Annotated in this window: 95 protein-coding genes (2 of these 95 only partly in view); 25 read left to right on the forward strand and 70 right to left on the reverse strand. The window is 38.0% G+C overall.

Annotation, left to right across the window (positions count from 1 at the left end; translation table 11 throughout):
• Together ACZZZC_RS14580 and ACZZZC_RS14585 are read right to left on the reverse strand one after the other, a co-directional pair.
• Positions 1-1052, reverse strand: partial view of a S1C family serine protease gene (locus ACZZZC_RS14580; RefSeq protein WP_463487496.1) — the 5' portion only. 97 nt of this gene lie to the left of the window's left edge; 1052 of the gene's 1149 nt are visible here — the first part of the coding sequence; it begins with the start codon at positions 1050-1052; its stop codon lies off the left edge, out of view.
• Entirely contained in the window at positions 1013-1579 is a 567-nt protein-coding gene (locus ACZZZC_RS14585) for an RNA polymerase sigma factor (RefSeq protein ID WP_463487497.1), read from the reverse strand. Before ACZZZC_RS14585 ends, ACZZZC_RS14580 begins: the two co-directional genes overlap by 40 nt.
• Positions 1580-1781: 202 nt before the next feature.
• On the opposite strand from ACZZZC_RS14585, the gene ACZZZC_RS14590 reads away from it, so the two are divergent.
• The 5 genes from ACZZZC_RS14590 to ACZZZC_RS14610 all read left to right on the forward strand — a co-directional run bounded on the left by ACZZZC_RS14590 (position 1782) and on the right by ACZZZC_RS14610 (position 4798).
• Complete coding sequence (locus ACZZZC_RS14590; protein ID WP_116167967.1) at positions 1782-1979, forward strand: hypothetical protein; 198 nt, start codon at positions 1782-1784, stop codon at positions 1977-1979.
• A 132-nt stretch (positions 1980-2111) separates the two neighbouring features.
• On the forward strand, positions 2112-2309 hold the full coding sequence (locus ACZZZC_RS14595) for a hypothetical protein (protein WP_116167967.1): 198 nt from the start codon (positions 2112-2114) through the stop codon (positions 2307-2309).
• A gap of 139 nt (positions 2310-2448) precedes the next feature.
• Positions 2449-2646: a hypothetical protein gene (locus ACZZZC_RS14600; RefSeq protein ID WP_056849980.1), complete on the forward strand. Its 198-nt coding sequence runs from the start codon at positions 2449-2451 to the stop codon at positions 2644-2646.
• A 166-nt stretch (positions 2647-2812) separates the two neighbouring features.
• Positions 2813-4159: an adenylosuccinate lyase gene (gene purB / locus ACZZZC_RS14605; protein WP_463482708.1), complete on the forward strand. Its 1347-nt coding sequence runs from the start codon at positions 2813-2815 to the stop codon at positions 4157-4159.
• An 87-nt stretch (positions 4160-4246) separates the two neighbouring features.
• Positions 4247-4798, forward strand: coding sequence for a NifU family protein (locus ACZZZC_RS14610; protein WP_056849978.1), 552 nt, complete (start codon positions 4247-4249; stop codon positions 4796-4798).
• A 68-nt stretch (positions 4799-4866) separates the two neighbouring features.
• On the opposite strand, the gene ACZZZC_RS14615 is transcribed toward ACZZZC_RS14610, so the two are convergent.
• The 6 genes from ACZZZC_RS14615 to ACZZZC_RS14640 form a co-directional block, all read right to left on the reverse strand.
• Positions 4867-5658 (reverse strand): inositol monophosphatase family protein, encoded by a 792-nt coding sequence (locus ACZZZC_RS14615; RefSeq protein ID WP_463482709.1) that lies wholly within the window; start codon positions 5656-5658, stop codon positions 4867-4869.
• A 60-nt stretch (positions 5659-5718) separates the two neighbouring features.
• The gene (locus ACZZZC_RS14620; RefSeq protein ID WP_463482710.1) at positions 5719-6867 is read right to left on the reverse strand and encodes a prolipoprotein diacylglyceryl transferase; all 1149 of its coding nucleotides are present in this window, start codon (positions 6865-6867) and stop codon (positions 5719-5721) included.
• A gap of 432 nt (positions 6868-7299) precedes the next feature.
• The gene (gene mtaB / locus ACZZZC_RS14625) at positions 7300-8622 is read right to left on the reverse strand and encodes a tRNA (N(6)-L-threonylcarbamoyladenosine(37)-C(2))-methylthiotransferase MtaB (protein WP_463482711.1); all 1323 of its coding nucleotides are present in this window, start codon (positions 8620-8622) and stop codon (positions 7300-7302) included.
• Between the two features lie 126 nt (positions 8623-8748).
• On the reverse strand, positions 8749-9318 hold the full coding sequence (locus ACZZZC_RS14630; protein ID WP_463482712.1) for a UbiX family flavin prenyltransferase: 570 nt from the start codon (positions 9316-9318) through the stop codon (positions 8749-8751).
• 374 nt (positions 9319-9692) lie between these two features.
• Positions 9693-10322, reverse strand: a complete 630-nt coding sequence (locus tag ACZZZC_RS14635; RefSeq protein WP_463482713.1) for a Crp/Fnr family transcriptional regulator — start codon at positions 10320-10322, stop codon at positions 9693-9695.
• 188 nt (positions 10323-10510) lie between these two features.
• Complete coding sequence (locus ACZZZC_RS14640) at positions 10511-10705, reverse strand: hypothetical protein (protein WP_463482714.1); 195 nt, start codon at positions 10703-10705, stop codon at positions 10511-10513.
• Positions 10706-10961: 256 nt separating this feature from the next.
• Here ACZZZC_RS14640 and ACZZZC_RS14645 point away from each other — a divergent pair, with 256 nt between their 5' ends.
• Entirely contained in the window at positions 10962-11159 is a 198-nt protein-coding gene (locus ACZZZC_RS14645; protein ID WP_463482715.1) for a hypothetical protein, read from the forward strand.
• 11 nt (positions 11160-11170) lie between these two features.
• Here ACZZZC_RS14645 and treY read toward each other — a convergent pair whose 3' ends face one another.
• The 4 genes from treY to ACZZZC_RS14665 form a co-directional block, all read right to left on the reverse strand.
• Complete coding sequence (gene treY, locus ACZZZC_RS14650) at positions 11171-15214, reverse strand: malto-oligosyltrehalose synthase (RefSeq protein WP_463482716.1); 4044 nt, start codon at positions 15212-15214, stop codon at positions 11171-11173.
• Entirely contained in the window at positions 15207-17081 is a 1875-nt protein-coding gene (treZ, locus tag ACZZZC_RS14655; RefSeq protein ID WP_463482717.1) for a malto-oligosyltrehalose trehalohydrolase, read from the reverse strand. Before treZ ends, treY begins: the two co-directional genes overlap by 8 nt.
• Positions 17082-17092: 11 nt before the next feature.
• The gene (locus ACZZZC_RS14660; protein ID WP_463482718.1) at positions 17093-17326 is read right to left on the reverse strand and encodes a hypothetical protein; all 234 of its coding nucleotides are present in this window, start codon (positions 17324-17326) and stop codon (positions 17093-17095) included.
• A 172-nt stretch (positions 17327-17498) separates the two neighbouring features.
• Positions 17499-18362 (reverse strand): OmpA/MotB family protein, encoded by an 864-nt coding sequence (locus ACZZZC_RS14665; protein WP_463482719.1) that lies wholly within the window; start codon positions 18360-18362, stop codon positions 17499-17501.
• Between the two features lie 433 nt (positions 18363-18795).
• Here ACZZZC_RS14665 and ACZZZC_RS14670 point away from each other — a divergent pair, with 433 nt between their 5' ends.
• Positions 18796-19116 (forward strand): RNA recognition motif domain-containing protein, encoded by a 321-nt coding sequence (locus ACZZZC_RS14670; RefSeq protein ID WP_056849966.1) that lies wholly within the window; start codon positions 18796-18798, stop codon positions 19114-19116.
• Positions 19117-19184: 68 nt separating this feature from the next.
• Here ACZZZC_RS14670 and galK read toward each other — a convergent pair whose 3' ends face one another.
• Complete coding sequence (gene galK, locus ACZZZC_RS14675; protein ID WP_463482720.1) at positions 19185-20336, reverse strand: galactokinase; 1152 nt, start codon at positions 20334-20336, stop codon at positions 19185-19187.
• A 156-nt stretch (positions 20337-20492) separates the two neighbouring features.
• Between galK and ACZZZC_RS14680 the strand changes: the two genes are divergently transcribed.
• Genes ACZZZC_RS14680 through ACZZZC_RS14705 form a run of 6 tightly spaced genes read left to right on the forward strand, consistent with a single transcriptional unit; the run spans position 20493 to position 28854 of the window.
• Positions 20493-21194, forward strand: a complete 702-nt coding sequence (locus ACZZZC_RS14680) for an NUDIX hydrolase (protein ID WP_463482721.1) — start codon at positions 20493-20495, stop codon at positions 21192-21194.
• Positions 21195-21241: 47 nt separating this feature from the next.
• The gene (locus tag ACZZZC_RS14685; protein WP_463482722.1) at positions 21242-21919 is read left to right on the forward strand and encodes a response regulator transcription factor; all 678 of its coding nucleotides are present in this window, start codon (positions 21242-21244) and stop codon (positions 21917-21919) included.
• Positions 21919-23268, forward strand: coding sequence for a sensor histidine kinase (locus ACZZZC_RS14690; protein WP_463482723.1), 1350 nt, complete (start codon positions 21919-21921; stop codon positions 23266-23268). The genes ACZZZC_RS14685 and ACZZZC_RS14690 overlap by 1 nt, the downstream gene beginning before the upstream one ends.
• Before the next feature lie 56 nt (positions 23269-23324).
• Positions 23325-24596, forward strand: coding sequence for a TolC family protein (locus ACZZZC_RS14695; protein WP_463482724.1), 1272 nt, complete (start codon positions 23325-23327; stop codon positions 24594-24596).
• A gap of 5 nt (positions 24597-24601) precedes the next feature.
• Complete coding sequence (locus ACZZZC_RS14700) at positions 24602-25699, forward strand: efflux RND transporter periplasmic adaptor subunit (RefSeq protein ID WP_463482725.1); 1098 nt, start codon at positions 24602-24604, stop codon at positions 25697-25699.
• Positions 25700-25725: 26 nt separating this feature from the next.
• Positions 25726-28854: an efflux RND transporter permease subunit gene (locus tag ACZZZC_RS14705; RefSeq protein ID WP_463482726.1), complete on the forward strand. Its 3129-nt coding sequence runs from the start codon at positions 25726-25728 to the stop codon at positions 28852-28854.
• A 157-nt stretch (positions 28855-29011) separates the two neighbouring features.
• Here ACZZZC_RS14705 and msrA read toward each other — a convergent pair whose 3' ends face one another.
• The 10 genes from msrA to ACZZZC_RS14755 all read right to left on the reverse strand — a co-directional run bounded on the left by msrA (position 29012) and on the right by ACZZZC_RS14755 (position 45802).
• A complete protein-coding gene (msrA, locus tag ACZZZC_RS14710; protein WP_463482727.1) occupies positions 29012-29503 on the reverse strand; it encodes a peptide-methionine (S)-S-oxide reductase MsrA in 492 nt (163 codons plus the stop codon).
• 21 nt (positions 29504-29524) lie between these two features.
• Positions 29525-30319, reverse strand: coding sequence for an SDR family NAD(P)-dependent oxidoreductase (locus tag ACZZZC_RS14715; RefSeq protein ID WP_463487498.1), 795 nt, complete (start codon positions 30317-30319; stop codon positions 29525-29527).
• Positions 30320-30401: 82 nt separating this feature from the next.
• Entirely contained in the window at positions 30402-32480 is a 2079-nt protein-coding gene (locus ACZZZC_RS14720; protein WP_463482729.1) for an FUSC family protein, read from the reverse strand.
• Positions 32481-32919: 439 nt separating this feature from the next.
• Positions 32920-35745: an FAD-binding and (Fe-S)-binding domain-containing protein gene (locus ACZZZC_RS14725; protein WP_463487499.1), complete on the reverse strand. Its 2826-nt coding sequence runs from the start codon at positions 35743-35745 to the stop codon at positions 32920-32922.
• Positions 35746-35920: 175 nt separating this feature from the next.
• Positions 35921-36457 carry a DUF3347 domain-containing protein gene (locus tag ACZZZC_RS14730; RefSeq protein WP_463482731.1) on the reverse strand — a complete coding sequence of 179 codons (537 nt, stop codon included), beginning with the start codon at positions 36455-36457 and terminating at the stop codon, positions 35921-35923.
• Between the two features lies 1 nt (position 36458).
• Positions 36459-38906 carry a zinc-dependent metalloprotease gene (locus tag ACZZZC_RS14735; RefSeq protein WP_463482732.1) on the reverse strand — a complete coding sequence of 816 codons (2448 nt, stop codon included), beginning with the start codon at positions 38904-38906 and terminating at the stop codon, positions 36459-36461.
• A 1-nt stretch (position 38907) separates the two neighbouring features.
• On the reverse strand, positions 38908-40338 hold the full coding sequence (locus ACZZZC_RS14740) for a RagB/SusD family nutrient uptake outer membrane protein (protein WP_463482733.1): 1431 nt from the start codon (positions 40336-40338) through the stop codon (positions 38908-38910).
• Positions 40339-40342: 4 nt separating this feature from the next.
• A complete protein-coding gene (locus ACZZZC_RS14745; protein WP_463482734.1) occupies positions 40343-43948 on the reverse strand; it encodes a SusC/RagA family TonB-linked outer membrane protein in 3606 nt (1201 codons plus the stop codon).
• Between the two features lie 43 nt (positions 43949-43991).
• Positions 43992-45137: a FecR family protein gene (locus ACZZZC_RS14750; RefSeq protein ID WP_463482735.1), complete on the reverse strand. Its 1146-nt coding sequence runs from the start codon at positions 45135-45137 to the stop codon at positions 43992-43994.
• Between the two features lie 62 nt (positions 45138-45199).
• A complete protein-coding gene (locus ACZZZC_RS14755; protein WP_463482736.1) occupies positions 45200-45802 on the reverse strand; it encodes an RNA polymerase sigma factor in 603 nt (200 codons plus the stop codon).
• Between the two features lie 293 nt (positions 45803-46095).
• Here ACZZZC_RS14755 and ACZZZC_RS14760 point away from each other — a divergent pair, with 293 nt between their 5' ends.
• Positions 46096-47148 (forward strand): endonuclease/exonuclease/phosphatase family protein, encoded by a 1053-nt coding sequence (locus tag ACZZZC_RS14760; RefSeq protein ID WP_463482737.1) that lies wholly within the window; start codon positions 46096-46098, stop codon positions 47146-47148.
• A 1-nt stretch (position 47149) separates the two neighbouring features.
• Here the strand turns inward: ACZZZC_RS14760 and ACZZZC_RS14765 are convergent, their stop codons facing one another.
• Entirely contained in the window at positions 47150-47914 is a 765-nt protein-coding gene (locus tag ACZZZC_RS14765) for a hypothetical protein (protein ID WP_463482738.1), read from the reverse strand.
• 132 nt (positions 47915-48046) lie between these two features.
• Between ACZZZC_RS14765 and ACZZZC_RS14770 the strand changes: the two genes are divergently transcribed.
• On the forward strand, positions 48047-48871 hold the full coding sequence (locus ACZZZC_RS14770) for an SMP-30/gluconolactonase/LRE family protein (protein ID WP_463482739.1): 825 nt from the start codon (positions 48047-48049) through the stop codon (positions 48869-48871).
• Positions 48872-48940: 69 nt separating this feature from the next.
• Here the strand turns inward: ACZZZC_RS14770 and ACZZZC_RS14775 are convergent, their stop codons facing one another.
• A complete protein-coding gene (locus tag ACZZZC_RS14775; protein ID WP_265799207.1) occupies positions 48941-49501 on the reverse strand; it encodes a fasciclin domain-containing protein in 561 nt (186 codons plus the stop codon).
• A gap of 517 nt (positions 49502-50018) precedes the next feature.
• Here ACZZZC_RS14775 and ACZZZC_RS14780 point away from each other — a divergent pair.
• On the forward strand, positions 50019-50333 hold the full coding sequence (locus ACZZZC_RS14780) for a hypothetical protein (protein WP_463482740.1): 315 nt from the start codon (positions 50019-50021) through the stop codon (positions 50331-50333).
• A gap of 38 nt (positions 50334-50371) precedes the next feature.
• Positions 50372-50866 carry an ankyrin repeat domain-containing protein gene (locus ACZZZC_RS14785; RefSeq protein WP_463482741.1) on the forward strand — a complete coding sequence of 165 codons (495 nt, stop codon included), beginning with the start codon at positions 50372-50374 and terminating at the stop codon, positions 50864-50866.
• 63 nt (positions 50867-50929) lie between these two features.
• Here the strand turns inward: ACZZZC_RS14785 and ACZZZC_RS14790 are convergent, their stop codons facing one another.
• From ACZZZC_RS14790 to ACZZZC_RS14855, 14 genes are all read right to left on the reverse strand, one after another.
• Positions 50930-53122: a catalase gene (locus tag ACZZZC_RS14790; RefSeq protein WP_463482742.1), complete on the reverse strand. Its 2193-nt coding sequence runs from the start codon at positions 53120-53122 to the stop codon at positions 50930-50932.
• Positions 53123-53133: 11 nt separating this feature from the next.
• Positions 53134-53736 (reverse strand): YciE/YciF ferroxidase family protein, encoded by a 603-nt coding sequence (locus ACZZZC_RS14795; RefSeq protein WP_265799203.1) that lies wholly within the window; start codon positions 53734-53736, stop codon positions 53134-53136.
• A 442-nt stretch (positions 53737-54178) separates the two neighbouring features.
• On the reverse strand, positions 54179-55000 hold the full coding sequence (locus ACZZZC_RS14800; protein WP_463482744.1) for an alpha/beta fold hydrolase: 822 nt from the start codon (positions 54998-55000) through the stop codon (positions 54179-54181).
• 155 nt (positions 55001-55155) lie between these two features.
• Positions 55156-55671: a DsbA family protein gene (locus ACZZZC_RS14805; RefSeq protein WP_463482745.1), complete on the reverse strand. Its 516-nt coding sequence runs from the start codon at positions 55669-55671 to the stop codon at positions 55156-55158.
• 54 nt (positions 55672-55725) lie between these two features.
• Entirely contained in the window at positions 55726-56424 is a 699-nt protein-coding gene (locus ACZZZC_RS14810) for a YoaK family protein (RefSeq protein ID WP_463482746.1), read from the reverse strand.
• Between the two features lie 31 nt (positions 56425-56455).
• Complete coding sequence (locus ACZZZC_RS14815) at positions 56456-57187, reverse strand: M17 family peptidase N-terminal domain-containing protein (protein ID WP_463482747.1); 732 nt, start codon at positions 57185-57187, stop codon at positions 56456-56458.
• A gap of 28 nt (positions 57188-57215) precedes the next feature.
• Entirely contained in the window at positions 57216-58262 is a 1047-nt protein-coding gene (locus ACZZZC_RS14820) for a cupin domain-containing protein (RefSeq protein WP_463482748.1), read from the reverse strand.
• A 178-nt stretch (positions 58263-58440) separates the two neighbouring features.
• On the reverse strand, positions 58441-58998 hold the full coding sequence (locus ACZZZC_RS14825; protein ID WP_463482749.1) for a hypothetical protein: 558 nt from the start codon (positions 58996-58998) through the stop codon (positions 58441-58443).
• A 401-nt stretch (positions 58999-59399) separates the two neighbouring features.
• Positions 59400-59951: an antibiotic biosynthesis monooxygenase gene (locus ACZZZC_RS14830; protein WP_463482750.1), complete on the reverse strand. Its 552-nt coding sequence runs from the start codon at positions 59949-59951 to the stop codon at positions 59400-59402.
• A 21-nt stretch (positions 59952-59972) separates the two neighbouring features.
• The gene (locus ACZZZC_RS14835) at positions 59973-61031 is read right to left on the reverse strand and encodes an NADH:flavin oxidoreductase/NADH oxidase (protein ID WP_463482751.1); all 1059 of its coding nucleotides are present in this window, start codon (positions 61029-61031) and stop codon (positions 59973-59975) included.
• A gap of 13 nt (positions 61032-61044) precedes the next feature.
• The gene (locus ACZZZC_RS14840; RefSeq protein WP_463482752.1) at positions 61045-63252 is read right to left on the reverse strand and encodes a response regulator; all 2208 of its coding nucleotides are present in this window, start codon (positions 63250-63252) and stop codon (positions 61045-61047) included.
• Between the two features lie 75 nt (positions 63253-63327).
• Positions 63328-64023 carry a LytR/AlgR family response regulator transcription factor gene (locus tag ACZZZC_RS14845; protein WP_463482753.1) on the reverse strand — a complete coding sequence of 232 codons (696 nt, stop codon included), beginning with the start codon at positions 64021-64023 and terminating at the stop codon, positions 63328-63330.
• Between the two features lie 68 nt (positions 64024-64091).
• Entirely contained in the window at positions 64092-64565 is a 474-nt protein-coding gene (locus ACZZZC_RS14850) for a Dps family protein (RefSeq protein WP_056849934.1), read from the reverse strand.
• A 330-nt stretch (positions 64566-64895) separates the two neighbouring features.
• Positions 64896-65036: a winged helix-turn-helix transcriptional regulator gene (locus ACZZZC_RS14855; RefSeq protein ID WP_463482754.1), complete on the reverse strand. Its 141-nt coding sequence runs from the start codon at positions 65034-65036 to the stop codon at positions 64896-64898.
• 1 nt (position 65037) lies between these two features.
• Between ACZZZC_RS14855 and ACZZZC_RS14860 the strand changes: the two genes are divergently transcribed.
• The 3 genes from ACZZZC_RS14860 (at position 65038) to ACZZZC_RS14870 (ending at position 66632) form a co-directional block, all read left to right on the forward strand.
• Complete coding sequence (locus ACZZZC_RS14860) at positions 65038-65232, forward strand: hypothetical protein (RefSeq protein WP_463487500.1); 195 nt, start codon at positions 65038-65040, stop codon at positions 65230-65232.
• A 236-nt stretch (positions 65233-65468) separates the two neighbouring features.
• Entirely contained in the window at positions 65469-66116 is a 648-nt protein-coding gene (locus tag ACZZZC_RS14865) for a DUF429 domain-containing protein (RefSeq protein ID WP_463482757.1), read from the forward strand.
• A 51-nt stretch (positions 66117-66167) separates the two neighbouring features.
• Positions 66168-66632: a DUF1905 domain-containing protein gene (locus tag ACZZZC_RS14870; protein ID WP_463482758.1), complete on the forward strand. Its 465-nt coding sequence runs from the start codon at positions 66168-66170 to the stop codon at positions 66630-66632.
• A gap of 124 nt (positions 66633-66756) precedes the next feature.
• On the opposite strand, the gene ACZZZC_RS14875 is transcribed toward ACZZZC_RS14870, so the two are convergent.
• From ACZZZC_RS14875 to ACZZZC_RS14890, 4 genes are all read right to left on the reverse strand, one after another.
• Positions 66757-67425, reverse strand: coding sequence for a YceI family protein (locus tag ACZZZC_RS14875; protein WP_463482759.1), 669 nt, complete (start codon positions 67423-67425; stop codon positions 66757-66759).
• Between the two features lie 709 nt (positions 67426-68134).
• The gene (locus ACZZZC_RS14880; protein ID WP_463482760.1) at positions 68135-68980 is read right to left on the reverse strand and encodes a GNAT family N-acetyltransferase; all 846 of its coding nucleotides are present in this window, start codon (positions 68978-68980) and stop codon (positions 68135-68137) included.
• Between the two features lie 189 nt (positions 68981-69169).
• Positions 69170-70153: a cation diffusion facilitator family transporter gene (locus ACZZZC_RS14885; RefSeq protein WP_463482761.1), complete on the reverse strand. Its 984-nt coding sequence runs from the start codon at positions 70151-70153 to the stop codon at positions 69170-69172.
• Positions 70154-70192: 39 nt separating this feature from the next.
• A complete protein-coding gene (locus ACZZZC_RS14890) occupies positions 70193-72445 on the reverse strand; it encodes a multicopper oxidase family protein (protein ID WP_463487501.1) in 2253 nt (750 codons plus the stop codon).
• A 166-nt stretch (positions 72446-72611) separates the two neighbouring features.
• Here ACZZZC_RS14890 and ACZZZC_RS14895 point away from each other — a divergent pair, with 166 nt between their 5' ends.
• Together ACZZZC_RS14895 and ACZZZC_RS14900 are read left to right on the forward strand one after the other, a co-directional pair.
• Positions 72612-73181 (forward strand): Crp/Fnr family transcriptional regulator, encoded by a 570-nt coding sequence (locus ACZZZC_RS14895; RefSeq protein WP_463482763.1) that lies wholly within the window; start codon positions 72612-72614, stop codon positions 73179-73181.
• Positions 73182-73260: 79 nt separating this feature from the next.
• A complete protein-coding gene (locus ACZZZC_RS14900) occupies positions 73261-74124 on the forward strand; it encodes an SDR family oxidoreductase (protein ID WP_463482764.1) in 864 nt (287 codons plus the stop codon).
• Positions 74125-74343: 219 nt separating this feature from the next.
• Here ACZZZC_RS14900 and ACZZZC_RS14905 read toward each other — a convergent pair whose 3' ends face one another.
• From ACZZZC_RS14905 to ACZZZC_RS14955, 11 genes are all read right to left on the reverse strand, one after another.
• Positions 74344-74568, reverse strand: a complete 225-nt coding sequence (locus ACZZZC_RS14905; protein ID WP_265799189.1) for a heavy-metal-associated domain-containing protein — start codon at positions 74566-74568, stop codon at positions 74344-74346.
• Positions 74569-74660: 92 nt separating this feature from the next.
• Entirely contained in the window at positions 74661-77078 is a 2418-nt protein-coding gene (locus ACZZZC_RS14910) for a heavy metal translocating P-type ATPase (protein WP_463482765.1), read from the reverse strand.
• A 192-nt stretch (positions 77079-77270) separates the two neighbouring features.
• A complete protein-coding gene (locus ACZZZC_RS14915) occupies positions 77271-78281 on the reverse strand; it encodes an NAD(P)/FAD-dependent oxidoreductase (RefSeq protein WP_463487502.1) in 1011 nt (336 codons plus the stop codon).
• 218 nt (positions 78282-78499) lie between these two features.
• Complete coding sequence (locus tag ACZZZC_RS14920) at positions 78500-79096, reverse strand: short chain dehydrogenase (RefSeq protein WP_463487503.1); 597 nt, start codon at positions 79094-79096, stop codon at positions 78500-78502.
• Positions 79097-79178: 82 nt separating this feature from the next.
• Positions 79179-80030 (reverse strand): helix-turn-helix domain-containing protein, encoded by an 852-nt coding sequence (locus tag ACZZZC_RS14925; RefSeq protein WP_463482768.1) that lies wholly within the window; start codon positions 80028-80030, stop codon positions 79179-79181.
• A 263-nt stretch (positions 80031-80293) separates the two neighbouring features.
• Positions 80294-81307, reverse strand: coding sequence for a TQO small subunit DoxD (locus ACZZZC_RS14930; RefSeq protein ID WP_463487504.1), 1014 nt, complete (start codon positions 81305-81307; stop codon positions 80294-80296).
• A gap of 54 nt (positions 81308-81361) precedes the next feature.
• Positions 81362-81733 (reverse strand): hypothetical protein, encoded by a 372-nt coding sequence (locus ACZZZC_RS14935; protein ID WP_463482771.1) that lies wholly within the window; start codon positions 81731-81733, stop codon positions 81362-81364.
• Positions 81734-81756: 23 nt separating this feature from the next.
• Complete coding sequence (locus ACZZZC_RS14940; RefSeq protein ID WP_463482772.1) at positions 81757-82320, reverse strand: helix-turn-helix domain-containing protein; 564 nt, start codon at positions 82318-82320, stop codon at positions 81757-81759.
• Positions 82321-82514: 194 nt separating this feature from the next.
• A complete protein-coding gene (locus tag ACZZZC_RS14945; RefSeq protein WP_463482773.1) occupies positions 82515-83402 on the reverse strand; it encodes a DMT family transporter in 888 nt (295 codons plus the stop codon).
• A 15-nt stretch (positions 83403-83417) separates the two neighbouring features.
• On the reverse strand, positions 83418-83873 hold the full coding sequence (locus ACZZZC_RS14950) for an N-acetyltransferase family protein (RefSeq protein WP_463482774.1): 456 nt from the start codon (positions 83871-83873) through the stop codon (positions 83418-83420).
• Between the two features lie 10 nt (positions 83874-83883).
• Positions 83884-84414, reverse strand: a complete 531-nt coding sequence (locus ACZZZC_RS14955) for a GNAT family N-acetyltransferase (protein ID WP_463487505.1) — start codon at positions 84412-84414, stop codon at positions 83884-83886.
• Positions 84415-84486: 72 nt separating this feature from the next.
• Here ACZZZC_RS14955 and ACZZZC_RS14960 point away from each other — a divergent pair, with 72 nt between their 5' ends.
• The gene (locus ACZZZC_RS14960) at positions 84487-85347 is read left to right on the forward strand and encodes a LysR family transcriptional regulator (RefSeq protein WP_463487506.1); all 861 of its coding nucleotides are present in this window, start codon (positions 84487-84489) and stop codon (positions 85345-85347) included.
• Positions 85348-85438: 91 nt separating this feature from the next.
• Here the strand turns inward: ACZZZC_RS14960 and ACZZZC_RS14965 are convergent, their stop codons facing one another.
• From ACZZZC_RS14965 to ACZZZC_RS15005, 9 genes are all read right to left on the reverse strand, one after another.
• Positions 85439-87082 (reverse strand): glycoside hydrolase family 28 protein, encoded by a 1644-nt coding sequence (locus ACZZZC_RS14965; RefSeq protein ID WP_463487507.1) that lies wholly within the window; start codon positions 87080-87082, stop codon positions 85439-85441.
• Between the two features lie 42 nt (positions 87083-87124).
• Positions 87125-88048: an alpha/beta hydrolase gene (locus ACZZZC_RS14970; protein ID WP_463487508.1), complete on the reverse strand. Its 924-nt coding sequence runs from the start codon at positions 88046-88048 to the stop codon at positions 87125-87127.
• 1 nt (position 88049) lies between these two features.
• A complete protein-coding gene (locus tag ACZZZC_RS14975; protein WP_463487509.1) occupies positions 88050-89042 on the reverse strand; it encodes a pectinesterase family protein in 993 nt (330 codons plus the stop codon).
• 53 nt (positions 89043-89095) lie between these two features.
• Positions 89096-89713, reverse strand: coding sequence for a hypothetical protein (locus ACZZZC_RS14980; RefSeq protein WP_463487510.1), 618 nt, complete (start codon positions 89711-89713; stop codon positions 89096-89098).
• 171 nt (positions 89714-89884) lie between these two features.
• Positions 89885-90874 (reverse strand): alpha/beta hydrolase fold domain-containing protein, encoded by a 990-nt coding sequence (locus ACZZZC_RS14985; RefSeq protein ID WP_463487511.1) that lies wholly within the window; start codon positions 90872-90874, stop codon positions 89885-89887.
• A gap of 162 nt (positions 90875-91036) precedes the next feature.
• Positions 91037-92836 carry a RagB/SusD family nutrient uptake outer membrane protein gene (locus tag ACZZZC_RS14990; protein WP_463487512.1) on the reverse strand — a complete coding sequence of 600 codons (1800 nt, stop codon included), beginning with the start codon at positions 92834-92836 and terminating at the stop codon, positions 91037-91039.
• Between the two features lie 18 nt (positions 92837-92854).
• Positions 92855-96070: a SusC/RagA family TonB-linked outer membrane protein gene (locus ACZZZC_RS14995; RefSeq protein WP_463487513.1), complete on the reverse strand. Its 3216-nt coding sequence runs from the start codon at positions 96068-96070 to the stop codon at positions 92855-92857.
• 491 nt (positions 96071-96561) lie between these two features.
• Positions 96562-99060, reverse strand: coding sequence for a glycoside hydrolase family 95 protein (locus ACZZZC_RS15000; protein ID WP_463487514.1), 2499 nt, complete (start codon positions 99058-99060; stop codon positions 96562-96564).
• Positions 99061-99204: 144 nt separating this feature from the next.
• Positions 99205-103560 carry a hybrid sensor histidine kinase/response regulator transcription factor gene (locus ACZZZC_RS15005; RefSeq protein ID WP_463487515.1) on the reverse strand — a complete coding sequence of 1452 codons (4356 nt, stop codon included), beginning with the start codon at positions 103558-103560 and terminating at the stop codon, positions 99205-99207.
• Between the two features lie 355 nt (positions 103561-103915).
• Between ACZZZC_RS15005 and ACZZZC_RS15010 the strand changes: the two genes are divergently transcribed.
• Complete coding sequence (locus ACZZZC_RS15010) at positions 103916-104383, forward strand: nuclear transport factor 2 family protein (protein WP_463482786.1); 468 nt, start codon at positions 103916-103918, stop codon at positions 104381-104383.
• A 762-nt stretch (positions 104384-105145) separates the two neighbouring features.
• Here ACZZZC_RS15010 and ACZZZC_RS15015 read toward each other — a convergent pair.
• The 3 genes from ACZZZC_RS15015 to ACZZZC_RS15025 all read right to left on the reverse strand — a co-directional run bounded on the left by ACZZZC_RS15015 (position 105146) and on the right by ACZZZC_RS15025 (position 108204).
• Positions 105146-105772, reverse strand: coding sequence for a pyridoxamine 5'-phosphate oxidase family protein (locus ACZZZC_RS15015; RefSeq protein ID WP_463482787.1), 627 nt, complete (start codon positions 105770-105772; stop codon positions 105146-105148).
• Positions 105773-105916: 144 nt separating this feature from the next.
• Positions 105917-106726 carry a helix-turn-helix transcriptional regulator gene (locus ACZZZC_RS15020; RefSeq protein WP_463482788.1) on the reverse strand — a complete coding sequence of 270 codons (810 nt, stop codon included), beginning with the start codon at positions 106724-106726 and terminating at the stop codon, positions 105917-105919.
• Between the two features lie 59 nt (positions 106727-106785).
• Complete coding sequence (locus ACZZZC_RS15025; RefSeq protein ID WP_463487516.1) at positions 106786-108204, reverse strand: aldehyde dehydrogenase family protein; 1419 nt, start codon at positions 108202-108204, stop codon at positions 106786-106788.
• A 1001-nt stretch (positions 108205-109205) separates the two neighbouring features.
• Here ACZZZC_RS15025 and ACZZZC_RS15030 point away from each other — a divergent pair.
• Positions 109206-109373 (forward strand): hypothetical protein, encoded by a 168-nt coding sequence (locus ACZZZC_RS15030; RefSeq protein WP_463487517.1) that lies wholly within the window; start codon positions 109206-109208, stop codon positions 109371-109373.
• A gap of 432 nt (positions 109374-109805) precedes the next feature.
• Here the strand turns inward: ACZZZC_RS15030 and ACZZZC_RS15035 are convergent, their stop codons facing one another.
• The 4 genes from ACZZZC_RS15035 to ACZZZC_RS15050 form a co-directional block, all read right to left on the reverse strand.
• Positions 109806-111047 (reverse strand): amidohydrolase family protein, encoded by a 1242-nt coding sequence (locus tag ACZZZC_RS15035; protein WP_463487518.1) that lies wholly within the window; start codon positions 111045-111047, stop codon positions 109806-109808.
• Between the two features lie 91 nt (positions 111048-111138).
• The gene (locus ACZZZC_RS15040; RefSeq protein ID WP_463487519.1) at positions 111139-112218 is read right to left on the reverse strand and encodes a redoxin domain-containing protein; all 1080 of its coding nucleotides are present in this window, start codon (positions 112216-112218) and stop codon (positions 111139-111141) included.
• A gap of 4 nt (positions 112219-112222) precedes the next feature.
• Positions 112223-114793: a zinc-dependent metalloprotease gene (locus ACZZZC_RS15045; RefSeq protein ID WP_463487520.1), complete on the reverse strand. Its 2571-nt coding sequence runs from the start codon at positions 114791-114793 to the stop codon at positions 112223-112225.
• Positions 114794-114801: 8 nt separating this feature from the next.
• A protein-coding gene (locus ACZZZC_RS15050) for a RagB/SusD family nutrient uptake outer membrane protein (RefSeq protein WP_463487521.1) crosses the window boundary here: on the reverse strand, positions 114802-115343 show its final stretch. It continues 865 nt past the right edge of the window; only the last 542 of its 1407 coding nucleotides appear in the window; the start codon falls outside the window, past its right edge; the stop codon is at positions 114802-114804.

The raw sequence follows: 115343 nt of genomic DNA on the forward strand, positions 1-115343 counted from the left end.
GATAGTTTATTTGTGCCTAACGAATCTTGAGGGATTGCTCTCATGGCTTCTAAGATATATTTTGACTTGATAGCAAAAGCAGCACCTTCAGTTTGGTCTGGTTTGCCACTTATAATACCAACCAGGTTGCCATTATTATCAAGTAGCGGTCCGCCACTGTTACCTGGATTCACAGGGATAGATACCTGATATTGCGTAGTATCGCCAATAAATCCATTTTTCGAACTCACATATCCTTCACCTAAAACAGCATCATCTTTCGGATAGCCTAACGTATACACCGTTTCGCCAATACTGCTTGTTGTTTTTTTAATCGAATACGGAATAGAAGAAAGATGGCTAAAGTTTTTATCGCTGATTTTAAGAATAGCGATATCGTTCTGGGAATCGGTGTAAATTGATTTCACTTTGAAAGATTCGCCTTTATTGTTTTGAACATATAAAGAATCTGCGCCATTGATGACATGAAGATTCGTTAAAATGTAACCATTTGTAGATATGGCAAACCCAGTACCACCAAAGCTATTTTGTACAGCAGGTTTACCAGTGGTATTGGTGGTATTATTAATTTTTCTAATTAAATTATTTTGCGTTTTAATGGCTTTATTAACCTGATTGCTTAATAACACAAGTTGTTCTTTCTGTTTCGAGTTATGCTGAATAGAATAAACAGAAACCAGCGACAATACTAAAAACGAAGCGGCTACAGCAATGGCAGATTTATGTTTTCTCCATAATTGAACCACTTTTGACGGATGAGGCCTCAAAGCAGAAGCTAAACCTTCTACATCGATCTCACTATGAATGTTATTCAACTGATCTTTTAAGCGTGATTGCGCAGCAAACACCTCCATCGATTCTAAAAAGAATTTATGTGAAACCACCTTATGATCAACTGCTGCATCATTGCGACGCAAAGTTTCAAAGACTTCTGTTTCCTGTGGATTAAGTTTACCTAAAAGATAATCTTCAATAATTGCATCTAACTCCAAATCGTTTCTCATTTCAATTACTATGGTTGAAAAAATATTTTCTTTAACCTTTGCAGGCATTTATACTTTTGTGTTTTTGCGTTATCAGTATTGGTATAACCAAATTTTTCGCAAATATCCTGCATGGATAAATTGTGGATATAAAAATCCTGAATAATGGTTTTGCAAGGTTCGCCCAAATGATCGAGAGCTGATTGCATTTTAACAAATTGCAAATCCTTCTCCTCATGCTCCTCCACATCTTCCTCAACAATTAAAACATCTTCGTAATCAGTAATGTTGCCGGCTTTTTTACTATTTAAGCTTAACTTTTTAAGCCAAATACGCCTGCAAACTGAATAAATGTATGTTTTAAGCTTACTGCTGAGTTCAAAATTACCTTCCTTAATCTTGTTATATAAAATTATTATAGCCTCCTGGTAAACATCTTTTGCATCATCTTCATCTCCATTATTATTGAGAATAAACTGCAAAATCATGGTATAATAAGCCTTGTATAACTTGTTAAGTGTATCTTCAGAGTTATTTAGAATGCCTAAAATAACTTCTCTATCTGTTGGAACTGAACTCTTTAAACTGTTATTCACTAGTTAATACATTTTTCTAAAAATAGTAACCCAATATTAGATAAAAAATTATTTATAGCTACTATCATTACTTAATACAATCTCCACAAATGTGGTAACCCAAGCCGGATAAAAAATATTTTCATTTTTTTGAAAATTGTTGGGTTACCTTTTTACCTTTGCGGCATTAACAAGAAAATTAATTACTTAAAAAAATTCAAAAATGAAAAATGCATTCAAATTAGGCTTTTTAGCTATCGCTTTATCTTTATCAGTTGTTGCTTGTAACTCAGAGAAAAAAGCTGAAGGTACAGATACTTTAGGTGCTGATACTACTATCACTGCTGATACTACTGTTAAAGCTGATACTACTGTTGCTGATACAGTTGTTAAAACTGATACTACTGTTGTAAAACACTAGTTAATAGTCTAATAAGATATAGAAAAGCTTCAATCCTTTAGGGGTTGAAGCTTTTTTTTATTTTCAAGGGTTACCTTTTTAGGTTTCGTGTATTAACAGTAAATTAATTAATCACTAAAACAAAATTTCAAAATGAAAAATGCATTCAAATTAGGCTTCTTAGCTATCGCTTTATCTTTATCAGTTGTTGCTTGTAACTCAGAGAAAAAAGCTGAAGGTACAGATACTTTAGGTGCTGATACTACTATCACTGCTGATACTACTGTTAAAGCTGATACTACTGTTGCTGATACAGTTGTTAAAACTGATACTACTGTTGTAAAACACTAGTTAATAGTTTAATAAAATATAGAAAAACTTCAATCTTAATGGGTTGGAGTTTTTTTTATTTAATTTAATTTTTCTGGGTTACCTTTTTTCTTTTTAGGTATTAAGGGTAAATTAATTAATCACCTAAAACAAAATTAAAATGAAAAATGCATTCAAATTAGGCTTCTTAGCTATCGCTTTATCTTTATCAGTTGCTGCTTGTAACTCAGAGAAAAAAGGCGAAGGTACTGATACTTTAGGCGCTGATACTACTATCACTGCTGATACTACTGTTAAAGCTGACACTACTGTTGCTGATACAGTTGTTAAAACTGATACTACTGTTGTTAAAAACTAATTAACGGTTTATATAAAAAAGCTTCAATCGTAACTGATTGGAGCTTTTTTCGTTTATATCTTCGACCACAGAAAACGAAATAATCCTGTAGGCTCAAATTTTATTTCATTCAGTCTATTTAATCCATCAATTGTAGTAAATTTGCGGCAAAATTATAATCCGCATAATGAATTTAACTTCGCTACAAGCAATCTCACCTATTGATGGTCGTTACAGAAAAACTACCGAACGTTTATCTAGCTATTTTTCTGAAGAAGCGCTAATAAAATATCGTGTTTTTGTCGAAATTGAATACTTTATTGCCTTATGCGAAATTAATTTACCAGGTTTAGAAAATTTCGACAAATCGTTGTACGCTAAATTAAGAACGATACACGAGAATTTTTCAGAAACTGATGCGCTCGAAATTAAGGAAACTGAAAAAGTTACCAATCACGATGTTAAAGCTGTTGAATATTTTATCAAAGCAAAATTTGATGCACTTTCATTACAAGACTATAAAGAATTTATCCATTTCGGCTTAACGTCGCAAGACATCAATAATACAGCCATTCCATATTCAGTAAAACTGGCCTTAAACGAAAGTTATTATCCAGCGATTGATTCGCTAATTCAAAAAATAAATGAGCTGGCTACTGAGTGGAAGGACATTCCAATGTTGGCGCACACGCATGGGCAACCCGCCTCACCTACTAAATTAGGAAAGGAATTTTTAGTGTTTTCAGAAAGATTAAGTATTCAATTAGAAAGCTTGAAGATCATTCCAAACAGCGCAAAATTTGGTGGTGCAACAGGAAACTTTAATGCACACCACATTGCTTACCCGCAAGTTAATTGGGTTGATTTCTCAAACAATTTCGTAAACTCAACGCTAGGCTTAACAAGAGCGCAACACACCACCCAAATTGAACATTATGATCAGTTTGCAGCACAGTGTGATGGTTTGAAGCGCATTAATAACATTATCATTGACCTGGACCGCGATATCTGGACTTATATATCGAAGAATTATTTCAAACAAAAAATCAAGGCGGGTGAAATTGGTTCATCAGCGATGCCACACAAGGTTAATCCAATCGATTTTGAAAATGCGGAAGGAAACGCAGGAATCGCAAATGCCTTATTTGAGTTTTTTGCAGCAAAACTTCCAATCTCCAGGTTACAGAGGGATTTAACAGATTCTACAGTATTAAGGAATATAGGTGTTCCCTTCGGGCATACTTTAATCGCAATCAATTCTACTTTACGTGGTTTAAATAAAATTTTATTAAACGAAGCTGCTTTACACGCAGATTTAGATGATAATTGGGCTGTCGTTGCGGAGGCTATCCAAACAGTGTTACGTAGAGAAAACTTTCCAAATCCTTATGAGGCATTAAAAGAATTGACCAGAACAAATTCGAAAATTAATGCAGCAAGCATTGCAGAATTTATTGAAGGTTTGGCTGTTACTGAGGAAGTTAAAGTACAGTTAAGGACGATAACTCCATTTAATTACACTGGCGTTTTTTAGCAGAATTAAATTGACGCTAAACAGACAGCAGCGAAAAGTATTATTGGCCACTAATTGTTAATTTTGTTTATTCAAATTGATTAAGACATGACGATTAACGTATATACAGAGCAAACTCCAAATCCGGCAACCATGAAATTCATGGTTAACAAGCTTTTAATTAACGGCAGTGAAGATTTCGCAACTAAAGAAAGCGCTGAGCATTCTCCTTTCGCAAAGGAATTGTTCAAGTTTAATTTTGTTTCTGGTGTTTTTTTCGCCAGTAACTTTGTAACCATTACGAAAACTGACGATGCAGACTGGGCTGATATCGAAGCTATTTTAAAGGAATTTGTTAAGGGTGCGGTAGAATCTGAATTAAAGATAAAAGAAGCAACAGCGGAGGAAGCTCCAGCATTCGAAGGTTCGGAAACGGAGATTAAAATTCAACAAATTTTGCATGATTACGTTCGCCCTGCCGTTGAACAAGATGGGGGTGCAATCACTTACAAATCTTTTGACGATGGTGTGGTAACTGTAGAATTACGTGGATCTTGCAGTGGTTGTCCTTCATCAACCATAACGCTTAAATCTGGTATTCAAAACTTATTACAAAGAATGGTTCCTGAAGTTACTGATGTGGTTTCTGAAGCTTTATAACCAATCATATTCATTAAACAATAAAGGCTCACTTTTTCAAGTGAGCCTTTATTGTTTATGCTCTTTTGTTAACTGAAATGTCTTTTTATTGCTTCTAACATTTCTTTGGTCAACTTGCCGTTAGTGGCTAGAATTTCTCTTTTTGTGAAGTATTCATCTCCGCCAGAAAAATCGAAAACCTCTCCGCCAGCTTGCTGAACGATAAAACATCCGGCAGCAAAATCCCACTGTTGCAAATTGTATTCAAAAAAAGCATCAAAACGACCGCAGGCGGTATAAACTAAATCTATCGCAGCTGCTCCTATCCTTCGGACACCGTGGCTTTTTTGCATCATTTCTTCGAGCAACTTCAAATACTGCGCTTGCTTATCGAACTGGTAATAAGGAAAACCTGTAGCTAAAAGACTGGATTTTAAATCAGGGTTTACAGAAACCTGAATCTCTTTCTTATTTAAAAAAGCCTTTCCACCTTCATACGAGTAAAACATCTCGGCTCTATTAAGTTCGTAAACTACACCAATAACAGGCAAACCATCTTCGTAAAGTGCTACACTTATTCCATATGCAGGTATGCCATGAATAAAATTGGTAGTTCCGTCTAAGGGGTCAATAATCCAGGTATGGCTTTTACCTTCTCTGGAAATAGTTTTCTCTTCGGTGATAAAGCCAGCATCGGGAATTAATTTTTCAAGGTTTTGAACCAATTTCAGCTCCGCAGTTTTATCAACGTAGGAAACCATATCATTTAACCCCTTGTATTCAATTTTTGTAGCATCAAATTGCATCGACTCTTTACGGATAAAATTTCCGGTAAGCCTTACAATTGATATTACTTTATTGCATAGTAATTCGTAATTCATAGCTGTTTAACAAAAACCTAGCAAGGTTGTTGGATTTAAAATGAATTTTTGGAAAGGAATTTAGGCTAGCTTATTCTTATTCCTTAGTGCATAAATACTTAAGGCAATACCGCCTAACACTAAAAAGGTAGAAATCATTTCAGCTTGAGTAAACCGCAAACCGAATACATGATATTTTGAATTTACACGAATCAATTCAATACAGAAACGTTCTATTCCATTCAAAATCATATAAATACCGAACATTAATCCCGGTGCTTTTATTTTATCGCGGATGCTCCACAGAAATGCAAAAAGAATAAGGCAAACAATTACTTCATATAACGGTGTTGGATATACGCCTTGCGCCAGCTCGTTACAGAATTTACCAGTACAGCCCGGAATTGGGATTCCTTCCCCCACCACATTGTTTGGATAAGTATAAGACCACATCCAATCTGGCAACCAAGAAAATAGTTTCGGATTTGAATTTACAACTCCCCAATCACCATCACCAGATAAATGACAACCAATACGGCCAACAGCATAAGCCAGCATCATACCCGGTCCACCAACATCCAGCATGTGTAAAGGTTTTATTCCATTTCTTTTGGCAATGATCAGTACTGCTGCACCCCCACAAATTAAACCGCCATAGAAGGTAAGGCCACTAAAAGACAACAATCGCTCAATTGGATTTTTAACAAAATCATCCCAATACTCTAAATTATCAAAAAATTTAGCACCTAGAAAACCCCAGATAGCAGCCCATACAATTAAATTACTCATTAATTGATACGGATGTACCGTAACCTGCGTCTCTTTCGGCTTATCTAACTTGTTTTTATCTTTCTCTTTATAATCCCAATAAGCAAACAAACCAGCGAAAAATAACCCCCCAATAATGTTCCCCTTGGTAGACATTAAAATAGATTGAGCATCACTTACAAAAAGCGAATAATTTAGAAATGCATAAACCAACTTGTAACCGATAATGAAGCCAAAAAGTGCATTCATTACAATTTCTGATGTGGTAGCGGGTTTACCAATAACAACGGTCTTCTTTATTGGATGAAGAATTCCCAGTGCTTCTTTGCGTTTTAATTCTTTAGTGAAAGCCCAATAACCAGCTATAAATGCAATGGCAACAAAAACGCCAAAAGTGTTAAATGGCAATGGCAAGTTAATACCAAACAGATATTCTAAAAAATGCGAAACGGTAGGAAACATAAAAATTATTTGTTGCGAAGATAGGAAAGAAAGACCAAAGCTGAAAGGTATGGCGCAACTCTTAATTGGCAATGTTAAATTGAAAGATTCTATTACTATATTGGAGATTTGTTATGATTTGGAAAGCAATTTCGGTTTAAATCGGTTGCCTCTGTCCTGCTCTACGCTTTATTCGCCAGCAGCCAGAAAAAGGCTGATGCTCATGTTCGCTTCGATCAGGTTTAGATTACATCACTAAGTAATTCTTGGCATAACGAGGGGATCATACCAGAGTTTATAGCAATTTTTTGGGTGTATAGACGGGATAGCAGCGATATCCTTTTTGTTTCACTCACTTATATTAATTACTAAAAATTTGCAAAAAGATTTAGCAGATAGCCCGGGTAGCGTTAAAGCAGCTTATAGATTGCTCTCTAAAAAATTAAATTCAGTTTAATGATGTGCGTATGTAGTTTCCAGTTCAGCCACTTCAACTTCTCCATCAGCTGTCATTTCTAACAGCTTAACAGCCTTAAGTTCGTTAACCATAACCGGATCATATTTGGCACGTACTTTAACATAGTTTTTGGTAAACCCATGCATGTAACCCATTTTTTGATCAGCTTCAAAAAGCACTTCAGCCTCGCTTCCAATTTGCGATTCGTAGAAAGCTCTGCGTTTCTTGTCAGAAAGAATATGTAGCATTTTACTGCGTTCGTTTCTTTGACTTCCAGGAACAACACCAGCCATTTCAGCAGCTACTGTTAATTCACGTTCAGAGTAAGTAAAAACATGCAAGTAACTAATATCTAACTGGTTTAGAAACTGATAAGTATCGAGAAAATCCTCTTTTGTTTCTCCAGGAAAACCTACAATAACATCGACCCCGATACAGCAATGAGGCATTACTTCTTTAATTTTAGCAACACGCTCTACATACAAATCTGTACGGTAGCGACGGCGCATTAGACCTAAAATTTTATCAGAACCAGATTGTAAAGGGATATGAAAATGTGGAACAAAACGTTTCGAAGTAGAAACAAATTCAATAATTTCATTGCTCAATAGATTCGGTTCTATAGAGGAAATACGAATTCTTTCAATACCATCAACTTCGTCCAAAGCTTTAACCAAGTCGAAAAATTTATCTTCTCGTTCGCCATTACGGATACCAAAATCGCCGATATTAACCCCTGTAAGCACAATTTCTTTAACACCACTTTCTGCTATCATCCTTGCTCTACTTACTACATTTTCAATTGTATCGCTACGACTAGCGCCACGAGCCAATGGAATGGTGCAATAAGTGCATGGATAATCGCAACCATCCTGAACTTTTAGGAATGTTCGGGTTCTATCTCCGATAGAATATGATGCAATGAAGTTGTGATTTACCTTTTCAATGTTTTGTTGGTGAACTACAGCTTTAGGATTTTTCGTTAAGTCGGTGATGAAATCAACAATTCTAAATTTTTCAGCAGCGCCCAATACCATATCAACGCCTTCAATCTCAGCAATTTCCTGCGGTTTTAGCTGTGCATAACAACCAACAATCGTCACGAATGCATTCGGTGAATATTTTAGAGCTTCTTTTACAACTTTACGGCATTTTTTATCTGCGTGTTCGGTAACAGAGCAAGTATTAATCACATAAACGTCGGCTTGATCTTGAAATTCTACAACAGAATAACCCGCATCGGTAAATAATCGACCGATTGTGGAAGTTTCAGAGAAATTTAATTTACAACCTAATGTATAAAATGCGACCTTTTTCATTGAGCCTGCAAAGATAGGAAAATAGATTAGAGTATTGGAATATGAGATTTGAGATATAAAGTAAATTACAGTGAATCAACATTAGACAGCAGGGTACTCCCGTCGAAACCAATATTTCAAGTCCTATTACTTTTCATTCCAGCGATAACTTTCTTGTTCAAAACCGGCCAAATCTAGCACCCGGCTAATTACCGTTCCAGCTACTTCTTCAATTGTTTTTGGAAGGCTGTAAAACGATGGATTTGCCGGACATATGATCCCGCCGGCTTCTGTAACCAATTTCATATTATTGATATGGATTAAGCTGAATGGCGTATCACGAACAACTGCAATTAGTTTTCTTCGTTCTTTTAAAACTACATCTGCAGCTCTCGAAATTAAGTCATTCGAGATGCCGTGAGCGATTCGGCCTAATGTACCCATTGAGCATGGAACAATTATCATCGTGTCGTATTTCGCTGAACCAGAAGCGAATGGTGCATTAAAATCGTTTTTATTATAAAAAGTAAAGTCTTGATAGCTGCTGTAATCTTGGTTTCCGAGTTCGAACTGCCAAACCTCTTTAGCATTATCGCTCATCACAACCCCAACTGCTGCAATTTGATCGCTTAACTGTGCCAGCTTATAAAATAATACCTTTGCATAAATTGAACCGCTTGCTCCTGTTACCGCAACTACAACTTTCTTTTTATTCATAACACAAAATTAGCGTTTTATAAATAGAATTAGCACACATAAAAAAGGGCCAGAACAATGTTCTGACCCTACATCTACCTATGAAAAACATACCCTCGAAAGGGTAAGAACAAATATATATAAATTTTTAAAAAAAGATAATCAAGAAGTGTTAAATGGGAAAAATCAGATATTTGAGCTTACACACAGATTAACAGACTGAATTATAACAGTTTATATAAATTTAATTTTTATCTTTTTAACGATTAGCGTATTTTTTTCAGCACAATTACAACATTGGAAATAAAAATTAAATGATTTAGGGCTTAAAAAAACGTATAAATACTTAAAATATCGGCTGAATAATAAGCTGTAAGAAAGACTGATTAGCTATATTAACTTTCAGCCGAGATTTTAGACCTCAATCTACTTAAAGTCTCCAATCGCATGCACAGAAAAGATGCAATATATTTAAGTGGTACACGATTGACCAGTTCAGGGTAGCTCTGTGAAAAACGCTTGTATCTCTTCTCAGCTGACTGTAATCTAGATATATAAGCCCTTTCGCAAGCATATAAGTAGTGGATTTGTGTCATCTTCCTTCCTACATAATTGGCAATTTCGAAGTTATTATAAAGTTGCCTCGACATCGCATGCGGAACAGCAATAGCTTCTACGTCTTCCAAAGCTTGCACATACTCTTCTGTTGGCTGCTGCTCATCCCACAAGTTTCTGATGTTGCCCACAAGTTCATGTTCCTTTGCAATCCAGGTGGTTATTTCTTTATCTTCCTCCTTCATATACCCCCTGGCAACTCCCTTTAACAATAAAAAGATGAACTTATTGCGGTGTAATGGAGATGAAATAAATTTATTTTTTTTAAAAGCTACAGGAAATGTTTGCTCGTTTATAATCTGTTCAATTTCGGGAGACAAATCGTGAAAGGTGCGAAAGACAGTAATTAAAGGTGAAAATCCGCCATACGCTAACCACTTATCTGCATTATAGATTTTTTCGGGATTCATTTTAAAAATTTAGGGACGTGGAAAATGTTTTCGAGCCGTAAATTAGATATTAGGGAATAATGAATAACAATAATAAGAAAAAGTTTTAGAATTTGGAGTTCATGATATCAATTTTGATGAGTTCCTATTGAAATCCTTTTCGATTTAGAATGATTTGAGAATGTAGAGGATATCTAGAAACTATCTATCTAAAGAATTGAGATATTGATGGCTTTTAAACCATCGTCTAATGTAATTTCAAAAGAAACCTGATCATCTACCTTAACAAAGTCATTAACGAACTCCATACTAAATGTAATATCTTGAGCATTCTCGTCTACGATTACACCCGATTGTTTCTCGCTATCAATGTAGACAATAGTGCCTACTCTTAATTTACTCATTTATATCATCCTAAAAATTCGACAAAAATAACTAAATATGTAGAATTAAAAATACATATTAATCATTTTTGAACAACTTTTAGCTATAATAAGATAACAATATGCAAAGAGAAAAAAATTACCGAAGGAATTTAATATGAGAAATTTTCAAAAAAGTTTCACAAGGCACAATAAATAGACAAAATAATTACTAACTTAGAATTGAAAGCTCCATTTGTTTAATTATTGTTTTATAAAAACCCAAAAAACTGTTATTATGAACAATTCATCTTCATCAATTGACCAAAAAACAGAAATTGTAAGCATTTCTGAAGAAAAAGATCTAATTTATTGGACCATCAGACTTGGAATTACAACGGAAGTACTTAAATCTGCAATCAGAGCAACCAGATGTGTCACTTTAAATGATATTTTCGTTTACCTAGACAAGAAAGACATCAAGCACTTTGCGTGAATGTATCCGCGTTATTTTGTTCTGCCGTAAATTGAAGTAATATCTGCTAGCCAATGTTTGATTGCTTTGAGCTTTTCCAGATCCAATCGCCATAACCAGTTGCCATTTGCGTTACCTGGAATATTCATTCTTGCTTCTTCATTTAAACCTAAAACATCCTGGATCGGCACAATGGCTATTTTAGCAGTCGATGAAAATGCAAGTCTGATAAATTCCTGATGAATATTCTTTTTATCAATCTGGCGATCAAAATATCTTGTTATGCGCTCCTTTGTTTGTTGTTCAACATCTCTATCATACCAACCAACTAATGTATTATTATCATGTGTACCAGAATAAACAATACAATTTTGGCTTGTAAAGTTATGGGGAATATGCGAAGATGCAGAAAGATCACTTCCAAAAGCGAACTGTAGCACTTTCATTCCAGGCAATTTAAATTCATCCCTAAGCTGCTCTACTTCGGTGCTTATTTCCCCCAAATCTTCGGCAATGAAAGGCATCTCTGGAAATTTATCTTTAATTACCTTAAAGAAATTTTCTCCCCCTCCTTTTTCCCATTTCCCGTTAATAGCATTTTCTCTATCTGCAGGTATTTCCCAATAGGACGAAAAAGCAATAAAGTGGTCTAAACGAAGTAGATCGAACATTTCCATATTTTTCTGTAACCTCTTAATCCACCATTCGTAATCAGTGCTTTCAAGTACAGTCCAGTTAAAAACAGGCATCCCCCATAATTGGCCATTCTCATTAAAGTAATCTGGAGGAACACCAGCTACAAATGTCGGTTTCAAATTAGCATCCAATTTAAAAAGCTCGGGATCAGACCAAACTTCCACAGAATCATAATCTAAATAAAATGGCAAATCTCCAATTATTTTAATACCCTTTGAGTTTGAATAATCTTTCAGTTTATGCCACTGCTTAAAAAATACATACTGCTGCCATTTTACCTCGTCAATTTCTTCAGCAAATTCACTACGAAAAACATCGATTTGTTTGGTTTCCCTTTTTTTAAATTCTGCCGGCCAGTTATACCACTCTAATTGTTGATGATGATTTTTTAAAGCAGTATATAAACCAAAATCGTTAAGCCATTCAATTTCTTTGGTACAGAAGTTTGAAAATTCTAGGTCAGTATTTTCCGATTTGTCCTTTTTGAAAGCTTTGTAAGCTTTTTTGAGCAACTTGAATTTTGCCTCCTCGACTTGAGAAAATTCAACTTTATCTTCAAAAGGCAAAACGGAAGCGCTCAAATCATCAACCGTAAGCCAACCTTCATCTACCAATTGTTCTAAATCAATTAGTAAAACATTACCCGCCTTAGCCGAATTGCTGGAGTATGGACTATAGCCATTTCCAACTTTCGTGGGATTTAGTGGTAATATTTGCCAGTATTGTTGGTTTGTTTCTGCTAAAAAATCAACAAATCGATTGGCTTCAGATCCAAAATCACCAATTCCGTTTTTCGAAGGCAAGGAAGTAATGTGCATCAGGATACCTGCAGATCGCTCAATGGTTTTGTTTTTTAACTCAATTAAACCAATTTGCAATTCACCAAATAACTGGTTAACCAAAATGTTTTCGTTAAGGATATCTTTTACTTCATCTTTTTCAGTTATAATATTGCGCCAGCTTGTAGGAAACTCTTTCGGAAGTATAATCTGGGTATCTAACCAATTAAAATCCACAATTTCTTCAACTTTGCTTATCGTTGCTAAACCTAAAGGAACCGCAATAACAACATATTGCTCTTTGTATTTACGAGCAAAAGCTAAAATATTATCGTGATAAGTACCTTCTACTTTTAACGGAATATAATCCCCTTGAGTGAAAACATCCTGATTTTCTTTTCTAAAATTAATGAGTTTTTTAGTTAACCATAGTTTGATTTTTCCAGAATACCTTGAAGACCAAAGTTCTTTTACCGATGATTCTTGTTGTATAAACTCACTCCGTTTTTCATAATCAACCGGCCTGCGATTGTCTGGATCAACTAAGCTCAAGTCCCAAAGTTCTGTTCCCTGGTAAACATCGGGAATCCCTGGACAAACGAATTTCAAAACCAGTTGAGACAAACTGTTTAAAATTCCAAAATCTGCAATGCGATTGAGAAGTTTCGAGATTATAGCGAAGCTTTCTTCATTTTCATCAATTAATTGAAGTGCGAAATCCTGTAATAGTTTTTCATATTCTTCATTCGGTTCTGCCCAATCAGATCTTTTTTTTGCTTCTCTTAAGGCCTTTTCTATAAACTGAACCAAACGATTATCAAACTCATCCGCATCCTCGCCGGGGTAAGGGATAGCACCTAAAATAGTCTGGAAAATAAGGTAAAAATCATTATTGTGGATTAACTTATAGATTTCGCTTAGTTTTTCGGAGTTTTTTATCGCTGAATTAAAATCCTTAATTGCTACCTTCCATACCTCAGGAAGATCAGTAAGTACATTTATTCTTGCTCTAAAATCTTCTCCCTTCTTGGTATCGTGTGTAGAACTTCCGTTTAACGACAATGGCCAATACAACTGACGGTCAACCATTTTCTGATGGAATTCGGTGACACTGAAACCAAATGCATCGGGTGCATCGCCAACTTCCGAGTGCCCAACAAAACGATTATAGGTAAACATTACAGTATCTTCTACCCCTTTAGCCATTAACGGCCCGCTAAATTGCATTAACCGCTGGTAAAATTTGCTCAGTTTACCATTATATTCAGCATCCGAGTCTAATGGTACCATTAGAAACATTCGTTTTAAAGCAGAAGCCGCTTCTTTTAAGTCTTCTTGATTTGCCGTTAGAGTCAATAATGCTTTTAAATTTTCGCTATCGTTTTCTGGAAGTGGAAAATTGTAATTGTAATAGCGATAAACAGGCATCTGAATCAATAGCTCTGCAATAGCTCGTTTTAGTTTTTCAGGTTTAAGCCGGTCAATTTCTTCAGTTGAAAGAAGCTCTAAATCGGTAAATAAATCAAATAAATTGTTTAGCTCTCCTTGCATGTATTGAAACAGGAAAGTTTCTTTTTTTTCATTTATTAATATCTTTGGATCAAGATTTTTGCCCGTGATTTCTTTATAAATTTCATCGAACTTGCCCCTATTCGTTTGATTAGTGAATAAGTTATTTGTCATGGCTAAAAAGTCGTATCCTGTATTGCCTTGTACCGGCCAATCGGACGGCAATTGTTCATCTCGCTCCAAAATCTTCTCTACAACAATATAAACTTCATCCCCAACAGCTTTTCTCAATCTATCTAAGTACACTTTTGGATCATAAAGTCCATCAATGTGATCAATGCGTAAACCTTGAAAAATATCTTTTTTAACTAGCTCTAAAATGTATTCATGGTAAATGTCGAAGTTTTCGTGATCCTGAATGTTCAGACAGATTAGTGCATTTACCGTAAAAAACCTTCTATAATTGATGGTATGATTTGTTTCTTGCCAGTTACACAAGCGATAAAACTGCTCATTCGCAATTTCTTTAATCAGTTGTTTATCGATGATTTCATCGTCGTTTTTCCCAGCAAGCCTTTCCTGACTAACTATATTTAGGGGCCAGTTTGAATCTCCATTGTTTAGAAAGTATTCATCTTTATTTTTGATTAATTTTGACGCTGAGCTTTCAATAGCATCTTCCAGATCTGAACCTAAAAAAGGTACCATCAGTTTTTGGTCATTCGAAATATCGATATCAAAAAAAGAGGCATATTTTGACTTGCTCCCATTTTTCAAAACGTCCATCAACCATTTATTTTTTGGTGAGAATGCCATATGATTAGGGACAATATCCTGAATCCAGGTAATGTTGGCTGTCTTTAGCCTTGTGGAGATCTCTAACAATTCCTCCTCTGTACCAATTTCAGGGTTCACCCGAAGTGGATTTACAACATCATAACCATGAGTACTACCCTCAACAGCTTCGAATATCGGTGAGGCATAAATGGTATCGATCCCTAGTTTTTGTAAATACGGAATGATGTTATTTAATGATTTAAAATTAAAATCTTTATGAAATTGGATGCGGTATGTTGAAGTCGGTTTAAACATTTTGGCTAGTAAAAATTAGGATCGATTCTGAAAAAATAGTGAGCTTATTATCAGTAAAATCTACATCGTTATTGTGGTTTCCTCCCCACTGATCGGCTGCAGAATTTAAAACGAGGTTATAATCCAATCCATTTGAGATTGGCAAAACTTGCTGTTGCTTTGAAAAATTTAATGCGCATAATACTTTTTGATTTTGATGCCATCGGATCATCGTTAAACAATTTTGATCTCGATAAACATCAACCTTTAATTGTTGGCGGTTAAGATGAGCCAATGCAGGTAAGGATTTTCGCAGCTTTATAATTGCCTTGTAAAATGCATGCATGATCTGGTGTTTGCCCTGAAGCTGGCTTTGCCAATTTAGTTTTGAATGATTAAATGTTTCCTCACTTTGCGGATCAGGAACTTCTTCACCATTATGGAATGCGGCGAATTCTCTTTTTCTTCCTTCCCTTACCAGTCCAACCAGTTCTTCATCAATATGTGAGATAAAAAACATAAATGGATTTTCTTCAGCGTATTCTTCACCCATAAAAATGAGTGGTAAATAAGGACTCACAAATACAGTTGCAGCCATCAGCTTTAGCATTTCAAAACTTACCAGCTGGCTTGCCCGCTCGCCAAGCATTCTATTGCCAACCTGATCGTGGTTTTGAGAGAAAACGATAAATTGCTTTCCAGGATTGTCTTTGGCTTTTGTTCCAAAGCGCTTTTCTCGATGAGCCGAAAACTGACCATCATAAACATAGGCATCAGTCAAAGCTTTACCCAAATGCTCAATTCCATCGAAATCAGAATAATAGCCGTATTTCGCTTGACCGGCAGTTACGCGAAGCGCATGATGGAATTCGTCAATCCATTGTGCATCCATACCGTAACCACCCTGCTCTATTGGATTGATGTATTTATTGTCATTTAAATCAAGTTCAACTATAAGATTGAAATCCCTGCCAACAGTTTCAGAAAGAAGTTTTACGTTTTCCTTAATTTCTCTTAAAATGTGCTTGGCACTTCCATCTTTAATCGCATGAACGGCATCTAGTCTCAATGCATCAATGTGAAAATCGCGGAACCACATCAATACGTTTTCGATATAATACTGCCTTACGGGATCGCATTTTTCATCATCAAAATTGATTGCGCTACCCCAGGGAGTGTGATATTTATCCGTAAAATAGGGCCCAAAATCGCTGAAATAATTCCCTTCCGGTCCTAAGTGATTGTAAACCACATCTAAAATTACTGCAATGCCCTTTTCGTGACAAAGGTTTACCAGATGCTGTAAGTCTTTTGGGCCGCCATAGGTATTTTGCACAGCAAACGGATATACACCATCGTAACCCCAATTTCGGTTACCAGGAAATTGTGCCACAGGCATGATTTCGATCGCATTTATGCCCAAATCAACTAAATAATCCAGCTTGTTTTCAATGGATTTAAAATCTCCATCAGGAATAAAAGTACCGGTGTGAAGCTCGTAGATAATATAATCTTCTAACGAGATGCCTTTCCACTCTTTATCCGTCCAATGGAATGATTTCAAATTTAACGCAGTTGACATTCCAGAAATGCCATCTTTTTGGTAAACTGATGCAGGATCTGCTCTTGTGATAAATTTAGCATCAGAAACATCGTCATCTGTTTCACTAGATTGCCAGATTTTAAAAGAGTATTGATCACCTTCGGAAATATCGGATGAGAGTGCATACCAATAACCAAAATTTTGTTTCAATAATGGTATTTCTAAGTCTTTTTCTGGAATTAATAATGTTACATTGTTAGCATTAGGAGCCCAAAGCCAGATTTCGACTTTATTACTTTCCAAAAAATTCAAACCAATGCTTCGCTTTCGGATATCTATTTTCATAATACCTGATGTTATTGGTTTAGCGCAAAGCTGTAGAGTTGCTTTCCTTCAGGGGTAACAAAATCAATTTTTGCTAACGTGATCTCATCTACAATTTCCCCGATATGAGTTTTAAGATCAGCCGAAAGCTGATCAACATCTTCCATTTCCCCGATAACTATTTCCACCTCGGCAAGTCCTTTGCTTCGCACTTCTTCAACCCTGTTTCCTAAATATTTTTTTAATTGATTGATTAGCTCTTCCATAATTTTGTATATGAACAATCGCTAAAGGATAGAAAATGTTTGAAGGAATTGTGATGCAGATGAAATTTTTTATTGATTATGTTGTTATGGTTATTAGTTTGATAGAATTGGTAATAAAAAAAGAGCCTGCATCAATAAATGGCCAGGCTCTTAATTTAACTAATTCGTTATTTTATTTTTGAGATGCTTCGGGTGCTTTGCCAATCAGATCCATAAATTGATCTAATTTAGGGGTTATGATGATTTGAGTACGTCTGTTTTTAGCCTTACCAGCTGGCGTATTATTATCGGCCACCGGATTGTATTCACCTCTTCCACCTGCTGTTAAGCGTTTTGGATCGACAGAATATTTGTTTTGCAAAACCTGAACAACCGAAGAAGCACGTAAAGCACTTAAATCCCAATTGTTGCGAATATTAGGCTGAGAAATTGGAACATTATCTGTGTTACCTTCGATTAGTACATCATAAGTGTTGTAATCTTGAATAATTTTAGCGATTTTACTTAAAGTTTCTCCTGCTTTATCGCTTACTTCAAATCCACCTGACTTATATAACATGTTGTCGGCCAGAGAGATGTACACTACGCCTTTTAACACTTGAACGTCAACATCACTTAATTCTTCCCTACTTAATGAGCGGGTTAAGTTATTTGTTAATACCATGTTGAGTGAGTCGCTTTTGTTTTTAGCATTAACCAATTGTTTGATGTATTTATTTGAACTATTGATTTCATCAACCAATTTTGAAATGTTAACATTTCCCTGGCTGCTTGAACTTAAACATTTGTTCAATGCATCTTGAAGGGCGGTTACATTTGCTTTTTCTGATGCAATTTGTTCTTCTAAACTTTTAACCCTGCTGGTTGCACCAGTAAGTTCTCTTTGACTATCCTGATATTGATTACTCAGCTCCTGGTTCCGTTCTCTGAGTTTAGCATAAGTATCCTGTAACTCTGTATATTTTTTGTTGCTAACACAACCAGATACCAGTACAATTGCCAGAAGCACTAATGGGAATGATTTGTATATTTTCATAATCTTATTTTTTCCAAATCCTTAACAAATTCCTTGCCGTAATATTAAAAACCCGATTTCAGGCCAATTGAAGCAGGTTGGTTCTTAGAAGAAGAACTCATTCTGCTTGAAAAAGTAATCTAAAGTTCATCTATTCTGATTAGAAGCGGCGATCGATTATAAAATTTTGAATATCTGAGGTGATAATCAATACCAATAAAATGACTGATAGTAAACATATTTAAAGAGATGTTGAACCTTTAGCACAAATAAATCGCCTTACTGATTTTTCAAACAATATTAAACTACTATAATTCAATAAGTTTCGCAAAAAAAGAGAACAATTACATTTGTTTCTGCGTTAATATTGCTTATTTTGCAACATTATTAATATAAAAGGTGATTATCAGGACATATTAATAATTAAAATTATCCTTAGATTAACTTTCTTAATATGATTAAGCTTTTTGTCGGTGGTTTAGCAGATAATATCCAGGAAATGGATCTTGCAATTTTTATCAGCCTACATGGTAAAATTGAAACCATAAAAATTGTTAGAGATAGAGCAACCGGAAAATGTAAGGGTTATGCCTTTATAGAAGTACTCAATCAATCAGATGCTAGCAATATTATTTCTATGTTAAATGGTGAAACTTTTAAGGGAAATGTAATTACAGTGAAACAAAGCGCTGAAGAAGCACCTAAGAAAGTATTTAAGCCAAAACCTTCTGGTTCACAGCCTCAAAAAAGTAAACGGCCAAGAATGCAACGTTAAAACACCTAGTGTAAAATTGATTACAATAAATAAGGCCTATGTTGTATAAACCTTATTTATCCTAAAATTTAATTCACTAATTCAGATCCATTATCTGTTTGTACCACGTAGGCATCAAGTTCCAGATTAAACCGCTCTTTATAGTCTATTTTCGCCCGATCAATCAGTTCATCTATAGCTTCATCTTTCACAATATTGATGGTACAGCCTCCAAACCCGCCTCCCATCATTCGTGCGCCAAGAACAGCATTATCATTTTTTACAAGTTCTACCAGAAAATCAAGTTCAGCGCAGCTTACCTCATAATCTTTGCTCAGGCCTTCATGAGTTTGGAACATCAGATGACCTAAAGCGGCAAGATCGCCATTGGCAAGTTGATCAGCGGCTTTCACTACCCTTTCGATTTCTTCTACTACGAAGTTACATTTCTGGAAAACCTCCAAACTTTTTGGCTTTACGTATTGCTCAAGCATAGCCCGGTTAACATCCCGTAAGCTAGCTACACCCGCAACAAATTCGCTTACCCATGCTACCCCTTGTTCGCATTGCGATCTTCTGGTGTTGTATGCCGAGTCGGACAGTGAATGTTTGACATTCGTATTCAATAAAACCAATTTATAGCCATCTAATTTTAAGGGGATGTAAACGTATTTCATCGAACGGCAATCCAGCATTACGGCATAGTCTTTTTTACCAAAAACGGAAGCAAATTGATCCATAATCCCACAGTTCACTCCCGCAAAAACATGCTCCGCTTTCTGTGAAATTAGCGCCCTATCCATTGGAGAGATACCGAGGCCGTTGAGATAATCGATTGCAAATACGGTTGCACATTCTAATGCAGCAGAAGAAGACAGGCCAGCTCCTAGCGGAACGTTACCATCCAAATAAAGATTAAATCCACCAAACTTATAACCTCTCTTCTTTAGCTGATCTGCAACACCTAAAATATAGTTTGCCCAGCCTTTGTCTGATTTCTCAATGCTTTCAATACTACAGTTATGAAATTGCTGATAGCTTTCTGAATAAAGATGGATCTCGTTATCTGTCCTTTTAGAAACAGCAACATAAATAGCTTTATTTATGGCAGCAGGCATCACAAAGCCTCCATTGTAATCGGTATGTTCGCCAATAATATTAATTCTACCAGGCGATTTTACAATGATTGGTTCAGTATTAAAAGTTTTTACAAATGAGGCTTTTAAAGATTCTATGTCCATAACTATTTCTTTGTGTTTTGAATTGAGCGTATTTTCGTTAATCTAATAATAACAAAGCTATCTATAATATATTAAATGTCAAAACGACAATTAATAACTTTGCTAATATTTTATATTTTAGTAGAAATTTAAACCATCACCCGATAATTATTAAACATGTTAGAATATTCTAGTCAACCTCATTATTTAGTCGCTGTAGATTGCATTGTGTTTGGATTTGACGGAGAACACTTGAAAATTTTACTTGTGAAGCGAGGTTTGGAACCAGAAATCAACAAGTGGAGTTTAATTGGAGGCTTTGTGGGCAGTAATGAAAGTCCGGATGAAGCCGCTCAACGTGTTTTAAAAAAGAATACTGGCTTAGAAGGAATTTATCTGGAGCAATTGCAAATCTACGGAGAGCCTGCCCGAGACCCGATCGAGCGAACGCTTTCCGTTTGTTATTTTGCATTGATTGATCTCAATAAATACAAAACGCAACTAAATGATGATTACCACGCAGAATGGTTTTTAATTAGTGAGCGACCTAAACTCATTTTCGACCACGACAGGATGGTGGCAGATGCGAGAGAAAAATTACGCTATAAAGCAGCCTTACACCCTATTTTGTTCGAAATGTTACCTAAAAAATTCACCATTCCTCAGTTACAGATTTTATTTGAGGAGGTAAATGATACCAAGATTGACACCAGAAACTTCAGCAGGAAGATCAGTTCAACGGGCTTACTAATTAAGTTGGAAGAGAAAGACAAATCCTGCTCTAAAAAAGGCGCCTATTATTTTAAGCTGGATAAGAAAAAATATCAGGCAAACCTCCAAGCATTTTTAAACCTGATTCCAAACCTAAAACCCCTTTAGCACCTTCATTTTAATCCCGTTTTAAGATCATATCACTATTTTTGTAAATGCTTAAAATAGGAATAGCTGAAGATGATCCAAAAATTGCAGCATTGTTACAAACTGCTTTGGAAGAAAACGGCTATCAGATAAATGTTGTTTCCAATGGAATTGATGCGTTGGAACACTTCGTTCAGGAACTATTTAACCTGCTAATTATCGACATTATGATGCCGGGTTTAAGCGGCATCCAGGTTTGTAAACGCCTTCGCGAAAAAAACATCCAGACTCCTATCCTAATGCTCACCGCTATGGGTACCGTTGATGATAAGGTTACTGGCTTAGATGCTGGCGCTGACGATTACCTGGTAAAACCTTTTCATTTAAAGGAACTGCTTGCCCGTGTTTCAGCACTACTAAGACGACAAACTTCTTTAGAAAACATTCCAAATCATCAACTTATTTTCGAGGATTTAACAATGGATACCTTAAGCAAAGAGGTAAGCAGGGCCGGAAAAATCATCGACCTCAGTGCCAAAGAATTTGTTTTATTAGAGTTGTTTTTACGAAATCCCAACCGTTTGTTATCGCGTCGGTATATTGCTGAAATGGCCTGGGATATTAATTTCGATACAGGGACAAACGTGATAGATGTTTATGTTAATTTTCTGCGGAAGAAAATAGACAAAGACTTCGACAGAAAATTAATTCACACTAAAATAAATATGGGCTACATTTTTAAGTAATGAAAATAAAAGATCGCATTGCGTTGTATTTTACTTTAATCAGCACTTCCTTGCTTTTCGCGGTGCTTTGCGTAGTGTATTTTACTTTCATGAAATTTCTGCAGGCTGATTTTTTTGAGCGCCTTACAGATAGAACAATGGTTACGGCGAAATTGTATCTGGAGGCCGACGAAATTAGCAGAGATGCCTTAAACGAAGTGCGGCATAAATACCTGCAAAAGTTAAATGGTGAGGTAACCCGCATTTATGACTATAAAAATAGGGCAACCTTTATTGGCGATTCCGCACAATATTGGACAAAAGCTACAATAGAAAAGGTTAGAAGAAACAAACGCTTAAAATATACCGATGGAGAGCGGCAGGTTGTTGGCATTTATTACAAAGACAACCAAGGCGATTTTGTAATCCTGGCTTCGGCAACCGACCAAGGCTCTCATGACAGGCTTGTAAAGCTTTTGAAAATTATGGTTTTTGTTTTCGTAATGATTTCCATTATCGTTTTGCTTTTGAGTAGATGGATTGCTGAAAAAATGCTACAGCCATTAAAAAAGTTTATGACCGAAGTGAAACAAATTGGCTTGAAAAACATGGAATTTAGAGTTGAAGAGCGCAACACCGAAGACGAAATTAGTCTTATCGCAAAAAACTTCAATCAATTGATGAACGAGTTGGAGCAGGCTTTTATTCTTCAAAAAACCTTTGTTGCCAATGCTTCGCATGAGTTGCGCACACCCGTTACGAGGATGATGATGACTGCAGAACTGGCGCTATCTAAAGAGCGTGATAGTGATTCCTATCAAAAAGCGATTCAATCCATGCTGGATGATGCAGAAAAGATGGATCATATCATTACCGGATTATTGGCCCTGGCAAAAATGGATGTCGAATTGATTCAGTCACAGCTTTCTCCTGTTCGGATAGATGAGCTGTTGATAAAAATTAAACAGGAGTGGCAGCATCAAAAAAATCTCAAAATTGATATAATAAACAATTTGGCTGGCAGCCAACCCCAGGTGTTGGCAAATATTGTATTGTTACAAATCGTGTTTGATAACATTATTTCAAATGGCTTTAAGTTCTCCGACAACAAAAAGGTAACCTGTGCACTGGAACGAAATGCTGAAAATTTAGTTGTCAAAATAAGTGATCAGGGAAAAGGAATTTCTGCGTCGGAGCGAGAAGAAGTTTTTAAACCATTCTACACCCGCTCTAAAGAACTAGGGAAAACCGGTGAAGGAATGGGTCTATATATGGCTCAAAAAATTATAAACCTATTTAAAGGGAAAGTTGAGATTTCAAGCTCAAGCACTCAAAAAAGCACCTTTATTATTACCCTGCCTTTATTTTAATCCGGTTTTAATTTCGATTTAATTCATGTTTAATTCGGCAAAGATAGTTTTGCCGCATGATGAGAATAAGTATTTTTCTACTTTTTATAGTTACTGTTTCTACCAAGGTAAGCTTAGCACAAACTGACACTTTAAAGCTCAATTTAAAACAGGCCGAAGTCCTTTTTCTAAAGAATAATTTTGACCTGTTATCCCGTAATTACGAAATAGATGCCGCCAAAGCCGAAGTAATTACGGCAAAGCTTTTCGATAATCCGGAGCTTGAATACGAAAATCTTTTTTACAACCACGAAACAAAGAAATTCCTGCAAACATCCTTTGAGTATGGGCAGTATGCGGCTTCGGTTTCTCAATTAATTAAACTCGCCGGCAAGCGAAACAAGAACATTAAGCTTGCCCAAACAGGCGTAAAATTGGCGGAACTTGAATATTTCGATTTGATACGTACACTTAAGTTTGAGTTACGCAATACTTTTTACAAGACTTATTTCTCCACCCAAACGATAAAGGTTTATGATGACCAGATCAAATCGACTGAAAGCCTTTTAAAGGCGTACGATTTGCAGTTGAAAGCGGGTAATGTTGCACTAAAAGATGTAGTTAGAATAAAATCATTGATTATTGGCCTAAAATCAGAACGGGTAAACCTGCTGAATGATTTGGAAGATTATCACAAAGATTTACGTTTACTATGCGGCCTGGAACCCAATGTCTCCCTGGTTTTAGAACTTCCAGAAAGAGTGGAAAAGGATATTTCCTTAAATCAAATTCCCTATTCCAATCTGCTCGACTCTGCCAGAACACACAGGGCCGATTTAAAACTTGCGAAAACTGATCTTGAATATAACGAACTCAATTTAAAGCTTCAAAAAGCAATGGCCATTCCTGATGTCGAAATCTCATTGGCTTACGATTTAAAAGGCAATTACCCTGAAAAATATACGGGTATTGGACTAAAGATTCCTATTCCCTTATTCAACAGAAACCAGGGGGAAATTAAAAAGGCAAAAGTTGGAATTGATGCTGCTACTTCGAACATCAAAAAGCAGGAGATCTTGCTATCGAACGAGGTTTTTAACAGCTATCGCACTGCGTTGAGAAATGAAAAACTTTCTTCAGAAATCGATCCTGCCTTCAATGGCGAATTTGATAAACTGATTAACGGTTTAATTAAAAACTTCAGAGAAAGAAACATCAGTTTAATCGAATTCCTCGATTTATATGAATCCTACAAGGAAAATATCCTGCAAATAAACAATCTGAAATTCGAAAGAATGAGCTCGAGAGAGGAATTAAACTACGTTACTGGCACCAACATTTTCAAATAATTACTATGCAAACCATCCACAAAAATATCATTAAGGCACTCTTATTAACATCAGTAAGTTTCGGCTTTGGCTGTAGCGATAAACAAGCAGCGCCTCCATCTGAAAAATTCGCGATTACAGATTCGCTGTTGAACAGGCTTACTATCGACACTGTTCAGCAGGCAAATGGCAAAGCGGACATTATATTTTCTGCTAAAATTACGGCCAATGAAGATCGAAAATCGGAGCTCTTCCCCATGGTAAGCGGTTCGGTAAATCGCGTGAATGTGCGTTTAGGCGACCAGGTTAAGGCAGGACAAACCCTCGCAACAGTAAACAGTGCTGAAATGGCCGGCTTTGATAAAGAAGTAATCGCTGCAAATGCTGAACTTAAAACTGCCGGTAGAACTTTTAAGCAAGCCGAACAACTTTATGAAAGTGGTTTATCATCTGCTAAAGAGTTAGAAGAGGCTAAAAACGATTATCAAATTAAGAAAGCGGAGCTGAAAAGGGCCAATTCTGTTTTAAAAATAAATGGAGGAAGCAGCACGGGTTTATATGCCATAAAATCGCCATTGAATGGCTTCTTAATTGAAAAAAATGTTAACGACAATATGCAGTTGCGTGGCGATAACGACAAAAGTTTATTTACAGTGGCCGATCTTTCTAATGCTTGGGCAATGATTAACATTTACGAATCGGATATCTCCAGGGTAAAAGCTGGCGATGAAGTGAATTTGTCGACCCTATCCTATCCGGAGAAAACTTTTAAGGGAAAAATCGACAAAATTTACAACCTGATAGATCAAGATAGCAAGGTTATGAACGCAAGGGTTGTCATTGCAAATCCTGATTTTTTATTGAAGCCAGGTATGCTCGGTACGGTAAAGGTTTCAGCTAGTTCAGGTGTGAATTTACCTGTGGTAAACGCAAGGGCGGTAATTTTTGATGAGAATAAAAATTATGTTTTACTATTAAGCGGCGATAATAAAGTCCGCATTCAGGAGATCGAAATCGGCCGCAAAACTGCCGACAAGATCTTTATCAGCAAAGGTGTGAAAGCTGGCGATCGTGTCATTGCGTCGAAACAAGTTTTCCTTTTTGAAAACCTGAAAACCCAGTAAAATCCCTACATCATCAAACTTTAATCATGAACAAATTCATTAAAAGTATCATCGGCTTTGCGCTGAAAAATAAATATTTTATATTTTTCGCCACATTCATCCTCGTCCTGGCCGGTTATTTCAGCTTCAAAAGTACCACGATAGATGCCTTTCCAGATGTTACCAATACCAACATCACTATTATTACGCAGTGGCCAGGCAGAAGTGCCGAAGAGGTAGAGAAATTCGTAAGTAGGCCGTTGGAAATTGCCATGAATCCAACCGAGAAAAGAACCAGCATTCGTTCATCATCACTATTTGGATTATCGATAGTTAAAGTAAGCTTTGAAGATGATGTTGATTACGCCGAAGCGAGGGTTCAGGTAAACAATCACCTTGATGAAGCCGATTTGCCCGAGGGAATTCAGCCTGAGGTACAGCCACCATACGGACCCACAGGAGAAATCTTTCGTTACACTTTAAGCAGTGATCAGAAATCGGTTCGGGAGTTGAAAACATTGCAGGATTGGGTGATCCAGCGTGAGCTCCTATCCGTATCGGGCATTGCTGATGTAGTTAGTTTTGGTGGAGAGGTAAAAACCTACCAAATCACAGTTGATCCTCAGAAATCAATTCAATATGGCGTAACCGCTACCGAACTTTTTGAAGCTGTTTCAAAAAGCAACATCAACGTTGGTGGCGATGTTATTGTTCAAAGCGGGCAGGCTTACGTGGTGCGTGGAATTGGCGTGCTCAACAATATAGATGAAATTAGAAACGTAGTAGTGGATAACGTAAACGGAACTCCGGTTTACGTAAAAACAATTGCCGAGGTTGCAGAATCGGCTTTGCCGAGATTAGGTCAGGTAGGTAGAGATTATGATCCGGATGTGGTTGAAGGCATTGTGGTGATGCGCAAGGGTGGTAATCCGAGTGAAGTAATTGCCCGTTTAAAAGAAAAGATCGATGTGATTAACGGTTCCATCCTACCCGATGATGTGAAGATTAAGCCCTTCTACGACCGTGAAGATCTGGTTAACTATTCTGTACACACAGTGATGGGAAACATGCTCGAAGGAATTTTATTTGTTACTCTGATTGTTTTCCTCTTTATGGCCGATTGGCGGACCACGCTGATCGTATCAATCATCATTCCGTTAGCGCTTCTATTTGCATTTATCTGTCTTAAACTGAAAGGAATGCCTGCAAATCTGTTATCTATGGGGGCGATAGATTTCGGGATCATTATCGACGGTGCAGTGGTGATGGTCGAAGGAATTTTTGTTACCCTGGATATGCGGGCGAAGAAGCTGGGCATGGATCGTTTTAATAAAATTAGCAAGCTCGGATTCATCAAAAAAGCCTGTATGGAAAATGGAAAGGGAATCCTTTTTGCCAAACTGATTATCATTACGGGCTTGTTGCCGATTTTCACTTTTGAAAAAGTAGAGGGCAAAATGTTTTCTCCACTCGCCTGGACACTGAGTTTTGCGCTTTTAGGTGCGCTTATTTTAACTTTTACACTGGTACCTGCAATGGCGAGTGTATTGCTGAAGAAAAATGTAAAAGAAAAACACAATGTTTTTCTGGAATGGATGACTAAAGCCACCCTAAAATTCTACGATATCTGTTTCAGTAAGAAAAAACTGGTTTTTTCCATCTCTATTATCGTGTTGCTGATGGGCGCATTTAGCTTTAAGTTTTTAGGTACAGAATTTCTCCCGAGCTTAGATGAGGGTTCTATTTACGTTCGGGCAACAGGGCCGCTGAGTATTTCTTTAGATGAAACCAAAAAGCTTTCCAATGATATGAGAAAGATCTTTTTGAGTTTTGAAGAAGTTAAACAAGTGATGTCGCAAACTGGCCGACCAAACGATGGTACCGATGCAACGGGATTTTACAACATGGAATTTCACGTCGATATTTATCCACGGAAAGAATGGAAAAGAAAACAAAGCAAAGAGCAGTTGATCGAGCGGATGCAGGAAAAGCTCAAAACTTTTCCAGGCATCAGTCTCAATTTTTCGCAACCCATTTCTGATAATGTGGAAGAAGCCGTTTCTGGTGTAAAGGGTTCTATTGTGGTAAAAATATTTGGCGAAAACTTCGAATTCATCGAACAGGAAGAAGAAAAAATTGAAAAGATTTTAAAAACAGTTGAGGGTATTGAAGACCTCGGAATTTTGCGCAACCTTGGGCAACCAGAATTACAAATTAACCTCGACCAAAAGAAAATGGCGCTTTATGGGGTGAGCACTGCTGATGCAAATGCGGTTATCGAAATGGCAATTGGCGGTAAAGCGGCCACACAAATTTATGAAGGTGAGCGAAAGTTTGACCTTATTATTCGTTATCCGGAAGATTTCAGGAATGATGAAAGTTCGATCAGCAAACTAAGGATCCCAACTTTATCGGGCTCAAATGTACAACTTGGTGAAATATCGAGCATCAGAAAAATTACCGGACCAAGTATGATTTACCGCGATAAACATAAACGTTACGGCGCTATTAAATTTTCCATCCGTGGCCGCGACATGGGCAGCGTAATTGCCGAAGCACAACAAAAGGTAAATGCACAAATAAAACTTCCGAAAGAGTACAAACTGGAATGGGCTGGAGATTTTGAAAATCAGCAACGAGCCATTTCCCGATTATCAGAAGCCGTTCCAGTGAGTTTGTTGTTAATCTTCTTCATTCTGTTTGTGCTTTTCGGAAATATAAGAGATGCTTTGCTGGTGTTAAATAATGTTCCGTTTGCCATGATTGGTGGAATTTTGGCTTTATTATTTGCAGGTGTAAACTTTAACATTTCTGCAGGTATCGGCTTCATTGCTTTGTTTGGCATCTGTGTTCAAAACGGAGTAATTCTGATTACCCGTTTCAAAACCAATATTGCCGAACTGAAACACCACGAAACCTGGACATTTACCGATGCCATGAGAGATGGTATTGCAAGCAGATTCAGACCAGTTTTAATGACTGCTTTAATGGCAGCGATTGGATTAATGCCGGCTGCTTTATCTACAGGAATTGGTTCTGAAGCTTCGAAGCCCTTAGCCATTGTTGTAATTGGAGGCTTAATTACCAATACACTTTTCAACCTTTTTGTTTATCCGATTGTATTCTACTGGTCGTACAAAAAGAAAGTTGAAAAGATTAATCCTGCACAGGCATAAAAGCACAAAGCCTTTCAGAATCCGAAAGGCTTTGTTGTTTAAAATAATTTTTTCTAATATAGCCTTTGAGTTTGTCTAAACGTTACTTCAGGGAATTTTAATGAGCCCTTCTATAAGGTCAAGATGATACTGATGTTTTTGATACGCCTGCTGCTTGTTAATCCAGTTTCCAATCCGGTCTTTCAAAATGGCAGGTATAACCATAAGGAATCTTCTGAAGATAATCCTGATGATCTTCTTCGGCATTCCAAAAATCTACGGCAGGAACAACCTCTGTAACAAACTTTCCAGGCCACTTGCCCGAATTTTCGAGTTCCTGAATCAATTCCAGTGCCGTATTTTTTTGCTCCTCACTGAGGTAAAAGATCGCCGAACGATAAGAAGTACCTACATCATTTCCCTGACGGTTTTTTGTTGTCGGATCATGGATTTGAAAAAAATACTCCAATAATTTTCGATAGGACATTTCTTCAGGATCAAATACAATTTCAATTCCTTCGGCGTGGGTGCCATGGTTTCGGTATGTAGCATTCGGTACGTCACCGCCAGTATAACCCACTACTGTTGAAATTACGCCTGGTTGATGACGGATCAATTCCTCTACCCCCCAGAAACAACCTCCTGCTAATATGGCTTTTTCAGTATTCATAATTATATTCTAATCTATTATTTACAAAATTGAGCGGATTAAACCGCCTTCTACACGTATTGCTGCCCCGTTTGTGCCAGAAGCCAATGGACTTGAATAATAAGTTACTGCATTGGCAATTTCACTTACATCCAAAAACCGCTGGATTAACGAAGTTGGACGCATATTCCTAAAGAAATCATCTTCAACTTCAGCTACACTAATATTTCCTTTTTTAGCTAAATCTTCAATAAAACCGCCGACACCTTTCGATTTTGTCGGCCCTGGAAGGATCGAATTCACGGTAACATTTGTGCCTTTGCTTAGCTCAGCTAAACCTCTGCTTACACCCAATTGGGCGGTTTTTGTCATTCCATAATGGATCATTTCATTAGGAATGAACACTGCAGACTCACTGGAAATGAATATAATTCTGCCCCAGTTGTTTTCCAACATCCTTGGAAAGATATGACGTGATAAACGGATTCCGCTCATCACATTCACTTCAAAAAAGCGAAACCAATCCTCATCACTAATTTCTTCAAATGATTTTGGTTCGAAGATCCCGGCGTTATTTATTAAAATATCAATCTGTGGTAAAGCAGCGATTAAATCATTCACCTCTTCTACCTTTGAAAAATCAGCAGCAATTCCACTTACCGCATTACTTCCGGTAGTCTTTTTCAAATCTTCTACGGCAGTATCAACAGTATCTTTCGATCTTCCGTTGATAATTACGGTAACCCCTTCTTTTAAAAAACTTTCGGCAATAGCATAACCAATACCAGCGGTTGATCCACTGATAAAAGCTGTTTTATTTTTTAGATTTAAATCCATTTTGTATATCAATTAAAACGTAATGATAACAAATACGTATTGAATCTGTTTATGCGAAAATGCATATTGATGTAAAATTCAACTAGCTGCTTTTGTAGCACTCATTAAGGTTCGCAGATAAGGCTAGAATGATATGTAGTTTTTGATACAATGCATTATTGCCAACTACTTCGCCGATGGACTGTTGATTAGATTCAAGTCTATTAGTAGAACTTTCCGAACTTAAGTTCAGATTGAAATGAATCTCGTTAAATATTTGATCATTAATATTTTGATTTACTCTTTCTCCTGATAAAAAGATAGAAGTAACCATCGCATTAATTTTATAAATGATCACCTGCAACTCGTAGAAATTTTTCAAATCTCTCAACGATTGCTGAGGTTCCTGACTGGCAGATTCTATAGACTCAGACAAGCTTGAAAGGCTAAGATTTGCATTCTTGCGTGCGAGTCTGGCCGCATTTTCACCCTGATTAGATTCCGTTGTGGCGATAATAAAGTACTTCAAACTGGCATCTGCTGCTTCCTTTATCTTTTGATGTAGGTTTTTGCTGTCCCAGATGGGGAAGAGATAGGTAGCCATAATCGCTATGGCACATCCGATAGCAGTATACAAAATTCTATCATGCACAATATGATCAAAATGACCATGATAACTCCCTAGAGTAAGAATAACTGCAGGCGTAATAAATAGCACGCTAATGGTATAATTGATTCTGTTGAAAGCATAAAACCCAAGCAGACAAATTGCCGAAATACACAATAGGACTGCCGGACTTTTAATGATGTAAATCAAAACCAAACCAATTACAATCCCTCCTAAACTGCCTTTAAGTCTTTGAAAATTTCGTTTCCAGGTGATGGAGAATTTGGGGCGGGCGACAATTACCAGCGTTAGAAACAGCCAGTAGCTATATTTACTAGCCTGAAATTGACTGATTAAGATAAAACCAAAAAGAAAGCAAATCGCCATCCGCAGAGAAAAGCGAAAAATCGGTGATTTTAAAGTGAGATGATCGCTCAAGGGAAAACGGTCGGAACTTAAAAAACGAGGAAAAGCAATTTTTTCACGACCAGCTTTGTGGTGCGCAGTAAAAGTTTGTTTATTACGAATGGAAGCTATAATACTGCTGATCTCGTCGACGTTTGTTAAGACGTTTTTGACAAATTTTGTTTGAATTTCAGTAAGCGCTGGAAGTTTTTGGATCAAAAGCACTCTACTTTCTAAAAACCTGCTCACCTCTTTTGATGAACTTGGTCGATTGTTTTTCGAACGAATGTGCTGCTCAAGCGCTTCAATTACTTCTGCGAGCTCAGCTATCAAACTTGCAATCAACGGCAGCACATCAGTTCCCGCCAAGGTTTGCCTTACGTTTTCGTAATCGAAATGCACCGCGTTAAGTTGCTCATACAAATCAATCAGAAAGCCGGCCCGTGCCAGCAGAATTTGCCCGTTGCTATTTCCCGGATCCATTGCATAGCGATCAGTCAAAAGCAAATTTCGGATCAGTTCGTGCTTTTGGTTAACACGAATATGAAGTTTGATGACCTCCTTTTGCTGATGATCCAGCGGGATATTGGGATCATAATTTCTAGCTTTCGCCTTTAAAAATTCGGCACTAGCCATCAGGCATTCAAAAATAGCATGATTCAACGAACGATACGGTCTGATGACGGTCTGAATTAAACTGATCATATAATACCAAATTCCTCCAAGTAACATGTAGCCACTAAAATAAATTGGCCGTGGCGGATGAAGCCCCATTACAAAGGCACATACAATAAGTGACATGGTACCTATCAAACCCATTTTTTGACCATAAACACTTAAAAGTGAAAATGCGAAGGCCAGGAAGGTAATCACAAGCGCTTTAAAAATAGGATAATCTAAAACCTGTGAAACCACAAAAGTGGTAAATGAGAAAAACGCAAGACTCAATAAAGCCGTTCTAAACTTGTTAAATCGGTTATCGGGCAAATCGGTTAAACTAATGAGCAATGCACCTACGCCAATACCAGTTGCCGCCTCTCTATTTCCAAGATAAAAGAAAAATATAATGGGAATGATTACTGTGAGCGTAGTGCGCAGCGCATCTGAAAAATATTCTCCAAGAAAAAAATAGGTGATAGATGAAATTACTCGTTTGCCTTTAGTAATCAAGATGAATATGAATGATTTTGTTAGTACCGCAAAGATAGCTCATCCATTCGTTAATCAGCGAAACATTGCTGGAAAGAAATACTCCCATACTGAAATAACGATACTTCAAATAAGTGTAGAATGGCTTGAAGCATAGCCCTGAAATTGTAAATAAGTCAAATAAATTGTTTAGAGATCCATCTGAGTAATTTGCCAGGAAACTTAAGCAACACTCGCTTATGCTAGCAAAGCAAAAAGAAAGCAGATAGTGTTGTACTATCTGCTGCTCTTCTCTAGCGATAAATCGTCCCGATGATTTAATCTACAGTACAAATTTAAAGGGAATATGATGATTTCAAAAGAGTATTACTACCCGTATAAGAAATTGAAGTACGCTTAATTTTATCTTCAGATAGCAAAAAACGGAAGGCTAATAAAGTATTTAAAGCAATCGAAAAAGTTAAATACAATCTGCCAGCAGGTAGATAATAGACTCGTAATTTTTCCCAACTGCCTCAGACATGGCTATTTCGCAGGTTTTACCAGATGAATAGTAACCTTCATAGTTATCTTTTTTTACTTCTGTTGCCTCAGGCAATGTAGCAGAAGCGGTAAGTTCAGGGAAAAGAAATCCACGATCGCCTGCCATTCCGCAACAACCCGAATGAACAGGTAGCAGAACTTCATCAGCCAGTTGCTGGGCAATCTTTACAAACTTGCCTTCTAAACCCATTTTTTGTAAGGAACAGACCGGATGAAGTGCAATCTTGTTCTTCTTACGTACCACATTTGCCCTTGGCAGTAAATAATCTAAAATATAGTCTACACTATCAATTATGGTTAAAGCATCATATTTAACCTTGTTATCCTCAGTTAAAGAAGGGCGACATTCTTGAAGCGTATAAGTACAGGAAGTAATGTCTAGCACAATTGGGTTTTTACCACCCTCACTCCACTCCCATAATTTGTTAACCGTATCATTTACAGTATGTTTGAATGCATCATTAAAACCTTTTGATGAGAAGATTTGCCCGCAACAGGTGTTCTGAATATTTTGAGGAATATGGAAGTTAATATTTAGTTTTTCGGAAACCTGAAGAAATGTTTCGATGATGTTTTTTTGATCCGTTACGGCTCCACCCATGGTCCTGCTGATGCAGGTTGGATAATAAACTACAGCTGGCGCATCACTAACATTTGATTTTGATATCCTGTCGCCTTTTGCATGGGTCGGTTTTATTTGGTTTGACCAAAGCGGCACTCCAGGAATTATTTTCCTGACGCCCTTAGTCAAGTTCGTCATGGCATTTGCGCCAAATACCGAATTCATTCCAGAGGCAACTTCTATCCCGAATTTAACAATAGAAGTTATCGGCTTAAAGTTTTTCGCAACCATTAAGGCCAGCCCGTTAGCAAATTTGCTATGGCTTTCTCTTCTCAAACGCTTTACTAATGAACCTGTATTAATATCCACCGGACAAGCCGTTGCACAAAGGCCATCAACGGCGCAGGTTTCCAGCCCGTCATATTCATACTCCTTAAGAAGCTTCTTGTAAGTAGCATTATCGTTATTTCGCTTTAACTTAAGTAACTCACGTCTCACTACGATCCGACGTCGAGGGGTTAAGGTAATATTTCGGCTCGGGCACTTGTATTCGCAAAAGCCACATTCCATACACTTATCAACCTCCTCTTCAACTTTAGGTAGATCTTTTAAGTTTTTGATATGAGCATGTTTATCTTCATTAATGATTACTCCAGGGTTTAGCAGATTCTGTGGATCAATAAGTTGTTTCAACGCTTTCATTACTTCGTAAATTCCCTCACCCCACTCAGTTGCAACAAATGGCGCCATGTTCCTTCCCGTTCCATGTTCTGCCTTAAGGGCGCCTTTATATTTTTCAGTTACCAGTGTAACTACTTCATGTAGAAAACGATCGTAACGGTCAATTTCAGTTGCAGTCTCAAAAGCCTGCGTCACTACAAAATGGATATTTCCATCTTTAGCATGGCCGAAAATAATCGCATTGCTATACTCATACTTACTAAATAGGGCTTGCAGGTCTAAAATAGCATTTCCCAATTCAGCTACAGGCACAGCAATATCTTCAAGGATTACCGTTGTACCACTGGCCCTAACAGAACCAACAGAGGGGAACATGCCTTTTCTAATCTTCCATAAAAATGCCTGCTCGATAGGATCGTTAGTAAACTCTGGCGCCAGCATAAGTTCAAGTGCGTCAGCAACGGCAAGAAATTGTGCTAATTTAAAATCAATAGCAGTTTGCGTATGATCCTGATACTCCACCAAAAGTGCTGCAGCTTCTTCTGGTAACGATTTAAGAATTATTGGAACACCTTTAATATCTTCCACAGAACGGAGTGATGCCCGATCCATCAGCTCCACAGCTTCTGCTCCAGAATGCGTTAATGGAACAATTGCATTACAAGCGGCATAAATATTTGGGAAATACAGTAAAGCTGTGGTTTTCAAAGGATAATCCGGTACCGTATTAAGTACTGCTTCAGCAATAAATCCTAGCGTACCTTCCGCTCCAATCAAAATATGGGCAAGAATATCTAGCGGATGAGCATAGTCGATAAAGGCATTTACCGAATAACCTACTGTATTTTTGGTTTTATATTTATTTCTGATGAGATTGAAAATTTCCTCGTCAGATGTGATTTGCTCTTTTAATGCCGAAATGCCCGAACAGATGTCTTTACACTCGTTTTCAAAACGAACATAATCATCCTTCTGCTCCGTCGAATAACGCTTACCATTTGGTAAAACAAAGTTGATGTACTTAATGGTGTGGTAAGAATTTTTGCTCACGCCGCAACACATTCCGCTTGCATTGTTTGATAATATCCCACCCATCATGGCAGAATTAATACTGGCCGGATCCGGCCCAATTTTTTTAGAGTATTTTTTTAACTCTGAGTTGACGACTGCTCCAGTCACGCCTGGATACACACGAACTTGCTCGCCACTGTTTTCTACCCGAACCAGATTCCAGTATTGACTTAAATCGACCAGAATACCATCAGAAACCGACTGACCTGATAAACTTGTACCCGCAGCACGAAAAGTAATCGGAACGTTATGCTGATGGGAAAATCCGAACAAAGCGACCACTTCATCTATAGAAATAGGCTGAACAACTGCTTTTGGTCTCAAGTAATAAAATCCGGCATCAGAGGCGTATGAAACCAGATCGATTAATCTGGTTTTGATTCGGTCTTCAGCAATTATTTTGCTAAGCAATTTTCCAATCTCGTTCATCTTTAATTCACAATAGTCTTTCTAAAACAAAGATAGTTTAAACTATCAATCAGGTGCAACAACAAATTCCACGATTGGTAACAATATGAAGAGGAAATCCGAAAACTAAAAAGCTGCAGAAAACATCCGTTATTCTGCAGCAGTCTATCATTAACTATTATTTAAAATCTTTCTATTATTTCTCCGCAATCACCTCTCCACAAGTCAGCATATTTTTAGGGTAATAAGGATTTGCGATTTTCTTTTCATCACTCACCCATGTTGTTCCCATCATAGGGCATCTTTGCTGATAAAGAGCAGTGTTTGCTGGTTTATACTTTTCGATATTTGCCCAAAATTGAGTCGACAATTTCTCCATCAGTTTTCTCTGTTCGTTGATAGATGGAGCGGCAGTGATACTATCTGCAAGGGCTTTAATGCTTTGTCTGGCAACTGTCGCGATGTTCATCTCCTCTAGCGTCAGTTTTTTAAACTTGAATAACGTAAGCGAATTAGAAAATTCTTTGGCATAAGCAGCTGTTTTTTTCTCATCAGAAAGCACGAGGCTATTTTTCATACCTAAATAATTTGCGATCACCTGCTTCTTAAGTAATTCCCTTTTCTCTGCCAGTTCTGGCGTAGCTACTTCTTGTGCCGATGTTTTTACTTGGGCAGATGCCGAAAAACCAAAGGCAGCAATAGAAAGCAAACCTGTTAAAATGTATTTTTTCATGTTATGGATTTATGGTTGTCTTTTTAATAATTTTATCGATTTCGATGCGCATATCCTGCAAATGAAGATTATTTATACCCGTTGTTTGAGGAATGATTTCTTCTACCTTTCTTCTGATGGCTTTAATGTGCGCCAATGCTTCCAGCCGAACATCGCTCCGCTGAGCACCACTCATCATCTTACCATCTGCAACATCTTTCGGGTTGATGACCATGCCTATCTTTTCTACATACGAACGTTGTAAATTCCTTAAATAAGTATCCTGCTGAATATCGAGTGAAGGTTTTTTCCAAACTGTTACCATTAAATCATCCAAAAATTCACTTACGGGATATGGATCAGCAGAGGTTAGCGCTTTTTGACTTAAATTATAAAGCATCCCCGGACTAAGAAACATATTTAACATCTGCGATTGCTGATCGGAAATTTGTTCCATCGGCTTTAAATCGATGTATTTAGCCAGATCAGCCGGATACATCCAAAGTGGTGCCTCAAAAACCTGGCGACCAACATAGCTCACTACGCTTTTCACTTTCTTTTTAGGAACCTCACTGTAAACCACTCCTTTTTCATCTACACTTCGGGTAGTTACGTAGCGATTGCCAATGTTTTTCATTACATGGTACAAATAACGACTGTATTGCTTAACAACTTCCTTGTGAAGCTCAGCCAGGTTATTATACTGATCTCCAGGCTCGTATGTCCACTGTTTCAGATTAGCCACTACCCTCTTCAAATTCTTGATTCCATAGTCGCTGGCAACAATGGCATCGTCGCCTAAATCTTCCGACTGGCTACGTGGGTCTTCGTCTTTACCTTCACCACCGAACCATAATCTTGGGTTATTGGTGAGGGTATCGGTGGTCATTTTATCTAACAACTTTTCCTCTGCATATTCATCTTTCTCACCATCAAAATACCGGTAACCCCAATTTATTGCCCATTTATCGTAGGCACCAATCCGGGCGTAAATTCCTTTTGGAGAAATATTATCTTCAGGCTGCGCCACATAATTGAAGCGGGCATAATCCATGATCGAAACTGTGTGTCCGTTCTTTTCCACCCAGGCCTTATCACGAAGTTTTTCTACCGGAGTTTGGCTGCTTGCACCCATGTTATGCCTTAACCCAAGCGTATGCCCAAGCTCGTGTGAGGAAACAAAGCGAATTAACTGCCCCATTAATTCATCATCAAACTGCATTTTTTGGGATCTTTTATCTAGCGGACCAGCCTGAATCATATACCAGTTGTGCACCAGTTTCATCACATTGTGATACCAACCCACATGGCTTTCCATAATTTCACCACTGCGGGGGTCGCTAATTCGGGGACCATAGGCATTCGGCGTTTCCGAAGCGTAATATCTGATCACCGAAAAGCGGGCATCCTCTAAACTCATCGTCGTATCTGCAACAGGCCATTCTTTACCAATGATGGCATTTTTAAAACCCGCCTGCTCAAATGCTTTTTGCCAATCGTTTATCCCCTGGATTAGATAAGGACGCCATTTTTTTGGCGTAGCCGGATCTATATAATACACAATTGGTTTTTTTGGCTCAACCAAAATGCCCTTTTTGTACTTTGAAATATCTTCCTGCTTCGGTTCTAAGCGATAGCGTTGTACCAAATATTTGGTTTGCGTACGTTGATAATCATCATCAAAAAGGATGTATTTGTTATTGAAATATCCAACTCGCTCGTCAGCAATGCGCTTACGCATGGGCACTTTAGGCAAAAGGATAAAAGAGGTATTTAAACGCAAGGTAACGGCGCCGGTTAAAGCTCCAGCGGGAATGCCCAAACCAGCACTTGCATATGTTTTGGTGGTTTTAATTTCGGTGTTAATCGGATAGCAGGATATCTTCTCAATAAAAGAACGATCGTCGGCTAAACTATTTAACTTTTTCGTTGATTTTTCATCAGCAGAAATTGAAACCACGGCCACGTCTTTCTTAAAAAAATCCGTTACATCAATTACATAATTCCCCGTAACCGGATTCTTCGCTTTTATATCGAAACTGGCTACAATCGGGCTTTCCTGCGATTGCATCATCGCTTGAAAGATAGGCCCATCGAGGCTTTTAGCTTCCTGGCGATACACAACACCTTTAAGAAACAGGTTATTGTTATTCCCTTTCTGAAAATATAATGTTTGTTCGTTCACTTTTTCACCACCGAAACTCCCAAATCCTTGAGGAGTGGTGACATATCGGGTCACGGCAAGCAAATATCTGCCAAGCAAACTATCAGGAATTTCAAAAAACCATTTTTGATCAACCTGACGAACATTGAAAAGTCCATCTTGCCCAATAGCACTGGCAGGGATAATTTTGCTGTACTCAACAGGAGCTTTTTTAACCGTACTATCGGGTTTTGCAACCGGTTTTTGACCAAATGCTGTTAAGGAGAGCGCAAATGAAATCGGAAGTAAAATTTGTTTAAAATTCATCTTAAAACGGAAGTTTTTCGTCGGTATTTAAAGTTAGGTTTGGATTTTTCTTTAGGATGTTAAGCGGAAACGGAATCACATACAATCTTGATGTTGGCAAGAGCGTATAGGTTTGCTGAGGAACAGTTTTGTTCACCACAGGATAGGTACGAACTACTGTCTTTGCATATTCTGTTTCGGTGTTTAATCTTTTTAAATCGAAAAAACGATTAAAGCCTAATACCATCTCTTTCCTGCGCTCATTGATAATAATTTCCATAGTTTCTTTCCGCGTTGCCGGAACAGGAAGATTAATGGTGCCAGAAAGAATACGCTTCTCCCGCAACTTATTTACAACGGCCATTGCTCCTGCCAAATCATTCTGACGGGCCAAACATTCAGCCTGCATTAAATAAACCTCGGTAGTTTTCAAACCCACTGTTGGATAGAAAAAGCGTGTATAAGCAATACTGTAATAGGCAGCACCAGAACCAATATCCAAAAAGCTTGCGCTTGTCGTATTAAAAAACAGGTTAAAGCGAGCATCATTTGTTCCGAATAAAGCTCTTAACTCAGGACTAATTAACCAGGTATAACCAAAATTAGTTTCGTTGTAGCCCTGAATGTATTGATAACTCAATACTTCAGGATTATTAGGCGCTATAATTGGCGTAACCGCTGGTCCGCCTTGCGTAGTGGTATATTTTACCAAATCGAAAATCTGGTTATTGTAAGAAAGCGATTTCTCGCATGCTTCTTTTGCCTGTGCAATTTCTCTTTTAAATAAATGGATTTTCGCTTTTAGCGCCCAGGCAAAAGCCAAAGATGGATGATATGGATCGCTGGGCTGAACCTGTAAAAACGGAATAGCTTCATCGATATCTTTCTGAATGAAATCGTAAACCTGCGCCACTGTTGATTTAGTAGGTTGTGCCTCTAAATCATATTTATCCATGATGCAAATTCCACCATCGGTAGCGGCAGTAGCCGGATTATAAGCTTTAGCATAAACATTAACTAACAGGAAATGATCAAAAGCTCTCAATGCTTTGGCTTCAGCTTTGGCCAAATCCTTAACGTTTTGTTCGCCCTTACTTGCATCTACCGATGAAATGATGGTGTTCCAGCGATTGATATATAAGTAGGCACGATCGTAAAAGTTAGATGAACTGATCATTGATACCCGATCGATATTTTCGTTGAAACTGAAATGGACGGTATTGATATTTGGAGTAATACCAATGAAATTCGATTCCTTAATCCACATATCATCTACCAGATATTGAAAATTACTGATGAGATATGCTCTATTTGGAAAAGAAACTAACTCATAATAATCTTGAGCATTCTCTATCACTAGTGATCCTTTTGGCGTTAAATCAGTATATTTTTTACATCCAGAAATTGCGAAGACAATTAGAAAAGATGCAAGTATTGCTATATTTTTTTTCATGACGTTAAAAAGTTAAGTTGATGCCCAATACAAATGATTTTGGATTTTGAAGTGTTCTCGTACCCGAGTTCAGCGAATATGATTCTGGATCAATATCATCTCCGGCAGCACTTGCATACCACAGATTGTTAACCTGTGCAGTAAATTTAGCTGATGGAATATTGAACTTTTTGATAAACTGTTTTGGCAAACTGTAACCAAGAGAAATACTTCTCAGTTTAACGTAATCAGCTTTTACCACATTCACATCTGCTTTCTGCCACAAAGTTGAGATTGTAGACGCTCGCTGTAGCATCGCTTCTGAATAATCAACATATAACCTTGGCAATTCAGGCGTGATCCCATTTTTATAACGCTGTGTAATATCCTGATCAGAGATATCGTTTGAACCTAATGGCGTCACATCCTTCCTCATCACATTGCCACCAGAGAAAACCAATAAGGCACTTAAATCAAAATTTTTGTAGGAAACGCGTTGAGAGAATGACCCATTGTAGGTTGGTATTAAAGAACCCATACTTACCAAAGCAGCATAGTTATTGATATCTCTACTTGTAGATACTATTGGAGTTCCGGTTGCATCAAACTCAAGCGTTGCCTTACCATTTTCATCCAAGAAATAAGGATAACCATTAACCATACCACCATAACGGTAAGCATACAAAGTATTATAGTCTGTGCCTTCTGTATAATAGGTTTGTGGAGAGCTTACATATGAAGTAGCAGTTGCCAGCGCTCTATTTACTCTTCCAATTTTACTTCTATTAAAACCCAAAACAAAAGTAGAACTTAACATCAAATCGCCAGATTTAAACCAATCGCCATTTACTGTAAACTCGATTCCTTTATTTCTTAAGATACCATTATTAATGGTTAATGATGCTGTTCCAACAGTTGGATCTAAATCAGTCGTTACCATTAAATCGGTACTTTTTCTATCATAAAAATCAATAGTTCCGCGTAGTCGATTACCCAAAAAAGCCATATCCAAACCTAAGTTGTAAGTTTCTGTCTTTTCCCATCTCAATTTCGGGTTTGGCAAGCCAATAATGTTTAAATATTGAAGTGATGTAAATAGATTATCATTAACTCTTCTTGCAGTTAAGAACTTTGTGGTTTCCGTATTTTGATTTCCATTTACACCATATGTAGCCCGAAGTTTGAGCAAATTAACCCAACCAAGCGATTCGATAAACTTTTCGTTGCTAGCGTTCCACCCTAAACCAACTGACCATAATGGCCTGTTTTTAAATTCTGGATCAGCTCCAAATAGATCTGCCTGATCTATCCTGAAACTACCAGTTACGTTGTAACGATTTAAATAAGTATAACTGGCATTTGAAAAATAAGAAAGATTTCTGTGCTTAGTTTCTTGGAAGCTACGACCAGCAATACCGAGAGTTTTATTACCACCAAAAATGTAGCTCGGTAAGCCTGTTTGACTCACAATTTGATTATTAATTATAGTCGATGTTAACGTTACCGGATCGTAACCATATCTAATGTCACTCATTCCGATAGGTGAAAAGGTTTGACGCATCTCTGTACCTGCAATAGCAGCTATGGAATGTTTTCCATCACCGAAGGATCGATCAAAACTCAATTGATTTCTAAAGGTATAAGAGTTTTTTTGCTGCATATTTTGGCTTATTCTACCACCTGTAGGCAATCCAAATGTATAAACATTGGTAGCAGGGGTAAAATTCACTAATGCGTTGTATGCCGCTCGCATTTTATAGGAGTTTACATCATAAATCTGCTCTGCTTTTGTTGTTCCCATTTCATACTGAATCTGGCTGGAGAAATTCAAACCATCCATAATTTTAGCTTGAACGTTGGCAAAAGCTCTTAAAGAAACCGTATTGGCATCTGTTAAACCTTCATTCAGCGATTCCAAAATATTAAATCGGTATGATTTATATTGCGGCATGTTACTAAGTGCTCCTGCAACTGCACCATTAATAATCGAACCCGCAATACCGTCTTGAAGATTAACATAATTTGAGTATACCAAACTCCCGTCAGGATTTACTATGGAAGCATATCGAGGGGAGATAGCGGTATGAGAATCATAACTTCCTTCAGTTGAAGTAGATGTTGAGTAAGCACCATTAAAACCGATGTTGGTTGACAACCATTTTTTTATGTTATAAGTATTTTTGAAATAAAGTGTAAATTTTTGGCTGTTATTTCCTACTATACGTTCAGCAGAGCGATCGTAGTTGATGGATGCAAAAGTATTTGATTTAGAACCTGCTGAACTCAAAGACAAGTTGTAACGTTGACGAAAAGCATTCTGCCATACGTTATCGCGATATTGCTCGTAGTAATCTGCGTTTTTAAAAGAACTTATTTGTTGATTAAACTGATCTGTGGTCACTTTGCCCGCATCTCTATCTCTAAATAACTGATATAAGGGACTGTAATATTTGATACTTCCATTAGCAACTGTTCCATAAGCGGCAAACATGGTTTCAGTATTGGCATAACGGGCACGTTCTCTATTATAAACATCTGTTTCAAAATCTACAATATCAGCAGTTGATGCATAATGCATACTTTCGAAAGTAGGTTTGGTATCGATGAAAAAATCGGTATTTAAAGAAATTTTAAGCGGCTCTTTTCCTTTTTTAGTCGTTAATACAATCACCCCATTTGCCGATCTTGATCCGTAAATTGAAGCGGCAGCACCATCTTTTAAAACAGTAACTGATTCAATATCATAAGGATTAATTTCCTCTAAAGGGGTTTCTGTTGGCAAACCATCAATTACAACTAAGGGAGCGTTTCCTCCTACTATTGTAAATGTAGCCTGCCCTCTTAACACTGGCTGATCAGGACCCTGCCCGTTTGGATTTTTATTATAAACCAATCCTGCAACACGGCCTTCAAGCGCACTCAGTATGTCAATATTAATATTTTCGTTTAGCTTTTTCTCGTCAATGATGGTTGCTGCTCCAGTTGATCGCTCTTTGCTAATAGATTGAAAACCATTTACGACCACATCAGCTAGCAAAGATGAATTTGCATTCAATTTTACCGTTACCACTTTTAAAGCAGCATTTCTATCAAATTTTTGTGTGGTTGAGAGGTATCCAATGTAGTTTATATCCAAAGTATTGAACTGGCTATTTAAATTTACATTGAAATGCCCATTACCATCTGTGGTGGTATATTTATTGGTCCCCTTGATTTTTACTGAAGCGCCCGGAAGTGGCCCACCGATACTATCGGTAACCATTCCATGAACAGTGTATTCTTCCAGATTTTGAGCAACCGCTTTTAGTACAATTGTTTTGTTGTTGTTAATCTCGTAAGTAAAATCTTGCCCCTTAACCACCGCATCCATTAATATTCTGATACTGGTGGTACTAAGGCTTAAACTGATTGGCGTAGCTTTTTTCACCAGTTCCGCATCATATACAAATTCATACGAGGTTTTGGTCGAAATTTCCGAAATAACGGTATTCAGTGGTGCTTTAACAAAATTGTACTGGTTATTTTGCGCCGATACATTTAGCGAAACTAGCATCGCTATGCATAGAAATGCCGACCAGTTTAATAAATAGCCGCATCCCGATCGGACGAAGCGAAAGTAGTGGTTTGTCATAAAATTTAGTTTGGTTGGTTGTTAACTGACGACGACGGGTATCTTACTTCTCTAAAACAATCTTATTCGATTCGATCTCGAATTGGTAACCGGTGGCTTTTGAAATGTTTTCTAGAACCTCATCAATATCCGCCTTGCGGGATATTTTGATGTACAGGTTTTTCTGCGGCATCGCAGCTAAATCGACTTCAACTTTGTACCAGCGCCCAAGTTTTTGCATCACTACATTCAACGGAACATCGTTAAACAAAAATTCACCTTTGGTCCATGCTGCAAAATCGTCGGCCGAAACATTTCTCACCTCTAATTTACTGTAGCCTGCAGAAACCTGTTGGTTTGGCTTTAAAATAACCTTGCGACCCGCATTTGAAAACTGAATGCTTCCCTCTAACAATGTTGCGGTTGTTTCCCGATCTTCGGGGTAACTGCTCACGTTAAACTGTGTCCCTAAAACCTTAATTTCACTACCAGCAACGGCAACAATAAATGGTTTTGCGGCATTTTTAGCCACTTGGAAAAAGGCCTCACCTTCTACAGAAACCTTCCTTTCAGTTCCTCTAAAATCTGTTGGGAAAGTTAGCTTCGAGCCAGCGTTGAGCATTACAATTGAGCCGTCGCCCAAAGTAACTTTGTACTCGCCACCTTTCGGCGTTTCCAGCGTGTTCAACCTCGAGGCCGTTGCCGAATCAGCATTTACAGCCATGTAAACAATAGTGCCATCCGCCTTTGTACTTACCTGAATGCCATTTTTCTGATAAATCGTTGTGTCACGTCCTACCCCAAGTTTGGTCTTTTTACCATCAAAACTTAATGTGGCAATTGCAGTTCCTGGAGTGATTAGGTGACCAGGATTTAAAAGCCTGTACGCAAGCAAGCCAAATAGTGAAATGATGAGGAGACTTGCAGCAATTTTAAGCAAGCTGCCAGTTCTTACCAAGGTTAAAACTTTACTTGTCTTCTTCTCAAAAAGATGTTCAGTAAGTTTGGCATGAATAGCATCCAGACGCTTCTGGTTTCCAAGTGTATCAAAGTCTTCGGCACCACTTTCAATTTCAGCGGCAATTAAGTTTTTCAACTCCAATTCATCAGCAACTTCAAAATACTGAAAAAGCTGGTTAAGCTCCGCAGCATTGCTCTCATTAGCAATAAATCTTTCAAATAGTTCTGGTTTTATTGAGTTTTTCTCCATCGTTGTCATTATATATTATGCACGAGATGGACAAACACACTATCGCACTTTGATTTTTTTTGTTATTTTTTTAAATATGCCAGAATACAGAGCATAATAAACTCCTGGGAATGAAAAAAAACATAGCGCTTTACGTATTTCGTTGCATTTACCAATTGATTACTCACAGTTGAAGGACTTATTGCTAGAATTTCGGCAGCTTCCTGATAACTTTTACCTTCTAACCTACAAAGTTTGAATATTTCCTTGCGTTGAGCTGGTAATTTATCTATCGCTGAATTTAGTAAGGCGTAACGTTCTTTGTTAAAAATGTAATCTTCGGTTTGATTGTAAAATTCTGCAAAGGTTTCGATCAGGTATTTCTGCATTTTAATGTCTAAGGCCAATTTTCTGTAGTAGCCATAAACCGTATTTTGCGCAATGGTAAAAATCCAGCCTTTAAAAGATTTAGATAAGTCGATATCATTCCTGTTTATCCAAACTTTGAGAAAAATATCCTGCAAAAGCTCATCAGCAACTTCATTATTCTTAACCATGCGCTGCAGTTTTGGCAATAGCAGCCGGCTATAGGTGGAATAAATGAAATCAAAACCCTCCCTGCGACCACTTTTTAAGTATTCGAGGTATCTTAATTCGTCGCTATCGTTCAGATTTTCAAGGGACATTTTGTCAAAGCTACAAATTATGCTAATTAAATGTTAAGAAATCCTGAAAGCACATCCAATATGAATTAAATTTAAAGAATTTCAGTCATATTTTACATTAAACAGATGCCCTTGAGGATTTTACAATTGAGGTTAGCGTTTGCAAATTAGCGTACAAGACTCCTGTCAATTAAAAATCCAAGGCTGAATCCAGTATTTCACGCAGTCAAAACAAACAAAGCGGTGTTAAATACGTTCTAAAAATTGTAAACTAAACTTAAAGCGCTCGGTCGCCTGCCGAACTTTCCTATTTGATGCATTCAGTTCCATTTTTTCTTAGTTTGTTGATTATCATTTCAACACTCATTCCATTCATCCGTCACGACTTCTGGATTTTCAGGGTGTTTGAATACCCAAGGTTGCAAAAGCTGGTATTAAACCTGGTGCTAGTTGGGGTTATATTTTTATTTGATTTTCCAAAAACCACAGTTGATCTCATTATTATAGTTGCTTTATTGCTTAACCTTTTTTATTTACTATATCTGATTAGTCCCTTCACCATTTTTGGTAAAAAACAGATTATAGATTCTAAAAACAAGGAAACTTCTTCTACCCTAAAATTATTTATCGGAAACGTTTTTCAGGAGAATAGAAAAGCGAATGAATATCTTACAATCATCGCCGAGTGCAAGCCAGATGTGGTTCTATTGGTAGAAACCGATTTATGGTGGCAGCAGGAAATGGATTTTCTAAGCAACGATTATCCACATCAAGTTAAAATTCCGCTGGAAAATACCTACGGAATGCTGTTATACTCTAAATATGAATTAATTGATGGTCAGGTAAACTACCTCGTCAAAAGTGATATCCCCTCTATTGAAACTTTGGTGAAATTACCATCAGGACAGTTGGTTAAATTGTTTTGTTTACATCCAGAGCCACCAGTACCGCAAGAAAATCCTCGATCAACAGAGCGGGACAAAGAGATCTTGTTGGTGGCAAACAAAGCAAAAGATGATAAGTACCCAGTGATTGTAATGGGCGATTTGAATGATGTCGCCTGGAGTTATACCACTGAATTATTCGGTAAAATTAGCGGATTGCTTGACCCAAGACGTGGCAGAGGATTTTTCAACTCTTTTAATGCCAATTATTTTTTCTTGCGTTTTCCTTTAGATCATATTTTCTGCTCGACAGATTTTTCTCTTAACTCCATCAAACGCCTGGAAAATTGTGGCTCCGATCACTTCCCTATGTGCGTGGAATTGCAACATAACCCGAAGGCAGAAAGCCAAAATGAAAAACCGCAAGCCACACAAGAAGATCTTGAACTGGCAGAAGAGAAAGTTAATGCAGAAGTAGAGTAAATTACTTCATTCGATGGTAAACCTTTTTGCTATTGTTGGTAGATAACATCATTCGGGCTGGCTCTGCATAAAAGCTTACCGATGATTGCTTTCTACTTAAAGGATCAACAAAAAATAGACTTTTACCTTGCGTGTACCATTCCATCTTTTGGGCTTTACCATTTCCATTGGCATCAACCATAACATCTTTGGTTCCGCCAGCGCTTTTTCCAGACCATGCAAAGGCGCTTCCATCCGCATTGAGCGTAAGAAAATAATCGGTAGAAAAAGATGAATAAAACTCTCCACTCCCACTACTGATGACTTCGGTATTGCGCCAGGTGCCCAATAATCTCGAATCTCTTTGCTTAGTTAAATTGGCAGTGTTTAGCGCATTAATTTTGGTGAGCTCCATTTTAACCACCTGATTATTATACTCTGGAAAAGTAATCGAAAAGAATAATGTATTTAATTTTCGTTCTGCATTAAAAGCATAGACTTTACCACTAATATCTTCGATAATTTTCCCACTGGCAATATTTTTTGAAGCAATGCCCGAAATTTTCGCTGATTCTCCATTCATGATTAATGATCCTGAAACCTTCGCTCCATCGGCTTTCAAATTAATTGAAATGGCTTTAGCATTATTGATTCCTTCATAATTGCCTACAAATAATGGCGAAACCTGCTTTACCACAATTGCTTTTTTAACTACTTTTTTGTTTTGTGCATCTGTTTCACCGCAAGATGAAAGCATCAAAACAAGCACTAATATTTTGTGTAACATAACCCTCTTTTATTTTTACTAAAATTGCCACACATCACGGTAGGATGCAATACCTCAATGGGTGATTTCCATAAAAGTTTGTATCGGGATTTTAAATTTTATATTTTGCTAATCATCCTCCAAATTCAAAACATGAAATACATTTTTTCCACGACATTGCTTTTTGCAGCATTATCTTTAAATGCTCAAAGCACCAGTTTGAAAGAGATATGGAAGTCTAAAGATCAGCTTGCCGTACCTGAATCGGTTCTTTATATCCCCCAAAAACAACAAATGTATGTATCGCTGATTGATGGTGCGGCTAATAAGAAAGACGCCAAAGGCGGTATCGCCATTTTAAACCGAGATGGTAGCACTAAAAATTTAACCTGGATTACGGGTTTAAATGCGCCGAAAGGAATGGCAATTTACAATGGAAAACTTTATGTGGCCGACCTTGATGTGGTACATGAGATCGATACGGCCACGGCTAAAATCACCGCAACAATAAGAGTTCCGGAAGCAGTTTTTCTGAATGATATTGCGATAGATAAACGTGGAATAATTTATGTTTCAGATACGAGAACAAATAAAATTCATCGGATAATTAACAATAAAAGCGAAATCTATTTGGAAAATGTAACATCTGCGAATGGTTTAAAATTTATTAACAATGAACTTCATGTGTTGTCAGGCACAAAATTATTAAAGTTTGACAAGCATAAAGTTGCAACTCAAATTGCTGAAGGTTTGGAAGCTTCTGGCGATGGCCTCGAACCTGATGGAAAGCGGAATTTTATTGTTACCTGTTGGGAAGGAATCATTTACCACATCAAGAAAGATGGCAATAAACAAAAGCTTTTGGATGTAAGAGGTAAAATGAACACTGCAGATATCGGCTACGATCCGAAAAGCAAAATGCTATACGTACCCACATTCAATACCAATTCAGTGATCGCATATAAAATGGAATTTTAGCATTATGCACTAAATAAAAAAACCGCATCGAAATATTTCGATGCGGTTTTAACATTACTGTAGGGATGATTATTTTGGCATTAAAACGGTATCAATTACATGGATAACACCATTTTTTTGATACACGTCAGCGATTGTAACGGTACTCATACCACCTTTTTCGTCTTTCAACATTAATTTTTTGCCTTCCATCCAAGCCCAAAGTTTACCACCTTCAACTGTAGTTAGTTCAGCTTTTCCTTTACCAGCTTTAATTGCTTTTGCAATTGCTTTGCTATCTAGCTTTCCTGATACTACGTGGTAGGTTAAGATTTTGGTTAACGTTGCTTTATTTTCTGGTTTAACCAATGTTTCAACTGTACCTGCTGGTAATTTACCAAAAGCACTGTTTGTTGGTGCAAACACCGTGAACGGTCCAGCTCCTTTTAATGTTTCTACTAAACCAGCTGCTTTAACTGCTGCAACCAAGGTAGTATGGTCTTTTGAGTTCACTGCATTGTCTACAATGTCTTTCGATGGATACATTGCAGCGCCGCCAACCATTTTGGTTTTTTCCTGAGCCTGAACTGATGTGTTTGATGCGATTGCGATAGCTACTATAGCCACTGCCGATAAAAATAATTTTTTCATGGTTTTTTGTTTCTGTTATGACATCATTTACGCAAAAGTGATGAACCCCGGATTTTTTAAAATCAATTTTAACATCAAACAGTTGATTAACAGAAGTTTAAATTGAAATAAATTAATCAGAAGGGAATTTTAACAGATAAAAAAAGCCAATTAGCTAGATATATAAAGTAAATTAAATACTTTACATCAGTTATCTACACTTAACAATACTCTTCATGAAAAGAATTCTATTGATGATCGGCTTCCTGGCTTCATTTAACGCATTTGCTCAAACCGATAGCCTTAAATTAACCGGCCATATTAAATTTACCGCGAACAATAAGTATGTTTTCATTTATGATCTAAACTCAAAAAAGCAATATTTTCAACCGATAAAGGAAAAGGATTTCGCGTTTGCATTTAAAAAACCATGTGAAATGGAAAATAAGCAAATCGCTATTTTTTTCTCGGCCCAGATTCGACTAAAACTTATGAAGAAGCCAAAAAGACATATGCTTTCCTGCCGAAATCTTATCGAATGTTGATTTTTGAAAATAACACCACCATTAATATTGCTGATGAAATTGATAGCGCTCAAGTTAGAGGTGGACAATTAAATATCGATCTGGATGATATGAGGGCGACGATCAGAAACAAAAAATACCTGGAGTTTTTCTCATCACATCCTGATGCTACAATTGCCATCACCTTTCTAAAAGCCTTATTAAAACTTCGGGGTCACCGGATGTTTAATGAACGTATTGACTATGAAAAGTGCTTTTTGGCTTTGAGCAATACACTGCAGCAAAGTACGGAAGGGAAAGAATTAAAGATACTTGTGTACGGAAAATAGTTTTTAAAACTTTTAAATCATAGCAAGGTTGTAAGAACATGAACGACATAAACTTACTCATTATACCAGCTGCAAGAAAAGGAGAAATTGAAGTTTTAACAGAATTGATTCACCGCAATGCAGACTTAAATTTTCAAGATGAAAAGGGCTATACGCCTCTGATCATCGCTTGTTATAATAATCAACCTGAAGCAGCCAAATTATTGATTGAGCATGGTGCCAATATCGATGCTGCTGATTTTGGCGGCAATACTGCTTTAATGGGTTCGGCATTTAAAGGTTATATCGGCATTGTCGAATTATTAATTGAACATGGGGCAAACTTAGATTTGAAACATGGAAATGGAGGAACGGCATTAATGTTTGCAGCGATGTTTGGTAGAAATGACGTTTTGCAATTACTATTGGCTAGCGGTGCTGATGCCAATTTACTTGATAATAGAGGGCAACATGCTTTAGATTTTGCAGCGATGCAGGGAAATGAGAAAGGAATTGAGTTGCTGGAAGCACATTTGGCAAAAATCGCAGGATAACATTAACTATTTACAAAACCTCAAAACAAAAAAACGGCGCCAAATGGCGCCATTTTTTTGTAATTATGCTGGGATTTTCCGTGGATTCTCACGTTCCCAAAAGCGATGGAGGGCAATCATTTCAATAAATGTGCTTGTTAATTCTTCCACATCTCCCGAAACTATAACCCCTTCTCTCAACACTGTTTCTTTCGAATATTCAGCCGGTAACTTCTTATGGAAATAAGTAGATTCTAACACCTGTATGGCTTCATCATCTGCGGCAATGGCCTTGCAATGCTTAAACGCTTCGTTTAAAAAATGTACGGCGTTAGCTTCTGCTTCTAAAGTGGCTACGCTGTTCGCACCACCAGGAACATAAACCGCATCATACAATACCGAAGCTGCTGTAAGGAAACTTTCATCAGGTACAATTTTTTGATCTCCTTTAGAAATGATTTCTCCTAATTTTGGGGCGATGATGTGTACTATGGCTCCTCCTGCTACCAAAGCAGTTTTAACGGTGCTCAATGCTTTTTCATCTACGCCATCAGCTGCCAAAATTGCGATCTTTCTCGTTTTAATAGTATCCTTCACTGTTCCGGCCATACTCAATGCATCAGATTTTGCCAAACTTCCTTCCGGATTTTCAGAGGCATAATCTGCTCGATCAGCATCTGCTGGAATACTATTATTTAAATCTTCCAAAGCAATTTCTGGAATATGCAAACCTAGTGCATAAGCAACTTCCGCAGCTAAGCCTTTATCAATTTGCGCCAAAACTGCCAGCATGCGCTCACGAATTTCTACCGCCTTAACCTTACCAAGCTCAAAACTTAGGGCATCGATAATGTGGTTTTTCTCAGGATCACTTTGCGAATTAAAAAACAATCTCGCTTGCGAAAAATGATCAAAGAAGCTTCTACTTCTCGCCCGGATTTTCTTGGCATCGATTCGTTCGTTATAACTCACGAAACCACCATCAGCAGCTTTTACTTGCTGAGGATCTTGATTGGCAATACCGTTCGGACCGTAACTTGTTTTGCCGCGGTTTATCGTTTGGCGCATATAACCATCTCTTTGATTGTTATGCACCGGAACTACCGGACGGTTAATTGGAATTTCGTGAAAATTTGGCCCACCTAAACGAATAAGTTGCGTATCGGTGTACGAAAACAACCTGCCTTGCAATAATGGATCATTGGTAAAATCTATCCCAGGCACTACATGGCCCACATGGAAGGCAACCTGTTCTGTTTCGGCAAAGAAGTTATCCGGGTTCCGATTTAAGGTCATTTTTCCAATTCTCTGAACAGGAACCAGCTCTTCCGGAATAATTTTCGTTGGATCGAGAATGTCGAATTCGAACTTAAATTCATCAGCCTCGGGCACAATTTGAACGCCTAGCTCCCATTCTGGAAATGCACCTGCTTCGATCGCATCCCATAAATCTCTTCTGTGAAAGTCAGGATCTTTACCTGAAATGTTCTGGGCTTCATCCCAAGCTACGGCATGAACTCCCAATAAAGGTTTCCAATGGAATTTAACAAAATTGGAAACACCTTCTGCATTTACGAAACGAAAAGTATGCACCCCAAAACCTTCCATCATCCGGTAACTTCTCGGCAACGCCCTATCACTCATGGCCCACATAATCATGTGCGCAGATTCAGGTAGCTGTGAGATAAAATCCCAAAAAGTATCGTGAGCAGAAGCTGCCTGAGGCATTTCGTTATCTGGTTCGGGTTTAACAGCATGTATTAAGTCTGGAAACTTAACAGCATCCTGAATAAAAAATACCGGCATATTATTTCCCACAAGGTCAAAATTACCTTCCTGGGTATAAAATTTCACGGCAAATCCACGTACATCTCTTGCAAGATCTGTCGATCCTCGTGAACCTGCTACGGTAGAAAACCGAACAAACACAGGGGTTTCAGCACCAGGATCGCATAAAAAAGCTGCCCGGGTAAGTTCAGACATATCCTCGTAAACCTTAAATACACCGTGTGCTGCAGATCCACGGGCATGTACAACACGTTCTGGAATTCTCTCGTGATCGAAATGAGTAATCTTTTCCCGAAGTATAAAATCTTCCAGAAGTGTGGCTCCTCTATCGCCTGCCTTTAGTGAATTTTGGTCATCATTAATTTTAACGCCGTGGTTGGTGGTGAGCTTTTGCCCAGTCGAATCGGCCACAAAAGCTTCTAGTTTATTGGTTTTATCATTTTCCTGCTGTGCAGGCGCTGGATTATTTTCAGCATTTTTCTTAGCCATATTTTTAATCTTTATGCCTCCTCAGCCGCGTTATAATTAATTTCGTTTTCTGCAATATCAGTTAGTTTTGTATCCGCTAATTTTTCTTCTTCAAGCGTTTGCGCTAATACATCGGCAACATCTGTTAAACCCAAAGTAATGGCCAATTGATGAAGGCCGCCATAACTGGCAATTTCATAATGCTCTACTTTCTGCGAAGCGAGAATAATACCTACATCTCTTGTTGCAGTTCCAGGTGGCGTTTCTTCAACAATTCCTTCCGCTTCTTTAGTTAAACCTTCCATGGCATCGCATTTCTTGGCGATAGCCTTTTCGCCCATCAGCTCAAAAACCTGCTCTAGTCTTTTTACATGCGTTTTAGTCTCTTCTAGATGAGAGGTGATCGCTTTCTTAAGCGAATCTGCTGTAGCTGCCGAAATCATTTTTGGCAAGGCCTTAACCAGATGGTTTTCTGCCCAATATAAATCTGCAATTGAATCCTTAAATAAATCGTTTAAGGCCGGAGAATCGTCAACAGTTGTTTTAGATGCGAATTTTGGATCGCTTCCTGTGTCTTTTGTTTTCATGGTATGTTCTGTAGGGTTGCTTTCTTTTACAACCATAGATTTTACCATTAAGTTTTGGTTATTAATTAAATCTGAATACGGATCAAATTCTTAGAACTTTCTAAAATTGTAATTCTTATTTACCCATTGAATTTAGAGAGGACAGCCAGTTTCAACAGCTCGCTAAAGGCAGATTTTCCTATTAAGAGCAGTTTTCTTAATTGAAATTCTGCAACGAATTAATCAAAAACAGAGCAAGCTAGTAGAGAAAAAAACTAAATGAGAATGGTAGTAAAGGGCTATATACCGCAATAGCAACAATAGCTAAATTTACAATGTCAAATTAGGAGCATCTAGTTTAACACGGGACGATCTATGCCTGGATAGGATAGAAAGATAGATTGCAAACCATACCATCTATAATATGGTTTGTTTCAGATAAAGCCTTTCAGAAATGAAAGGCTTTATTTTTATATAAGTAATTGGTACTGAAGTTACCAAAATTTTGTGACTATGCTTCAATAAACTCCAAAAGATCTTTATTTATTGTCGCTGCTTCAGTTGTGGGCATTCCATGAGGGAAACCAGGATACGTTTTTATGGTACCGTTTTTCAATAATTTAATTGATTTTAAAGCGGCATTTTGATAAGGTACAATCTGATCATCTTCACCATGCAAAACCAAAACAGGAATATCCACAGCTTTTAAATCTTCTCTAAAATCGGTTTCAGAAAAGGCTTTGATTCCTTCATAATGAGCCACAATTCCGCCCATCATACCTTGTCTCCACCAGTTTCTCTGTACGCCTTCCTTCACATCAGCACCTTCTCTGTTGTACCCGTAAAAAGGAAAAGTTAAATCGATATAAAACTGCTGTCTGTTGTTCAAAGTCTGTTCTCTGATCCCGTCAAAAACAGACATTGGAACTCCATCAGGATTGCTGTCGCTAGCTACCATAATCGGTGGAACTGAACTGATTAAAACTGCTTTTTTGGCTCTGCCATTGGCATATTTGTTCACATAGCGAATCACTTCGCCACCGCCTGTTGAGTGCCCGATGTGGATCACATCTTTCAGATCAAGAAACGCTACCAATTCAGCTGCATCAGACGCGTATTGCTCGATGGTATGGCCGTAAATATCCTGACTAGAGCGACCATGTCCTCTCCTGTCGTGAGTGACTACGCGATAACCTTTCTGTAAGAAAAATATCACTTGCGCATCCCAATCATCTGATGATAGCGGCCATCCGTGGTGAAACATTAAAGTTTGTCCTTTACCTTGGTCTTTGTAAAAAATCTCTGTTCCGTCTTTTAATTTTAGTGTACTCATGGTTTCTAAGTTTTAAGTTTATGATCTATATTTATAGGGTTTTTTAATTACTTATAGTACAAATGTAGCTTTGAGAATTTCAGATCAAATTGATCTATGATAAAAATCAATCGCTTTCGGCATTAATTTTAAATATCGCAGCTATTATACCAATGCTATTCTTCTTCTGCGCTAATCAGTTGCAGTAAATCTTCTGCACCACCATCGAATTTTTTTCCGTTTACATAAAACGATGGGGTACCATTTACGCCGCTCATCACCCCGCTTTCAAAGTCTGCATCGACTTTTTCTGCCAGCTTTGAACTTTTTATGTCTTCCTCAAATTGAGGAAGATTGAGTTCTAATTTTTCGGCTAGCTTCATCAGTAACATTTCGTTTAGCGCTCGCTGGTTTTCGTAAATAGCATCATGCATCTCCCAAAATTTACCTTGCAAACCAGCGGCTTCTGCAGCCAGCGCCGCAGCTCTAGCATATTGATGCATTTCTGAAAGTGGAAAATTCCTGAACACAAATTTGATTTGATCTCCAAATTGACTCATTAATGTTTTAAGGATAGGATACGCTGCTCCGCAGTAAGGACATTGATAATCGCCATATTCTACAACAACAAGGTCGGCATCCATATTTCCTTGTGCATGGTCAGCATTGCTGACGGTTGGTTTTAGTGACATAATTATTTAGTTTTAAGGGTTCCTAAAGTTTCCAAAATTCCATCAGCACCAGGACTAATTGCTGTTGGATTTATAAAATAGTGAGCAGATTAGCAATACCGATGCAGGCAATAGCAAGATCCAGGCGCCAATAATAATTAAGGCATAATGCGCCATAAATGCACCGGATAAAAAGCCAAGCCAAACCAGTAAAAGGTGTATGGCGTTTGATTTATACTTTTTATTTTCTAACTCGTCATTGCTCATGGTTAGCATTGCCGTATTCCTGGCGAAACTATTTAGTGTCCCGGTTACAAAATCGGTATTCACATTCTGGTTGCCAACGGCGGTTACTATTGTGTTCATTAATCCCATCGCAAATCCAATAATGGCAACAGATGGAATAGCTGGTATCGCAAAAACATTGTCGGCCACTGTATAAACGATTAACATTTCAGAAACGAGATAAAATGTTAAAGCTTTCGTTTTGTTAAGTTTTGATAACGATAAACAGGTTCCCAGGTAAATGCCGAATACAAAACATCCAATAACAGTAAGCGATATGATCATCGTTCCGAATTGATCCGAAGAAATCGCTGATCCTAACTGCGTGGTATTTCCACTCATAAAAGATACGTAAGTTTTCCACTTAATCAGCCCCGTTGCATCAATAAATCCGGCAACTAAAGCCAGGCATATGGCCAATTTTTCTTGCAAGGCTATCTGTGCCGGCAGTAAGGATCTATTAGCTGAAGAAACCATTGGCTGTTGCATTTTAGATTTTAACTTTATAACCGATTATCAATTATTTTAAAGCTGTAATGGCCTGGCTAATACCTTCTCCAGCAGTTGTAAAGTAAGCCGGGCCAGCCAATAACGTTATTTTTTGAATCGGTTTAAAGTTTGCCATCTTTTTCGCTTTCAAAAACACCTGGGTTCTGTAGGCATTAACAGCACCCGTTACCCCATAACCTGCCACTTCCGCTGTAGGAGAATCAATTCCCGCATCTTTAAGGTCGCTTGCGAATGCATATTGAGTAACTCCTAATCGCAATGCTTCCTCCATACCTACGCTAGCCACTTGCTTCATTAACTCGGGTGTAAATTTATTTCGGTCGCCTAAACCGATTAGCAATAGTTTTTTTGCTCCGATAGTTCCGGCTGGTGGCGTAATTAATAAGGTTTCTAAAGAATGGCCCGCAAATTTGCCTGACTTACGGATTTCAGTGATCAAACCATTCAGGCTTTTATCAAGATGTACCATTCCATTTACCGCTTCGGGCAATGCTGGTGGAGAATTGAAAATATCGCCTTCGGTATATTCAAAAACGCATGCAATTTGCAGCGGCGTAATTTCGGTAGAAGGACCTTGAACCATCCCTTCAATGGCAATTCCATCTACAGCACCCCAAATTTTTGAGGTATTGGCCTTTACAGTTGGTGCTGAAGTTTGAGCCAGAGAAAATTGTACCGAGCCCAAAAGCATCACTAAGAATAAGCTGATGCGGGCTGTAATTTTGATTTGTGTCGTTTTCATAATCAATAGTTTAAATGAGGTTTGAAATTTATATTTTAGGTTGAATAAAGATTTTTTCAGTTGGAAATTTTTCAATTTCACCGTCTTTTAATCCGAAGTTAGTTACCACTACATCTTTAGGATTTCCGGCTAGCCACTCGCTTAAATCAATGGATTGATAGGTTCCGCTATTGAAGCCAATCAGGATTTTACAAACTGTATCTCCTGTGTTTTTGATATAATGCCCCGCTCCCATTGGCACATAACCCACATCTCCAGCGTTAAATTGTTCGGTTACCACAGTAGATTCCGCCAGGAAAACCGACATCTCGGCCTGACCGGAAATGTAATATTGCCATTCGTCTGCATTTGGATGCCAATGCATTTCTCTTAGCGCACCAGGTTGCAATTCGATAAGAGAACCAGACATGGTACTGCTAATCGGGAATTCTTTACTGCTAACCAATCGCTGTAATCCTCCACCAGGTACAATTCTTGGTTGTTGCGCATGTAAAGGGTATCGGTGAAAACTAGTTAACTGAATATCTTTTTCATCGGGGCGAGCTTGCGCAACAAACGACATTTCATCAGGAACCACGCCAGCTGCAAAATAAGCTTCTTTTTGAGGTAGTAAGGCAACCTCTTCGAGCGTTAAACCCAAGTTTTGAGCTACAATTTCTGGCGGCATACAAGAAACAAAATCGGTAACACTGAATGTGTGGTCTTCAGAAAAATTTCCATTATCGAAAATCAAAATGAAATGGCATTCTTCCGTTCCCGTTGCCTGGATGGAATGACCATAACCTTTAGGGAAATACCAAACATCTCCAGGCTCAAAATTATCAACATAGCTATGTCCATCAGGATGAATAATGGTAGTACGAACGTTTCCTGAAATTACATACGCCCATTCTGCAGCGTTGGCATGCCAATGTAATTCACGCATACTTCCAGGTTGCAATCTCATCGAAACTCCGGCAATGCCAATCGATGCTGGAAAATCAGTAACAGATGCACCTCTCGTAGTTCCTCCATCGTTGGTACGTGGTTCCTTTTTTTCGAGTTCGTATCTAAAACTTAGTGATGTTGTTTTCATAGTCGTATTTTTTTTGGTTCTTGTTTTTTCTATTGTAAATCTATCTCAGAAACCTTTCATTTTAATTTTCAATTTGGTGAATGGGCGAAAGTAATCGTTGAGATCAGCTGAGATAGATTTGAAAACTTGTTAAGGTTGTTTAATGATTGAGCGTATTGAACTACGCTCGTGATCGGTTTTAAAAAGGTTGGTTATACTCTCCCGTTAATGCTTTGTTTTCGATACTTTTTGCAAAGTTCGGTGTTTCTTCATGGTTGTGCTCATCAGAAGCGGCTTGTCTGGAAGCAGCAGCATCAGCTAAATTGATGTTATGCGCTTTTAAATATTCGAACATTTCTGGTGTAGCAGTGGCGTGAATTTCGTTAGTGTACAAGGTAGTTTGTTCGTCTATTTTTGTGGCTTTAAGTTCCCAAAGCACCTGAACTTTAGTACGGCCACCTTTTGTAATCGAATCAGAAATGGAAAGCATCCGGCAATAATCCGGGCGGTGCTCAACAGCTACATAATGTTGAACCATCAGCGCATCACCGATAGTTTCGACGTTTAATGATACAGGCTGCCCTTCGTATGTTGAAGAAATGGCGGCGCCGATATGTTGGGTTGAGCACCTTTGATATTCAGCGTCGGGAAGGTTTAATAACCAATCGGCGATATTTACTTTTTCAAACGGCGCATTGATGATAGCTGTTACTGTTGAATGAGATAATGCATTTTCTGGAGTTTGTAGAATTTCCATAATGTTAGGGTTTTAATTGTATTAACTTGATGGTGTAAAACTAATACGAGTATCAGGCCAAATAAATCACTCTTCGATGAACGGGCAAAAAATGTCGTTAAATACAGGGGCATGGCGATAAATGGGTGAGATTACCTTTCATTTTGCATGAATTTTCTAATCCATCTGTGCGTTAACCAAGCTACGCAAGGGTCGGGCTTTGCAGGGCTCCGCTTCGCTACGGTACCAATAAAGAATTGGTACTAAACCCTTTCAATCCCTAACGCAAAACCCACCGGAGGCGGAATCAAAAAGAATTGATTAAGTTTCTGTTCAAAGGAAAAGCGCAACAAAAAAGCAGCAGACAAATAGAATAATGTCTGCTGCTTTTTGAACAACTTGAAATGATGAAGCGAATAATGCTATCTATAAAGCCACTTCTTAATAATTTTAGTGTAATTCGGCATTACCACGTAAACCATTAACAGCACAATGCATCCCGAATTTATAAAGGCGTCAAAATAATGATTTACCGGAATATGGAGCAGTCTTAAAACTGGCAATGAGAGTAGCGGTACCAAGATTGATAATGGGTAAATGGCCGACCAGGTGGCGAGAAATTGTTTCCAGCGGACAGGCGTTTTATTGCCTTCACTTTCATTGTTAAATAAAAAATCTAAACCTGATTTGATTTGATACCGATCATTTTTTCTAAAGAATGGTTGTGCCTTATCGATCATTCTTTTTCGATCGTCAGATTCCATCCAAACTTTGAGATGCTCAATGGTATCAAAACGAATAATTACGGTGTACACAAAGGTAAGCTTCGGAATGGGCCTTACAATCTGTAAATCTATAAAGCCTTCAGAATGATTAGAGATAGGAATAATTTCACTCAGCCATTGTTCATATTCTTTCTGTTTATCGTTTAAAATATGATGGGTAATTACAACCGAAGCACCGTCTTTTTCCATGTTGAAACCAGTTATTATAAACTAAAAAGCTCTTTTATATTGCCAAGGGACTTCTATATCAATACCCAAAGTTTTAGCCGAGTGGAGCGCGAAATACGGATCACGTAGATGTTCTCTGGCAATGATAATCAAATCTGCCTTACCGCTAGCCACAATTTCATTTGCCTGATCGGCTGTGGTAATCATCCCGACAGCACCAGTGGCGATGTTCACTTGCTCTTTAATTGCAGCTGCAAACGGAACCTGGTATCCAGGAAAAACCTTGTCTTTACTTACATTGGTAAATCCTCCACCAGAGGCGGTAATAAAATCAACCCCATTTTCTTTAAGTGTTTTTGAAAGCGCTATGCTATCTTCCAAAGTCCATCCTTCAGCGGTTTCGATATAATCTACAGCCGAAATTCTAACCAATAGCGGCATGCCTTCTGGAATGACACTTCTTATTTCTTTAACGGTTTCTACCAAAAAACGAATTCGATTTTCCAAGCTGCCCCCGTATTTATCTTGTCGCTTATTGATCACGGCAGAATAAAACTGGTGAAACAGATAACCATGCCCCGCGTGGATCTCTATGGCATCAAAGCCGGCTTCGACCGCACGTATTGCTGCATTAGCAAAATCCCTTTTTAAATCAGAAATTTCTTCAAGGGTAAATTCTTGCCAGGCTACTCCGTTCATCTCTATTGCAGAGCACGATTTCACCGTCCAGCCACCTTCTTCTGGCGTTAATGGTTTCATCCCTTCATTTGGATGTTTTAAACTTCCCTTTCCTCCCGAATGCCATAGCTGAATCGCAATTTTAGCATCTTGCTCATGAACAAAATCAACTATAGTTTTCCAGGCATTTTTTTGTTCCTCATTCCAAATCCCTACATCACTTAGAGTGGCTAAACCTTTAGGCGCTACCGCTGTGCATTCGGTGATAATTAAACCAGCACCACCAACTGCCCGGCTTCCTAAATGTACCAAATGCCAGTTTCCAGGAATGCCATTTTTTGCACTGTATTGCTGCATTGGAGAAAGCACTACCCTATTCTTTAACGTTAAGTTGCGTAGGTTAAAAGGAGAAAACAAATCCATAATCTAAATCTTTTTAAAGTTGTTGTAAGAATATTTTTGCTTCAGCAACTGCTTGCATTAACACGTATTCTAAATCTTTTATAATCTGTTCCGTCACTTCATTTTGTTCAGAAACCAATTCAATCGAATCTAGTTTTTCTGCCAGGATATTTAATAAGCCGAGCATAGCAATACTGGTTTTAAAATCGTGCGCCCGCATGTTTACCGTAGTAAAATCATTATTTTGATAGGCAGTTTTTAACTGCTGTAAATGCTTGGGTACATTGGTTATAAATTGCTGCGTAACTGTTTTTTCAAAATCGACATCGCCTCCGCTAATGGACCGCATGTAATCCAGATCGATAAATTTGAAACTATTTTGATCAGTTACATTTTCTGCCGCTTGTTGATGACGCTCTTGCAATCCAAAACCAGAAATTAGCTTAAAAAGTTCTTCTTCTTTAATCGGTTTGGAGATGTAATCGTTCATACCCCTGCTTAAACATTTCTCTCGCTCACCTGCCATTGCATGTGCCGTCATTGCAATTATTGGAGTATCTAATTGCAACACTTCCCGAATTTGCTGCGTTGCCGTATAACCGTCCATCTGTGGCATTTGTATGTCCATCAAAATTAAATCGTATGTCTGGTGCCGCAAATTTTCAATAGCCTCAACTCCGTTAGCAACAATGTCAAAATCTACGTTCCACTGCAACAATAAATGCTTCATTAAACTCTGGTTAATGGCATTATCATCTACCACTAAAACCCGCCAAGGCATATTATTTTTATCCTTAAAATGATTGACATCTAATGCCGGTACATTTTGTATTTGTTCAGCAGAAATGCCATAAGGGATGTAAAAGTTGAAAGTTGTTCCCTTACCTTGCTCACTACTCACTTCGATGTTTCCATGCTGTAGCAAAATCAGATTTTTTACAATAGATAGGCCTAAACCCGTTCCACCGTAGTTTCTGGTGATGGAATCTTCACCCTGATTAAATCGTTCGAAAACTTCGGTTAATTTTTCTTTATCAATTCCAATCCCTGTATCAGAAACCTTAAAACCGACAGTAACTTTACCATCTAGCTGTTCTTTATTATAAACTTCGATATTTACGTTTCCCTGCTGTGTAAATTTAATGGCGTTTCCGATGAGGTTGACCAGAATTTGTGTAAGTCTGGTAGCATCTCCAATTAATGTATCTGGAATAGATGGATCTACCTGACTCGATATGGTCAGTTTTTTCTCTTTCACACGCTCGGAAAACAGCGTCTCCACAGAGTTGATTAAACCGTTAATACTGAACACCCCTGGTGTGATGCGCATCATTCCAGCTTCTATTTTGGAAAGATCAAGAATATCGTTGATGATGGCCATTAGATTTTCTCCCGAGCGCTGAATAGAAGAAACAAATTCCGCAGCGGTATCATCCAAGGGTCTTTTTTGTAATAGATTGGTAAAGCCTAATATTCCACTCAAAGGCGTTCGGATTTCGTGGCTCATATTGGCCAAAAAGTTTTCTTTGGTTTGAGCAGCTACGGTAGCATTTTTCTCGGCAACATCCAGTTCCTTAATTAACAGGTGTTGCCTACGAAACTGGCGAATGATATGGAAACCAACAACCGCACCGCTTAATACCAGCAAGATCAAAATATAGATATCATACAACCGCGATTTATCTCCCATTTCCTCGCTTTTTTTACTCAGCTCGATCATGTGTAATTGACGGCTCCGATAAATTTTCGCGGTGATAGAAGTAATCTCGTTAGAGATTTTTCTAGCCCGGGGATTTGCAATCGAAGTTTGATCATTCATATTCCCCAGCTCGTGGTAACGATGTAAGAGTTTTTCCTTCACCACTTTTTTATCCATGGCAAGCACACTCAAACGGGTAATTAGATGTTCTTCGGCAGTATCTGCATTGTCTTTAGAAAGCGAATCTAAAAAGGTTTCAATCTGGTTGATCTTCTGATCAATACCCTCCAAATGTGTAGTATCGTTCGTTGCGATGGATGCTCTTATCCTGCTTTCCACGCCTAAAATATCCCGATCAATCTCACGCAAATGATTGCTGGCGTGGAGTTCGTGCAATAGCGTATTGTTGTTATTAATGAGCGCTTTGGTATTTCTGGCCGAATTTATTTGTACTGCAATTAGTAAAGCAGAGCCTGCAACAAAGGTAAGTACAATCAAATAAGCAAATCGTTTATTGCCCATAACTGTCGAAATGTTGATCATAAATTAAAATATAAAGTCGATAATTATGATTGTATCAGCCTTAAACCTGGTAAAATTTCAAAAGCGAAACTTAAGCTAAAAAACGTTCATTCTGGTATTCAATGCTTTGCGATAGGCATCGGCTACGGGGATAAATTTTCCGTTGATGATGATTCCCCCGTCTTGCAAAGTATCTATTTTACCTACGGCAACAATATAAGAACGGTGAACCCTGATGAAATTATCTCGTAGCAAGCGCTCTTCAGCTGCTTTCATGGTTCCATGAATGGCAAACATTTTTTCCCTGGTGTAAAACTTCACATAATCGCCCATGGCCTCCGCATAAAAAATATCGTCTAGCTTCAATCGCCTTGTAATATTTGCATCTCTAACAAAAAGAAATTCGTCCTTTTCGTATTCTACACTTTCTTTTTTACTGTCAAATATAGCCTGGGCTTTAGTCACCGCCTGTAAAAATCTGGCAGGCGTAAAAGGCTTAAGCAAATAATCTGCAATATTTAACTCAAAGGCTTCCAGCGCATATTCTTTTTTAGAAGATGTAAAAATGATAATGACATCCCTTCCCGACAGGTTTTTTGTAAGTTCAATTCCTGTCATTTCGGGCATTTCGATATCTAGAAATATCAAATCTACCGGTTGCGTTAGTATATGACTATAAGCTTCAATGGCATTAGCATATTCATTTACGATAGTAAGATTTGGAATTTTCTTCGCCAAGTGTGCCAAAGTAGTTCTGGCAATGTCGTTATCATCAACAATTAGAGCTTTCATAGAGATGTTTATTTATGATTTGCACCAAATATAATTACTCTATTTTGTTTTGAAGACCCTGAAAATGATTATCTGAAATATGAACGAATCATCCAGGCCATTTCTTCGTGAGTTTCCATCAAACCTGTAATAAAATCGCTGGTACCATAATCTTTATACTTCTCTGCAAAAGGAACGATGTTGCCACGTAAAAACTCGATAATGCTTTCATGGTCTTGCAACAAATCCTTCATAAAGCCAAGGCCATCATTGCTTCTTTCGCTATACTCAGTTAGTTGGGTTAGCTCTAAATAGCTTTTTATTGTTGCTGGAGCGAAATGACCTATCTTTCTCATGCGCTCTGCCACGCTATCGATCAGTTCATCAAGTTGTTTGTACTGATTTTCGAAGAAAATATGATTAGCATGAAAATTATCGCCAGTAACATTCCAATGTGCGTTTCTTGTTTTAGTGTACAACACAAATTCATCAGCTAATAATTTTGCTAATTCTACAGCAACAGCGTCTGTGTTTTTTTCGGTGATTCCAATGTTGGTTTTCATGGTTTTAAGTTTTAATTTAAGCGGTATTGCTTCGTTTTATAATCTAAAGATGCGGCGATCCTGTTCTAAAATAATTTACCTTTCGGTAAACAGGCAAAAACAATCGTTGAAATATAGGCTCGAAAAGTTGAGTTAAATTATCAATCGCAGATTGCGAAAGTTGTGAACGCTGTTATTGATTCACTTCATATAACGATATGGAGAGGCTTACGATGCAACCTGTCTGGTAAGAGGCTCGCTGGTATTGCTAAGCGGCAAATGGACTTTAATGATCATTTATCAACGAAAATGTGATGCGATACGGCGAACTAAAAAGAGCCGTTACAGGCATCAAGCGTAAGGCGTCCATTTGTAGGTAATTTTTACGGGATAATCATTGGTGACAATCGGCTCTATTAATTTGTGCTGCTCCAGCTCTTTCAGTTCTTTGGCCAGCGCTTTTGGTAGACCTGTCGTAAAGGCTTTCAACAACTTGTTGGCGGAAACACTGGAAAATGGCGGAAAAGAACCCTATGCAGAAGACAGAATTGCAATGGCAGTTGCAGGAGATGACGTCGCAGCAAAAAAAGTACTTGCAGAATTGATTAATGATGCGGGTTTTGATACAGTTGATGCAGGAAATCTTTCGGAATCCTGGAGACATCAGCCGGGAACACCTGCGTATTGAACAGAACTTAATTCAGAAGAATTAAAACAGGCCTTAGCTGACGGCGTGAGAGAAGAAGCTCCGGTGAAAAGAGACGAAGCGATTGCCGGACTTTCTGCAATGAAATCTTATCCTTCTCATCCAGAGGTTGTTGCGTTTAACAGAGCTTTGTTTGAGAAAAATACTAAATTTGGATAAGAAAACTGGGTTGGAAATGAGCACAAGCCTTTTGTAATTCAAGCTAATATCAAAACGACTTGGAAACGATTAAACTCCTAAAATCATCCGGAAGTATTACAGTAGGAATAGATCTGACAGGTTCTGAAACAAAACCTTCTGGCTGGGCAGTTTTCCAAAATGGCGTGGTGGAAACAAAAGGAATCCGATCTGACGAGGAATTAATTGAGCAAACTATCGCAAGAGATCCACAGGTGATTTGTATAGATGCACCTTTAACTCTGCCAAAGGGAAGAAATTCTGTTTTTGATGAGGATCCCGGACGGCATGAATTTGGGATAACCCGATTATGTGAACGGTTACTGTTGAAACGAGGCATCAGATCCTATCCACCGCTTATCAAAAGTATGCAAAAACTTACGCTGAGAGGTATTGTGCTTAGCTCAAAATTCAGGCAGCTGGGATTTAATGTTGTAGAAACTTTCCCCGGCGGATGTCAGGATATTCTTGGCCTGACGCGGAAACAGAAAGGTTTACCAGAATTAATTGCAGGAATTAGCCGTCTGGGTCTACAGGGAAACTATCTGAAAACCAAAATCAGCCACGATGAAGCTGATGCCATTACCGCCGCACTCGCCGGATTGTTTTATTTAAACGGACAATATGAATCTATTGGCGATACTGACGAAGGCGTAATTATACTGCCGAAATTAAATAGTCAAAATTAGGCTTTGTATGATTTTATTCAATGTTAAGATTCAATTTAGATATTTGATGTGATGAAAGAGTTATTAAAAAATAAGAAACTTAAGATTCAGCACGAACCTGGAAAAGGCGCCTGGACTTATCATTTAGTAATTCCGGGAACTAAAGACATTAGAGGCAGATGGGGTTTTATGAAAGTTTCTGGCACCATAGATGGTTACGAATTCAAAGACCTGAATTTAGCTCCGTTAAAAAATAAGGATAAACGGATTTCGATAAACGGTACGATCCGGAAAGCGATTAATAAAAGTGGCGGCGATGAAGTAACCGTTACCATGATCAAGACCTCTGATGATAGACTTACCAATGAACAGGAGATAAAAGATTGCTTGAAAGATGCAGATGTTTACCAAAAATTTAAAGCCCTGGACGAAAGTGAACAAACTGCCATCATCGAAGATATTATTTCACAAAAAACGGAAGATGCTCAGGAGAAAAAAATTATTTCATCTATTAATAAACTTGCTTCCCATCAATAGAAATATCATCAACAAAAAGGCGTACATTTCTGCATTTGAAACCACAAAAAAGCGCCCAACACTTAATGTGTCGGGCGCCAAAATTCTTTATTGCTTTTAAGCTTGATCAAAAAGTTTTGAAGGTTTAATTTTTAGCCTTAAGGTTTAAACCAATTTCTACATCTTTTGATATCATCCAGTTTTCAGGACTACCTTCGGCTTTATAATTAATTCCCCAGGCACTTCTATCAATTACAAATTTAGCAGTTGCAGTAACACCAGTTGCAGAAACTTCTACTTTTGATGGGAAAGTGATGTTCAAAGTACTGTCTTTTAAAGTCAGATTACCGCTGATCAAATAGTTAGGATCTTTCAACAGATTGGATGTTTGAGTTCCAGAGAATGGCTCAACTTTAGTAATCACAAATTTAGCAGTAGGATATTTAGCTACATCAAAGAAATCAGGACTTTTCAAATGTCCTTCTAAATCACTTGCTTTTTTATCTTTTTCTGTAACTGAAGCAGGATCAACTTTTAACGAACCTAAATTAATAACGAATTCTCCACCACTTAACGAATCTTTATCAACTGAGATGGATCCAGAGTCTACACTGATTTTGCCCCAACGTGGCGCTAAACCACCTTTGTGTGCCGCTTTCCAATCAACTGAAGTGCCAGCAGTATCCAATGTTAGAGTTTCACCTTTTTGCGCTGCAGCGGTTTGCTCAGTCGTTGTTTTTGCATTATCAGTTGAAGATCCTCCGCAAGATGCGAGTAAAAATAGCGCCGGAAGCGCAAAAAATAATTTTCTCATGGTTTGAAATTTAAATTAAATATAAGTTTGATTTCTTGAACGACTCATTCGTCAAAAGTAGTGCCCAAATTTCATTCTTCAATTGATGTATGATAATAAATGTCTGCGGTGAATGAGTTAGCTTCATAGATATGGATGAAGGCCGTAAAATCTATCCACACATAATCCTCTCCTATTTGATCGCCATTATCGGGTGGAAGATATCTTCGAGGAGCCGTCCTCCTTCTGTTTTAAGTCCCAATATGATTACCGGATGGATCAGCAACACATGGGATGTGAAGAGAATTTTTGACGAGGTTGAATGGAATTCGGTGTTTGAAATTGACTAAGCAAACTGAGGTGTAAAAGGTGTTTCATGATTAATATCTATAAATTTATGGATTTAGTAGTAAAAACAATAAAATGTTTAGATCAAAATATTAGTATTAAAGGCAAACAACTTAACATTTGTTTATCAGAATAATATTTTGCAAAATGAGGAAGTAGTACTCAATGAAGTCGAATTTAACCTTGAAAATTTTATTTTATATCAAAAGTAAGCGCATAATAATTTTCCAATTTCTAAGAGAATTGTTGAGGATCGACTGTTTGCAGCATTCATTTCAAGTATAAATTAGTTAAGTAAATCAATTCGCTAAATGATTACGATGACTTTTAAAAAATATAGATAGACAATCGGTTTTAGATGATGAAGGATGTTGGGGACACTCTATTTCAACTTCAATTCCATCTCGTACTGTTTAATGTAAATATCCATTCCTATAGCATTAAAAAATTTCATTGTTTCTGCTGAAGTATTGTCAACATTAATAGCAGAAATATCTTTTCCATAATTTGTTGCGATGTATGCTAAAAGGTGCGGCCCAACGCCTTTTCTTCGGTCGTTTTTGTCAACTGCAAGTTGATGTATTCTTTTTATTTTCGGATTAAAAATCGTGTAACCCAATAATTTTTTCCCGTCATATATCCCTATAGAAATGTTGGTTTTTTTTAGCTTTTCGACCGCTGTAATTGAATTTTGCCAGGATGGTTTCAAATCCCAAAAGGATTGAAGCTTTTGCCAATCATACACTTGCAATTCACGAATTTTAAAATCATTATTGGTGCTGGTTATGTTTAATGGACCTTTATAACAATTTAATTCCCGGATAATTTTGAACCCTATATTTTTGTAAGTTTTGATTGCCGGCTCATTGGTGATGATTACTTCCAATAGCAACTTGTCAATATCATTTTCGTGCAAAATCGGCAAAATATATTCATACAATTTCGCGGTCAATTTATTTCCTCTTTTGGCTGGAATTACGCCTGTTCCGGCATTATAAACAATTTTGAAGTTGTCGATAGTGTCATACCCATGAAGTACGAAAGCAATTAATTGATCATCCTCGAACGCTCCTACAGAAAATTCAAGTTTAATACTGTCGCTTTTTATTTTGTCTTCGATTTGTTCTTTAGTCAGGCAAAAAGGTACAACGTAATCTGAAAATGATAAATTGAAAACTTCTAAAAGTTTTTCAGTCGTAATCTTCTCTAATGTTTTTAGGATAGTCATAAATATCAGCTAATGATAGTTTTAATAACGGCAAAATTCGGTAATTTTTAATAGCTACTTTGAATGATATATTTGATTAGGGGCACTAAAATAGTTAAATTAAAGTGTACAAATTTTATGGAAAAATCCAACGACAAAACCCATGGTTAATTTTATCTGATTTACTCCGTTTTCAAGCTGAAAGCCGTCTTAACAGTTGTTAAAACTGCAAACTGTGGCGCTGTTTTCAATTTGAATGGTAGGATGCTGGATGTTGTACTGCTGCATCAGTTGGATGATTTTGTTCATAATATCTGGTTCCGGTTTTCCTGCTAGATCCGTTGTTACTGCATGTAGAGAGCCCACATTGTAACTGCCGTCCAAACTCCAAATGTGTACATCGTGGATATTGGTTACACCTTCAATCTGGTTGAGTTCTTCTGTTAACTGCGCTATATCCACATTTTCGGGAACAGATTGTAACATCACTTTCACTGTGGCAATCAGATTTTTAATAGCATTGAAACCTACATACAGCGCAATGCCAATGGTTAAAACCCCATCAATCCAATTCCAACCGGTAAAGTAAATAACCACCGCACCAATCAAAACGGCAGCCCAACCCAAAACATCTTCCAATAAATGCAGCATGATGGATTGACTGTTGTGATTATGCCCACCGTGGCTATGTCCGTGATGGTTATGTCCACCGCCATTTTTAATTTTAAGGAAGGCAAAACCATTTACAGCAAGCCCAAGAATTGCCAATCCTAACATACCGACACTGTGAACTTCTTTTTCTGAAAAAAAGGAATGATAACCTGCAATAATCATCGTTACCGAACCTGCCAACAAAAAAATGGACAACCCCAATGCAGACAAAAGTGAAAATCTTTTATAGCCATAAGAGAATTTTGCACTCCGTTTTTTACCCGATACTTTTTCTAAAAGTATGGCAAGACCGATTGCAACTGCATCCATTAAATCGTGAAAAGCATCAGCAATAATGGCTGTTGAATTCGTTAAAACACCACCAATGACCTCAACGATGGAAAATGCCAGATTGAGCCAAAAGGCGAAGGATAAGGCACTGTCTTTTGAGTGCTCATGCCCATTATGCTCGTGCCCTTCGTGTGAATGATTGTGATTATGGTTGTCGTGTTCGTCGTCGTTGTGGTTGTGTTGATGTGTCATTATTTTTGAACTTAATTTTATATTTTTTTTGTTGAGGTTTTAGTAATTCAAAGACAACCCCACGCCAAAGCCCATATCGCTATCATAATGGGTACGAATACCGATATTTTTAGTGATGATGTATTTCAAATCACCCATAAATTCTTTATCGGTATTGACCATAAAACCTGCTCTCAATCTTTTTGAAATGGGAATGTCTTCACGCATTAATGATAGGCGGACAATTCCATCATGATAGATTTCCGCCTGAAAATTAACCAGCATTGGCAAAGTGTACATAAATCCTAAACTAACGGCTCTACGGGTGTCTTTTTTGTTAGTTTGTCCGAATAAATTAGTTTCTTGTTCGTCCATTCCCATCTTTCTGTATCGATAATCAAAACCGATGAACGGCATCAACCATTGCATTTTTCCGATATATCTTCCCAGGTGGGTTTCAACTTCATAACCATGCATATCGCTATACCCTAAACGCCATTCCGTACCCAAACTCCATCTGGCATTTTGAAGCATTGCTTCTCCATCATTTCCGTTGGTGGCGAAATCATTTTGAGCCATAAAGTGAGGCATATTGCTTTCGTGTTGCAACATTTTGTAGGCTGTTTCTTTGTCTGGAAGTAATGGGTTTTTGTAATCGCCCACTGCAAAAACCCTGTCCATACCGGCCATCATGTGGTAAAGGATATGACAGTGGAAAAACCAATCGCCTTCTTCGTTTGCCAGAAATTCTATGGTATCGGTTTCCATGGGCATGATGTCCAGCACATTTTTGAGCGGTGATTTTTCGCCCTTGCCATTAATTACCCTAAAATCAAATCCGTGCAAATGCATCGGGTGTCGCATCATCGAATTATTGTAAATGGTGATGCGCAATACTTCTCCTTTTTTTACCGGTATTTTATCCACTTCAGAAAGGACTTTATTATCCATACTCCAGACATAGCGATTCATGTTTCCGGTAAGGGTAAAGTTTAATTTTTTTACAGGAGCATCTTTGGCAAGTTCCGTGTTATGAGGTGATGAAAGCATGGCATAATTCAGCGTTTTAATTTTGCCTAAAGCGTTTGCGTTGTAACGATTTTCATCCTCCATATTGTGTTTGTTATGGCCTTCTTTTTGTTCGATTTCACCCGTTATTTCAGGATACATCACCACATTCATATCCATTTTATTTAGGCTCATTTTCATTCCCATATCATCCAAATCGCCATTCATCTTCATCATATCGTTCATCATCTTCATCCCTTCAAAATATTTCAATTTCGGAAGCGGGGCAATCAGCTTTTTAACGCCGTTACCTATAAAATAACTTGAAGAATTGGTGCGGTCTTCGGTAGTGGCCATAAACTCGTATGCATTGCCGTCTTCGGGAATGGTGACTACCACATCATAGGTTTCAGAAACAGCAATGATTAATCGATCCACTTCCACCGGTGTTACGTCGTTGCCATCATTGGCTACTACGGTAATTTTTCCACCGGCATATCGCAACCAAAAATAAGAGGAAGCACCACCGTTTGAAATTCTTAACCTCACTTTATCGCCCGCTTTAAGTGTTTTGCCATCGATATTTTTTAAATCTGTGGAAGCATTGCCATTCATTAAAATTTTATCATAGTACACATCGCTTACGTCCATTGCCAACATCCGTTTCCATTCGTTGTTGATTTTTGTTTTGAAATGCCCTGCCCGAATGGCTTCTGCATACGACTGTGTAGCGCCTTTTTTTATCGCCGACCAATCGCTGGCATTGTGCAACATCCGGTGTACGTTATTCGGATTTAAATTGGTCCATTCGCTCAAGACAATGGGTACGGTTGGCAAATCATCTATCCCTTTTCTAAAAGTTTTATCACCCGCTTTCTTGAGAAATACAAGGTTGCCATACATGCCGATTTGTTCTTGCAAACCCGAATGCGAGTGATACCAGTGCGTACCATTCTGAATAACGGGAAAACGATACGTATGCTTAGTTCCAGGTGAGATTTGAGGTTGCGTAAGATAAGGTACACCGTCATCTTTATTGGGTAAAAATACACCATGCCAATGCAGTGAAGTGCCTTCTTTTAATTGATTATGCACCACAATTTCTGCCGTGTCCCCTTCTGTAAAAGTGAGTGTGGGCATAGGAATTTGCCCGTTTACGGCGATGGCTCTTTTCTCCTTTCCGGCGTAATTTACCAGCGTGTCTTTAACGTACAAATCGTATCGCACTACTTTTTGGGCAAATGCGGAGGAAGCCATTAACAACAAAACTGCCGTTAGAAGTAAGGAGTTATTTTTCGCTTTCATTGTTCTGATATTTAGATACAAAATTGGGATTAAACAGCGTGGTAATCGTTGTGCTATTTTGGTTAATAATTGTAAGATTTACGTCGTCGTAGGTCATATGGAAAGCTCCATGACTTTTTACCAAATGGTAAATCTCTAATTAAAGCCATTTGCTACCTTTACAACAATGGAAAAGTTAATTGAATATATACTGCGTTTCGGCAATTTGAACCAACAGCAAATCGACTTTATCAAGAGCAAGACAACGGAACTGGAACTGAAAAAAGATGATTATTTTTCCGAAGCAGGAAAAATTCCAAAATACATTGGTTTTGTTTTAGAAGGTGTTTTTCGGTGTTGCTATTACAATAATAAAGGTGAAGAGATAACCAATTACTTTATTGACGAATACAGCTTTGTTTCAGACCAGCAAAAATTTGAGGCACAGGCAGCAGCAACAGATTATATTCAGGCTGTTACCGATTGCAAATTGCTCGCTTTTACTAAAAAAGATTGGGATGCACTCTCAAACACAATAGTTGATTGGGACAGGATTGCAGCTAAAATAACCCAAAAATGTTTAACAGATGCGATGGATAGAAGAAGTCCGTTGGTTTCGGAAGATGGCACAACCCGTTACGTCTCATTTCTTGAAAAATATCCCATGCTTATTAATCGTGTTCCGCTATCATTGGTCGCTTCGTACTTGGGCGTTACCCAACAGTCGTTGAGTAGAATTAGAAAAAACATCCTGTAAAAATCTCTTTTTACCAAATGGTAAATGTTTTAATTTTTAAAGCTCGGAACTTTGTACCATTAATTTTAATCAAAATATAATGAACAAAAAAGTTGTATTAATTACAGGAACAAATAGCGGGTTTGGATGGCTTACTACAAAAAGCGTTGCAGCCTTAGGACATCAAGTTTACGCAACAATGAGAGATACAAACGGTAAAAATTCAGATAAAGCAAAAGCCCTCTCCGAGATAGAAAACATTACCGTTCTGGATGTTGCACTTACGGATGAAAACAGTGTGCAGCAAGCCATAGATACCATCATCGCAAAAGAAGGAACAATAGATGTTTTGGTAAACAATGCGGGTTTTAGCAGAAATGGCGTGGCCGAAAGTTTTACAACCGCCGATGTACAAGAAATGTTCGATATCAATGTCATCGCACCTTGGCGATTGATGAAATTGGTGTTGCCATTTATGCGTAAACAATCCGAAGGTCTCATCATCAATATCACCAGTGGATTTGGCGCCGTTTCGTTTCCTTTTGCAACAATGTACAGTGCTTCAAAATTTGGTTTGGAAGGCATTAGCGAAGGTTTGCATTACGAAGTAAGACCATTAGGTGTTGACGTTGCCATCCTACAACCTGGTGCTTTCCCGACAGAGATGTCACAAAAATTTAATCCTGGTTCCGATGCTTCGGTTAATGATGCTTACGCAGTGATAGCAGATTATCCTAATAAAATGGGTGCGGCTGTTGGCAAGGCATTTGAAACCTTAAATCCTAATCCGCAAGATGTTGCAGATGCAGTAGTAAACTTAATCAGCTTACCCAAAGGTCAGCGTCCGATAAGAACCAATGTTGATCCATTCACAGGGGAATACCTTAAAGCTGCAAATGATGCCGTTCAAGTTCAATACGAGAAAGCGTTGACTGCCTTTGGAATGGGCGGTTTGTTGAAGTAAAAAATTGAAACCATCAAATTTTCATTGCAGCCTTAAAAATAAAACCTTCATTCTGTGGAAGGTTTTATTTTTTGGCGACAAGTTCTGATAGAATTTAGAACCTCTTTCAATTGATGTTTGCCAAATGGCAAACGCCCAACTAAAGACAATTTTTAACGCTGTGTAATGGATAATTACAACGATGTTAAATACCGCTGATGGGTGAGATATTTTTTTAAATTACTTTATAGGTTCTATCTTAAACCCAGCTTTTTGAACGGTTTCTATTACTTCCTGTTCAGTAATTCCTTCAGATTTTAGGGTGAGAATTTTTTCCCTATTCGTAGTATCTACTTCCCATTGCCCGATACCTTTAGCATCATTTAAAAAAGGGGTTACTTTTGCTACGCAGCTGCTGCAATTGATATTTGTCTTGAATTGTAAATCTTGATTATTATTTTCCATTTCGTTATATTTTATTTGATAGTACAAAGTTGCGTCAATCAACCCGTTTTATCATTGTAGTTTTCTTTGTTTGATTTATAATATTTACTGGTTTATTTCTTCCATTTCAGCCTCAAACTATTCGTCACTACACTTACGCTACTCAAAGCCATTGCAGCTCCTGCTATCATTGGGTTCAGCAAGAAACCGTTTATTGGATACAATATTCCAGCAGCTAATGGAATACCGATAAGATTATAAATAAATGCCCAAAACAGGTTTTGCTTAATGGTGGCCACGGTTTGTTTGGATAAACGTATTGCCTGTGGTATCTTGGTAAGGTCTGATGAGATGATGGTCATTTTGGCCACGTCCATTGCGATGTCACTTCCTTTTCCCATGGCAATGCTTACGTCGGCTGTTGCCAGAGCGGTACTGTCATTAATTCCGTCGCCCACCATGGCTACTACTTTACCTTGCTGCTGCAGTTCTTTTACAAAATCCGCTTTGTGCTGTGGCAATACTTCGGCTTTGTAATGCAGGATGCCTGTTTGCTCGGCAATTGCTATAGCGGTGGCTTCATTGTCGCCGGTAAGCATATATAATTCGATGCCCATTTCTTGCATTTCTTTGATTGCCAGAACTGATGTTTCTTTGATTTTATCGGAAATGGCAATAACAGAAAGTGCCTCTATGCTGTTTGCAAACCAAATGACCGTTTTGGATTGTTTACCCCATTCATCGGATTGGTTTTGCAATTGTTCTGCAATCGAAATGTTATTCTCAGCCAGGAGTTTTTTGTTTCCTACAAAATAGGTTTCGTTGTTATGATTGGCTTTTACACCTTTCCCTGTAATACTTTCAAAATCAGCAATCGCAATTGTTGATGAATTTTCTAAATGTTTCACCACAGCTTCAGCCAATGGATGCTCTGATTGTTTTTCGATGCTCAGCAAAATAGTCTTGGTCGTATCATCATTGTTCAGCCATTGGATGCTGGTTACTTCAGGTCTTCCTTGTGTGATGGTTCCGGTTTTATCTAAAACAATTGCATTCACTTTTTTAGCCAATTCAAGGATTTCGGCATCTTTAATTAAAATACCATTTTCGGCGCCTTTGCCCACACCCACCATAATAGCCGTTGGTGTAGCCAAGCCCAACGCACAAGGACAAGCAATTACCAATACCGTAACGGCTGCTAACAATCCTTGTACTACACCGTTTTCGCCACCCAAAATAATCCATAAAATAAAAGTAAGAACGGCAATGCCAATCACCACTGGAACGAAAATACTTGCAATTTTATCAACCAATTTTTGTACGGGTGCTTTACTGCCTTGTGCATCCTGCACCATTTTAATGATTTGGGCCAGCATGGTTTCCTTACCCACTTTCACTGCTTTAAATTGAAAACTTCCTTTTTGATTAATGGTTCCGGCAAATACTTTTTCATTTTCTGTTTTTAGTACTGGAACGGGTTCGCCACTCAGCATACTTTCATCTACATACGAATTACCAGAAGTAACCATTCCGTCGACCGCAATTTTTTCGCCGGGCTTTACCAGGATTATATCATCTACATCTACGGCTTCAATAGCGGTTTGTTTTTCTGTTCCATCCGGAGCTATTACCATTACCGTTTTGGGTTGCAAGCCCATCAGTTTTTTAATAGCCGTAGAGGTGTTTCCTTTGGCTTTTTCTTCCAATAATTTACCTAAAAGAATAAAGGCGATGACCACTGCAGCTGCCTCAAAATAGACGTGTGCGTGCAATTCTCTCTGGTGCCAGAAATCCATAAAAAGCATATTGAATACACTAAATATATAGGCAATTCCTGTACTCAAGGCAACCAAAGTATCCATATTGGCAGAACGGTGTTTGGCCTGTTTCCACGCATTGATAAAAAAGTCTTTACCCAGCCAAAGTACAACAGGGGTGGAAAAAAAACACATAATTTCGTTACCGTAAGGCATATCCATAAAAAACATCCCGATGATTACCACGGGTAACGATAATATAACCGCCCAAATAGTTTTGTTTTTTAGCTTTTTGAATTTCTCTGCGTGGATCGTCTCTAAGGATTGCTGTTGTTTTGCTTCTTCAACAATGAGCAAGTCATAACCAACACCCTGAACGGCTTTTTGCAGTTTGGTAGCATCCGTCATATTGGGAAGGTACTCAACGGTCAGGTTTCCGGTTGCGTAGTTGACAGAAGCGTCAATCACACCTGGTTCATACTTTACGATACTTTCGGCACTGCCCGCACAAGAAGCACAGGTCATTCCTAAAACAGGAAAGGTATTTTTTATAGATGAAACACCATAGCCCAAGTCTTTAATAGCCGCAACGGCCTTGCCAATGGTTTCAGTATCTTTAACGGTAATGGCTGCTCTACGGTTGTTGATTTCTACTTTCTGGGTTGCAACACCATCAACCTTTGCCAATCCTTTTTCAACGATTAATGCACAATGTTCGCTTTCTACATCTTCTAAAGGAATGTAAACTGTTTCTCTATTGTTATTTGTAGCCATAATTTCTATTGCTTTATTTGCAATACAAAATTGGCGACAATACGGAGAATAGTTATTGTGGAATTATGGAATTGATTTGTAATATTTACTAAACCTGGTCTGATGGTTTTCGTTTCCCTTCCTTTATTTCTTTGAAATAACTTTGAGCAATCTTAAACGCTTGGGTTTTTATTTGTCTATAAAAGTCGATACTTAAAAACGCTCTTCGATAAGTTCTTTGTTTACCGTCATACCCGTAAATGTTCCCATCGCTACTACATTTGCAACGGTCCGCATTCGTGTTGCGTTATCGCCACAGGCAAACACATCTTTTGTGGTTGTTTTTTGAGCAGCATCAATTTTTATATATCCATCTTCGGTTAATTCACATCCCAATTGTTCAGCAACAGTACAATTTTGCTCAAAAGGAAGTTTGGTGTAAATGGCTTTAACTATTTGCTTTGAACCATCTTTAAAAAAGATGTTTTTGAGTTGCCCATTTACGTGTTCCAACTCTTTAATTTCTTTTTCTACTATTTCAATAGAATGTTTTTCAAGTTGCCTTTTTTGTTCGTCAGCTAGCGTTGATGTTCCATTCGTAAAAAGGGTCAAATCTTTTGTCCACTTCGATATCAATTTTGAAAATTCAAATCCATATTCGCCATTACCCAAAATACCGGTTATTTCATTTTTCACTTCGTAACCGTGGCAATAGGGACAATGCAAAACAGAAATACCCCAACATTCAGAAAATCCGATAATACTGGGCATCATATCTTTTATACCCGTGGCGAAAACTAATTTGGTTCCCGAAAACTTGTCGCCCGTTTCAGTTTGAATTTCAAAACCAGTGCTTGTTTTTAAGCCCTTTGTAGCAATACCATCAAAGAATGTGATTGTATCGTATGCTACTACTTGTTGCTTTGCAAGTGTCGCAATTTCTTTTGGTGACTTACCATCTTGCGTTAAAAAATTATGCGAATGTGGTGTTTGTCTGTTACTGGGTTTTCCGCTGTCGATAATAAGCACATTTCTTAATGCTCTGCCCAATGCCATTGCTGTGGCAAGTCCGGCATAGCTACCTCCAATAATAATTACATCAAATTGATTTTTATCTTTCATTTTTTTGTCTTCTTTAAATTGGTTAAAACTTAGTGGCAATGCAAAGGCTGTTGCAAGAATTCCGCTTTGCTTAACAAAAGTTCTTCGGTTAAGATTTGTCATTGTTAGAGATGTTTTTCAACAAAAGATGTATAAATGGTAATCCTACGAATACCATCCAGGGCACTAATACCAATGTTAAGATGAGTGTTCTTAAATACAATGGCATTTCAGCTAAATAACTACCAAACAATATATAAAAAAGCGTTATCGAAGGATAAATTACTATCCAAATTTTGATGGATTGGATAATCTTACTTTTAGTATTCATCTTGATTATTTTACGGTTTGATAATATGTCCTGTTACAGCGCCAAACAAGCTTTTCTTAAAGGCAAATTCCAATTGCTTCATCGTTGTTGGAATTTCTCCCGGGAAATAAGGAAAATATTGTGGAGAGTTTTCAATTACCGTTGGGCTAACAGCATTGATGCGGATACCATTTGACAACTCAATGGCAGAAGCTCTAACAAAACCTTCTACCGCTCCGTTTGCTGCTGAAGCATTGGCAAAATTAATCTGAGGTTCGTGTGTTAATGCTCCAGTAATCAATGTAAACGAACCTTTTGGATTGATGTAATGTTGACCAATTAATACCAAATTAATTTGCCCCATCATTTTTCCTTCAATTCCTTTTTTGAAAGTTTGGTCATTCAAGTTTTTCCAAGGGCCAACAAAAGTTTCCCCTGCGGTAGAAATCAGGGCATCAAAAGTTCCAATCCTTGCAAACATTGCTTCAATGGATTGGGTAGAAGTTGTATCAACCTGTATCTCTTCTGAAGAACGACTGGCTCTTATTACTTCGTGATTTTCCTTTTCAAGCAAATTCGCCAAATACTGCCCCATAGTGCCCGATGCACCTACAATTACTATTTTCATATTGCTGAATATTTTTATTTATTCTGCAAAGTTATTTTAGTAGGATCGGTTATGATAGGACAAAATTGAACTTGGATTGGACTTATTTAAAGTTCTTGCGGAATGCTTCGGGGGAAAAGTTGGTATGTTTTTTAAAAAAACGAATAAAATAGGAAGGGTCTTCAAATCCTAAATCGAAAGCAATTTGATTTACTTGATTAGAGGTAGCCAAAAGGTTTCTTTTTGCTTCAAGTACTATTTGCTCGTTGATGAGTTGAGAGCAGGTACTTCCGGTAGTTTCTTTAGTAATTTTGTTGAGTTGAAATGTAGTGAGGTGCATCATTTCGGCATATTGTGTTACTTGTTTATGCGTTACAATATGCTTTTGCAATAGTTCTAATAATTCTTCCAATTGCTCTTGCGAATATTTAGTAGCATCATTTTGTATTTCTTTCGGGGTTTTGCTTTGTCTTACCAATTCGATAAAAAGTATTTCCAAACTTGCCGTAATAACTTCCTTGTAGCGGTCTTGTTTTTGGGTATATTCTTCAAAAATGAAAGATAAATGCAACAGTAATTTGCTAAACTTTTCGACCGAAAGTGGACAGTGATTTTTATGGCTTACTTTCCGTAAAACGAAATTAACGGGCTCCTCTTTTGGAGCGTAAAATTCACGGTTAAATTGTATTAAGTATCCCTTGCTCCCTTGTTTTAGAGTAAGCTGATGCACTTGACCTGGTCGCATAAAGAAAACAGAGTAGTCGCTAACAGGGTAATTGACAAAATCAATACTATGTTTCCCTGCTCCTTTCTCCAAAAACAAAGCAAAAAAGAAGTTGTGCCTATGCAGTTCTTGCACTAAATCTTTTTCGGAGAGCAAAGTACCGATGTTTCGAATACTAAAACCCTCTGAAAAATCAGGCTCTTTAATTTGTCTTACGCTAATTTCTTTCATTCAAATTTTGTCGATGTTGCTTCGTTGTTTTTCAAATAATGATGTCCATAGTTCTTGTTTTTGCGGTCGCATCAGAATTTTGTTGTTGTACCGGTTTTCAAAACCAAAACATCCAGCTAAAGTAAATATTTTGAAAGAAGGGATTGTGTTTGAAAATTTAGATAGCCAATGTACGAAATTCAAAGTTTTTAAATGAACATACCAGGTGTAACTACATAAAAGTAGGCATGGCTGTAAAACCAAGCCTACTTTAAAACAAAAATCTACATTATTTCAGCTGTCCACTCAATTCCGCTAATGTCAATTAATTTTAGTCTGTAATTTTCTTTGATTAATACCCCGTCCAAATCGATGGTAATATCCGCCTTTGCTCCTAGTGGTAAAATCATACTATGTTTTCCAGATTTGATTTTGGCAACATAATGATTTTTGATTTTATCCTTCGAAAAACGAGCTAATTCGTTTTGACCGATGGATTTAACCACCTCATTTTTTTCGTTCAAAACTTGTATCCCAATCAAAAATGAGCCGTAAACATCTGCTCCTTCCACCCTGAATAATCGAAAGGTAAGCTGAGGGCCATTATGCTGTATGTTGGAAATCTCAACTTTGGGTTTGACGGATTTATTATGAAGCGTACCCAATACGCCACCGTGAAAATACTGGTTAGTAAATAGTGTCAGTCCAAAAATGAATGCCGAAATGATTAAGGCTTTTGGTTGCAATCTTTTTATCGGCAACACCCCCGAACCTAAAAATCCAAACCATTTCTTACTCGTAAAACCGAGTTGTTTATTCATTAGGTAATTATCCAAAGAATAAGCACCGCTTCCCGAAAGGAATATAGTAAAACCACCGGCAAGGCCTAGTACGCCAATTTGCCATTCGTCCAGACAAGTGGTGCCCAGCCAGCCCGAACCGAGAAGAATACCTAAGGCAAGAAAAAACACACCGATGCCCATCAGCCTTGTAAATAAGCCTAAAATGAGGAGTAAACCAACAACGGCTTCGACAATGGTAAATGTAACCATTGAAATTTGCAGCGCATCGGGGTTAGAAACCAGGTATTCAATAACTGGTTTGATACTTAAAGCATTGGGAAGAAAATGATTGAATTTTTCGCCGATATAGCCGGCTTCTTCAGGAATTAGTTTATTTTCTAGAATAAGTCTTCTCCAAAAGGCTGAGAAATAAGTCCAGCCGATTATCCAGCGTAGACATAATGTGAAAAGCCCGGCCATATTATTGGCAGAACTATCAATATGATGATGTTTCATTGAATTGGTATTTTATTAAACGTGAAAAAATTTATAGTACTTACAAGCAACTTGCTATGCTATATAAATCTTCAAGCGTTTATATAAAATATATTTTGGAGGGCTGTTTCCCGTAGAAGTTTTTGAATAGTTCTTGTCTATTTTAGCAACATACGTTGGAAAACCGTAATTACAAACGAAATCAACAGGCTCAATTTTTTGATTAATTTTCGATTGCTGTGCAGCTGATCTCTGCTGATATTCATTGGACGAATATTGACAAGGGTTTGTTTGTACAGTCTTTGATTTATTGAGCGGCTCGGCATATTCAGTATTTAAAGAATAGAACAGTAGTTCCTTTACCGTACAAGGACTTAGAGAAAACAGTATAAACCACATCAAAACGATGTACCTGATATTTTTGATATGGTTTTCTACTTTAAACATTGTTGCTAAATTATATAAAAAATCTATACGGCATCCAACGGCTTGCGTTTATCTTCCTTTATTTGTTTGAAATGACTTGGCGTCAATCCAGTTACTTTTTTGAATTGGTTACTTAAATAAGCTACGCTTGAGTAATTTAAACGGAAAGCAATCTCGCTTAACGATAGTTCATCATAAACCAGCAATTCTTTTACCTTTTCAATCTTTTGGGCAATAAAATATTTTTCTATTGTGGTACTCTCCACCTCCGAAAATAAGTTAGAAAGATAATTGTAATCGTGGTTGAGTTTTCCACTCAAAATATCGGATAAATTGTTTTTTGCATCATTATCCTGATGATGTACCAACTCAATAATTACATTTTTGATTTGTTCTATAATCCTGCTTTTTTTATCATCAATCACCTGAAAACCTAATGATACCAGCGCACCTTCCAACGCAGTTCTTTCACTAGCAGTTGGTTCTTTTTCAAGTGTAACTTCTCCCAATTTTATATGTTCTACCGCTAATCCAAGCTTATCCATTTCATTCTGCACCACCATAATACAACGGTTGCAGACCATATTTTTTATAAAGAGTACGCTCATATTTTTATCTTATTCTATAGCTATATTTTAAATATGTGGCTAAATCTACGATTTAAATCAAAGAGTAATTAAAGGATATCAGAAATTGACCTCCCATTTTTTCAAAACAGCGTCACGATAGTCAAATTCTTGACATGACTACTGCAGACAATAAAACTGCAAATATCGATATCGATGCTTTGAAATTGACGTGATTAACTAGCCAATTTTACATTTCTATTCAACAGCTTTTTAAGATTAGCCTCAGAAATAATTGTAGCTAAAAAAATCAATCCGCCACCAACAAGTAAACGCATAGAAAGACTTTCATTTAGAATGAAAAAAGCAGCTACGGCACCAAATACAGGTTCAAATAGATAGATTACAGATACCCTTTCTGCACTGATATATCTTTGTGCGATATTAGAAATCGAATACATGTAAGCAGTTGCAAATAATGCGCAATACACAACACCTATCCAAAAGGTGTTGGTTTCAGGATACCAATTAACATTTTCATCGGTAATTGCTAAACCAAAGGTGAGTATTGCGCATGTAGCAAACATAGGAACGATGGTCGGAACTAAACTTTTTCCAGCTGCCTTTTTTTCGACTGCAATTAAATAAATGGCAAAACCAAATGCACCAATAATCGTATACAAATCTCCCTTACCTATTTTCAATTGCCCATTTATGGAGATCACAAATAAACCACTCAGTGCAATAATGGCAGCAATCCAAATTTTAGCTGATGCAGCTTTGCGATAAAGTACCAACTTCAATAATGGCACCATAACTACCGTCATACCAGCAATGAAGGCACATTGTGAAGCGCTAGATAGTTTAATACCCAATGTTTGTAGGTGTATGCCTAGAAACAAAGGTATAGCTAACAGCACTCCAGTTTTTACATCTGATAATTTGGTCTTCATCACATGTTTCCAAAAGACCATAGAGAGCACCAGTGTGGCGAGTAGAAATCGATAAAAAAGGAATGTAGATGGTGACCCCGTCCCTATCGCTAACTTGGTTACAGAAAATGAAATGCCCCAAAAAGCTGTCCCAAATATTAATAAAGTCAGTAGTAAGTTTCTTTTTTCCATCTACAAAAACAAGTTTTATAAGTCCAGTTCGTAATTCAGCCAATCAGTATTTTTATGAGCGCCCAACCTTTCATAAAACCGTTGTCCAGCTTCATTCCAATTCGCGACTGTCCATTTAATCTGTCCACAGTTATGCAACAGCGCTTCTTCTTTTAGCGCCTGCATCAACTGCTCACCTATTTTCTGTCCTCTGTAGTTTTCATCTACATACAGTTCTTTCATATAGATGGCTGGTTTGTTTTGAGCGGTGTAAGGAAGAAAATAATAGACCAGAATTCCTGCTATCACACCCTCATGTTCGGCCAAAAGGCAATAGAAATCTGGTGGGCTTTTATGGAAGCCATTTTCCTTTACAATTTCTGGCGTAATGGCAAAGCTATCTATGTATCTTTCAAATATGGCCAGCTCTTTCATTAGTACCCAGATTTTCCCACTGTCGGCTTCCGCTGCTTTACGTATTACGATGCTCATTGTCAATCTTTTATTTGTTCTTAGCTAATTCTAGTTTCATTAAAATGTCGATCTGCCTATCATCGCCCAATATAAATACATGTTGATCAAATGCTACAAATCCATTTTTTTTATAGAAGGCAATGGCCCTAAAATTCTTCTCCCATACACCTAACCAAACATAATCTGCACTCATTTCCCCGGCTACTTTAATAGCATGGAGATAAAGCAATTGGCCGACCTTCTTACCGTGAAATTCTTGCAATACATAAATTCTTTCTATCTCAAGTGCGTTGTCATTTTGGTTCTCTTTTTGCGCTTCACCTGTATTTAGTTTCATATAGCCGATCACCTCATCATTCAACTTTGCAAAATAAAATAGTGATGACTCATTGTGCAATTCTTCATTCAGCTGATCAATAGAAAAACTCTCCTCCAGATATTTGGCCATATTTTCTTCGGAATTAATAGCTGAAAATGTTTGAGAGAAAGTCAGTTTGCTGATATCCTGAAGATGAAGCACATCTTTAGCTTCAACCGGAAGTATTTTTATGTTTTCCATATTCCAAATTTACATATTCAACAAATGCAATAAAATGCTATTTGCTCAATTATTAATGATTAAATTGCATTAATGAACATCCAGCAAATCAAATACTTTTTGGCCCTTTCAGGTGAACTTCACTATTGGAATACGGCAGCGAAAATGAACATTACGCAATCTGCCTTAAGCCGTCAAATTCAATCGTTAGAAAATGAATTAGGGCTTTTACTATTTGAGCGTAACAAAAGGAATGTAAAACTAACACCGGCCGGCAGGTTTTTAAAAGATAAATGGGAAGTGCAGTTGAGCGAGATTGAATATATCCATCAATCGGCAAAGCAGATTCATCTGGGTGAAAGTGGCACCATAAAAATTGCCCATCCCGATTCAATTTCCGCTTCTATCATCCCCGATATTTTAGCGAAAATTTCTATCGAATACCCTCAATTACAGGTTGAACTCCTTCAGATTTTATACGAAAACCAACAGGAATTTTTGAGGAACTATAAGATCGATTTGGCAATAACCAGAGATATTAATATGATCACTGGACTTAAATCAAAGAAAATTTATACGGATCATTTAGCCTTAGTGATACCCGAAAATCACCCCTACCAAACCTTCAAAGATTTAACAAAGGAAACGCTTGAAAAGCAAAAATTTATCCTTCCAACTATAGATGAGGGAAGTAGTTATGGGTACATTATCCAAAAACTATTTAATTCTTTTGATTTAGTTCCCGAGGTTTACCTTCATTCTGAATTCGGCTCAACTATTATTGCCTTAGTGCGAAAAGGTTTGGGGATAGCCGTATTGCCAGATTCGTATTCTTATCACGAAAGTCCGGGTTTACGATTTATTAAGCTTCCCTTCCAAACTGAGCTATATCTTAATTGGCGGGCCGATGATCATAATCCGATTCTTTCCAATGTATTAAAGTTGATTTTGTAATCGACTGCCATTGAGATTACCTAAGTTAATACTCAAAAACAGTCGCTTTTATTCTGAAACACAATGAAGTTAGCTGGTTATGTATAGAAAATTATTTGCTTAGGGTTACCACCTTTTCTGAAGCGCCATTTTTTAGTTCCAGATTCTTATTGGCCTTCTTCAAATCTGTATTGGTAATCACAATATCCCTATTTTTATCTCCAGCAATTGACAATAGCAGCGGTGTTCCTGCAGAAAACTTCAATTTATCCAGATGAACGTTCCTAACCCCTGCAACAGATATCAATGGTGCTTTATTCTGCGTAAACACGCCAACATTATCGAAACGAATTCCGGATGCATCTGTAAGTTCGATGCCTTTTTCGGCAACTAAATTCGAGTTGAGTATGGCGATATTCTGAACAGGCATTTCAGATAATCCCCGGATAAATACCGCAACCTTGGCTCCCTGGCAGGTAATATTTTCAAATAACATATTTTTAAAAACAGGAGTACCCTCGTTAACTATCGGGGAATCGTTACGCTTACCATCTGTTGCAAATTTTACAAAATAGAACATGTCGAAGAAAATCGCCTCCTGATGAATATCTTTCATCGTGATGTTTCTGGCATAAATTCGCTCCACCACACCCCCTCTTCCACGGGTCGATTTGAAGCGTAGGCCTTTGTCTGTACCGATAAAGGTGCAGTTTTCTATAAAGATATCTTTTGCACCACCACTCATCTCGCTTCCTATTACCACCGCTCCATGTCCGCTATAAACCGTATTTCCACGAATCACCCCTTCGGCACAGGCTACTCCCCTCTTTCTACCTTCTTCATCTTTCCCCGATTTGATACAGATGGCATCATCTCCAACATCCAACACACAGTTCTCAACCAGAAACCGTGTACAGGATTCTATGTCGATGCCATCGCCATTTTGTGCATAGTGAGGATTTTTGATGGTCACATTTTCGACAGTCAGATCCTCACACAAAAGCGGGTGAATGCACCAGGCTGGAGAATTCTGAAAAGTAACTCCAGCCAGCAATACCTTTTTACAATTTTTAAGCACCAACAGATTGGGGCGCAGATAATCTTTCATATCATTGAAAGATTCGAGCGGTTTACCAGCCTGAAGCAGCATGCTTTTACCCTCTAAATGGGTCTTTTTAAATTGCTCGCTAGGATACCAGGTCTTTTTGTCATCACTCAACACCCCACCGGAGGCCACTTTCGCAGACCACTGTGAAGCTGTAAGTTGCGATTGGCCTACAGCACGCCATACATCACCATTTGCATCAATAATGCCATTCCCGGTGATGGCCACATTTACCAGATCGTTTCCGTTAATCGGTGATTCATTTCTGGCAGCCGGTTTCCCCTCATAATCTCCCTCTATCAGCTTATACAATGATTTATCTTTACTAAAAATCAAACTTGCCCCTCTTTCCAGGTGCAGCTCAACGTTGCTTTTCAAATATAACGGACCTGTAAGCCAGATACCTTGAGGTATTAACACAGTGCCGCCTCCATTCTTACTGCATGTTGCAATCGCAGCATTGATGATTTCGGTGTTTAAAAATCTACCATCGCTTTTAGCGCCCAATTTTGCAATTGAAAGGGTATCAGCCTTAAATGTTGGTCTGCTGATCTTTGGTAGATTTTGCCAGGAAAACGAGCTGGTTTTATTTTGAGCGAATGCCGAACAGGTAAGGGTGAATAATGTGAGCAATAATATCCTTGATTTCATAATTGGTGTGCTGATGTTTTTAATCGAAAATTTTCTGTTAATTTATTTGAGTGCTATCGGAATGATATCCATTTCATACATCCATTTTTCGCAGAGTGCTGTCCATAGGTCTGCACTTCCCGGGTTGTTTCTCAAAGCGATAGCATGTGCCCCTTGTGGAAACACATGTAAACTGCTCGGTACCTTGTTTTCAAGCAGGGCCTGATAAAAAAGCAGGCTATTGTGTGGATCTACGGCCTGATCGTTAAATGCGACGGCAATAAAGCTGGATGGGGTTTCTTTGGTTACCAGTAACTGCGTAGAATATTTGGCTTCCAATGTAGCATCTGCTCCTGGTCCGAGCAGGTTCTTTTTGCTGCCTTTATGGGCGTATTTTCCCATGTCAATTACTGGAGACACCAAAATCATGAAATTTGGCCGGGCCGATACCTGATCTAAACTATCACCAATTTTCGATATATCGTTTAGGCTGGTTCCTGCCATACTGGCCAGATGCCCTCCGGCCGAGGAACCCTGTATTCCGATTTTGTCGGGCTTGACTCCCCATTTTAAAGCATTGCTTCGAACAACCTTCAGTGCCCGTTGTGCATCCTGAAGCGGTGCCTTCGCATTTTCTATCAAATCGACATCATTTGGCAAACGGTAATTGAGTACAAACGCCGAGATGCCCATGGTATTGAACCACTTGGCCAATTGTATTCCGCTAATTACATAGGCCAAACGCTCGTAACCGCCTCCAGGACAAATCACTATCGCTGCCCCCTTATTTTCTTGCTTTGAAGGAAAATAACAGTACATCCCGGGATTTGCTACCCGAAATATCCGTTCATTCGCAATACTGTCCTTTCTAGTGGTACCCTTCGAATTTGGAATTTTATCTTTAGGATATAGTGGAATGAACTCCTGGGCACTGGCAAAACTTAACCAGGAGGCAACTAAAAACGCAGCTATTTTTATCGAATACATTTTAAAGCGATTTGAAAGTTGGCAACCAGTTACCTAAAATATTTTTGATTGTGTAAGCCCCTGCCTCTCTTTTAGAAAGCTGCTTTGACCATGCCACTCTACCCGTTAGTTTAGCTCCTAGCCCAACATTTCCGTACTCCGCATAAAATGCAGTTTTATCTTTATCTGGAAATAACGGATCTCCAGGCCAGGTATGCCATCCTTCAGGAACAATATGTGATCCCATATCACAGCGGATAAAAACGGTTTTTGCAAATGGCCGCCAAGGACGGCCGAGGTAAACTTTTTGAACTCCTGGAGCGGCGATCATCTGACATTCCAAAAATACGTATCCGAAAGCCTGCTCTTTGGTGGTTGATGCCGCCGTGACATAAGAGTTAGCCAAACTTTTGATAATACACTTGTAAAACACTGCGGTAGCTTCGCCAAAGATAAAGTCGGTAGTGCCTTCAATGTAACAGTTTTCAAAATAACACCTCCCATCTTTGGAAGTGTAAAGCGTATCCTGATGACCCAAAATAGAGCAGTCTTTGGCACTGAAACGATCAGCTTCAATGGTCAGCGCTACTGCCTGTCCAACCGTACCAGCCGTATTTTCAATGGTCATATTTTCTATACTGCAATCATTTCCCTGTACCAGGACGGTATATGAAGTGTAGGTACCGTATTTTGGATTGCCTGTAAAGTCTTTGCTGGGAAAAGGTTTCCCTGTATAATCACCATTGGTGATAATTGTTTTTTCCTTGTCCTCTCCTATAAGCATGATATTCTTTTTCCAGGCAGGAATCACCAGTTTTTCATGATAAGTTCCCGCTTTGACAAAGATTGAAACCTTGAATTGCATGTGATCGCGAACAGCGTTGACGGCTTCTTGAATAGTCTTAAAATCGCCTTTTCCATCCTGCGATACCGTGAATTTAATATCAGGTTGCTTGGCGATAACGGACTGGCTTAGCAGTATCAATAAAAAAAGGAATAGTTGGAATTTTCTCATATATCTATTTTGTCTATCTCTAACAGATAGGGTATTTTTTTCGGTTGATTTTTTTAAAACACTGACCTGGATTTTACTACTACTTTTTTCCTGATGATATAAACGGTCAAACCACTAATATTTCTAACAAAATTGACAGGCGTAAAAGCTAGACTGTTAGGGCCAGAAACATAATAGCCATCGGTTTGGTTATTTTGTGCAAGTACCGAATCGGCTTGATGAAAGTTAGATAGAATGTCCTCTTCATAAATAAACAGCTTTGCGAAACGGCATTGGTTTAGCAATTGGAGTTGAATCATATCTTGCTTAGTGATGAACAACGCACCATGAGAAGCCACACCTGCAGCAACACGAAAATTGAAGTTGGTGTAGGTTCTTATCCTTAAGAATGCAAGTGATTTTCGAATATCTCTTCTGGTCTTTCCTTTTAAGCGTTCAGAAATGGGGCCAAATGCCCTCGAGAAAAAGTAATCATCATTATTGATAAATACCCGGGCTCCAGAAATCCTCAGGTGTTTAACGAACTGATTAAGTGGGGAATTTGTATCCGATCGGCTTAATTCTGACCAACCTATTGAAGGTAATGCTCCATATAAATTAAGTACAGCTTTTTGAACAAACTCTGTTAGCGACTGCGACTGAAGATCTTGAGATAAAATTTTTGACATCATTTCTCAGTTTTTTAAATGTTTAGCAACTCCGATGAGATCAATTGAAAAACAACGATTGTATAAATGTTAATTAGGTTTAGCGAATAATTATTCAGCTTTGCAAAAACCTATCTGAAGCTTTTGTAAGACAAGCAGATAGATAATTCTGTATTTCAATCATAGCTACCAAAACTATTTCATCATGAAAACCTTTTTCATGAAATCGGAAATATAATTAGCGGTTTCATCAGCCCAGGGATGAAATAACCAAAACGGGTGAATCTTCACATTAAACTTATGCACTTCCTGGTAAATACCCCATTCTTTTAGGCTACCCACCAACTCATCCTGACCAGCATGAAATCGGGAAAAACCGCTATTGATGAACAACATTGGAACGGTAGATTCATTTGCCCAATAACCCGCAGAAGCTTCACGCCATATCTCAGGCTTTTGCTGGAAACTGCCTCCGAGCCAGGCAATATCTGGAGAATCGGGTTTCCGATTGAGGTTAAGTGAACTTGGAGCTATAAAACTGATCACACCATCTATATCAATAATGGCATTAACTTTACTCGAAGCAATTGAATTAGCCCTATCTCCTTCGAATTGAGGTAAGCCGTTTGTGGTGCCAACAAGCGCTGCCAGCTGACCGCCAGCAGATGTTCCGGAAATTGCAATTTTATTGGTATCAACACCATATTTTTCCCAGTTTGTTTTTAACCAACGAACTGCTGCTTTCAAATTATGAACGGCCGCCGGATACGGGGCTTCCAAGGAAAGCTGATATTCAACCGGCACGGTAACAAAGCCTTGTTTTGCGATCAATTGTGCCAACGGAACTTCCATTGATTTATCTCCAGACCGCCAGCCTCCACCGTGAACCATAATCAAAGCCGGCAACAGCTTCTTGGTTTTCGGTCTAAAAATATCTGCATGTAAATCTCTTTTTCCAAAACGCGTATTAGGCAAAGTAGTGTAAATCACATCCCTGAATTGGCTAAAGTTAGCAGGCAATTCATCTTTAACCAACGTGGCGTAAGGATAATCTTTGTGAATTTGACTGTAAACTTTTTGCGCATTGTAAGAGGAGTCTTTTGGTATGGTTGTGCTATTCTGTGCAAAACATACAGTTAAATTAATGGCCGTTACAGCAAAGCCCAACAAAACTTTTATTCTCATATTTTCCTGAATGATAGTGATAGTATGATAGATTCCCGAAATTATAATGGAGTAAACCTTTGTCTCCATTGCATTGAGGGTACAAAGCCAGGCCGTCGAATTTCTCAACCTTCAGGCCAGGCATTGTATTTTAATCATCAGCTTTGAGAGGGGATATTGCAATTAATATCCATAATCTTGTTTAAGGTTGGGGTTCAAATCCAAAATACTCCTATGAATAGGTAAAACTTCGGAATGGTTAGATTGAAAAGTACGCCCCAATTTTTCTATTGCGCCACCAGCTGTTGTGGTTAAATTCTGCCTCCAATCTATACGGATATATCCCGTTGGATTGGTAGTGGCATTGTATAATGGCGCAGGTGCTACGGCAGGATCAGGCAGATAATAACCTGTTCCCGGTAGGAATTCGAACTCTTCCCCCACATTTCTGTAATACAAATACCTCGCATATTTAGCTGGCGTATTCACAATCGTCGTCATTTCTGCTTTGGCTTGAGCAAGTTTTGCTCCCAATAAGTTCCATCGTATTAAATCATATTTCCTGATTCCTTCGCCACCTAATTCCCATGATCTTTCCTGTACGATTGCATTAAAAAAAGCCGTTTTAGAAGTCGGGGTTACACCTACTTTACCAGGATTTGCTGAGAAAGCCCGCTTGCGCACATCTTCATAGGCTTTTATTGCCGATGCATCAGGCGATCCATTAATTTCGTTTACGGCTTCTGCGTACATCAACAAAATATCAGAATAGCGTAGCATAATCCAGTTAATTCCCAGGGTTTGGGTAGCGCCTGCTATGATAGGTCTCCAGTCTCTACGGTACTTTCCGTCGTTCATTTCCGTTATTCTGGCCGGGCTTTTCAAATTATTCGCATCGATATTATAATGAGCAATCGTCACCTCTTTTCTCGGATCGGATACATCAAAAGAATAAAAATAACTAGCCGTTGGGTTTAATGCACCACCACCAGGTCCGTAGCGAGATCCATCAGCAATACGAGTACCGCTAGCTCTTCCTAGTTTACTGTCATAATTGGCATTTCCACCAGCCTGGGCAACTTCTAGCATGCGTTCGCCATATACGTTATCCAAAGTTAGCTCGTTGGCTTTTTTGAATACATCATAAAAACTAGGGTTAAGGGCGTGTTGATTCGATTTCATTATCGTATCGCACTCATCTCTCGCCATCGTGTAATATTTTAAATAATCAGGTAAACGTTCCATCACTTTTGACGACCGGCGCAGCTGATATCCGCCTCTGAACAAAGCAATTCTGGCCCTCATTCCACGGGCAGCACCCTGGGTAATCCGCTCATCAATAGTGGTTTCTTTGCGCCAAGGCAACATGCGCTCAGCAACTGCGATATCACCTAAAATCTGATCGTAAATGACATCACTATTGGTTTTACTAAGGTTAAAGTCCATTCCTGAAACCGAAGGTTCCAATTGCATGGGCACATCGCCCCAATTTTTAACCAGGTCAAAATAATAGATTGCTCTAAGCACCAGGGCTTCGGCATAAAGTCTTCTCAGTTCTTTTTTATCTGAAACAGACCCATTGTTATAAGCTGCCATTTGAGGGATATATTTGATGCATAAGTTGGCACGTTCAATTCCCTGAAACCCTCTGGTGAAAGTAGCGGCAAGCTCACCATTTCCGGCATCGGCACTGTAGCGGGCAAGTCCTCGGGCACCTGCATCAACATCCCCACTTCTTGAAAACTCGTCGGTATCGTTTACAAACACCAATGACTGCCGCTGGCCATAACCATCATCTCCGGCTAAGAGCTGATAAACGCCCATGATAGCCGAATTGGCACTGGAAACATTGCTGAAAATATCTTCAGGAGAAAAAGCAGATTCTGGTTTAATTTCCAAATACTTTTTACAAGCGCCTAAGCTGAATATGGCAGATGCCAACATCGCTCCAAAGGCAAATCTTTTAATATTGTTGAATTTCATATGCTGAAATTTTAGTTTTTAAAAAGTTAAGTTAATTCCTAAAAGGATGGTTCTCGATCTTGGATATGCAGAATAATCTACACCAGGCGTTAATCCTCCATTTGTACGGGTATTTACTTCAGGATCAAAACCTGAATAACCAGTAATGGTAGCCAAATTGTTTACCGTAGCATAGAAACGAAGGCTAGACAACTTAATTTTCTTCGCCAGATCAGTCGGTAGCGTATAACCCAGCGTAATATTGTTGATCCTTAAAAACGATCCGTCTTCTACAGCCCAATCGGTAAACAGGTTACTGTTTTCATAAGGGCGCCAGGTAGTTGCATTGGCATTGTATTCCTCTAGCTTTGCAGGATTATTGTAAATCGACTTACCATTTTGATCTATCGTGGTAAATCTGCCATTTACAGATTCTAATAAGTTTACACCGCGTAATCTTGAGTTGGTTAACTCAATTTTATTCGCATTGTAAATATCATTCCCTACACTAAAGTTCACGAAAATACTCATGTCCCAGTTCTTGTAAGAAAACTGTTGATTCAAGCCTCCAATAAATTTTGGCGCTGCATTTCCTATCACCGTCCTGTCTTCATCAGTATGGATCGCCGGACTACCGTCAGGATTTTTGATCGAGCCACCCAAATCCAAAAGTTTCATTGTACCTGGTTGAATGGTGCTTCTCGTTACACCAAAAAAGGAAGCAACATCTGGCTTAAGGGTATAAACCCCTGTAGTTGCATTAAAATTAAAATCACTTACTTTATAATAACCGTCTGAGCGGTATCCGTACATCTGGCCAAGTGGCTTTCCAACTTCAACTAAATAGTCGTTTCCTGTATTGCTATCCCAACCTGATGCATAACCTTTACTCGTGATGCCATCATTAAGCTTTTCAACCCTGTTCCGATTGAAAGACATATTATAACTTGCTGAATAGCTAAAATCTTTTGTTTGCACAATCAATCCAGACAATTGAAACTCTATACCACGATTTGATGTTGCCGCAATATTTTGGGTTTGTTGCGTATATCCAGAAGTTTGTGGAATAGGATTTTGCAGTAATAAATCTTTTGTACTGTTGTAATAAATATCAGTTGTAAACTGCACTCTGTTTTTGAAAAAACTTAAATCAAGGCCAAGGTTTCTTGATACTGTAGTTTCCCATTTCACATTAGGATTAGCCAACTGTGTGGGTACTACGCCTGGTACAAGTTGCTCATTCAATCCATAATAGGTGTTGGAAGAATAAAGCGGTAAGTAACTAAAATCATTGATCCGGTTATTACCTGTAGAACCATAACTCAATCTCAGCTTGGCATCAGAAATCACAGGTTTGATAGATTGTGCAAATTTCTCATCAGAAATTCTCCAGGCAAGTGCTCCTGAAGGGAAAAATCCCCATCGTTGCCCATCCATAAACTTTGAGCTACCATCGGCCCTGGCCGTTAAGGTAAGCAAGTATTTTTTGTCTAGCCCATAATTCACACGACCAAAAAACGAAAAGGTTCTGGCCATCACATTGTTCGTTGTAGGACGCGGCTGTGCCTGGCCTGCAGGTGGATTTCCCAAATTCATATTGGATAGTGCCTTTTCCGGACTAATACCTAAAGGGAAATATCTGGTCTCGGCGTTAAACTGCTCATTCCTGGTTTGATAAGATTCCTGACCAATCAATACATCGATATCATGATGTTTTGCAATATTCTTCTTGCTGTAAGTAACAGTATTTGAATTATTTAAAGAATTTACTACCCCTGTTAATATTGAAGCAATCGGCATTGCGGAATAAAGCGATGCCTGACCAGTAATTTCTGAATAGAAATTGTTTGTTCTGGAATTGTTATTGTCATAACCTACGGTCACTCTTGCGGTGATTTCAGGAGTTAATGCATAACTTAGATAACCCGACAAGTTGTATCTCTTCCCAAAAGTTTTTCGGTAAACCGCGGTGGCATTAATCACCGGGTTTCTCAAATCGGAAACTGCAAGATATTGGGCATCGTAGAAATCAATATCTGTTGGGTTTTTACTATCTATCGGGCGATAGGAAAGTGTATTCTTCAGGAAATTATCCCTGGCCAAACCCGGGCTTGATACGCCGGCACCATTAATTCGTTCATCAGTATATCTTACATTGAAACCAGCTCTGAATTTTTGATTCGGCCTTAACTCCATTTTGAAACCTAAAAGCTTACGGTCGAAGTCTGAATTAATCATCACCCCTTCCTGTCCATTGGTGGTTAAGCTTAGGTTATAGTTAATTTTTTCGTCTCCCCCGTTTAAACTCAAGTTATGCGTTTGCTGCAAAGCAACTTTTCCGAAAACCTCATTTTGCCAGTCGCGGCCTTTATCACGATACACTTCAAGGGTATCAAATGGACCATAATTATTCACAAACGAAGTACTATCAAGCACATTTCCGCGGCTGCGCTCATATTGATATTTAAGGTAATCAGTCGCATCCAACACATCTAACTTACCCAAAATTTTACTTGCGCCCACAAAACCATTGTAGCTAGCGGTCATTTTTCCACGCTTACCGGTCTTAGTGGTAATCAATACTACCCCATTTGCACCTCTCGCACCGTAAATGGCGGTAGAGGCTGCATCTTTTAGCACATCAATAGATTCTATATCCTGAGGTGACAGTGCTCTAAGCGCATTTTCAACCTGCACTCCGTCGACAATATATAATGGAGAATTATCTTGTGTGATAGAACTCCCACCCCTAATTCTGATCTGTACGTTGGTTCCGGGAGCGCCATCGGTAGCGGTTACCTGCACCCCCGCAAGCCTACCTGCAAGAGCCTGTTCGGCAGAATTAATTGGAATATCCTTAATCTGATCAGCACGAAGAGAAGAAACAGAACCGGTAAGGGCTTCTCGGGAAACTGTACCATAACCAACGTTTACAATGGTAACTTCCTGGAGGACATTAACATCATCCTGAAGCGTAATTTTAGCAGTCGTACCATCGGCAGCAATATTCACCTCCTTTTTAACATAACCTACAAACTGAACCACTAAAGTGGCCACACCAGATGGCACTGCGATTGAAAATTTACCTTCGCTATCTGTATTAATTCCCCGGTTGGTGCCTTTTAAGGATATGGTTGCCCCTACTATTATACCGCCTTTTTCATCGTTTACCTGCCCTTTAATTGTTCGATTTTGTGCCCATGCAATTTGTGCTGAACACAAAATCAGGGTTATAAAAATGTATATGTATTTCATAATCGATCAGTTGATTGGTGAACAATTAAATAACTGTAAGCAGAAATTATCATGGCTTAGCGCTTTTGGGCTCTTCAATAATCTCACTCGTTGAAAAGCCTCTTTTTTGAAATAGATGTTGTAGTTTTTCCTCATAATTTAATTGGTTAGCTTGGGCCCTCGAAGATGAAAACCCGGGTTTTTATTTTGATAATGATTTCAATGCAAACGGTTGCATAAGTAGAATCTAAAATTGGTTATAAATCTGATGTTGTAAAAAAATAAGTTGACTTGTGAATTTATTACTTAAGAAGATTCTCTTAAACGATTAACAATTTGAAAATTTGGTTAGCAATAAAATGTGACAAGGGCGAAGCCTTACTCCATTTTTGATAAACAAATTTAAATTGAGCTACAAAAAATGGGGTAAAAAAATTGACCAAAATAGTCTGTTTTCTGTGCAAATCCATTCTATTACTCTTAAAACCAAATTTTTTGAAGTTTAATTCGGATTAGCGAGCATTAAAAATATATTTCTTGCCAGCCACGGTATCAAAATCGAACAGGTTAGTTTTCGGAATTGCTATGCCTTTTAATTTTGCTTCTGTAGATAACATCGGACTTTTGATTTTATTTACCTGATAAAACTTATTCGTATTCTCTCCTTTTGATTTTACAAGCTTTGCATTTCCATTTAAACTTACCTGATCTGAAAGTCTTAACCGGCAGTTTCCGCCGATGGTTGATTGAACAATGAGCTTCTTCAATTTGCCATCTTTCCACTCCATATCAACCTCGAAGCCACCCCGAGCTTTAAGCCCTGTTATTTTCCCACTAGCCAAGGCATCCGGTAAAGCTGGCAACACGTAAATATTGCCATCATAACTCTGTAGCAACATTTCGGCGATACCTGCAGTACAGCCAAAATTGCCATCAATTTGAAACGGTGGGTGTGCATCCAAAAGATTTGGATAAGTACCTCCAGACTGGCCTTTGGTTTCCATCGGGGCTGGAGTTAATTGGTCAGAAATTAGCTTGTAAGCTTTATTTCCATCCAGCATTCGGGCCCACCAATTCACCTTCCATCCCATAGACCATCCTGTTGATTTATCTCCACGGTAAATCAGAGAATTCTTGGCAGCTTCCAGTAATTCAGGATTCCGAAACGGGGAAATCTGTCCAGAAGGATACAAGCCATAAAGATGAGAAATGTGTCGATGTTTATCATCGGGCCTATCTAAATCCTGTAACCACTCTTGCAATTGATTATATTTACCGATTTGCATAGGTGGCATTTTAGCTAATGCGGTCGATACAGAATCAGAGAACGATCCGTCGGTTTTTAAGATTTTCGCTGCATTAATCAGGTTGTTAAACGTATCGAAAATAAGCTGGTTATCCATAGTGGTTCCGGCAGCAACGCCTACGTTTTTTTCATAAGTATTTTCTGGCGACATCGAAGGTGCCATTACCAGCCATTTGGTTTTGGGCTCTTCCTTTAATACATCCAGATAAAACATGGCCGCACCCTTTAAAATTGGATAGTTTTCTCTTAAGAATTTGTCATCGCCGGTAAAAAGATAGTGTTGCCACAAATGTTGTGTAAGCCATGCGCCACCCATTGGCCACATGCCATAGAAACCACCGTCAACAATACCGGTAATTCGCCACAAATCGGTATTGTGGTGCATGTTCCAACCCCTTGCATGATACATTTGAGATGCGCTTTCCTTGCCAGTAGTGGACAGATCTTTTAGCATGGAAAATAATGGCTCATGCATTTCAAATAAGTTGGTAATCTCAGCAGGCCAATAATTCATTTCCGTATTGATGTTAACGGTATATTTGCTATCCCAGGGAGGCGAATTTTTATCATTCCAAATTCCTTGAAGATTTGCTGGCTGACCGCCGGGTTGTGAACTTGAAATTAAAAGGTATCGCCCGAATTGAAAATAAAGTGCCACAAGCTGTGGATCTTTATGATCGGCAAATTCCCTCACCCGAACATCAGTTGTTTTTTTAGATTGCTCGGAATCTCCCAATTCTAATGTTACGCGATTAAAAAATGACTGGTATTTCTTCTGATGTGTGGCAAGAGCCTCGTCGTATTTTTTAGCAATGGCTTTATTTAAAATTAATTTTGCTTTTACCAATGGCTCAGCAGTCAAATCTTTATAGTTTTTAAAGTTTGTAGCAATGGAGATGTAAAAGATTACCGAATTAGCTTTGCTCACCGTTATCGATGAATCAGTTTTATTTACCAATCCACCTTGTACAACAGGGGCCACTAATGCCTCGAATTTAATTTTTCCCTTTTTATTATCTACACTGCCACTATTGCCCGAGAGCTGAAGATAACTTCCGTCATTTTTAATCTGGTGATCTTTTTGGGTACTGGATAAGCCTAATGTGAAATTGATGCTATTAGGCTTGTCGGCAGTAATTTTCATCACAATGACATCATCAGTAAGAGACGCGAACACTTTCCTTGTAAATGTGGTATGGTCTACCTGATAGCTTACTGTTGATGTAGCATTGCTGATATCCAAATCGCGATAGTAATTGCTATAGTTTTGGTGACCTGGAAAAGTGATCCACAAATCTCCTACGGTTTGATAAGGCATACCGTAATTGAGATCAGCGGGCGCCTGGCGGGGAAAGGTTTGATTGGAAAGGGCTTGAGCTTGTTGGTTTTTACCCTGGAAAAGTAAATTCCTGATTTCATTTATCTGGCTCGAGGTATTCACTGGCACATTATTTCCAGGTTCACCTGCCCAAACGGTTTCCTCGTTCAACTGTAAATGTTCCCTTTCAGGATTTCCAAAGGCCATTAAACCCAACCGGCCATTGCCGAGCGGTAGTGCTTCGTTCCAATTTTGAGCCGGTTTATCATAGTGCAATTTAAGGAGCTGCTGTGCAACTGCATTAAAGGAGCTGACCGTAAAGGCTAACAGGAGGAATAGGCCGAAAATAATTTTGCTAGGGTCAATGCTGGTTTTTATGCTTCTCATATCTTTCTTATCCGTTGCAGATTGATGAATACTGAACACATTCAACAGTCTTATATTGGTTAGTAATGAGGCAAAAATATCATCAGAAGGATAAAAAGGGGTTTAAAAAATGTGCAAAGGGGTTTAAGTATTAGGCAAAATCAATTACTCACCTATTGATTTCAAATATTCTGAAGGAGACAGTTTGTATTTCTCCTTAAAGCAAGTGCTGAAGTATTTGGCATTGGTAAAGCCCACGGTATAGGCAATTACCGATATACTTTTTTCTCCGCCATCAAGGAATTGTTTTGCTCTCTGCAAACGCATGTGGCGCACAAATTCTACCGGGGCGAAATCTGTCAAACTTTTAAATTTCCGGTAAAAGGTAGAACGCCCCATGCCAATGGCTTCTGCAACAGAATCGATGTTGAAATCAGTGTTTTCCATGTTCTGCTCCACTATTTCAATTACCTTTTCCATAAACAGCTTATCTTTGTCCGTAATCACAATATCCGAAGGTTCAAGCGGCGGCAAATGTTTGTTTTCTACCAACTCGGTAAAAATCCTTTTTCGTTGCTTTATTAAACCAGCAATAGCGGCCATTAAAAACTCGTTATTAAAAGGCTTGGTGATATAATAATCAGCTCCATATTGCAAGCCTTTAATCTGGTCTTCAATTGAAAATTTTGCAGATAACAATACCACAGGGATGTGACTGGTCGAAATATCATTTTTTAATTGGTCAAGCATATCGATACCGCTCATTACCGGCATCATCACATCACTTAAAATTAAATCGGGTATTAATTTCTGGGCCTTTTGCAGACCCTCGGCGCCATCTCCAGCCGTCTCCACCTCATAAAACCGATTAAGTTGGGTAGTCAGGAAGTTTCTTAAATCATCATTGTCCTCCACCAGTAGCAGCTTCGCTTTGGGTTGTAAATCATCACTAAGTACCGGGGTTTTCCCCTCCCCTTTCGGGGCCGGTTTAACTGGCACAGCAACCTGTTGGCTTTCTATAAATTCTATATTTTCTCCAACAAAATGAGATTTATCAGTTAGCAAAGCCACTTTTACGGTCAGGCCTCGATCTTCGTTTTGATGTGCATAAATCTGTCCTCCATGCAGTTCAATTATTTCTTTTGAAAGCGCCAAACCAATGCCCGAACCTTTTTGATTCATATCATTCTGATGATCGACCTGGTAATAAAGGTTGAATATTTCTTTGAGTTGATTTGCCGGAACACCAACGCCCTGATCCTCAACTGAGAGATTAACATACTTCATTGAGGGGTCACTATCAATTTTCACCTCAATATTTGAATGATCAGCACTAAATTTAAAAGCATTGGAAAGCAGGTTATAAATTACAATCTCTAATTTGTCCTTATCACCCCAGATATTAAAGGCTAAATCACTTGGTATAAGGCTTAGGCTAATATTGCGTTGCAATGCAGTTTCGCGAAAATAAGTCAATACCTCTTTAACCAGCATACTTAAATCGAAATGAGCGATTTGCAGCTTCGCCTTACCACTTTCCAGCTTTCTGAAATCCAAAAGCTGATTGATAAAACGTATCATTCTGTTAGAGTTCTTTTTTACAATTTCAATCTGATCATATCCCTGAGGACTTAAAGCTTCGTTTTTTCCAATTTCTTCAATGGGATTCAAAATCAGCGTGAGCGGGGTGCGCAGCTCATGAGATATATTATTAAAAAAGTTGCTTTTTAATTCCGCCATCTTCCGCTCAACGGTAATTTTGTTTCGAAGATTGATCATGGTTGAGATTATTCTCCTCGCTCCCTCTATAAGCCCTAAGGCAATTAAAATATAAATGAAGTAAGCCCACCATGTTTTCCAAGGTGGAGGTAAAATGGTAACGGCCAACTGTTTGTATGGGAGATGGATGAAACTTTCGTTATCCAGGCTTTTTACCTCAAATACATATTTACCTGGAGGCAAATTGGTGTAGGTGGCTCTTCGCCTTTCTCTATTAATATTCCAATTTTGTTCAAAGCCCCGTAAACGATAAGCATATAATTGCTTAGCTCCTTTCTTCGAATCCAGCACGGCGTAATCAATGCTTAAAATATTTTGATCATAATTTAGCTCCAGCTTATTCAAATAATTAATATCGGCGTTGATTAAGCCATTCGAATCTGGAAATTGATCGACATTGTTTACCTGCAAATTAGTGAACACCATTTTTGCAGCACTTTTCTTATTCACAATACTATCCGGATGGAAATGAATATAACCGCGATTGGTTCCAAACACAATTGATTGATCAGCAAAACGCTGGCTTGCCGACTCAGAGAAAGTGACTTTAGGTAAGCCGTTATAAGTACCATAATTGGTAAACTCTTCTTTTACAGGATCAAATTTTGATAGTCCGTTTTGCGTAGCGGCCCAGATATAGCCGTGGCGATCCTCCGTACTGCTTAGTACGTAATCATTCGGAAGCCCTTGCTGGGTAGTATAGTTTTTAAAACTCACTTTTTTAAAAGGATTCTGTACGAATGCCTTATCCAGACCACCACCAGAGGTACTTAACCACATGCTATTCTTACGGTCTCGGAAAATAAATTGGATATCATTATTTCCAAGGCTATTTTTTACACCAGGCATTTTAGCATAGTTCGCAAATCGCAAACCTGGAGCACCAGCAGAACCCGCATCCTTAACCACTAAGCCACTTGTAGTTCCAATCCATATATTTCCGGCTCCATCTGATGCTAAGGTTCTAATCTTTTGAAAACCTTCGTGCGGGTAGCCTTTTAAACCGTTTTGCTTATGCAAGAACTTAGTATTACCCCCATTAACAATGGCTACATTTAAACCTTCATCGAAAGTACCGATCCAAATTTTTCCAAATTTGTCTTCCAGGAGAGAATAGATTTCATTGCTATTTACGGAATAGGGCTGTGATTGATTTTTTTTGAAATGAGTGAGTGAATAACTGGTCCTTTCTGCATTCAAGGGCTTAGCCAGATATAAACCATTTGCCTTTGTACCCAACCAAATATTGTTTTTACTATCTTCTAAAATGCAGTATACCGCACCTAAAGCATTCTTTTCGTGATCAACAAATTTAATAGGGACTTGCTTTCCATCCTTTAGCACATAAATGTTCCTACTTTTCTGCCCAAGCCAAAGGCGGTTTTTACGGTCTACCAAAATACCACGCACATCATTATCCGATCTTTGTATCGTTTTTTCTGTAGGAAATTTTTGTTTAAAATACCCCTCCTGGAGCACTACTTTATTTACACCTCGATCTACACTGCTAAACCAGATTACGCCGTCACCTTCATAAAATAAAGCTGTAACGGCATTTGGCAGATTATCGAATGATGGATTTTTACCGCTATTAAATATTTGAAATTTGGTTTTATCGCCTTCCAGATAACCTAATCCGGCATTTTTCATACTCACCCAAACCCTTCCCTTATTATCTTCAAAGGCCCTAAAGTACGTTCCGTTATAAGTATAGCCATCATCACTTGTTGCTGTTATTTTATTGAAACTATTTGTTTTTGGATTATAGGAGATTACGCCATTATTTTCAGGTTCAATCCAGATTAAGCCTGTTTTATCTTCGAACATCCAAGCCAATTTCTCGCCTGCCTGGCTTGTTCGAACAACATTAAATGGATTAGCGGTTACGGTAATCAGTTCTCCAACTGAAGTTGAAGCATAAATATTTTCACTAAACTTCGACGCTAAAATGCTATTAATTTTGCCTTTGGATATCCGGTTTATAGTTGCTGACAGATTTGATTTATTTACCACGAGTAGATTACCGGTGGCTGATCCGAAATAAAGGCTGGATTTACTTTCTGCAGAGGATGCAAAATCCTCGCCACTAAAAATGCTGGCATTAAGTTTTAACTGCACAAAACCTTTGTTCCGCTTGATTAAACAGATAAGACCTTTGTTAGTAGAGATCCAAATTTTCTTTTGAGCATCCTCCTGAACAAAATTGACAACGTTAGATGGAAATCTTACTGAAGAGGAGGAACTCGTAGAGAAATGTTCATATTTTTCGTGGAATTTCGGATCTGGGATGACAACTAAACCATCATTTTTGGTAATTAAAAATATTTCGCCGCCACTGCCAACCTTTATCCTATTAAAAAGCACCTTTTTGCCATGTTTAAGGCTGAACAGGTTAAATTGTTCTTTAACTTTATCGAAGCGGTAGATCTGATTATCATAAGCTTTAATCCACAAATTTGTTCCAAAATCTTCTACAATTTGATCAATCCTATCGTTTTTTAACCGCGAAAGATCTCCCGGAAAAGATTTGAATGATCTGAAATGATGGCCATCAAAACGGTTAATTCCATTCCAGGTGCCTACCCAAATGAAACCTTCACGATCTTTCATGATGTTCGTCACCGCATCATGAGAAAGGCCATTTTCTGTGGAATAAAAATCACTTTTGAAAGTCAGTTGGGCGTTTACCTGAATGCATGAGAGAAGAAACAAAAAAGAAAAGAGAAAGGTTAAGCGGCTCATATCCGGTTTAGGAAACTGTACTTTATTTGGTAAATCTGTAGTACCGAAAAACCTAATGGACTACGGTTAAATGTAGTGAATAATTCAAAACAATCAATTTTAGTTTCGTTTTAAATTAGCCTCAGCTGCTCAATCCCTTTAAGCCTATTTACAGATTTAATTGAAGTGCTAATTTATAATTAAGTCTTTTCTTGTATCCATGAGAGTAAGCATCCTGAAAAAGAGGAATAATAACTGGCATGACATTTAATTTCCATTATTGAGTTAACTTACTAATTGTAAGTATATTAATATCGAAAAAAGATGTTTATTTTTAAATAAATATTGATATCTCAAATTTAAAAAAATCCCTACAATGAAAACAATCTTTAGCACGGCTATACTTTTCCTGCTGACCCTTATTGCGCAGGCGCAGGTAGATACAACCAGTTATCCGAAAGAGCGGTTAGAAATAAAACAATTGCTGCGCAGCCAGAAACCCGGTACAGTAATCGATTGTGATGATTTTATTGCAGTTGGGCCAAAAGGCGATATTTCTTTCACCCGCCAGCAATGGATAGAAGCACAGAAAAAAGAAAAAGTTGTCTTTAGATATGTCACGCCCATTCCTGGACAAGAAATCATTAGGATTTACGAAGGAACGATGGCAGTTGTGAATGTACTCATCCAAGTTAGGCTTGGAATTGAAGGCAAAGATGTAGATATTAAGGTTAGACGGCTGGAAGTTTATCATAAAAAGCAAGGCAAATGGTGCAGAGTAGCCGGCCAGGGTACCCAGGTAGATGAAAATCTGTTTCCCGTAGATGCTACTGGCAAATTATAGTAATCGCCGAAAGGAAATTTTAAGAAGGAGGCGTCAGGTTAGTGTAATTGCTTAAGTCCATCTTTAGTAAAAAACGCAATACAAGGTAGTGAATTTCAAAGCCATGTATATATGCATTTGAATGATCGGAATTGAGTAGAATACTCTAAAATGAGTTTGACTGAGAGAAAATTTTAGAGCAAAAAAAAGCAGTTCTTTTCAGAACTGCTTTCAAAACTTTGAGGTTGGCGGCAGTCCGTGGTAGCAACAAATTCATTGATGATTTGAAGAGAATCGCAGAACTAGACGCGAAGATGACAGGGTACAATGAGCTCGGTAGGTTGATGAAATTACGAAAGGAAAGAGAAAAATTAATTCCTAAGGTTGTAGACAAGAAAACAAAAATCAGAGCTAAGCGAAAATCAAGAAAAGTGGCACTTCAGAAATGGATAATAAATATTATCGATTAAAGTCTGAACTTTTTAAAGTTTGTTATTATCCTTAAGGCCATATTAAAGTATTATGAGCATTGCTCACTTTAGTACCGATCATCGGGAGTATTTTCAATATTTGAAAGCCTTTTAACGGTCATTGTGGATAAGCCTGAGTAGATTGATCTCACCAAAATATTTGTTGCAAGTTTTTGGCTATCTTCATGTTTGTAAATTGGCGAGAGGGTGACAAATTTATTGGTATGTTCAAATAGGATGTAAACACAAACTTTATAGAGTGTATTGCAAATCTGTATCAGACTATACTCAAACTTTGCGACAAGCCAGTTGCTTATCGTAATTTGGTGAGTTCAAAGATCTGTTTTTTCAATTTTTCGTTTTCCTCCTTAAGTCTTTTTGCTTCCTCCATCTGGTCTTGAAAAGCTTCCTGAACTTCCTTTTGGGTATATCTTGGAGTTATGTGCTGGGGACAATTCCAGTCATAGCCTTGAATCTTAAAAAGCATAATGCGCATGGGCTTATACTTATAATCCTCCAGGCTGAGTTTTTCAAAAAGATCCGGACGATTGGACAAAGCGACTATTTCGACCTCGGCGAACATTTTTAATCTTGCCCTCGCAGCCTGATCCAGAAAAAATAAAGCTGCCTTGTTATTGGTGCTAATATTTCCCGTAGATATATATTGTTTATTTCCTTCAAAATCAATAAAACCTAGGGTTGAAGGATCAAGAACTTTTAAAAAGCCTTTCGGGCCTCCCCTGAACTGGATATAAGGGTAGCCGCTTTTGCTGATGGTTGACAAATAAAAATAATCCTGTTGAGCGATAAAACCTATCTCTTCTTCAGTGAGGCCTTCAGTGTCTCTAAATTGGGCCATCCGAGCATAGCCTGCCCGACTACCAAATTTTTCCTGTAATATTTTCACCTCTTCGGTAAAAGCAATGTCCTGATAGTTCATTTAGTTCTGGTTTGTCTTACAAATAATAAAATTAAATTTGAGGTTATAGTTATTATTATCATTCACTTACGCTTTTGGTGTTTGATTCTTTTTCCTCAATATCTCTTTAATTCCAAAAGTCCAGCATTGCTTTTGAACAGTGAATCAAGAACTAGTTTTGTTTATTAGAACCTTTGAAGGCGGTATACCATACTTATTTTTGAAGGCTCTTGAAAAATGGGATAAATCTTCAAAACCCAGGCTCAAGTATATTTCCGCGGATTTTTTATTTGTTGTTTTTAAAATCCTGTCTGCCTCCTCCAACCGGCGGTCCAGCAACCACTTTCCAGGAGATGTCTGGAAAACTTTTTCAAAATCCCTTTTATAAGCTGCCAAACTTCTCCCACTCAAATAAGCAAAACGCGATAAGGGAAGATTATATCTGAAATTTTCCTGCATAAATCGGGAAATATCTGTTTTGACGGGCTCCGAAAAGTCGAAAATGACATCCTGAAGTTCCGGCTGCTCTTTAAGCAGGATAAGTAGCGTTTCTTTTATCTTTATCTGTATTAATTCCGCGTTCGCAATCTCATCAACCTCATTAAACGCCTGCAAAGATTTCGCATGTGCTTCATACAAGGGATGTTTCTTCAACTTGATAACTGATGGACTACGTATACGATAACGTGGATGATAACCATGGGCATCCGCAAAGGATCTTAGCATTTCGGTTCTAAAAGCGACACTCAGGGATATATACGGACTGGTTTTGGAAGGCTGTTTACAGTATTTTAAAAGCCTGTTCTTTCTGACCAGCCGAAAGCTACCAGCTAAAAATTCCTGTACATGGCCATCATCGTCCACCATCAGCTTCCCCGAAATCTGATAGCTGAATAAAAGTTCCTGTGTATACTGTTCACCGGAAAAAGGTTCATAGTAATTAGTCGAAATGTTGATTTGCCTTGATGCCAGCATAAAAAATACATTTAAGAAACAAAACCCGCTGGTGCTTATAAGTACCAGCGGGAAGATAATTAAAATTTTGTAATTACTTTTGGCTCTACGTATTCTTCAATTCCATAAACCCAGGATGTCCTTCCAATTCCAGATTGTTTAAATCCTCCGAATGGTGATCTGCTTTCTTTGTTAACCACAGTATTGATAAGCACCCTGCCCGAAAGAATCTCGCTAGCCACGTACTTAAGTGTTTCAGGATCCTTACCGCTAACGTATCCCGACAAGCCATAAATGGTATCATTAGCGATCTCAATGGCCTGTTCAATTGTATCATATTCAATGACAGAGAGTACAGGACCGAAAATCTCTTCACGTTCAATTTTCATACCTGGCTTAACCCCTGCAAAAATAGTGGGCTTAGTGTAGTATCCTTGCAGGCCATCCGGATGTCCAAGACCTCCGACTAAAATTTCTGCCCCATCGTCTATCCCAGATTGAATATATTGCTGAACTGTTTCATACTGTTTCGCACTAACCAATGGGCCAATAAGGCTGTCATGAGAATGGAGATCACCGATTTTAAAATCCAGCGCCGACTTGATAAGTAAGTTTTTAATCTCAGAATATTTGGATGAGGGAATAATCAGACGTGTTCCTGCATGACAAGCCTGTCCACTATTAGTGAAAGCGATATATAGCGCTCTGGGAATAGCCGTTTCGAGGTCAGCATCTTCCAAAATTACATTCGGCGATTTTCCGCCAAGTTCCAGAACTACCCGTTTCATTGTATCTGCTGCTCCGCGGTAAATGATTTTACCAACATTGGTTGAGCCAGTAAATGTTATTACTTCAACATCGGGGTGTGCTGTGAGGGCGGCACCAACTACATTACCAGTGCCATTTAAAATATTTATGACGCCGTCAGGAATGCCCGCTGAGTGAAAACATTCTGTTAAAATTTGTGTTTGTTCTGCGCTGATTTCACTAGGTTTAATTACAATAGTGCACCCAGTTGCAATTGCAGGCGCAAGTTTGCCACAAATATGGGTATAATCTGCATTCCATGGCGTTATCGCTGCGATCACGCCTAATGGTTGGAGGATAATTGTTGCATGCTCAAGTGTCTTTGAAAATTCAAAACCATCCATAGCATCTTTCGTATCAAGAAAAATTTGGGCTGCGTAATGTGTGCGGCCTTTAGTTGCGCTGATGGGTGAGCCATATTCACTTACTGCAACAGCATTAAGATCATCCTTACGATCCATAATTGCCTGTGCTAACCTCTCCAACATCTCCCCACGCTCTTTTATAGTGGTTTTTGAAAAAGTTTTAAATGCTTTTTTCGCTGCAGCAACTGCAAGATCAACATCCTGCCCATTCGCCAACTTAACCTCCGAGGCCTTTGTACCATCTTCAGGATTAAAAAGTTCCAGGCTTTGCTGACCTATCGGAGAAACAAATTTGCCGTCAATGTAGATTTTATCAATTGTTTTCATCTTATTTTTTTTTCTGATGCAAAATTAATGAACCCAAATCCTTTTAATTTGCCCCATAAGCTCAAACCAACTTGTCTTAAAAGCTCAAGACAAATATTTTAAATTTATTAAATATCCCTGGTTATAAACCAATTAGACCGCAATTTCAATTTGGAAAGTTGAATGACCTAAAGGTTCTTCAACATGCGATGCAGGTATTGTTTTTAATGTAAATTTTAGAAATAAAACTACCTTACCTCTTTAAGTAAATGGAGTACTTTGGTAGAATACTCATCGGTTGAAGCGCCATAACTGGCAAGAAAAAACCTCAATTACCCTGCATTGATTCAATCGCATATAGTGATACTTCACCTACAGGGCCAGTATCGCCTTCGTTATTATAAATATCTACAATCCGAAATCTTCTATATTGAAGTTATTTTTATTTTTGAAGAAGCTATTCGTTTCGAGATTGAAATCGAGTATAAAGCCTCTTTCTTAGATCTCCTCGAGTGCAGTGGCGAGTACGTCATAGTAGAATTTAACCTTCATAACCTTTAGTAAAAGGTTAAAGGGTGAAAACTCCAGGAATTTAGAAGGTTCCAATCCCTCAAAACAATCTTTTTTATATTGAGATTTTGCCACTTGCGTGCATGAACCAATTCATTTAACCCCTTTTCGCCAATTCTCTAAAATACAGACAAGCAAAACTTTACAGCAAATATATTCTGGTGAGGCGGGGTCAACGTACTCTGGTTTATCCAGCCATTGTCCTAATGGTACTCGAACACCTGTTTTAAGGCATTTAAAACTAAATTATATATGTAATTAAAGATTTTTGTATTTAAATCACCGAAAAAGTGAATAATATGTCGAACACCAAAAAAATCTCAATAAAAGTATACACTGAACTGAAAAACAGATGATTAATGACAAAAAAAATGGGACGAAAATCTTGTGAAAAGACCTCGTCCCACTGGGGGTCGACAAGGGTTCGAATTAGTAATAAATTCATTGCTGATTTGAAGAGAATCGCCGAAATAGACGCGGAGCCGGCTATGTTGATGAAATTGCGAAAGGAAAGAGAAAAGCTAATTCCCGAAGTTGTAGATAAGAAGAAGGAAATTAGAGCCAAGCGAAAATCAAGAAAAGTGGCATTCCAGAAATGGATAATAAATATTACCGATTAAAGTCTGAACTAATTAAAGTTTGTTATTATCCTTAAAGCCATATTCAAAGCACTTTGATTATTGCTCACTTTAGTACCAATAATTGGGACTACTTTCAATATCTAAAAGCATTTTAATGCTTATTGAACCCATAGTGGATGATTGAAAAGCTAAAGGATTTATAAAATAAAACAGAATTTACCGAGCTACATTATTGAAGAAATGCCTTAAGTGGGCAACTTTAAACCGGAAAACTTGACAATCTCATTGATAGTAATTCTTGCCAAGTTCTTCTTAATTCAAATTTTCAAAATTCTGGTTTTTATTTTTGAGCCGTTGATACAAAACTTGCACCTTATTGGCAATTTGAAGATACTGTTTGTTTCCTGGCATCTTTGACTTTTATCTTTTTTTAGAAATTTTTTAAGACGAAAAGGCAATTACCTGCACATACTATTTATCAATATGTTTACCGCGTTGAATCACCATTTCGATGTTTTTTAAGCTGGTAATATCTATCAGCGGATTTTTCTTCAAAATCAATAAATCAGCTCTTTTCCCTACTTCAATACTGCCTCGGTTTTTTTCCTGACCGATAACTTCTGCAGCTATTTGCGTGGCTGAATACAATGCTTCGGCAGGTGTAAACCCACATTTATTCACAAAATAATTCAATTCATCGATGAGGCGTGGGTACGCTCTATTCAAATCAACAATTTGATCGGTTCCTGTCGAAATTTTAACTCCCTGTTCATGAACTCTTCTCAATAAAGCAAATACCCAAGGATCTTTTGCTTCAGACACACATAAAGTCGCATCCAAAATAGCATTGTGTTTCTTCATTGATTTACAAAATGGAATTATATCAATGCCTGCAATAATGCTGTCTTTATAAGCCAACGGTGTTGATCTTCGGTAAAATAGGGAATCTGTGCGCATCGTTTCCAGCATTGAAACGTGAGAAAGTACTTCAATACCCCCAATAACCACTTCAATAGGTTTGGCTGGATATAACATGGTGTGCCCCCAAACTTTTAAACCATGTCTTTTTGCAGCTGAAGTTACTTTGGCCAAAAAATCCTTATCGAAAGAATGGTATAATTTCACGCCAGTTGCACCACACGCTTTTGCTTCATTCATCGCTTTATCTAAATCATCGCCAGGCATTAAACGTTGCTCCCAAGGTGAATAAGGATCAGTCCTGATGTTTTGGCCGCGATTATAATACCAATCTCCCGCCATAAAAGAAGAGAAAAAAACATCAGTCCCAATCCGGTTTCCTTTACGGATTTGAGTTTGTGCCTGTAAAAGAGCGCCGCCATCCCCGCCTGCATCTCTAGCGCTTGTGATGCCATGTTTTAAGTAATATTCAAGATGATCAAAGGTTTTTTCTATTGAATTTTTGTGCGGTGAAGTAACATGAATATGGGTATCAATCAGTCCTGGAATAATAAACTGACCAGTCAAGTCCAAAGTTTTAGCATTTTTCATTTTTTTCGGAATGCGGCCAATTTTAAAAATTTTTCCGTTTTTTATAATGATAGATCTTTCCTCTTGAATTCTACCGGTTGAAACGTCGATAACGCTTGCATTCTTTAAAACAAGGATAGTATCTGCTTCTAAACGGGCTTCATTTGCTTTTACAAATAACAGTGTAGAAATGAGATAACTTAATATTAGTAACGTCTTTTTCATAGTAATTATAAATCAGGTTTAAATGAAAAAACGCAGCGGCATCCACCAACTGCGCTTGTTATCATTAACTATTAATCAATTTTTTTAACACTTATTTTAAAAGTTCTTCAAGCTTTTCTTCGAGCGCAGCACCTCTTAAGTTTCGGGCTACAATTTTGCCATTCGTATCAATTAAAAAGTTTGCAGGTAAACTTTTAACTCCATACCGGTCTGCAGTTTTTCCATTGGTAGATTTTGGATCGTTTAACTGCTTCCAGATTAACCCATCGTCTTTAACTGCCTTTAACCAATTCTCCTTTGAACTATCCATTGATAAACCAACAATTGTAAAACCTTTAGAATCATATCGGTTGTAAGCTTTGATCAGATTTGGATTTTCTAATCGGCAGGGACCGCACCAACTGGCCCAAAAATCAAGAAAAATATATTTACTCTTAAAATCCTTTAAGCTAAACAATTTCCCATCTGCATCGGCAAGCGAAAAATCGATGGCATTTGAACCTAAACTGGTATTAAAATTAGCCTCTGTAAAAGTTTTGATCCGCTTACCATAAGATGAGTTTTTTGTTTCTGCCGATAACAGATTATAATTCTCTAAGGCCTTATCCCGATTTGGATAAGTTACATATTGATCAAAAATTGCAATTGCCGTAGCTACTTGCGTAGGGTTTGCTTTTACAAATTTGCTAAATACACTATCTCTTGATTTTTTTTGCTTGTTTGCAAATTTTCTTCTGGCTTCTTTATCTTTTTCTTCGTTACCTGTTGCTTCAGGTCTTTTTCCGGGAATTGCATATAATGAGGTTTTAAGTTCATCTAAAACATCATTTTCTTTAGAACCGGTAATCTTTAATTCGAAAAATTTAGAGATATCTCCAGTGATATTTAATGAGCTTCCTTTTTCCATTAAAAATATTCGCATTTGATTATTTACCGAGTTGGTTAAAGTACACCGCACCGACTCGTTAAGCAGAATATCTTTTGAAAAAACATCTGAGTTCGCGAAAGCAGAATCTTGACTAACAATATCATCCAATTCATAGGAAAATATTACCTTCCCACTCTTCAATCCACCGATATTAGCTGATACACGCACAGTAGATTGTGCATGTAAGTCAGCCATAAAACTTAAGATTAAAAGTACAATCCCTAATAACTTGACTTTATTCATTATGTTAATAATTTAAACCTGGAATCGGACTTTCATTTACAATTTTATCTAACATATGTTTTAAATATTGAAAGTGAATTTTGGTATCCTGATCTTTTGCCGTAACTGCACCTCTTCCAATATCTCTACGTAAATCTTTAAGGTGCGCAAAGGCCAAAGCTTTAACATTTGAATACAATAACACATCAGTTGGGGTTACGGATGCCAAAATATTATCAGTAGATCCCTGTAACGCAAAACGTTTATTGTACATGGTGATGATACTGCCAACATACATTTTTTGTAATGCCCGGCGATATTCATCCGTTGATTTACCTGTTTTTAACTCACTAAAAATTCCATTCTTTAAATCATTCAACCATTCTTTTGGTGAATATGCACCCTTACCATTATCCCTTTGATTCACCATCATTCTATAAAGTCGTGATTGCGAAGTCACAGATGCAACTACACCTTGTTGTACAGCTTGAACGGCATTAAAACTAAAACCGGGATCGATTTTATTTAAAATTTCTTTGTTGGCTAGCCATTTCGGAGTATTAAATACCTGATCATTGTAAAATTTTATAGCTTCTTTTTGTTTAGCTAAGCTTACAGCCTGATAAACGGCTCCTGGCTGGTCAGTACTTTTCTCAGTAACCATTACACCACCTAAATATTTCAAAACATGAAATGCGTAGCGGCTATATTGTCCAACGGCTTCTTTATACATCTCATCTAAATTGCCATAACCTTTTCCATCCTCTTTTGTCCAGTTGATTAACTGCGGAACAATTCTCTTAAGGTTTTTGATACCATATAAACTTGCTTTGATTGCATCATCGCCCAAATCTTCAGATTGCGATCGAGGATCGTGATCTCTACCTTCACCACCAAACCATAAACGTTTGTTGCTGGCTAAACTATCAATTGTTATTTTGTTTAATATTTTAGCTTCTGCTTCAGCACTCGGCTGATCAAGAATGGGTTTATACCCCCACTGAATCGCCCATTTATCATAGTCATTAATTCTTGGGTAAATACCTGCCGCGGTAATATTATCTCCGGGCTGTGCTACATAATTAAAACGGGCATAATCCATAATAGAAGGTGTGTGACCATGTGCTTCAACCCACGCTTTATCACGAAGTTTTTCAACCGGAACAGTGCTACTTGCCCCCATATTATGCCTTAAACCTAAAGTGTGACCAATTTCATGTGATGAAACGAAGCGAATTAACTGCCCCATCAACTCATCATCAAATTTATTCTTACGTGCTCGGGGATCGATAGCACCAGCCTGAATCATGTACCAACGATGAACCAGGTTCATCACATTATGATACCAGCCAATGTGGCTTTCTAAAATTTCTCCAGTTCTTGGATCAGCAATATTTGGTCCATAAGCATTTTGCTGAGGGGATGCAAAATAACGAATTACCGAAAAACGGGCATCATCCAAACTCATGGTTGTATCTGCCTCTGGCCATTCTTTAGCTAAAATCGCATTTTTAAAACCAGCCTGTTCAAAAGCCTTTTGCCAATCGTTAACACCTGCAATTAAAAATGGTCTCCATTTTTTCGGGGTTGCCGGATCGATGTAATAAACAATCTGCTTTAGTGGCTCAACCAGTTCTCCTTTTCTGAATTTTTCTAAATCTTCCACTTTTGGCTCTAGTCTCCAGCGGTGAATAAATGCTTCTTGTTCTACCTTTTGCTGATTATCGTTGTATCTAACATTTGCGCTGGCGAAGAAGCCAACCCTAGGATCGTATAAACGTTTTCTTAAAGGATTTTCAGGAAGTTTAATAAATGAAGTATTCATGCCCAGGGTTACTGCACCGGCTTCACTTACAGCCGGAAGTTTAACACCAGTTGCAGTGTATGTTCTAATGCTCCTTACCTCTGTATTCATAGGGAAGCTTTTTACACTTTCGATGTAGGAGCGATCGGCAGCCTGCATTCCGAGACCATAAGCCTTTTTATTATCGCCATTAAAGGCCAACAATGGCGATTCACTGATTAAAAAATCAGTAACATCAATAACTACACCTGAAGAATCCTTACTTTTCGCCTTGATTGGAAAAGCAGCTAAAATAGGGTTGAGATTTGAACTTGCTACTGCTTTCGAAATCATATCGGTTGAATCGGCAATACTCACTGTGGCCGAAACCTTTAAAAACAATTTATTATTTGGACCTAATTCCCAATAAATAATTTTCGATGCAACTTCCTCTCCCCCATAATTACCTGCACCAGGAGTAGATTTACTCAGGCGGTTAACCGCCAGGATTTCTTTCTTCAAAAGCTGATTAGGGATTTCAAAAAAGTATTTGTCATTCAGTTTATGAACAGTAAATAAACCTTTTTGGGTTACTGCTTTCGCTGTAATAATTTCAGCATAAGGTTTTATCGCCGTCTTTGTACTATCGGCTTTTGGTTTGGCCGCTAATGCTGCCGAAGCCGCTTTTGCAGCAGCTGCTTTCTTTTTGTTGTTGTTAAAAATGCTACAAGAGCTTGCCGTTGTGATAAGCAAAGCGGTAGCTAACACCAGGCTTTTAGGCCCAGCGTTAAGGTTGAATATGTTATTTTTCATGTTTCTGTTTAGTAACCCGGATTTTGGATTAAGTTAGGGTTGGCATCTATGGCATTATTAGGTAATGGAAGTAATTTAGCAGCCGGTCTGTAGCTGGTTTTCAAGGCACCAAGAACAGCATCAGCCTGCCCGGTTCTTTTTAAATTGTACCAACGGTGTGCCTGTTCGCAGAAGAACTCCTTTCTGGCTTCCATTAAAATCTCATCTAGTAAAGTTGCTTGTGCAGTAGTTGTACTCACTGCAGTTTGTGCCCTCGAACGGATGACGTTTAAATCGCTTAAAGCACCACTTAGGTTAGTTCCAATTCTCGTTCTTGCTTCTGCTCTGATTAAATATTGTTCAGCTAAACGCAATACCGTAGGCGATTCAATTACTCCCGCGGCTGCAGCCAATGCCTGCGTGGTGTACTTATATTTGTAAGGCACAGCTTTAACCACTCCGGCAACAGTGTAGTTGGTCATCCAACGCTGACGACGAAGATCAGTGCTGGTGAAAAGATTTAAGAAAGCAGGACGAATCTCAAATTGTGGATCACTACCTGTAAATGGTA

The sequence above is a fragment of the Pedobacter sp. AC212 genome, assembly GCF_979258625.1.

What these genes read in the sequence shown, in the direction of transcription:
- ACZZZC_RS15005 (WP_463487515.1), bottom strand. Translation starts at nt 103,560, where the DNA reads ATGAGCCGCTTAACCTTTCTCTTTTCTTTTTTGTTTCTTCTCTCATGC.
- ACZZZC_RS15015 (WP_463482787.1), bottom strand. Translation starts at nt 105,772, where the DNA reads ATGAACTATCAGGACATTGCTTTTACCGAAGAGGTGAAAATATTACAG.
- ACZZZC_RS14880 (WP_463482760.1), bottom strand. Translation starts at nt 68,980, where the DNA reads ATGACTATCCTAAAAACATTAGAGAAGATTACGACTGAAAAACTTTTA.
- ACZZZC_RS14910 (WP_463482765.1), bottom strand. Translation starts at nt 77,078, where the DNA reads ATGGCTACAAATAACAATAGAGAAACAGTTTACATTCCTTTAGAAGAT.
- msrA (WP_463482727.1), bottom strand. Translation starts at nt 29,503, where the DNA reads ATGAATACTGAAAAAGCCATATTAGCAGGAGGTTGTTTCTGGGGGGTA.
- ACZZZC_RS14760 (WP_463482737.1), top strand. Translation starts at nt 46,096, where the DNA reads ATGCATTCAGTTCCATTTTTTCTTAGTTTGTTGATTATCATTTCAACA.
- purB (WP_463482708.1), top strand. Translation starts at nt 2,813, where the DNA reads ATGAATTTAACTTCGCTACAAGCAATCTCACCTATTGATGGTCGTTAC.
- ACZZZC_RS14735 (WP_463482732.1), bottom strand. Translation starts at nt 38,906, where the DNA reads ATGAATTTTAAACAAATTTTACTTCCGATTTCATTTGCGCTCTCCTTA.
- ACZZZC_RS14700 (WP_463482725.1), top strand. Translation starts at nt 24,602, where the DNA reads ATGCAAACCATCCACAAAAATATCATTAAGGCACTCTTATTAACATCA.
- ACZZZC_RS14680 (WP_463482721.1), top strand. Translation starts at nt 20,493, where the DNA reads ATGTTAGAATATTCTAGTCAACCTCATTATTTAGTCGCTGTAGATTGC.
- ACZZZC_RS14995 (WP_463487513.1), bottom strand. Translation starts at nt 96,070, where the DNA reads ATGAAATACATATACATTTTTATAACCCTGATTTTGTGTTCAGCACAA.
- ACZZZC_RS14775 (WP_265799207.1), bottom strand. Translation starts at nt 49,501, where the DNA reads ATGAAAAAATTATTTTTATCGGCAGTGGCTATAGTAGCTATCGCAATC.
- ACZZZC_RS14790 (WP_463482742.1), bottom strand. Translation starts at nt 53,122, where the DNA reads ATGGCTAAGAAAAATGCTGAAAATAATCCAGCGCCTGCACAGCAGGAA.
- ACZZZC_RS14695 (WP_463482724.1), top strand. Translation starts at nt 23,325, where the DNA reads ATGATGAGAATAAGTATTTTTCTACTTTTTATAGTTACTGTTTCTACC.
- ACZZZC_RS14985 (WP_463487511.1), bottom strand. Translation starts at nt 90,874, where the DNA reads ATGAGAATAAAAGTTTTGTTGGGCTTTGCTGTAACGGCCATTAATTTA.
- ACZZZC_RS14615 (WP_463482709.1), bottom strand. Translation starts at nt 5,658, where the DNA reads ATGAATTACGAATTACTATGCAATAAAGTAATATCAATTGTAAGGCTT.
- ACZZZC_RS14715 (WP_463487498.1), bottom strand. Translation starts at nt 30,319, where the DNA reads ATGGATTTAAATCTAAAAAATAAAACAGCTTTTATCAGTGGATCAACC.
- ACZZZC_RS14845 (WP_463482753.1), bottom strand. Translation starts at nt 64,023, where the DNA reads ATGAAAGCTCTAATTGTTGATGATAACGACATTGCCAGAACTACTTTG.
- ACZZZC_RS14670 (WP_056849966.1), top strand. Translation starts at nt 18,796, where the DNA reads ATGATTAAGCTTTTTGTCGGTGGTTTAGCAGATAATATCCAGGAAATG.
- ACZZZC_RS14665 (WP_463482719.1), bottom strand. Translation starts at nt 18,362, where the DNA reads ATGAAAATATACAAATCATTCCCATTAGTGCTTCTGGCAATTGTACTG.
- ACZZZC_RS14945 (WP_463482773.1), bottom strand. Translation starts at nt 83,402, where the DNA reads ATGGAAAAAAGAAACTTACTACTGACTTTATTAATATTTGGGACAGCT.
- ACZZZC_RS14785 (WP_463482741.1), top strand. Translation starts at nt 50,372, where the DNA reads ATGAACGACATAAACTTACTCATTATACCAGCTGCAAGAAAAGGAGAA.
- ACZZZC_RS14600 (WP_056849980.1), top strand. Translation starts at nt 2,449, where the DNA reads ATGAAAAATGCATTCAAATTAGGCTTCTTAGCTATCGCTTTATCTTTA.
- ACZZZC_RS14705 (WP_463482726.1), top strand. Translation starts at nt 25,726, where the DNA reads ATGAACAAATTCATTAAAAGTATCATCGGCTTTGCGCTGAAAAATAAA.
- ACZZZC_RS14950 (WP_463482774.1), bottom strand. Translation starts at nt 83,873, where the DNA reads ATGAGCATCGTAATACGTAAAGCAGCGGAAGCCGACAGTGGGAAAATC.
- ACZZZC_RS14930 (WP_463487504.1), bottom strand. Translation starts at nt 81,307, where the DNA reads ATGAAACATCATCATATTGATAGTTCTGCCAATAATATGGCCGGGCTT.
- ACZZZC_RS14990 (WP_463487512.1), bottom strand. Translation starts at nt 92,836, where the DNA reads ATGAAATTCAACAATATTAAAAGATTTGCCTTTGGAGCGATGTTGGCA.
- ACZZZC_RS14885 (WP_463482761.1), bottom strand. Translation starts at nt 70,153, where the DNA reads ATGACACATCAACACAACCACAACGACGACGAACACGACAACCATAAT.
- ACZZZC_RS14905 (WP_265799189.1), bottom strand. Translation starts at nt 74,568, where the DNA reads ATGGAAAATAATAATCAAGATTTACAATTCAAGACAAATATCAATTGC.
- ACZZZC_RS14800 (WP_463482744.1), bottom strand. Translation starts at nt 55,000, where the DNA reads ATGAGTACACTAAAATTAAAAGACGGAACAGAGATTTTTTACAAAGAC.
- ACZZZC_RS14595 (WP_116167967.1), top strand. Translation starts at nt 2,112, where the DNA reads ATGAAAAATGCATTCAAATTAGGCTTCTTAGCTATCGCTTTATCTTTA.
- ACZZZC_RS14890 (WP_463487501.1), bottom strand. Translation starts at nt 72,445, where the DNA reads ATGAAAGCGAAAAATAACTCCTTACTTCTAACGGCAGTTTTGTTGTTA.
- ACZZZC_RS14965 (WP_463487507.1), bottom strand. Translation starts at nt 87,082, where the DNA reads ATGAAATCAAGGATATTATTGCTCACATTATTCACCCTTACCTGTTCG.
- ACZZZC_RS14730 (WP_463482731.1), bottom strand. Translation starts at nt 36,457, where the DNA reads ATGAAAAAATACATTTTAACAGGTTTGCTTTCTATTGCTGCCTTTGGT.
- ACZZZC_RS14900 (WP_463482764.1), top strand. Translation starts at nt 73,261, where the DNA reads ATGAACAAAAAAGTTGTATTAATTACAGGAACAAATAGCGGGTTTGGA.
- ACZZZC_RS14755 (WP_463482736.1), bottom strand. Translation starts at nt 45,802, where the DNA reads ATGTCCCTTGAAAATCTGAACGATAGCGACGAATTAAGATACCTCGAA.
- ACZZZC_RS14610 (WP_056849978.1), top strand. Translation starts at nt 4,247, where the DNA reads ATGACGATTAACGTATATACAGAGCAAACTCCAAATCCGGCAACCATG.
- ACZZZC_RS14920 (WP_463487503.1), bottom strand. Translation starts at nt 79,096, where the DNA reads ATGAAAATAGTAATTGTAGGTGCATCGGGCACTATGGGGCAGTATTTG.
- ACZZZC_RS14750 (WP_463482735.1), bottom strand. Translation starts at nt 45,137, where the DNA reads ATGGAGAAAAACTCAATAAAACCAGAACTATTTGAAAGATTTATTGCT.
- ACZZZC_RS14935 (WP_463482771.1), bottom strand. Translation starts at nt 81,733, where the DNA reads ATGTTTAAAGTAGAAAACCATATCAAAAATATCAGGTACATCGTTTTG.
- ACZZZC_RS14765 (WP_463482738.1), bottom strand. Translation starts at nt 47,914, where the DNA reads ATGTTACACAAAATATTAGTGCTTGTTTTGATGCTTTCATCTTGCGGT.
- ACZZZC_RS14955 (WP_463487505.1), bottom strand. Translation starts at nt 84,414, where the DNA reads ATGGAAAACATAAAAATACTTCCGGTTGAAGCTAAAGATGTGCTTCAT.
- ACZZZC_RS14635 (WP_463482713.1), bottom strand. Translation starts at nt 10,322, where the DNA reads ATGAATCCCGAAAAAATCTATAATGCAGATAAGTGGTTAGCGTATGGC.
- ACZZZC_RS14630 (WP_463482712.1), bottom strand. Translation starts at nt 9,318, where the DNA reads ATGAATAAAAAGAAAGTTGTAGTTGCGGTAACAGGAGCAAGCGGTTCA.
- ACZZZC_RS14745 (WP_463482734.1), bottom strand. Translation starts at nt 43,948, where the DNA reads ATGACAAACCACTACTTTCGCTTCGTCCGATCGGGATGCGGCTATTTA.
- ACZZZC_RS14640 (WP_463482714.1), bottom strand. Translation starts at nt 10,705, where the DNA reads ATGAGTAAATTAAGAGTAGGCACTATTGTCTACATTGATAGCGAGAAA.
- ACZZZC_RS14925 (WP_463482768.1), bottom strand. Translation starts at nt 80,030, where the DNA reads ATGAAAGAAATTAGCGTAAGACAAATTAAAGAGCCTGATTTTTCAGAG.
- ACZZZC_RS14620 (WP_463482710.1), bottom strand. Translation starts at nt 6,867, where the DNA reads ATGTTTCCTACCGTTTCGCATTTTTTAGAATATCTGTTTGGTATTAAC.
- ACZZZC_RS15035 (WP_463487518.1), bottom strand. Translation starts at nt 111,047, where the DNA reads ATGAAAAAGACGTTACTAATATTAAGTTATCTCATTTCTACACTGTTA.
- ACZZZC_RS14780 (WP_463482740.1), top strand. Translation starts at nt 50,019, where the DNA reads ATGTTGATTTTTGAAAATAACACCACCATTAATATTGCTGATGAAATT.
- ACZZZC_RS15020 (WP_463482788.1), bottom strand. Translation starts at nt 106,726, where the DNA reads ATGCTGGCATCAAGGCAAATCAACATTTCGACTAATTACTATGAACCT.
- ACZZZC_RS14975 (WP_463487509.1), bottom strand. Translation starts at nt 89,042, where the DNA reads ATGAGAAAATTCCAACTATTCCTTTTTTTATTGATACTGCTAAGCCAG.
- ACZZZC_RS14840 (WP_463482752.1), bottom strand. Translation starts at nt 63,252, where the DNA reads ATGATCAACATTTCGACAGTTATGGGCAATAAACGATTTGCTTATTTG.
- ACZZZC_RS15010 (WP_463482786.1), top strand. Translation starts at nt 103,916, where the DNA reads ATGAAAACAATCTTTAGCACGGCTATACTTTTCCTGCTGACCCTTATT.
- ACZZZC_RS14875 (WP_463482759.1), bottom strand. Translation starts at nt 67,425, where the DNA reads ATGAGAAAATTATTTTTTGCGCTTCCGGCGCTATTTTTACTCGCATCT.
- ACZZZC_RS14725 (WP_463487499.1), bottom strand. Translation starts at nt 35,745, where the DNA reads ATGAACGAGATTGGAAAATTGCTTAGCAAAATAATTGCTGAAGACCGA.
- ACZZZC_RS14820 (WP_463482748.1), bottom strand. Translation starts at nt 58,262, where the DNA reads ATGAAAACAACATCACTAAGTTTTAGATACGAACTCGAAAAAAAGGAA.
- ACZZZC_RS14805 (WP_463482745.1), bottom strand. Translation starts at nt 55,671, where the DNA reads ATGTCACTAAAACCAACCGTCAGCAATGCTGACCATGCACAAGGAAAT.
- ACZZZC_RS14795 (WP_265799203.1), bottom strand. Translation starts at nt 53,736, where the DNA reads ATGGTAAAATCTATGGTTGTAAAAGAAAGCAACCCTACAGAACATACC.
- ACZZZC_RS14870 (WP_463482758.1), top strand. Translation starts at nt 66,168, where the DNA reads ATGAAAGAGTTATTAAAAAATAAGAAACTTAAGATTCAGCACGAACCT.
- ACZZZC_RS15000 (WP_463487514.1), bottom strand. Translation starts at nt 99,060, where the DNA reads ATGAGAAGCATAAAAACCAGCATTGACCCTAGCAAAATTATTTTCGGC.
- treY (WP_463482716.1), bottom strand. Translation starts at nt 15,214, where the DNA reads ATGTTTAAACCGACTTCAACATACCGCATCCAATTTCATAAAGATTTT.
- ACZZZC_RS14940 (WP_463482772.1), bottom strand. Translation starts at nt 82,320, where the DNA reads ATGAGCGTACTCTTTATAAAAAATATGGTCTGCAACCGTTGTATTATG.
- ACZZZC_RS14835 (WP_463482751.1), bottom strand. Translation starts at nt 61,031, where the DNA reads ATGGATTTGTTTTCTCCTTTTAACCTACGCAACTTAACGTTAAAGAAT.
- ACZZZC_RS14810 (WP_463482746.1), bottom strand. Translation starts at nt 56,424, where the DNA reads ATGCAACAGCCAATGGTTTCTTCAGCTAATAGATCCTTACTGCCGGCA.
- ACZZZC_RS14915 (WP_463487502.1), bottom strand. Translation starts at nt 78,281, where the DNA reads ATGACAAATCTTAACCGAAGAACTTTTGTTAAGCAAAGCGGAATTCTT.
- ACZZZC_RS14980 (WP_463487510.1), bottom strand. Translation starts at nt 89,713, where the DNA reads ATGATGTCAAAAATTTTATCTCAAGATCTTCAGTCGCAGTCGCTAACA.
- ACZZZC_RS14685 (WP_463482722.1), top strand. Translation starts at nt 21,242, where the DNA reads ATGCTTAAAATAGGAATAGCTGAAGATGATCCAAAAATTGCAGCATTG.
- mtaB (WP_463482711.1), bottom strand. Translation starts at nt 8,622, where the DNA reads ATGAAAAAGGTCGCATTTTATACATTAGGTTGTAAATTAAATTTCTCT.
- ACZZZC_RS14690 (WP_463482723.1), top strand. Translation starts at nt 21,919, where the DNA reads ATGAAAATAAAAGATCGCATTGCGTTGTATTTTACTTTAATCAGCACT.
- treZ (WP_463482717.1), bottom strand. Translation starts at nt 17,081, where the DNA reads ATGAAAATAGATATCCGAAAGCGAAGCATTGGTTTGAATTTTTTGGAA.
- ACZZZC_RS14895 (WP_463482763.1), top strand. Translation starts at nt 72,612, where the DNA reads ATGGAAAAGTTAATTGAATATATACTGCGTTTCGGCAATTTGAACCAA.
- ACZZZC_RS14770 (WP_463482739.1), top strand. Translation starts at nt 48,047, where the DNA reads ATGAAATACATTTTTTCCACGACATTGCTTTTTGCAGCATTATCTTTA.
- ACZZZC_RS14815 (WP_463482747.1), bottom strand. Translation starts at nt 57,187, where the DNA reads ATGAAAACGACACAAATCAAAATTACAGCCCGCATCAGCTTATTCTTA.
- ACZZZC_RS14645 (WP_463482715.1), top strand. Translation starts at nt 10,962, where the DNA reads ATGAACAATTCATCTTCATCAATTGACCAAAAAACAGAAATTGTAAGC.
- ACZZZC_RS15025 (WP_463487516.1), bottom strand. Translation starts at nt 108,204, where the DNA reads ATGAAAACAATTGATAAAATCTACATTGACGGCAAATTTGTTTCTCCG.
- ACZZZC_RS15045 (WP_463487520.1), bottom strand. Translation starts at nt 114,793, where the DNA reads ATGAAAAATAACATATTCAACCTTAACGCTGGGCCTAAAAGCCTGGTG.
- ACZZZC_RS14850 (WP_056849934.1), bottom strand. Translation starts at nt 64,565, where the DNA reads ATGAAAACCAACATTGGAATCACCGAAAAAAACACAGACGCTGTTGCT.
- ACZZZC_RS14830 (WP_463482750.1), bottom strand. Translation starts at nt 59,951, where the DNA reads ATGGAAAAAGACGGTGCTTCGGTTGTAATTACCCATCATATTTTAAAC.
- ACZZZC_RS15040 (WP_463487519.1), bottom strand. Translation starts at nt 112,218, where the DNA reads ATGAATAAAGTCAAGTTATTAGGGATTGTACTTTTAATCTTAAGTTTT.
- ACZZZC_RS14960 (WP_463487506.1), top strand. Translation starts at nt 84,487, where the DNA reads ATGAACATCCAGCAAATCAAATACTTTTTGGCCCTTTCAGGTGAACTT.
- ACZZZC_RS14970 (WP_463487508.1), bottom strand. Translation starts at nt 88,048, where the DNA reads ATGTATTCGATAAAAATAGCTGCGTTTTTAGTTGCCTCCTGGTTAAGT.
- ACZZZC_RS14660 (WP_463482718.1), bottom strand. Translation starts at nt 17,326, where the DNA reads ATGGAAGAGCTAATCAATCAATTAAAAAAATATTTAGGAAACAGGGTT.
- ACZZZC_RS14740 (WP_463482733.1), bottom strand. Translation starts at nt 40,338, where the DNA reads ATGAAAAAAAATATAGCAATACTTGCATCTTTTCTAATTGTCTTCGCA.
- ACZZZC_RS14590 (WP_116167967.1), top strand. Translation starts at nt 1,782, where the DNA reads ATGAAAAATGCATTCAAATTAGGCTTTTTAGCTATCGCTTTATCTTTA.
- ACZZZC_RS14825 (WP_463482749.1), bottom strand. Translation starts at nt 58,998, where the DNA reads ATGGAAATTCTACAAACTCCAGAAAATGCATTATCTCATTCAACAGTA.
- galK (WP_463482720.1), bottom strand. Translation starts at nt 20,336, where the DNA reads ATGGACATAGAATCTTTAAAAGCCTCATTTGTAAAAACTTTTAATACT.